106 protein-coding genes and 1 riboswitch (1 of these 107 only partly in view) are annotated in these 112,815 nt (G+C 72.1%); of the genes, 56 read left to right on the top strand and 50 right to left on the bottom strand.

Features of this window, described 5'->3' with window-relative positions; genetic code table 11:
• Positions 1-504 carry the 5' portion of a histidine phosphatase family protein gene (locus tag ACFFR3_RS30175; protein WP_364378386.1) on the bottom strand. Its footprint begins 90 nt before the window's first position, so the window shows 504 of its 594 coding nt (coding positions 1-504); its start codon is at positions 502-504; its stop codon lies beyond the left edge, outside the window.
• Between the two features lie 183 nt (positions 505-687).
• Between ACFFR3_RS30175 and ACFFR3_RS30170 the strand changes: the two genes are divergently transcribed.
• The 8 genes from ACFFR3_RS30170 (at position 688) to ACFFR3_RS30135 (ending at position 9,202) form a co-directional block, all read left to right on the top strand.
• Complete coding sequence (locus ACFFR3_RS30170; RefSeq protein WP_364378388.1) at positions 688-1,323, top strand: chorismate mutase family protein; 636 nt, start codon at positions 688-690, stop codon at positions 1,321-1,323.
• 82 nt (positions 1,324-1,405) lie between these two features.
• Entirely contained in the window at positions 1,406-1,924 is a 519-nt protein-coding gene (locus ACFFR3_RS30165; RefSeq protein ID WP_345385769.1) for an RNA polymerase sigma factor, read from the top strand.
• Entirely contained in the window at positions 1,921-2,403 is a 483-nt protein-coding gene (locus tag ACFFR3_RS30160) for a hypothetical protein (protein ID WP_345385767.1), read from the top strand. The genes ACFFR3_RS30165 and ACFFR3_RS30160 overlap by 4 nt, the downstream gene beginning before the upstream one ends.
• Before the next feature lie 169 nt (positions 2,404-2,572).
• Positions 2,573-4,102, top strand: a complete 1,530-nt coding sequence (locus ACFFR3_RS30155) for an alpha-N-arabinofuranosidase (RefSeq protein WP_379484235.1) — start codon at positions 2,573-2,575, stop codon at positions 4,100-4,102.
• Between the two features lie 23 nt (positions 4,103-4,125).
• Positions 4,126-5,124, top strand: coding sequence for a LacI family DNA-binding transcriptional regulator (locus ACFFR3_RS30150; protein WP_345385761.1), 999 nt, complete (start codon positions 4,126-4,128; stop codon positions 5,122-5,124).
• 99 nt (positions 5,125-5,223) lie between these two features.
• The gene (locus ACFFR3_RS30145) at positions 5,224-6,711 is read left to right on the top strand and encodes an alpha/beta fold hydrolase (protein WP_379484234.1); all 1,488 of its coding nucleotides are present in this window, start codon (positions 5,224-5,226) and stop codon (positions 6,709-6,711) included.
• A 181-nt stretch (positions 6,712-6,892) separates the two neighbouring features.
• Positions 6,893-8,356 carry a glycoside hydrolase family 43 protein gene (locus ACFFR3_RS30140; RefSeq protein ID WP_364378401.1) on the top strand — a complete coding sequence of 488 codons (1,464 nt, stop codon included), beginning with the start codon at positions 6,893-6,895 and terminating at the stop codon, positions 8,354-8,356.
• A gap of 78 nt (positions 8,357-8,434) precedes the next feature.
• On the top strand, positions 8,435-9,202 hold the full coding sequence (locus ACFFR3_RS30135) for a protein-L-isoaspartate(D-aspartate) O-methyltransferase (protein ID WP_364378404.1): 768 nt from the start codon (positions 8,435-8,437) through the stop codon (positions 9,200-9,202).
• Here the strand turns inward: ACFFR3_RS30135 and ACFFR3_RS30130 are convergent.
• On the bottom strand, positions 9,186-9,323 hold the full coding sequence (locus tag ACFFR3_RS30130; protein ID WP_379484233.1) for a hypothetical protein: 138 nt from the start codon (positions 9,321-9,323) through the stop codon (positions 9,186-9,188). The genes ACFFR3_RS30135 and ACFFR3_RS30130 overlap by 17 nt on opposite strands.
• A 109-nt stretch (positions 9,324-9,432) precedes the next feature.
• Between ACFFR3_RS30130 and ACFFR3_RS30125 the strand changes: the two genes are divergently transcribed.
• Complete coding sequence (locus ACFFR3_RS30125) at positions 9,433-10,401, top strand: CapA family protein (protein ID WP_345385751.1); 969 nt, start codon at positions 9,433-9,435, stop codon at positions 10,399-10,401.
• A gap of 378 nt (positions 10,402-10,779) precedes the next feature.
• Positions 10,780-12,042, top strand: coding sequence for a pectate lyase (locus tag ACFFR3_RS30120; RefSeq protein WP_379484232.1), 1,263 nt, complete (start codon positions 10,780-10,782; stop codon positions 12,040-12,042).
• Between the two features lie 47 nt (positions 12,043-12,089).
• Here ACFFR3_RS30120 and ACFFR3_RS30115 read toward each other — a convergent pair whose 3' ends face one another.
• A complete protein-coding gene (locus ACFFR3_RS30115; RefSeq protein WP_379484231.1) occupies positions 12,090-13,199 on the bottom strand; it encodes a zinc-dependent alcohol dehydrogenase in 1,110 nt (369 codons plus the stop codon).
• Between the two features lie 272 nt (positions 13,200-13,471).
• Here ACFFR3_RS30115 and ACFFR3_RS30110 point away from each other — a divergent pair, with 272 nt between their 5' ends.
• Together ACFFR3_RS30110 and ACFFR3_RS30105 are read left to right on the top strand one after the other, a co-directional pair.
• Positions 13,472-14,776, top strand: coding sequence for a phenylacetate--CoA ligase family protein (locus tag ACFFR3_RS30110; RefSeq protein ID WP_364378417.1), 1,305 nt, complete (start codon positions 13,472-13,474; stop codon positions 14,774-14,776).
• Positions 14,776-15,615, top strand: coding sequence for an SDR family NAD(P)-dependent oxidoreductase (locus tag ACFFR3_RS30105; RefSeq protein ID WP_364378420.1), 840 nt, complete (start codon positions 14,776-14,778; stop codon positions 15,613-15,615). The genes ACFFR3_RS30110 and ACFFR3_RS30105 overlap by 1 nt, the downstream gene beginning before the upstream one ends.
• Here the strand turns inward: ACFFR3_RS30105 and ACFFR3_RS30100 are convergent.
• Positions 15,590-16,417, bottom strand: a complete 828-nt coding sequence (locus ACFFR3_RS30100; RefSeq protein ID WP_364378423.1) for an IclR family transcriptional regulator — start codon at positions 16,415-16,417, stop codon at positions 15,590-15,592. The two genes, ACFFR3_RS30105 and ACFFR3_RS30100, sit on opposite strands and share 26 nt — an antisense overlap.
• A 282-nt stretch (positions 16,418-16,699) precedes the next feature.
• Between ACFFR3_RS30100 and ACFFR3_RS30095 the strand changes: the two genes are divergently transcribed.
• On the top strand, positions 16,700-17,698 hold the full coding sequence (locus tag ACFFR3_RS30095; RefSeq protein ID WP_345385737.1) for a hypothetical protein: 999 nt from the start codon (positions 16,700-16,702) through the stop codon (positions 17,696-17,698).
• Positions 17,699-17,786: 88 nt separating this feature from the next.
• Complete coding sequence (locus ACFFR3_RS30090) at positions 17,787-19,106, top strand: MFS transporter (protein WP_379484230.1); 1,320 nt, start codon at positions 17,787-17,789, stop codon at positions 19,104-19,106.
• Positions 19,107-19,125: 19 nt separating this feature from the next.
• Here the strand turns inward: ACFFR3_RS30090 and ACFFR3_RS30085 are convergent, their stop codons facing one another.
• Both ACFFR3_RS30085 and ACFFR3_RS30080 read right to left on the bottom strand, forming a co-directional pair.
• Complete coding sequence (locus tag ACFFR3_RS30085) at positions 19,126-19,998, bottom strand: methylenetetrahydrofolate reductase (protein ID WP_364378432.1); 873 nt, start codon at positions 19,996-19,998, stop codon at positions 19,126-19,128.
• Positions 19,999-20,165: 167 nt separating this feature from the next.
• Entirely contained in the window at positions 20,166-20,441 is a 276-nt protein-coding gene (locus ACFFR3_RS30080) for a muconolactone Delta-isomerase (protein WP_345385733.1), read from the bottom strand.
• A 205-nt stretch (positions 20,442-20,646) separates the two neighbouring features.
• Between ACFFR3_RS30080 and ACFFR3_RS30075 the strand changes: the two genes are divergently transcribed.
• The 8 genes from ACFFR3_RS30075 (at position 20,647) to ACFFR3_RS30040 (ending at position 28,033) form a co-directional block, all read left to right on the top strand.
• Positions 20,647-22,194, top strand: coding sequence for a sensor histidine kinase (locus ACFFR3_RS30075; protein ID WP_364378435.1), 1,548 nt, complete (start codon positions 20,647-20,649; stop codon positions 22,192-22,194).
• The gene (locus ACFFR3_RS30070; protein WP_345385729.1) at positions 22,191-22,862 is read left to right on the top strand and encodes a response regulator; all 672 of its coding nucleotides are present in this window, start codon (positions 22,191-22,193) and stop codon (positions 22,860-22,862) included. Before ACFFR3_RS30075 ends, ACFFR3_RS30070 begins: the two co-directional genes overlap by 4 nt.
• Positions 22,863-22,981: 119 nt before the next feature.
• On the top strand, positions 22,982-24,388 hold the full coding sequence (desA, locus tag ACFFR3_RS30065; protein WP_345385727.1) for a syringate O-demethylase: 1,407 nt from the start codon (positions 22,982-22,984) through the stop codon (positions 24,386-24,388).
• Positions 24,385-24,726, top strand: a complete 342-nt coding sequence (locus tag ACFFR3_RS30060) for a hypothetical protein (protein WP_345385725.1) — start codon at positions 24,385-24,387, stop codon at positions 24,724-24,726. Before desA ends, ACFFR3_RS30060 begins: the two co-directional genes overlap by 4 nt.
• Before the next feature lie 3 nt (positions 24,727-24,729).
• Positions 24,730-25,572 (top strand): class III extradiol dioxygenase family protein, encoded by an 843-nt coding sequence (locus tag ACFFR3_RS30055; protein WP_345385723.1) that lies wholly within the window; start codon positions 24,730-24,732, stop codon positions 25,570-25,572.
• Positions 25,569-26,276: an alpha/beta fold hydrolase gene (locus tag ACFFR3_RS30050; protein ID WP_345385721.1), complete on the top strand. Its 708-nt coding sequence runs from the start codon at positions 25,569-25,571 to the stop codon at positions 26,274-26,276. Before ACFFR3_RS30055 ends, ACFFR3_RS30050 begins: the two co-directional genes overlap by 4 nt.
• Before the next feature lie 123 nt (positions 26,277-26,399).
• A complete protein-coding gene (locus tag ACFFR3_RS30045; protein WP_379484229.1) occupies positions 26,400-26,948 on the top strand; it encodes a UGSC family (seleno)protein in 549 nt (182 codons plus the stop codon).
• The gene (locus ACFFR3_RS30040) at positions 26,945-28,033 is read left to right on the top strand and encodes a hypothetical protein (protein WP_379484228.1); all 1,089 of its coding nucleotides are present in this window, start codon (positions 26,945-26,947) and stop codon (positions 28,031-28,033) included. The genes ACFFR3_RS30045 and ACFFR3_RS30040 overlap by 4 nt, the downstream gene beginning before the upstream one ends.
• Before the next feature lie 73 nt (positions 28,034-28,106).
• On the opposite strand, the gene ACFFR3_RS30035 is transcribed toward ACFFR3_RS30040, so the two are convergent.
• Positions 28,107-28,973 (bottom strand): LLM class F420-dependent oxidoreductase, encoded by an 867-nt coding sequence (locus tag ACFFR3_RS30035; RefSeq protein WP_345385717.1) that lies wholly within the window; start codon positions 28,971-28,973, stop codon positions 28,107-28,109.
• Between the two features lie 148 nt (positions 28,974-29,121).
• Here ACFFR3_RS30035 and ACFFR3_RS30030 point away from each other — a divergent pair, with 148 nt between their 5' ends.
• Both ACFFR3_RS30030 and ACFFR3_RS30025 read left to right on the top strand, forming a co-directional pair.
• Entirely contained in the window at positions 29,122-31,398 is a 2,277-nt protein-coding gene (locus tag ACFFR3_RS30030; protein WP_379484227.1) for an FdhF/YdeP family oxidoreductase, read from the top strand.
• Positions 31,399-31,508: 110 nt separating this feature from the next.
• Positions 31,509-33,665: a SulP family inorganic anion transporter gene (locus tag ACFFR3_RS30025; RefSeq protein ID WP_364378455.1), complete on the top strand. Its 2,157-nt coding sequence runs from the start codon at positions 31,509-31,511 to the stop codon at positions 33,663-33,665.
• Positions 33,666-33,709: 44 nt separating this feature from the next.
• Here ACFFR3_RS30025 and ACFFR3_RS30020 read toward each other — a convergent pair whose 3' ends face one another.
• The 8 genes from ACFFR3_RS30020 to ACFFR3_RS29985 form a co-directional block, all read right to left on the bottom strand.
• Positions 33,710-33,847 carry a hypothetical protein gene (locus ACFFR3_RS30020; protein ID WP_364378458.1) on the bottom strand — a complete coding sequence of 46 codons (138 nt, stop codon included), beginning with the start codon at positions 33,845-33,847 and terminating at the stop codon, positions 33,710-33,712.
• 252 nt (positions 33,848-34,099) lie between these two features.
• Positions 34,100-35,374, bottom strand: coding sequence for an IS607 family element RNA-guided endonuclease TnpB (gene tnpB, locus ACFFR3_RS30015; RefSeq protein ID WP_379484226.1), 1,275 nt, complete (start codon positions 35,372-35,374; stop codon positions 34,100-34,102).
• Between the two features lie 192 nt (positions 35,375-35,566).
• Positions 35,567-36,820: an NAD(P)/FAD-dependent oxidoreductase gene (locus tag ACFFR3_RS30010; protein ID WP_364378467.1), complete on the bottom strand. Its 1,254-nt coding sequence runs from the start codon at positions 36,818-36,820 to the stop codon at positions 35,567-35,569.
• A 160-nt stretch (positions 36,821-36,980) separates the two neighbouring features.
• Positions 36,981-38,495, bottom strand: coding sequence for a PucR family transcriptional regulator (locus tag ACFFR3_RS30005; protein ID WP_379484225.1), 1,515 nt, complete (start codon positions 38,493-38,495; stop codon positions 36,981-36,983).
• A gap of 64 nt (positions 38,496-38,559) precedes the next feature.
• Positions 38,560-38,889 carry a TraR/DksA family transcriptional regulator gene (locus tag ACFFR3_RS30000; RefSeq protein ID WP_345385711.1) on the bottom strand — a complete coding sequence of 110 codons (330 nt, stop codon included), beginning with the start codon at positions 38,887-38,889 and terminating at the stop codon, positions 38,560-38,562.
• A 128-nt stretch (positions 38,890-39,017) separates the two neighbouring features.
• Positions 39,018-39,824: a hypothetical protein gene (locus ACFFR3_RS29995; RefSeq protein ID WP_364378473.1), complete on the bottom strand. Its 807-nt coding sequence runs from the start codon at positions 39,822-39,824 to the stop codon at positions 39,018-39,020.
• A gap of 917 nt (positions 39,825-40,741) precedes the next feature.
• Positions 40,742-41,125, bottom strand: coding sequence for a hypothetical protein (locus ACFFR3_RS29990; RefSeq protein WP_345385708.1), 384 nt, complete (start codon positions 41,123-41,125; stop codon positions 40,742-40,744).
• A gap of 247 nt (positions 41,126-41,372) precedes the next feature.
• Positions 41,373-43,937: an ATP-dependent Clp protease ATP-binding subunit gene (locus ACFFR3_RS29985; RefSeq protein ID WP_379484224.1), complete on the bottom strand. Its 2,565-nt coding sequence runs from the start codon at positions 43,935-43,937 to the stop codon at positions 41,373-41,375.
• Between the two features lie 217 nt (positions 43,938-44,154).
• On the opposite strand from ACFFR3_RS29985, the gene ACFFR3_RS29980 reads away from it, so the two are divergent.
• Positions 44,155-45,291, top strand: a complete 1,137-nt coding sequence (locus ACFFR3_RS29980) for a substrate-binding domain-containing protein (protein WP_364378479.1) — start codon at positions 44,155-44,157, stop codon at positions 45,289-45,291.
• Positions 45,292-45,316: 25 nt separating this feature from the next.
• On the opposite strand, the gene ACFFR3_RS29975 is transcribed toward ACFFR3_RS29980, so the two are convergent.
• Positions 45,317-47,236 (bottom strand): DUF2264 domain-containing protein, encoded by a 1,920-nt coding sequence (locus ACFFR3_RS29975; protein WP_345385702.1) that lies wholly within the window; start codon positions 47,234-47,236, stop codon positions 45,317-45,319.
• Positions 47,237-47,625: 389 nt separating this feature from the next.
• On the opposite strand from ACFFR3_RS29975, the gene ACFFR3_RS29970 reads away from it, so the two are divergent.
• The 6 genes from ACFFR3_RS29970 (at position 47,626) to ACFFR3_RS29945 (ending at position 53,410) form a co-directional block, all read left to right on the top strand.
• The gene (locus tag ACFFR3_RS29970) at positions 47,626-48,633 is read left to right on the top strand and encodes a hydroxyacid dehydrogenase (RefSeq protein ID WP_345385700.1); all 1,008 of its coding nucleotides are present in this window, start codon (positions 47,626-47,628) and stop codon (positions 48,631-48,633) included.
• A 34-nt stretch (positions 48,634-48,667) separates the two neighbouring features.
• Complete coding sequence (locus ACFFR3_RS29965; protein ID WP_364378485.1) at positions 48,668-49,963, top strand: ABC transporter substrate-binding protein; 1,296 nt, start codon at positions 48,668-48,670, stop codon at positions 49,961-49,963.
• Positions 49,964-50,028: 65 nt separating this feature from the next.
• Entirely contained in the window at positions 50,029-50,946 is a 918-nt protein-coding gene (locus ACFFR3_RS29960; RefSeq protein ID WP_364378488.1) for a carbohydrate ABC transporter permease, read from the top strand.
• A complete protein-coding gene (locus ACFFR3_RS29955; RefSeq protein ID WP_345385693.1) occupies positions 50,943-51,800 on the top strand; it encodes a carbohydrate ABC transporter permease in 858 nt (285 codons plus the stop codon). The genes ACFFR3_RS29960 and ACFFR3_RS29955 overlap by 4 nt, the downstream gene beginning before the upstream one ends.
• Entirely contained in the window at positions 51,797-52,492 is a 696-nt protein-coding gene (locus ACFFR3_RS29950; RefSeq protein ID WP_345385691.1) for a hypothetical protein, read from the top strand. Before ACFFR3_RS29955 ends, ACFFR3_RS29950 begins: the two co-directional genes overlap by 4 nt.
• 51 nt (positions 52,493-52,543) lie before the next feature.
• Complete coding sequence (locus tag ACFFR3_RS29945; protein WP_345385689.1) at positions 52,544-53,410, top strand: LLM class F420-dependent oxidoreductase; 867 nt, start codon at positions 52,544-52,546, stop codon at positions 53,408-53,410.
• Between the two features lie 79 nt (positions 53,411-53,489).
• Here the strand turns inward: ACFFR3_RS29945 and ACFFR3_RS29940 are convergent, their stop codons facing one another.
• Complete coding sequence (locus tag ACFFR3_RS29940) at positions 53,490-55,202, bottom strand: IlvD/Edd family dehydratase (protein WP_364378493.1); 1,713 nt, start codon at positions 55,200-55,202, stop codon at positions 53,490-53,492.
• Positions 55,203-55,341: 139 nt separating this feature from the next.
• Here ACFFR3_RS29940 and ACFFR3_RS29935 point away from each other — a divergent pair, with 139 nt between their 5' ends.
• From ACFFR3_RS29935 to ACFFR3_RS29925, 3 genes are read left to right on the top strand one after another with little or no spacing between them, the layout of a single operon-like run.
• Positions 55,342-56,190, top strand: coding sequence for a fumarylacetoacetate hydrolase family protein (locus tag ACFFR3_RS29935; protein ID WP_364378496.1), 849 nt, complete (start codon positions 55,342-55,344; stop codon positions 56,188-56,190).
• A complete protein-coding gene (locus ACFFR3_RS29930; RefSeq protein WP_364378499.1) occupies positions 56,191-57,195 on the top strand; it encodes a zinc-dependent alcohol dehydrogenase in 1,005 nt (334 codons plus the stop codon).
• 13 nt (positions 57,196-57,208) lie between these two features.
• The gene (locus ACFFR3_RS29925; protein WP_379484223.1) at positions 57,209-59,977 is read left to right on the top strand and encodes an FAD-binding and (Fe-S)-binding domain-containing protein; all 2,769 of its coding nucleotides are present in this window, start codon (positions 57,209-57,211) and stop codon (positions 59,975-59,977) included.
• Here ACFFR3_RS29925 and ACFFR3_RS29920 read toward each other — a convergent pair.
• Complete coding sequence (locus tag ACFFR3_RS29920; RefSeq protein WP_364378505.1) at positions 59,974-60,855, bottom strand: RNA polymerase sigma-70 factor; 882 nt, start codon at positions 60,853-60,855, stop codon at positions 59,974-59,976. The two genes, ACFFR3_RS29925 and ACFFR3_RS29920, sit on opposite strands and share 4 nt — an antisense overlap.
• 52 nt (positions 60,856-60,907) lie before the next feature.
• Positions 60,908-62,227: a threonine ammonia-lyase IlvA gene (gene ilvA, locus ACFFR3_RS29915; RefSeq protein WP_345385681.1), complete on the bottom strand. Its 1,320-nt coding sequence runs from the start codon at positions 62,225-62,227 to the stop codon at positions 60,908-60,910.
• A gap of 305 nt (positions 62,228-62,532) precedes the next feature.
• Here ilvA and ACFFR3_RS29910 point away from each other — a divergent pair, with 305 nt between their 5' ends.
• The 4 genes from ACFFR3_RS29910 (at position 62,533) to ACFFR3_RS29895 (ending at position 66,081) form a co-directional block, all read left to right on the top strand.
• Complete coding sequence (locus ACFFR3_RS29910; protein WP_364378511.1) at positions 62,533-63,033, top strand: hypothetical protein; 501 nt, start codon at positions 62,533-62,535, stop codon at positions 63,031-63,033.
• Between the two features lie 465 nt (positions 63,034-63,498).
• The gene (locus tag ACFFR3_RS29905; RefSeq protein ID WP_379484222.1) at positions 63,499-64,680 is read left to right on the top strand and encodes a hypothetical protein; all 1,182 of its coding nucleotides are present in this window, start codon (positions 63,499-63,501) and stop codon (positions 64,678-64,680) included.
• Between the two features lie 90 nt (positions 64,681-64,770).
• Positions 64,771-65,181 (top strand): ATP-binding protein, encoded by a 411-nt coding sequence (locus ACFFR3_RS29900; RefSeq protein ID WP_364378516.1) that lies wholly within the window; start codon positions 64,771-64,773, stop codon positions 65,179-65,181.
• A gap of 108 nt (positions 65,182-65,289) precedes the next feature.
• Positions 65,290-66,081: a class I SAM-dependent methyltransferase gene (locus ACFFR3_RS29895; RefSeq protein ID WP_345385671.1), complete on the top strand. Its 792-nt coding sequence runs from the start codon at positions 65,290-65,292 to the stop codon at positions 66,079-66,081.
• Here the strand turns inward: ACFFR3_RS29895 and ACFFR3_RS29890 are convergent.
• Positions 66,078-67,049, bottom strand: a complete 972-nt coding sequence (locus ACFFR3_RS29890) for a DUF1838 family protein (RefSeq protein ID WP_345385669.1) — start codon at positions 67,047-67,049, stop codon at positions 66,078-66,080. The two genes, ACFFR3_RS29895 and ACFFR3_RS29890, sit on opposite strands and share 4 nt — an antisense overlap.
• A 249-nt stretch (positions 67,050-67,298) precedes the next feature.
• Here ACFFR3_RS29890 and ACFFR3_RS29885 point away from each other — a divergent pair, with 249 nt between their 5' ends.
• Positions 67,299-67,496 carry a hypothetical protein gene (locus ACFFR3_RS29885; RefSeq protein ID WP_345385667.1) on the top strand — a complete coding sequence of 66 codons (198 nt, stop codon included), beginning with the start codon at positions 67,299-67,301 and terminating at the stop codon, positions 67,494-67,496.
• Between the two features lie 65 nt (positions 67,497-67,561).
• On the opposite strand, the gene ACFFR3_RS29880 is transcribed toward ACFFR3_RS29885, so the two are convergent.
• A complete protein-coding gene (locus ACFFR3_RS29880) occupies positions 67,562-68,356 on the bottom strand; it encodes a hypothetical protein (RefSeq protein WP_364378524.1) in 795 nt (264 codons plus the stop codon).
• Between the two features lie 226 nt (positions 68,357-68,582).
• On the opposite strand from ACFFR3_RS29880, the gene ACFFR3_RS29875 reads away from it, so the two are divergent.
• Positions 68,583-69,164, top strand: coding sequence for a DUF4865 family protein (locus tag ACFFR3_RS29875; protein WP_379484221.1), 582 nt, complete (start codon positions 68,583-68,585; stop codon positions 69,162-69,164).
• Positions 69,165-69,480: 316 nt separating this feature from the next.
• On the opposite strand, the gene ACFFR3_RS29870 is transcribed toward ACFFR3_RS29875, so the two are convergent.
• The 10 genes from ACFFR3_RS29870 to ACFFR3_RS29825 form a co-directional block, all read right to left on the bottom strand.
• Positions 69,481-70,353, bottom strand: coding sequence for an aldehyde dehydrogenase family protein (locus tag ACFFR3_RS29870; protein WP_379484220.1), 873 nt, complete (start codon positions 70,351-70,353; stop codon positions 69,481-69,483).
• Entirely contained in the window at positions 70,346-71,767 is a 1,422-nt protein-coding gene (locus tag ACFFR3_RS29865) for an aldehyde dehydrogenase family protein (RefSeq protein WP_355430127.1), read from the bottom strand. Before ACFFR3_RS29865 ends, ACFFR3_RS29870 begins: the two co-directional genes overlap by 8 nt.
• 14 nt (positions 71,768-71,781) lie before the next feature.
• A complete protein-coding gene (gene deoC, locus ACFFR3_RS29860; RefSeq protein ID WP_364378533.1) occupies positions 71,782-72,702 on the bottom strand; it encodes a deoxyribose-phosphate aldolase in 921 nt (306 codons plus the stop codon).
• Entirely contained in the window at positions 72,695-73,720 is a 1,026-nt protein-coding gene (locus ACFFR3_RS29855; protein WP_345385659.1) for an ABC transporter permease, read from the bottom strand. The genes deoC and ACFFR3_RS29855 overlap by 8 nt, the downstream gene beginning before the upstream one ends.
• Positions 73,717-75,216 (bottom strand): sugar ABC transporter ATP-binding protein, encoded by a 1,500-nt coding sequence (locus tag ACFFR3_RS29850; protein WP_379484219.1) that lies wholly within the window; start codon positions 75,214-75,216, stop codon positions 73,717-73,719. The genes ACFFR3_RS29855 and ACFFR3_RS29850 overlap by 4 nt, the downstream gene beginning before the upstream one ends.
• Positions 75,213-76,151, bottom strand: a complete 939-nt coding sequence (locus tag ACFFR3_RS29845; protein ID WP_345385651.1) for a sugar-binding transcriptional regulator — start codon at positions 76,149-76,151, stop codon at positions 75,213-75,215. The genes ACFFR3_RS29850 and ACFFR3_RS29845 overlap by 4 nt, the downstream gene beginning before the upstream one ends.
• Positions 76,141-77,649: an FGGY-family carbohydrate kinase gene (locus ACFFR3_RS29840; RefSeq protein WP_345385649.1), complete on the bottom strand. Its 1,509-nt coding sequence runs from the start codon at positions 77,647-77,649 to the stop codon at positions 76,141-76,143. The genes ACFFR3_RS29845 and ACFFR3_RS29840 overlap by 11 nt, the downstream gene beginning before the upstream one ends.
• Positions 77,650-77,651: 2 nt before the next feature.
• Complete coding sequence (locus tag ACFFR3_RS29835) at positions 77,652-78,707, bottom strand: galactitol-1-phosphate 5-dehydrogenase (RefSeq protein WP_345385647.1); 1,056 nt, start codon at positions 78,705-78,707, stop codon at positions 77,652-77,654.
• A gap of 13 nt (positions 78,708-78,720) precedes the next feature.
• Positions 78,721-79,710 carry a substrate-binding domain-containing protein gene (locus tag ACFFR3_RS29830; RefSeq protein ID WP_345385645.1) on the bottom strand — a complete coding sequence of 330 codons (990 nt, stop codon included), beginning with the start codon at positions 79,708-79,710 and terminating at the stop codon, positions 78,721-78,723.
• A gap of 144 nt (positions 79,711-79,854) precedes the next feature.
• On the bottom strand, positions 79,855-80,142 hold the full coding sequence (locus ACFFR3_RS29825) for a hypothetical protein (protein ID WP_379484218.1): 288 nt from the start codon (positions 80,140-80,142) through the stop codon (positions 79,855-79,857).
• A gap of 488 nt (positions 80,143-80,630) precedes the next feature.
• Here ACFFR3_RS29825 and ACFFR3_RS29820 point away from each other — a divergent pair, with 488 nt between their 5' ends.
• Positions 80,631-80,756, top strand: coding sequence for a hypothetical protein (locus ACFFR3_RS29820; RefSeq protein WP_345385641.1), 126 nt, complete (start codon positions 80,631-80,633; stop codon positions 80,754-80,756).
• A 49-nt stretch (positions 80,757-80,805) separates the two neighbouring features.
• Here the strand turns inward: ACFFR3_RS29820 and ACFFR3_RS29815 are convergent, their stop codons facing one another.
• Positions 80,806-81,303: a DUF6292 family protein gene (locus ACFFR3_RS29815; protein WP_364378546.1), complete on the bottom strand. Its 498-nt coding sequence runs from the start codon at positions 81,301-81,303 to the stop codon at positions 80,806-80,808.
• Positions 81,304-81,648: 345 nt separating this feature from the next.
• Here ACFFR3_RS29815 and ACFFR3_RS29810 point away from each other — a divergent pair, with 345 nt between their 5' ends.
• Both ACFFR3_RS29810 and ACFFR3_RS29805 read left to right on the top strand, forming a co-directional pair.
• Positions 81,649-82,524, top strand: coding sequence for a helix-turn-helix domain-containing protein (locus ACFFR3_RS29810; protein ID WP_364378549.1), 876 nt, complete (start codon positions 81,649-81,651; stop codon positions 82,522-82,524).
• A 43-nt stretch (positions 82,525-82,567) separates the two neighbouring features.
• Complete coding sequence (locus tag ACFFR3_RS29805; RefSeq protein ID WP_345385633.1) at positions 82,568-82,750, top strand: DUF397 domain-containing protein; 183 nt, start codon at positions 82,568-82,570, stop codon at positions 82,748-82,750.
• A gap of 87 nt (positions 82,751-82,837) precedes the next feature.
• Here ACFFR3_RS29805 and ACFFR3_RS29800 read toward each other — a convergent pair whose 3' ends face one another.
• Positions 82,838-83,593, bottom strand: coding sequence for an SDR family NAD(P)-dependent oxidoreductase (locus tag ACFFR3_RS29800; protein WP_379484217.1), 756 nt, complete (start codon positions 83,591-83,593; stop codon positions 82,838-82,840).
• A 31-nt stretch (positions 83,594-83,624) separates the two neighbouring features.
• Positions 83,625-84,410 (bottom strand): sensor histidine kinase, encoded by a 786-nt coding sequence (locus ACFFR3_RS29795; RefSeq protein ID WP_345385631.1) that lies wholly within the window; start codon positions 84,408-84,410, stop codon positions 83,625-83,627.
• 151 nt (positions 84,411-84,561) lie between these two features.
• On the opposite strand from ACFFR3_RS29795, the gene ACFFR3_RS29790 reads away from it, so the two are divergent.
• Positions 84,562-85,305 (top strand): SDR family oxidoreductase, encoded by a 744-nt coding sequence (locus ACFFR3_RS29790; protein ID WP_364378558.1) that lies wholly within the window; start codon positions 84,562-84,564, stop codon positions 85,303-85,305.
• 13 nt (positions 85,306-85,318) lie between these two features.
• Here ACFFR3_RS29790 and ACFFR3_RS29785 read toward each other — a convergent pair whose 3' ends face one another.
• Both ACFFR3_RS29785 and mqo read right to left on the bottom strand, forming a co-directional pair.
• The gene (locus ACFFR3_RS29785) at positions 85,319-86,047 is read right to left on the bottom strand and encodes a glycoside hydrolase family 25 protein (protein ID WP_345385627.1); all 729 of its coding nucleotides are present in this window, start codon (positions 86,045-86,047) and stop codon (positions 85,319-85,321) included.
• Between the two features lie 12 nt (positions 86,048-86,059).
• Positions 86,060-86,201: riboswitch (cyclic di-AMP (ydaO/yuaA leader) on the bottom strand.
• Between the two features lie 190 nt (positions 86,202-86,391).
• Positions 86,392-87,834: a malate dehydrogenase (quinone) gene (mqo, locus tag ACFFR3_RS29780; RefSeq protein WP_364378563.1), complete on the bottom strand. Its 1,443-nt coding sequence runs from the start codon at positions 87,832-87,834 to the stop codon at positions 86,392-86,394.
• 179 nt (positions 87,835-88,013) lie between these two features.
• Between mqo and ACFFR3_RS29775 the strand changes: the two genes are divergently transcribed.
• The 3 genes from ACFFR3_RS29775 to ACFFR3_RS29765 all read left to right on the top strand — a co-directional run bounded on the left by ACFFR3_RS29775 (position 88,014) and on the right by ACFFR3_RS29765 (position 89,981).
• Positions 88,014-88,316, top strand: coding sequence for a hypothetical protein (locus ACFFR3_RS29775; protein ID WP_345385621.1), 303 nt, complete (start codon positions 88,014-88,016; stop codon positions 88,314-88,316).
• A gap of 96 nt (positions 88,317-88,412) precedes the next feature.
• The gene (locus ACFFR3_RS29770; RefSeq protein ID WP_364378566.1) at positions 88,413-88,973 is read left to right on the top strand and encodes a GNAT family N-acetyltransferase; all 561 of its coding nucleotides are present in this window, start codon (positions 88,413-88,415) and stop codon (positions 88,971-88,973) included.
• Positions 88,974-89,084: 111 nt separating this feature from the next.
• A complete protein-coding gene (locus tag ACFFR3_RS29765) occupies positions 89,085-89,981 on the top strand; it encodes an NAD-dependent epimerase/dehydratase family protein (RefSeq protein ID WP_345385617.1) in 897 nt (298 codons plus the stop codon).
• 20 nt (positions 89,982-90,001) lie between these two features.
• Here the strand turns inward: ACFFR3_RS29765 and ACFFR3_RS29760 are convergent, their stop codons facing one another.
• Together ACFFR3_RS29760 and sigJ are read right to left on the bottom strand one after the other, a co-directional pair.
• Positions 90,002-91,192, bottom strand: a complete 1,191-nt coding sequence (locus ACFFR3_RS29760) for an NAD(P)/FAD-dependent oxidoreductase (protein ID WP_379484216.1) — start codon at positions 91,190-91,192, stop codon at positions 90,002-90,004.
• A 70-nt stretch (positions 91,193-91,262) separates the two neighbouring features.
• Positions 91,263-92,147, bottom strand: coding sequence for an RNA polymerase sigma factor SigJ (gene sigJ / locus ACFFR3_RS29755; RefSeq protein WP_345385611.1), 885 nt, complete (start codon positions 92,145-92,147; stop codon positions 91,263-91,265).
• A 126-nt stretch (positions 92,148-92,273) separates the two neighbouring features.
• Here sigJ and ACFFR3_RS29750 point away from each other — a divergent pair, with 126 nt between their 5' ends.
• Together ACFFR3_RS29750 and ACFFR3_RS29745 are read left to right on the top strand one after the other, a co-directional pair.
• Positions 92,274-93,548, top strand: a complete 1,275-nt coding sequence (locus ACFFR3_RS29750; protein WP_379484215.1) for an MFS transporter — start codon at positions 92,274-92,276, stop codon at positions 93,546-93,548.
• 252 nt (positions 93,549-93,800) lie between these two features.
• Positions 93,801-95,420, top strand: coding sequence for an ABC-F family ATP-binding cassette domain-containing protein (locus ACFFR3_RS29745; RefSeq protein WP_345385605.1), 1,620 nt, complete (start codon positions 93,801-93,803; stop codon positions 95,418-95,420).
• 17 nt (positions 95,421-95,437) lie between these two features.
• Here ACFFR3_RS29745 and ACFFR3_RS29740 read toward each other — a convergent pair whose 3' ends face one another.
• The 3 genes from ACFFR3_RS29740 to ACFFR3_RS29730 all read right to left on the bottom strand — a co-directional run bounded on the left by ACFFR3_RS29740 (position 95,438) and on the right by ACFFR3_RS29730 (position 97,168).
• Positions 95,438-95,869, bottom strand: a complete 432-nt coding sequence (locus ACFFR3_RS29740; protein ID WP_364378579.1) for a cupin domain-containing protein — start codon at positions 95,867-95,869, stop codon at positions 95,438-95,440.
• Between the two features lie 158 nt (positions 95,870-96,027).
• The gene (locus ACFFR3_RS29735; protein WP_364378582.1) at positions 96,028-96,483 is read right to left on the bottom strand and encodes a hypothetical protein; all 456 of its coding nucleotides are present in this window, start codon (positions 96,481-96,483) and stop codon (positions 96,028-96,030) included.
• 121 nt (positions 96,484-96,604) lie between these two features.
• Positions 96,605-97,168: a GNAT family N-acetyltransferase gene (locus ACFFR3_RS29730; protein WP_345385599.1), complete on the bottom strand. Its 564-nt coding sequence runs from the start codon at positions 97,166-97,168 to the stop codon at positions 96,605-96,607.
• Between the two features lie 63 nt (positions 97,169-97,231).
• Here ACFFR3_RS29730 and ACFFR3_RS29725 point away from each other — a divergent pair, with 63 nt between their 5' ends.
• Positions 97,232-97,969: a LolA family protein gene (locus ACFFR3_RS29725; RefSeq protein WP_345385597.1), complete on the top strand. Its 738-nt coding sequence runs from the start codon at positions 97,232-97,234 to the stop codon at positions 97,967-97,969.
• Here the strand turns inward: ACFFR3_RS29725 and ACFFR3_RS29720 are convergent, their stop codons facing one another.
• The 4 genes from ACFFR3_RS29720 to ACFFR3_RS29705 all read right to left on the bottom strand — a co-directional run bounded on the left by ACFFR3_RS29720 (position 97,970) and on the right by ACFFR3_RS29705 (position 102,263).
• Positions 97,970-99,271 carry an RNA polymerase sigma factor gene (locus ACFFR3_RS29720; protein WP_345385595.1) on the bottom strand — a complete coding sequence of 434 codons (1,302 nt, stop codon included), beginning with the start codon at positions 99,269-99,271 and terminating at the stop codon, positions 97,970-97,972.
• Positions 99,272-99,351: 80 nt separating this feature from the next.
• Positions 99,352-99,729: a YciI family protein gene (locus ACFFR3_RS29715; protein ID WP_345385593.1), complete on the bottom strand. Its 378-nt coding sequence runs from the start codon at positions 99,727-99,729 to the stop codon at positions 99,352-99,354.
• Between the two features lie 31 nt (positions 99,730-99,760).
• Entirely contained in the window at positions 99,761-100,444 is a 684-nt protein-coding gene (locus ACFFR3_RS29710; protein ID WP_345385591.1) for a DUF998 domain-containing protein, read from the bottom strand.
• 154 nt (positions 100,445-100,598) lie between these two features.
• Positions 100,599-102,263, bottom strand: coding sequence for an RICIN domain-containing protein (locus ACFFR3_RS29705; protein WP_379484214.1), 1,665 nt, complete (start codon positions 102,261-102,263; stop codon positions 100,599-100,601).
• A 356-nt stretch (positions 102,264-102,619) separates the two neighbouring features.
• Here ACFFR3_RS29705 and ACFFR3_RS29700 point away from each other — a divergent pair, with 356 nt between their 5' ends.
• The 4 genes from ACFFR3_RS29700 to ACFFR3_RS29685 all read left to right on the top strand — a co-directional run bounded on the left by ACFFR3_RS29700 (position 102,620) and on the right by ACFFR3_RS29685 (position 105,937).
• Complete coding sequence (locus tag ACFFR3_RS29700) at positions 102,620-103,162, top strand: MTB12 C-terminal domain-containing protein (protein ID WP_345385589.1); 543 nt, start codon at positions 102,620-102,622, stop codon at positions 103,160-103,162.
• 478 nt (positions 103,163-103,640) lie between these two features.
• Positions 103,641-104,009, top strand: a complete 369-nt coding sequence (locus tag ACFFR3_RS29695; protein ID WP_345385587.1) for a YciI family protein — start codon at positions 103,641-103,643, stop codon at positions 104,007-104,009.
• Between the two features lie 7 nt (positions 104,010-104,016).
• A complete protein-coding gene (locus tag ACFFR3_RS29690; RefSeq protein ID WP_345385584.1) occupies positions 104,017-104,343 on the top strand; it encodes a YciI family protein in 327 nt (108 codons plus the stop codon).
• A gap of 229 nt (positions 104,344-104,572) precedes the next feature.
• Positions 104,573-105,937 carry an erythromycin esterase family protein gene (locus tag ACFFR3_RS29685; RefSeq protein ID WP_379484213.1) on the top strand — a complete coding sequence of 455 codons (1,365 nt, stop codon included), beginning with the start codon at positions 104,573-104,575 and terminating at the stop codon, positions 105,935-105,937.
• A gap of 229 nt (positions 105,938-106,166) precedes the next feature.
• Here the strand turns inward: ACFFR3_RS29685 and ACFFR3_RS29680 are convergent, their stop codons facing one another.
• A complete protein-coding gene (locus tag ACFFR3_RS29680) occupies positions 106,167-106,739 on the bottom strand; it encodes a dihydrofolate reductase family protein (protein WP_364378604.1) in 573 nt (190 codons plus the stop codon).
• A 70-nt stretch (positions 106,740-106,809) separates the two neighbouring features.
• Between ACFFR3_RS29680 and ACFFR3_RS29675 the strand changes: the two genes are divergently transcribed.
• Entirely contained in the window at positions 106,810-107,433 is a 624-nt protein-coding gene (locus ACFFR3_RS29675; protein WP_379484212.1) for a TetR/AcrR family transcriptional regulator, read from the top strand.
• Between the two features lie 192 nt (positions 107,434-107,625).
• On the opposite strand, the gene ACFFR3_RS29670 is transcribed toward ACFFR3_RS29675, so the two are convergent.
• Positions 107,626-108,021 (bottom strand): cupin domain-containing protein, encoded by a 396-nt coding sequence (locus ACFFR3_RS29670; RefSeq protein ID WP_364378610.1) that lies wholly within the window; start codon positions 108,019-108,021, stop codon positions 107,626-107,628.
• 79 nt (positions 108,022-108,100) lie between these two features.
• Positions 108,101-109,261: a GDSL-type esterase/lipase family protein gene (locus ACFFR3_RS29665; RefSeq protein WP_345385578.1), complete on the bottom strand. Its 1,161-nt coding sequence runs from the start codon at positions 109,259-109,261 to the stop codon at positions 108,101-108,103.
• 165 nt (positions 109,262-109,426) lie between these two features.
• Here ACFFR3_RS29665 and ACFFR3_RS29660 point away from each other — a divergent pair, with 165 nt between their 5' ends.
• Positions 109,427-111,502 carry an alpha/beta hydrolase-fold protein gene (locus ACFFR3_RS29660; RefSeq protein WP_379484211.1) on the top strand — a complete coding sequence of 692 codons (2,076 nt, stop codon included), beginning with the start codon at positions 109,427-109,429 and terminating at the stop codon, positions 111,500-111,502.
• Between the two features lie 43 nt (positions 111,503-111,545).
• On the opposite strand, the gene ACFFR3_RS29655 is transcribed toward ACFFR3_RS29660, so the two are convergent.
• Together ACFFR3_RS29655 and ACFFR3_RS29650 are read right to left on the bottom strand one after the other, a co-directional pair.
• On the bottom strand, positions 111,546-112,400 hold the full coding sequence (locus ACFFR3_RS29655; protein ID WP_345385576.1) for a lytic polysaccharide monooxygenase: 855 nt from the start codon (positions 112,398-112,400) through the stop codon (positions 111,546-111,548).
• A gap of 165 nt (positions 112,401-112,565) precedes the next feature.
• Positions 112,566-112,815: glycine betaine ABC transporter substrate-binding protein (locus ACFFR3_RS29650; protein ID WP_379484210.1), on the bottom strand; the 250-nt coding region annotated here is incomplete at its 5' end.

Genomic DNA, 112,815 nt, shown 5'->3' with positions numbered 1-112,815 from the left:
CTCGGGCCGGTAGAGGATGACGGTGAGGGCGCAGTTGCCCTGGTTGAGCCCCATCCAGCGGGCCTCGGGCGCGCCGAGCGCGTGCCGGACGAACCAGGCGACGAGGAAGTTGTGCGTGATGATCAGCTCGTGCGTCTCGACGTCGGCAGGGCCGGCGTGCCGGGCGATCGCCGCGGCGGCCAGCGGCGGGCCCGAGGTCAGCTCGGCGTCGGTGAAGCCGTTGAGGAACGCCGCGTGCGCCGGCGGCAGCTCGTCGCGGGGCGGGGCGGCGGGGACGTAGTCGCCGTACAGGTCGGCCGTCCGCACCTGGGCGCCGGGCAGGTGACGGGCCACGATCTCGGCGGTACGCGCGGCACGGGGGAGCGGGCCGTGATGCACGGCGGTGATGGGATGTTCGGCCAGCCGCTTGCCGAGCAGCTCGGCCTGCTCGCACCCCGTCTCGCTCAGCTCGCCCTCGTCGATCGCCGCGCCATGCCGTGCCAGATAGAGATAGCGGTTCGCCACCCTTTGCCCCCTTCTTAGGTGAGAGTGAAGTGTGGCACACCAGGCCGTTTCCCGGCAGCGAACCTTCCCCTGACGGCCATGCGGGGGTGTCGTCATCGTCAGTGATCGCGGGGGCGGATGGTGGGCCGGGGCCAGGGGCATGTACGGTGCGTTGTCGAGATTTCACGCACAGGAGTCATCGTCATGCCTCACCAGGCACTACCCATGGCCTGCCACGCCGCGGCCATCGCCGCCGTCCTGCTGGCCGTCGCCACCGCGCCCGCCCTGCACGCCGGTCTCACCACCACCGACGACCCGGCGGCGCTGCGCGGGCCCGCGGGGCTCGAGGACCTGCCCGAGCTGGCGGAGCTGACCGTACGCCGGCTGCTGCTGGCCGACGCGGTCGCCGCCGCCGAATACGGCACCCCCACCACCAGCACTGCCGCCGACCTCACCACCGAGCACGAGCTGTTCGACGCCGTCACCGAGCACTCCGTCGAGATCGGCCTGCCCGCGCCCACCGGTGTGTGGTTCTTCCGCGCCCAGCTGGAGGCGGCCAACCTGGTGCGGCGCGGTCTGCACGCCCGCTGGCAGGCCGAGCCCGCGCTGCGTCCGCAGCCGCGCCCGGGGCTCGCGGGCGACCTGCGCTCGCGGCTCGACCTGCTCACCCCGCGCCTGCTGCACCTGCTCAAGGACACCGAACCGGTACGCGGGGTGCCGCGCCGCTGCGCGCCCGCCCTCGCCGACGCCCGCCGCGCCGCCGAGACCCGTGCCCGCCTCGACCGCCTGCATCGCGAGGCCCTGGCCCTGGCGCTCGCGCCCGTCTGCGCCGCAGACTGACTCGACGGAACCCGCTCGTCCGCCCGGCCCCGTGAACCGGATCGGCCGCCCGCCCGACTGTGCAGGGTGACGGGAGGACGAGATGATCGATGAGCTGCTGGTCGTCCGCGCCCAGCTGGGTGAACGGGACGCGCTGGCCGAGCTCGTGTCCCGCTGGCGCACGCCGGTGTGGACCTACGTGCGCCGCATGCTGGACGCCGAGCGGGCCGACGACGTGAGCCAGGAGGTGTGGCTGGCCGTGGTCCGCGGCCTGCCCCGGCTGCGCGAGCCAGGCCGGTTCAAGCCCTGGCTGTTCACCATCGCCCGCAGGTCGGTGATGGACCGGCTGCGCGTCCAGTACGCCGACGAGCCGGCGCACCCGGGCGAGGAGCTCGCGGGCGACCCGGCCGACGCGGTGCTGGACCGGGCCGAGCTGACGGCCGCCCTGGCCCTGCTGCCACCGGCCGAGCGGGAGATCCTCGTCCTGCACTACCTGGAGGACCTGCGGGTCGAGGACTGCGCGCAGATCTGCGACATCCCGGTGGGCACGGCCAAGTCCCGGCTGAACCGCGCCCGGCGGCTGATGCGCGAGCGCCTGGAGGAGAAGGGGTACCGGCCATGAGCGAGGAGAAGCCGCGCCTGTCGGCGCAGGAGCTTTTGGATCGGCTGGAGCCGGCGCTGTCGCCCCGCCGGCGCGTCCGCGCGGTGGCCACGCTGGTCGCGGGCGTGGCGGGTGCGCTGTTCGTGATCGGGCTGTGGGCGAGCGAGCCGGGGCCGCTGCCGGGGCGTACGCAGCTGGCGTTCGGGCTGTTCACCGCGTTCTGCCTGGGCTGGGCCTGCTACGGCGGGTGGCTGCTGACGCGGCGGGTGCCGCTGTTCGCGACCGACCGGGTGGTGGCCGGGTGGCTCGCGCTGGCAGCCTCGGCCGTGACGACGACGCTGCTGGTCGTGGTGGCCGTGCAGCGTGGTGAAGGGCTGGGGGTGGCGCTCGGGGCCGGCGGTCCCGTCGTCGCGGTGGCGCTCGCGCTGACGATCAGGGCGCACGCGCGACGGGCCGCCCTGCTGCGCCGCAGACGCGAACTGTCCGGCGACGAGCCCTGAGCCCGGGTCCTGAGCCCGGGCACGGGGCGGGAGCCGGGTTGCGGGCCCGCGCCGCCGGGTCCGGGCCCGGGCTCAGGACCCGGGCCCGGGCGCGGGGGTCTCGCCAAGACGGGAGGTTTATCGATAAAGTTACCTCCGACCGGCCCCCGAACGCGAGGAAGCTCACCCGATGAGTCCTGTCACCGTGCCCGCCATCATCAACCTCGACGTCCCAGGCCCCGTGATCAGCCGCCACCTGTACGGCCACTTCGCCGAGCACCTGGGCCGCTGCGTCTACGACGGCTTCTACGTCGGCGAGGACAGCGACCTGCCCAACGAGGGCGGCATCCGCCTCGACGTCGTCGAGGCGCTGCGCGCCCTGAACATCCCCAACCTGCGCTGGCCAGGCGGCTGCTTCGCCGACGAGTACCACTGGATGGACGGCATCGGCCCCAAGGAGAGCCGCCCCGCCATGGTCAACACCCACTGGGGCAACGTCGAGGAGAACAACCACTTCGGCACCCACGAGTTCATGGCCCTGTGCGAGCTGCTCGGGGCGGAGCCGTACATCAGCGGCAACGTCGGCTCCGGCACGGTGCGGGAGATGAGCGACTGGGTGGAGTACCTCACCCGCGAGGGCGACTCGCCGATGGTGCGGCTGCGCAAGGCCAACGGGCGCGAGGAGCCGTGGCGGGTGCGCTTCTGGGGGCTGGGCAACGAGGCGTGGGGCTGCGGCGGCAACATGAAGGCCGAGCAGTACGCGGCCGAGGCCCGCCGCTTCGGCACCTACTGCCGCGACCACGGCGACAACAAGCTGTACCGCATCGCGGCCGGGGCGAACTCCGCCGACTACGCCTGGACCGAGACGCTGATGAAGCAGCTCGGCGAGCTGGGCTGCGCGTATCGGCCGGCGTCGTTCATGCAGGCGCTGTCGTTCCACTACTACACGATCCCCGGCACCTGGCAGGACAAGGGCTCGGCCACCGAGTTCGGCGTGGACGACCACTACCGCACGATGGCGCAGGCCGCCCGGGTGGACGAGCTGATCACCGGCCACTCCAACGTGATGGACTGCTACGACCCCGGCAAGAACGTGGGCCTGGTGCTGGACGAGTGGGGCACCTGGTGGAACGTGGAGCCGGGCACCAACCCCGGCTTCCTCTACCAGCAGAACTCGCTGCGCGACGCGCTCGTGGCCAGCCTGCACTTCGACGTCTTCCACCGGCACGCCGACCGCCTGGTCATGGCCAACATCGCGCAGACCGTGAACGTGCTGCAGGCCATGATCCTCACCGACCCCGACTCGGGTGCGCTGGTGCTGACGCCCACATACCACGTGTTCGAGATGAACAAGGGCCACCAGGACGCCGCCTCGCTGCGCGTCGACCTGCCCGACGGCCTGCCGGCCCGGCAGGTGGACGGGACGGAGCTGCGTACGGTGTCGCTGTCGGCCAGCAGGAAGAACGGGCAGGTGCTGATCTCGCTGTCCAACCTGGACGCCGGCGAGGCGGCCGACGTCGAGCTGGACCTGCGCGGCGGCGCGGTCGCCATCGCCCGCGCCCGCATCCTCACGGCCGGCGACCTGCGCACGCACAACACCCCCGACGCGCCCGAGGCGGTCGCGCCGCGCCCGCACGAGCAGGTCACGGCCACCCCGTCCGGGCTGCGCGTGCACCTGCCCGCCCACTCCTTCGTCACCGTGGAGGCGAGCCTGACCTGAGCGGCGGCGCTACCCTCGGCGGCATGGTGACGATGGACGACGTCGCCCGGCTGGCCGGGGTGTCGAAGATGACGGTCTCCAACGTGGTCAACAACCGGGGCGGGGTCAGCGAGCCGGTACGCCGCCGCGTCCGCGAGGCCATCGAGCGCTCCGGCTACCGGGTCAACGTCTCGGCCCGCACGCTCAGGTCGGGCCGTACCGGCGTGATCGGGCTGGCCGTGCCCGAGATCGACCGGCCCTACTTCGGGCGGCTGGCCTCCCACGTCATCGAGCGGGCGCGGCGGCGCGGCTTCCACGTCGCGATCGAGCAGACGGGCGCGGCGGCGGCCGGCGAGATCGACGCCATCGCCCACGCGCGGACGCTGCAGTTCGACGGGCTGATCCTCAGCGCGGTCGGGCTCGACGGCCGCGACCGCACCCCGCCCGAGGGCGACCACCCGATCGTGATGCTCGGCGAGCAGGACTTCGGCGGGCGCTTCGACCACATCGCCATGCCGAACGAGGAGGCCACCGCGGCGGCCACCGCCCACCTGCTCGACCGGGGCTGCCGCGCCGTCGCGCACGTCACCGGCCGCCTCGACTGGAACCTCAACATGGTGAACGCCCGGCACCGCGGCCACCTCGGCGCGCTCGCCGCCCGCGGCGTCGAGGCCGACCCCGCGCTGCACGTGGGCCTCGACGCGCTCACCATGGAGGCGGGCCGGGCGGCGGCGCACCGGCTGGCCGCCGCCGGGCGGCCCTTCGACGGCGTGCTGGCGGTGACCGACACCGTCGCTCTCGGCGTGCTGCGCGGGCTGGCCGACGTGGGGCTGCGGGTGCCCGACGACGTGCGGGTGGCCGGGTTCGACGACATCGCGGAGGCGGCGTACCTGGTGCCCGCGCTCACCACCGTGGCGCCCGACCACGCCTGGATGGCCGAGAAGGCGGTCGAGCTGGTCACCGAGCGCATCGCCGACCCTGGGCGGCCGACCGCCCGGTACGTGGCGCCGTACGCGCTGGTGATCCGCGAGTCCACCAGATAGGCGTATGTCCTGTTTCTCCCATAAATGCCAAAGGTGCCTTCTGAGCTGTTAGATTCGTGGGTCATTGATCATGGAGGGGCGCCCGACGTTAGGAGAGACGTGCTCAGAAAGACCTCCCTGCTCGCCACCGCGCTCGTGATGATGGGAACGGTGCTGACCGCTCCCATCGCCGCCGCGACCGTGACAGGCAAGGACGTCACGAACGCGGTCGGCAAGCGCGGGGTGACCTGGCGGCCGTGCAAGGAAGAGCCGAGCGTCGAGTGCGCCACGCTGAAGGTGCCGGTCGACTGGTCCAAGCCGAACGGGCCGACCATCGGCCTCGCGCTGGCCAGGCGCAAGGCCGAGGACTCCGCCGCGCGCATCGGCTCGCTGCTGACCAACCCCGGCGGGCCCGGCAACTCCGGCGTCGACGGCATCCTGCGCCCCACCGGATTCAGCGAGGAGATCCAGCGGCGCTTCGACATCGTGGGCTACGACCCGCGCGGCGTCGCCCGCAGCGGCTCGGTCACCTGCTCGGCCTCGGTCTACAATCAGATGCCCTACCCGGTGATGAAGAGCCAGGCCGACTTCGACAAGTGGGTCGCCTTCGACAAGAAGCTGCGCGCCGACTGCCGCAAGCGCACGGGCCCGGTCTACGACCACCTCGACTCGAAGAACGTCGCCCGCGACATGGACGCCATCCGCGCCGCCCTCGGCGACGAGAAGCTCACCTCGTACGGCGTCTCCTACGGCACGCTCGCCCAGCAGATGTACGCCGAGCTGTTCCCGAACCGGATCAGGGCCATGGTGCTCGACAGCAACATGGACCACAGCCTGAACGTCAAGGCGTTCCAGGTCACCGAGGCGGCCACCGTCCAGGACAGCTTCGAGGAGTTCATCGCCTGGTGCGAACGTGACACCGGCTGCGCCCTGCACGGCCGTGACATCCGCGCGCTGTGGAAGAAGGTCGTGGCCAAGGCCGAGCGCGGCGAGCTGGTCTGGCCCGGCGGCGACGACAAGGTCAGCGCCCACAACCTGCTCTGGCTGGCCGTCATCATGAACGAGGCGCCGGACTGGCACCTGGAGGCCCAGGTGCTGCTCGCCCTGGACGGCGGGCCGGTGCCGGACGACATGCCGGGCCCGCCCGGCAACGGGCCGGTGAGCGGCAAGTGGGCCGAGCTGCCCACCGCGATCCTGTGCGAGGACTGGAACCTGGGGCTGCGTGACTACAAGGAGTACGCCGCCGTGATGCGGGCCTCCAACGCCGTGGCGCCGGACGTCCGCTACAACCCGATGCCGATGGGCGACATGCCGATCTGCCAGGGCCACCCGGTCACCAACCCGCAGCACCGGCTGCGCTACAAGGGCAGCGCGCCGCTGCTGGTGGGCACGTCCAAGCACGACCCCGACACGCCGTACCGGTGGTCGGCCAACGTCGCCAGGCAGCTCGGCCCCAAGGCGACGCTGCTGACGTACGAGGGGTGGGGGCACGGCGTCTACGGCATGACCGAGTGCACCACCAAGGCCATGGACGGCTACCTCATCTCGCTGACCGTGCCGAAGCGGGGCACCACCTGCCCGGCCGAGGAGCCGGAGCCGAAGAGCTAGGCCGGTCGTCCGGCAGACGGGGCCGCGCGGTTCACCGCGCGGCCCCGTCTTTGGTGAGAGGGCCATTGACCGCCCCGATGTTAGCGATCACACTGAGGGCGCCGCCGATGTGAGCTCCTTTCCGGCGGCGCAGGAATGTTAGCGCTAACAGAAGCGTCGTACCCCCTCCCGAAGGAGACGCATGTACGCGACCCTGCCCCGCAGGACGGCCGTGGTGCTCACCGTGGCCTGCCTCCTGCTCGCCTGCCTGGCCGCCGTCGCCCCCAAGCGGGCCGCCGCCGCGCTCGACCCGTTCACCGGCTACCTGATGGCCCACTTCACCGGCGAGTCCGCCAACGGCGAGCAGATCTACCTCGCCCACAGCGACGACGGCCTGCACTGGACCGACCTCAACAACGGCCAGCTCGTCCTGCGCTCCACGATCGGCACGCGCGGCGTCCGCGACCCCTCGATCGTCCGCTCCCCGTCCGGCGACCGGTACTGGATCGTCGCCACCGACCTGCGCATCGCCAGCGGCACCTCATGGAACGACGCCGCCAACCGGGGCAGCACCTCCCTCGTCGTGTGGGAGTCGCGCGACCTGGTGAACTGGTCGGCCCCCTGGCTCATCAACGTCGCCGGCGCCATCCCCGGCGCGGGCAACGCCTGGGCACCCGAAGCCATCTACAACGCCGCGACCGGCGACTACGTGCTCTACTGGGCCACCAACTCGGCACGCAACGGGGTGACGAAACACCGCATCTGGTATGTCCGTACGAGCGACTTCCGCTCCTTCACCACGCCCCAGCTCTACATCGAGCGCGGCGGCACCCAGGGACTCATCGACACCCAGATCATCGAGGTGCCCAACAGCGTCGGCGGCCACCGCTATTACCGCGCCTCCGCCGACGGCCACATCACCATCGAGGCGGCCGACTCGATCCTCGGCACCTGGACCACCCTCGGCAACCTGTCGCACATGGGCATCTCCAACGGCACCGGCGGCGGCACCGTCGTCGAAGGCCCGATGTGGGCGCGCTTCAACGAGCGCGACGAGTGGGCCCTCTGGCTCGACCAGTTCGCCACCGGGCGCGGCTACATGCCCATCACCTCCACCGACCTCGGCAGCACCCGCAACTTCCGCACCCGCTCCGACTACGCCATGGGCGGCAACCGCAAGCGGCACGGCTCCATACTCAACCTCACCGCCGCCGAGGAGAGCCGGGTGCTCGGCCGCTGGGGAAGCAGCGTGCCCGTCAGCCGCATCCAGTCCTACAACTTCCAGGACCGTCACATCCGGCACGCCGACTTCGACGTGCGCATCGACGCGAACGTCAGCCCCGCCCAGGACGCCCAGTTCCGCCTCGTGCCCGGACTGGCCGGCGGGTCCGGCACCGTGTCGTTCGCCTCGGTCAACTACCCCGGCTACTACCTGCGGCACTACGGGTTCGACCTGACCCTGGCCGCCGACGACGGCACCGGCACCTTCGCCTCCGACGCCACCTTCCGGCCCGTGGCGGGGCTCGCCGACGCGTCGTGGACGTCGTACCAGTCGGTCAACTACCCCGACCGCTACCTGCGCCACTACGACTACCTGCTCCGCCTCGACCCGATCACCGACGCACAGGGCCGCGCCGACGCCACCTGGCGCCGCGTCTCGGGCTGAGCCTCCGGGGTAGGGGGCGGGTGAGAAGGGACGTCCTACGCCACCCGCCCGTCCCCTTCGGGGGCGAGGGAGTGGCTGATGGCGGTGACCGGCGCTCTTCCGGCGGAGGAGGGGCTGATGGCGGCGGCGCGGCGTGCGGGGGAGGCTCGGCTGCAGGGCCTGATGAGGGCGGCGCGGCGGGCGGGGGATCCGCGTGCGCAGGAGCTGGTCGCGGCGGCCGAAGGTGACTGCCGCAGCCTGGAGCTCGTGACGGCCGCCGAGCGGGCGGGGATCCATGACCTCCGCCTGCTGGCGGCCATCGCGGCCACGCCGCGCGAGCTGTTCGTGCCGCCGCGCTCGGCCGGGCAGGCGTGCCTGGACGTGCCCATCCCGCTCGCCCACGGCCAGCCCACCAGCCAGCCGTCCCTGGTCGCCCAGATGATCGACGCGCTCCGGCTGACCGGCGCCGAGACCGTGCTGGAGATCGGCACCGGCTACGGCTACCAGACCGCGCTGCTGGCCCGGCTCGCCAGGCACGTCCACTCCATCGAACGCCTGCCCGATCTCGCCGCCCACGCCCGCGCCAACCTCGCCGCCGCCGGCATCACCGGCGCCGAGGTGCTGGCCGGGGACGGCTCGGCCGGGCTGCCCGAGCACGCCCCCTACGACGCCGTCATCGTCTCCGCCGCCGCCCCGCACGTCCCCGCCGCCCTGGCCGAGCAGCTGGCGGAGGGCGGCCGGCTCGTCATGCCCGTCACGGGACAGATCGCGGACATCGTCACCCTCTTCACCAAGCAGCGCGGACACCTGGCGAGCCTCCGCGAGCTGACCCCGGCGTCCTTCGTCCCGCTCATCCCCGGCCCGTGAGGCCGGCGACGACCTTCGGCAGCGCCCTGCGTACGGTCTGGCTGTGATCCACCTCGCCCGCGTCGGTCAGGCTGACCGACGCGCACCTGGCCCTGCAGGCGCCGCCGGCAATAGGTCGCATTGAAGTAGGGAGGAGGCGGGGACCCGTCAGTCCAGAAAGCCCATGCTGCGTGGCGGGTGGGCGGCCGAGGGAGGGGGTTAGGGGGTGGTGCGGTGGGCAGGGGAGCGGGGTGGCCGTCACGCTCGCGCTGGCGGGGGACACGATGCTCGGCCGGGGTGTCGCCGACCTGCTGGCGAAGTCTGCCGACCCCGGGGACTACGTGTCGGACGCGGTCCGCGCGTACCTCTCCGAGGCCGACTTCACGCTGCTCAACCTCGAGTGCTGCGTGTCCGATCGGGGCACTCCGTGGATGGCGCCGGGCAAGATCTTCCACTTCCGCGCCCCGCCGAGGGCCGCCGACCTGCTGGCCGAGCTGGGCGTGGCCTGCGTGACGCTGGCCAACAACCACGCCCTCGACTTCGGCCACGACGCGCTCCTGGACACCTGCGCCCACCTCGCGCGGGTCGAGATCCACACCGCCGGCGCCGGCCCCGACCTCGAACGGGCCCGCGAGCCCGTGCTGGTCGACGTCAACGGCCTGCGCCTGGCCGTCGTCGCCGTCACCGACCACCCCGGCGACTACACCGCCACCCCCGACCGGCCCGGCGTGGCACACGCCGACCTGCCGTCCGGGGTGCCCGCCTGGCTGATCGACGCGGTGGCGAGGGCGCGGGCGCAGGCGGACGTCGTGCTGGTCAGCCCGCACTGGGGGCCGAACATGACGACCGAGCCGCTCCCGTACGTGCGGACCGCCGCGAGCATCCTGACCGGCGCCGGCGCCACGCTGATCGCCGGTCACTCGGCGCACGTCCCGCACGGGGTGGCGCCGCCCGTCCTGTACGACATGGGTGACTTCATCGACGACTACGCCGTGGACCCCGACCTGCGCAACGACCTGTCGCTGCTGTTCCTGGTCACCTGCGACGACCTCGGGCCGCTCCGGCTGCGCGCGGTGCCGCTCAAGCTCGACTACTGCCGGACGACGCTGGCCAGGGGCGCCGAACGGGCCTGGCTGGCCAGCCGTTTCACCGCGGCCTGCGCCGCCCTGGGCACGGACGCCGTCTGGGAGGACGACGTCCTCACCGTCGACCTCCGCTGACAGGAGTCCAAGGGTCGCCGGGCGGGCGGACCCGGCGTCTGACCAGACGCCGGGTCACAGCCGGGCCGTCCCGCTCGGGGAAACGCCGCCCGCACAACGCCGCCCGCACAAGGCCGTCCGCACAACGCGGTCGTACCGGAAGGCGATGAAAGTTTCAGCGCCGCTCTGCAACTCCCGCGCACCCTCTGACCTGGAAAGACGTCGCTCCTCGAAGGGAGTGTCCTTTGCCGGGTTGCGGGGCTGTGCTTCACTGCTCCTGCGGTTGGGAAAGCGCTTACCGTAAGTCGGTAAGCGCATTCCGACCGATCCCGAGGCGGCGCCGCGATCACCGGGCGTGCGCTCGATGCCCCATGCAGTTCGTCGAAAGGGGAGTTCACCGTGCGTAAAGAGAAAAGGCTGAGCGTCGTGCTGGCGGCGGCGCTCGTGGCGGGCGGCGGGCTGGTGGCCGGGTTCGCCACCGCCGCCTCGGCGGCGCCGTCCAACGGCACCTACACGCTGGTCAACGCGGGCAGCGGCCTGTGCGCCGCGGTGCCGGGCGCGAGCACGGGCGACGGCGTCCAGCTCGTCCAGGCGAGCTGCTCGGGCGGGTCGGGGCAGGTGTTCGCGGTCACCTCGGCGGGCGGCGGCTACCAGATCAAGGCCGTGCACAGCGGCAGGTGCCTCGGCGTCAAGGACGGCTCCACCAGCGCGGGCAAGGCCGTGCAGCAGGAGTCCTGCAGCTCGGCGTCGTCGCAGAGCTGGCAGCTGACCGAGTCGGGCTCGAACTACCGGGTGGTCAACGCCAACGGCGGCAAGTGCCTGAACGTCAAGGACAACTCCACCTCCTCGGGCGCCCTGCTCCAGCAGAACTCCTGCGACTCGGTGTCGACCAAGCAGTGGACGCTCAGGGCGGCCGGCGGCGGCAACCCCGACCCGGACCCCACCCCGACCGTGACGCCGACCGTGACGCCGCCGCCCGGCGGCGGTGACGGCAGCGGCTCGTGGCCGTCCGACACCGGCAGCGTGCACCTGACCGACACCCGCGAGCTGGGCTCGTTCTTCGACGGCGGCATGAAGCGCTACTACGGCATCGGCGACGGCGGCCAGAGCGAGAGCCAGGACCCGATGTTCGTCGTGCCGAACGGCGGCACCATCCAGAACGTCATCATCGACGCCCCCGCCGGTGACGGCATCCACTGCGAGGGCTCCTGCACGATCCGCAACGTCTGGTGGAACGACGTCGGCGAGGACGCCGCCACGTTCAAGAGCTCCAGCTCCTCTGCCACCTACCTGGTGGACGGCGGCGGCGCCAGGTCGGGCTCCGACAAGGTGTTCCAGCACAACGGCGCCGGCACGCTGACCATCAAGAACTTCCAGGTGCACAGCAGCGGCAAGCTCTACCGGGCGTGCGGCAACTGCTCGTCCTCCTACCAGCGGCACGTGGTGATGGACGGCATCACCGCCCGCTCGACCAAGGTGCTGGCCGGCATCAACTCCAACTGGGGCGACACCGCGCGCTTCAGCCGGATCACGGTGTACGGCAGCGCCACCATCTGCGAGCGCTACAAGGGTGTGCCGAAGGGCCAGGAGCCCTCCAAGCTCGGCTCGGGCCCGGACGGCACCCACTGCCTCTACCGGGACTCCGACATCACCTACCGGTAGACGATCGCGAGCCGGGCGGGCGGGTGAGGGCGCCCGCCCGGCCGGGCTCAGCCGTTCGGGTGCACGGACACGTGGACGGCGTCCTCGCCGGGCACCTCGCCGCCGAGGGTCTCGAGGGCGAGCACGGTGTCGTCCAGCCCGAACGAGTGCGTGTGCAGCTTCTCCAGCGGATGGCGGCGCGCCTCGATGAGCCCGATGGCCTCGGCGTAGGCCCGGTTGTCCACCGAGAACGCCCCCACGACGGTCAGCCCGCGATTGACGATCACGTCGGTGCGCACCGGGATGTCGCGGCTCCCCTTCAGGCCGGCCAGCACCACCCGCCCGCCGGGCCGGGCCGCGAGCAGCGCGTCGGCCACCGGCCCCGCCGCCATCGGCGTCAGCTCCAGCACGACGTCGGCCATCGCGCCCGAGGTGAGCTCGCGCACCCGCTCGACGATGTCCGCCCCGGCGCCGGCCACGATGGTGTGGTCGGCGCCGAACTCGCGGGCCAGGGCCAGCTTGTGCGCGTCGGACTCGAGCCCGGTCACGATGATCGTCCCGGCGCCGGCCGCGCGGGCCGTGATGACGCAGGCCAGGCCGCGCTGCCCGGCGCCGAGGACGAGCACCGTGTCCCCGAGCCCGGCGCCGCCCAGGTGGCAGGCCCAGCGCACGCCCGCGCCGAGCGGGTTGAACAGCGCCGCCACCTCGACGGGCAGCGTGTTGTCGACGCGGTGCAGGATCGTGCCGGGCGCCAGGTACATGTGCTCGGCCAGCCCGCCCCAGAGCGACGGGGCCTCGTCCACGGGCGTCATGCCGTGGCCGTGCCTGATGCGGGGGCAGAACTGGTACGCGCCGGACAGGCACCGGCGGCAGGCGTGGCACGGCACGACGATCTCCACGGCGACCCGGTCGCCGGGCTGCACGCCCCACCGGGCCGCCGCGCGCTCGCCGACCTCCTCGACGATGCCGAGCGGCTCGTGCCCCGGCACGAAGGGCCGCGGCTCGTCCTGCAACATCGACCCGAGATGGCCCCTGTACGTCTCGACGTCGCTGCCGCAGACCCCGTTGGCCTCGACGCGCAGCAGACCGTCGTCGGGGCCGATCCGCGGTCGTGGGAACTCGCGTACCTCGATCTTGCGAGGAGCGATCTGTACGGCCGCGCGTACGGTTTCCGCCATGCTCTCTCCGAAGGGCCGGTCGTCCGCTGCCTGACAGGATGACGGCGGCCACGGCCGATTGCGACGCCGCTTCCGCCTCGCGGAAAGCCCCGAGCCGACCTGTACGGCATATGCCCTAAAGCCGCTTTCATGGCCACATCGGCCATTTACTTCCGCGACGCGAAAGTCCGCTCGATCACCCCCGCGCCCCCTCGGCATAGTGGGGTCCCCGGAAGGCCCGCGCACATCCGTCGGCACCGTGGCCGCCGACACCCTCACCGGAAGGACACCACGTGACCACACCCGGCTTCGTCGCGCCCGAGGACCGAGACGCCGTCACCGCGATGCTCCTCACGCAACTCGCCGGACTGCCGGCCCGCTCGCCGTTCTACGCGGACCTGTTCGCCGCGCACGGCATCGACCCGGCTGCCCTGGTGTCCCTGTCCGACCTGCGGAAACTGCCGTTCACCGACAAGCAGGCGCTGCGCGAGTCGCAGGCCGCCGCGCCGCCGCTCGGCCGGCACGCCGCGGTCGGGATGGCCGAGGTGATCAGGGTGCACGCCTCCACCGGCACCACGGGCAAGCCGAGCTGGGTGGGGGTGACCCGCCGCGACGCCGAGTCGTGGACCGAGATGACCGCCCGCGCGTTCACCACCATGGGCGCCACCCGCGAGGACGTCGTGCTGCACGGGGCCGGGCTGACGTTGTTCGTGGGCGGGCTGCCGATCAGGGACGCGCTGGAGTGCATCGGCTCCACCATGATCCCCATCGGCACCGGCAACTCCGACAAGGCGGTGCAGGCCCTCGACTCGCTCGGCGTCACCGCCCTGCACGCCACCCCCTCGTACGTGCGCTACCTCGCCGAGTACGTCCGCGGGCTCGGCCGCGACCCGCGCGAGTTCGGCATCCGCAAGATCTTCGTGGGCGGCGAGCCGGGCGGCGGCGAGCCCGCGTTCCGGCGGCACCTGCAGCAGGAGTGGGACGCCCGCATCACCGAGGGGCTCGGCAACGCCGACATGGCGCCGGTCCTGTTCGCCGAGCCGCCCGGGGCGGCCGGCATGCGCTTCACCGGCGGCAGGCACGTCCTGGTGGAGCTGATCGACCCCGACGACGGCGAGCCCGTCGTCCCCGAGCCGGGCGCGTCGGGTGAGCTGGTCTACACGTCGGTGGACCGCGAGTGCTGCCCGCTGGTGCGCTTCCGCACCAGGGACCGGGTGCTGGTCACGGGGCTCGACCGCGACGGGGCGCCGCTGATCCGGTGCGTGGGGCGTACCGACGACATGCTGATCGTGCTGGGGGTGAACGTGTTCCCGACGGCCGTGCGCGACCTCGTCCAGGACCTGCATCCGCGCACGAACGGCGTGGCGCAGATCGTCCTGCCGGGGCCTGGCCCGCGGGTGGAGCCGCCGCTGCGGGTCGAGGTCGAGCTGGGGGAGGCACCCGGCGACCCCGAGGGGCTGCGCAGGGAGATCGAGGAGCTGATCCGCGCCCGCCTGACCGTCCGCGCGGCCGTCACGCTCGTCCCGCCCGGCTCGCTGGAACGTACCGAGATGAAGTCCCGCCTGACGCGCGTCGCCCCGCTGGCCGAGGCCACGTGATGACCGCCGATCCCATGACCGACCCGTTCGCCGGCGCCGATGCCCGGTGGATGGCCGGGCGGACGGCGCTGGTCACCGGCGGCGGGCAGAGCACGGCGTTCCCGGGCGTCGGGTACGCCACCTGCCGGGTGCTCGCCAGGCACGGCGCCCGCGTCGCGGTGCTGGACAGGGACGCCGGCGCCGCCGGCCGTACGGTCAAGCTGATCACCGAGGACGGCGGCACGGCCGTCCCCGTGATCGCCGACGTCACCTCCGACCGGGCCTGCGCCGGCGCGGTCGCCGAGACCGCCGGCGCGTTCGGCACGCTGGACGCGGTCGTCAACTGCGTCGCGGCCGGCGACCGCGGCGGCCTGTTCGACACCACGCCCGAGCACTACGACCGGCTCATGACCGTCAACCTCAGGTCGGCCTGGTCGATCATGAGGCACGCCGTCCCGGTCATGCCGCGCGGCAGCGCGATCGTGAACATCTCGTCCGTCACCGTGCGCTCCCGCGGCCCCGGCATGATCTACTCCGTCGCCAAGGCGGGCCTGGAGAACCTCACCGAGGGCGCCGCCACCTCGCTCGGCCCGCAGGGCATCCGCGTCAACTGCGTCCAGGTCGGCGTGATCTGGGGCGCGTTCGCGGCGCGCGGCCCGATGCCGGAGTCGCTGCGCGAGCCGCGCCGCCTCAGCACCTCGCTCAAGACCGAGGGCACCTCATGGGACGTCGCGTACGCCACGCTGTTCCTGCTGAGCGACCGCGCCCGGTGGATCTCCGGCCACATCCTGGCCGTGGACGGCGGCCCTCCCCACCATTACGACACCGAGCCGGTCACCTCGGTACCCCAGGGGGAGTGAGCGGGCGGGTGGCCTCGCGGACCCGCCAGTGCGGGCGCGGCACCGGCGCGCCCGCCGAGGGGGCGCCGAGCGCTCGCGAGATGCTGCGCGCCGTCGTCGCCATCGCCGGCACCAGGGAGCGCGGGGACGCCGAGCCGCTCGGCACGGTGATGCCGACCGCCGCCACCACCCGGTCGCGCGCGCCCCTGATCGGCACGGCCACCGCCAGCACCCCGTAGGTGAGCTGGCTCTCCACGACGGCCACCCCCGATCTGCGCACCTCGGCGAGGAAGCGGCGCAGCTCGTCGGGGTCGGTCAGCGTGTTCGCGGTGTAGCCGCGCAGCTCGGAGGCGAGCACCTCCTCCTGGAACTCCTGCGAGGAGTGCGCCAGCAGGACCAGCCCCGTGCCGGTCGCGTGCAGCGGCCAGCGCCCGCCCTGCCGGCTCGGCACGGGGACGGTGTCGCGGGCGCGCAGCGACTCGACGTAGATGACGTCGTGCCCGTCGGGCACGCCGAGGTGGATGTTGGCGCGCACGGCGTGCTGGAGGTCGTGCAGGTACGGCAGCGCGATCTCGCGCAGCTGCCCGCCCTGCGGGGCCAGCGTGCCCAGCTCCAGGATGCGCAGCCCGATGCTGTACTTGCCGTCGCCGTGCCGGATGAGCGCGCCCCAGCAGCGCAGTTCGTTGAGCAGCCGGTGGGTGGTGCTGAGCGTGAGACCGGCCCGGCGGCTGATCTCGCTGAGCGACAGCGCCAGGTTCTCGGCGTCGAACACGCCGAGGATGGACAGCACCCGCTGCGCCGATGTCGGGCGACGCGATTCCACAGACCGGTCTGCCAGGACGGTCACCTGCTCACCTGCCTGTCCGTATATCGGGTTACGTAGGTGTTACACCAGGCTACCCAAAGGGACAAGTCACCGATAGTGGACACATTTATCGCGACATTTCCTTCCCTTGCGTGGAAAATGCCTTTCTATCCGGCCATTCTTCCCGCTCGCCGGCCCGCCCCCGCGCCCCGTTCCAGCGACCCTTCCGCGTCATGAAAGGCGCGGTCACCGGGGCCGCCCCCGCGTTCTAAATTGCACCGGACAGGAGGTGTGAGCAGGATGTCCGACCGAATTCACGGCCCGCCCCATCCCGCGGCCGAGGTGGCCGGCGGGGAGTGGGAGGCGGCGTATCGGGCGGTCGCGTTCATGTACGAGCACGGCTGGAGCGACCGGCTGCCCCTCGTGCCCGCCACCCCGCGCCGCGTGGCCGAGTTGCTCGCCACCACGCACCGGCCGCCGGACCAGGACATCGGCCGGCTCGACCAGCTCAAGAGCCCCGTCACCGTCGAGGTGGCGGCCGTCCACGCGGTCATGGCCGGCTGCCGCCCCGAGCACTTCCCCGTGGTGCTGGCCGCCTGGGACGCGCTCATGGGCGAGCGGTCCGACATCGGCGGCGGCTGGCAGAGCAGCAGCGGCCCGGCCCGCATGATCGTGGTGAACGGCCCCGTACGCCACCGGCTCGGCTTCACCGGCCCCGCGCGGGGCCTGCGCCCCAGCACCACCGTGACGCGGGCGATCGGCCTGACCGTCCACAACGCGCTCGGCGTCGTCCCGCACGGCCTCGACCGCCCCGCACCGGGCGTCCTGCCCGGCCGGTGGTCGATGTGCGTGGCCGAGAACGAGGAGGACAGCCCCTGGCCGCCGCTCAGCGCCGACGGCGGCGTGCCCGCGGGCACCGACGCGGTCTCCGCGATCCTGGTCGACACCAGCACGTTCGCCGGCGGCCCCGACACCGCGGCGGGCCCGCTGATGGCCGAGCTGGCCGGGGCGATCACGCGTATCGGTGGCTGGACCTCACGGCACGCCGGAGCCGCCGTGCTGCTCTGCCCCGGGCACGCGCGGCTGCTGGCCAGAGCCGGCATGAGCAAGGACGACGTACGCGCCCTGCTGACCGCGCGGTGCGCCCCTCCGTCGTCCCCGCTGCCCCGGCGCGGCGACCCGGGGCACCTGCCGATCGCCGTGGCGGGTGCGGCCGACGCCGGCATCTCCATGGTGGCGCGGGTCTTCTCCGGCTGGTCGGGCACGCCCGTCCCGGTCGAGCGGAACCGCGACACATGACGTAGCCCGCGTGCCGCGGAAGACGCACGACGCGCGGCGCGGGCCCGAATACGGTGAGACGATCCCCCCTGCTCCGAGGAGCACAGCCATGGCCCAGAACGGCACGTCCAAGCCCAGGTCGATGAGAGGCGTCTTCGCGGCCAGCTTCATCGGCACGTCGGTGGAATGGTACGACTACTTCATCTTCGGCACCGCGGCGGCGCTGGTGTTCCCGCGGCTCTTCTTCCCCGAGTCCGACCCCGACGCCGCCACGCTCGCCTCCCTGTCGGCGTTCGCCGCCGGCTTCATCGTCCGGCCGATCGGCGCCGCGGTCATCGGCCACTTCGGCGACCGGATCGGCCGCAAGTCGATGCTCGTCCTGTCGCTGCTGCTGACCGGCGGCTCGACGTTCCTCATCGGCGTGCTGCCCACGTTCGCCGCGCTCGGCATCGGCGCGCCGCTGCTGCTCGTCTCGCTCCGCCTCATCCAAGGGTTCGGCGTGGCGGGGGAGTGGGGCGGCGCGCTGCTCATCGCCACCGAGAACGCGACCCCGCGCCGGCGCGCGGTCTACGGCAGCTTCGCCCAGTTCGGCGTCCCCATCGGCGTGCTCACCTCGAACCTGGCCTTCCTCGCCGTCTCCGGCATGGACGACGAGACCTTCTACTCCACCGGCTGGCGCATCCCGTTCCTGCTGAGCGCGGTGCTCGTCGTCATCGGCTTCATCGTCAGGATCCGGCTGTCGGAGCCGTACGAGTTCGCCCGCGCCAAGCAGCGGCGGACCGTCACCAAGGTGCCCTTCGCCGAGTTGCTCCGCCGCCATCCCCGCAACCTGGTGCTCGGCGGGCTCGCCGCGATCGCCCCGCCCGCCGTCGGCTACGCGGTGACCGTCTACATGCTCACCTACGGCACCTCCGCCGTCGGGTACGCCAGGAACACGCTGCTCACGCTCATCCTGGCGTCCACCTCCGTGTGGATCCTGGCGATCCTCGTCTCGGCGCTGCTGTCCGACCGGTTCGGCGCCAAGCGGCTCTACATCGCGGGCGCGATCACCGCCGTGGTGTGGCCGGTGCCGATGTTCGCCCTCGTCGACACCGGGAACGCCGGGCTGGCGCTGGTGGCGTTCCTGGTGGCGGCCATCGTGCAGGGCATCATGGCGGGGGCGCAGGGCGGGCTGTTCACCGAGATGTTCGCGACCGAGGTGCGCTACAGCGGGATCTCGGTGGCGTACGCGGTGGGCGGTACCGTCGCCGGCGCCCTCACCCCCGTCTACCCCGCCCTCTACGCCGCCGGCGGCTCCTCCACGACCGTCGCGCTCTTCCTGTGCGTGCCCGGCCTGGTCAGCCTGCTCGCGGTGCTGGGCATCAGGTACGCCACCGTGCGGCCCGAGGAGAAGGAGCCCGGTGCGGTGGCCGTACCGTCGGAGTCCTGAGCCTGCCGGGGCGCGGACGTCAGGCCGCGCCTCCGAGCCGTTCCAGGAGCCTGCGCCGCCACGCCTCCGTCGCGGCCAGTTCGTTGAAGGTGAACAGGTGCAGGCCGGAAAGTCCCGTGCCGGGCTCGGCCAGGTACGGCGCGAGACGCGCGGCCAGCCGGCCGGGGCGGTAGCCGCCGGGCAGCAGGAACCGCCAGAACAGGCTCTGCTGCTTGCGCAGGAAGCGCGCGGACGGGCCGAGCCCGAGCCGGGCGGTGACGCGGACGAGGCGCTGCCGGCTCACCACACCGGGCAGCCCGACCATGACCGGCAGGCCGACGCTGCGGGCAGGCAGCCCGCGCGCCCAGCCGGCGGTCGTGCGGGCGTCGAAGCAGAGCTGGGTGACGATGTGCGTGGCGTGCGGCGCCTTCTCCTCCAGGGCGCGGTCGATGACGGTACGCGGGATGCCGCCGTGCCCCTCGGGGTGCCCGGCGATGCCGACCCGCGCGAACGGGTGCCCGTCGAGCGCCTCCAGCAGGGAGAGCGCGTCGGGGAACGGCCCCGCCGGCCGTACGGCGTCGCCGCCGACCACGAACACGCCGTCCACGCCGCCCTCCCCGAGCTGCGCCACCATGTCCTTCAGCTCCCGCTCGTCGCGGACCAGCCGGGCGGCCAGGTGCGGGGCCACCGTGTAGCCGTGCCCGGCCAGCCGTACGGCCAGGTCGATCGTGGGGCCGAGCCCGCGCGCCTCGGTGGCGGTGACGGTCAGCCCGACCGTGCGCGGGACGTGCGCGAGCACCGGCTCCTCCGCGCGGCCGAAGGGCAGAATCTCGTACGTGGCGGCGCTCAGGGCCCGCGCCAGGGCCGTCCGGGGGTCGAGACGGACCTGCGCGGGCGCGCTGTCAGCGGACATGACCTGACCCTCCTGCGGAAGCGGGCAGCCGACCGGCTGCGGTGCCTGCTGGTGAGGCTAGGGACCGGCCCGCCCGCGAACACGGCGCGGATGACCGTTTCCGCCTGCGCACCCGTCGCGTCCCGGCCGCGACACCTGTCCTACGGCGGGCCGCCGGCCTGCGTGGGTCAGGTCTCCTGGGGGTGGGTGGCGAGGGGTTCGACCGTCACGTCCATCCAGGGGAACTGCGGGAGTGAGGACAGCGCCGCGTGCAGGGCGGTGGCGTCGGGGGCCTCCCACAGACCGACGACAGCGCGCCGGCCAGGCACCCGCCACAGCCGTTTGAGCAGGCCGTCCGCGCGCAGCCGCATCGCCCTGGCCCGCTCGGCCTCGCGCAGCTCCTTGCGCTCGGCGTCGCCCATGGCGTCGGGCAGGCGGGTCTCGAAACGTACCAGGAACTCCATCGCAGCCTTCCCTTACGCTCTGGCCTCCGACGCTAGGACGCCCGCGACCCCGCGTGATGCGACGCGCGGCCCCGCCGGGACGTGTCCTGCGGCCAGGCCGTCTACGTCAAATGTCGTAACTCGTCCCGCCGCACCTGCCGCCGCCCGCCACCCCGGGGCATCATGGGGGTCAGCGGGCCCCGTTCCAGCGAGGAGGACACCGCTCATGGCGCATGACGCCGGGCACGAGGCACCCGCACTCGACGCGCGCACGCTGCTGGACCTGGCCCCCGACGGGCTCGCCGTGATCGATCGCAACGGCCGCTTGATCCTCGCCAACCCGGCCGCGCTGCGCCTGTGCGGCCTGAGCCCGTCCGACCTCCCAGGCGCCGCTTCCCCCTTCCCCTCCAGCGGGGGAGCGGAGGAGGCGGTGGTGGGATGGGAGGCGCCAGGCGGAGGGCGGCGGGAGTTCGCGTACCAGGTCAGAGCCTCCAGGAGGGGGGAGCGGGTCGTCGCGTTCAGGGACGTCACCGAGAGCCGCCGCCACCAGCGGCGGCTGGCCGCCATCGCCAGCGCAGCCGGGCGGGTGGCCGCCGAGTGCTCGCTGAGCAGCACCCTCGACGCGCTGGCCAAGGAGGTGCTGGAGGCCGACGCGCTGGCCAGCGTCCAGATCCTCACCGTGAACGCCGCGGGCGAGAGCTTCCAGGTGATGGGCACGGCCGGCTTCGGCAGCACGCCTGACTTCTTCGACCTGCTCATCGCGTGCATGGAGGCGGGCGCCGAGCTGCGCATGATCGACGCGTTCACCAGCCGCAGGCCGGTCGTCGTGCCCCACCGCTACGCCACCGTCATGACCGACCCGGTGTGGGAGCCGATCAGGGAGCACATGCGCCACCCCGAGTGGGACTGGTTCGCCAGCGTGCCGCTCCTGGTGCGCGGCGAGCCGGTCGGCGTGCTGAACGCGTACTTCGCGCCGGGCCAGGAGATCGGCCGCACCGCGCTGGACTTCCTCATGGCGATGGGCGAGCAGGCGGCGCAGGCCGTCGCGTACGCGGCGCTGCTGGAGCGCGAGCGGGAGGTCGCGCGCCGCGAGGAACGCCAGCGGCTGGCCCGCGACCTGCACGACTCGGTGGTGCAGCAGGTGTTCTCGATGGGCATGCAGGTGGAGTCGCTCGGCATGCTGTCCGCCCGTGGCGCGGTGGTGGACTCGGCGTACGTGACGCGGGTGGCGCAGGAGCTGGCCGGCATCTCCAAGGCGGTGCTCGGCGACCTGCGGGCCATGGTGACGGACCTGCACCCCACGGCGCTGTCGGACGAGGGTCTGCCGGCGGCGGTGCGGACGCTGGCGGCGGTCACCACCGGACGTACCGGCTTCGAGGTTTGTGTCACCGTCACCGACCAGGACGACGAGCTCGGCGACCTGGAGTCCGAGCTGTGCGAGGACGCCTACCGGGTCGTCGCCGAGGCGCTGCACAACAGCGTCAAGCACTCGGGCGGCTCGCTCGTCACCATCGACCTCGCCCTGACCAGGCGCGGCACCCAGCGCCGGCTGACGTGCGAGATCGCCGACGACGGCCGCGGCCTGCCCGAGCAGCCGGCCGGCGAGGGCGGCTTCGGCATGACCGCCATGCGCGAACGCGCCGCCCGCTGGGACGGCGAACTGACCACGTCCGCACGTCCCTCCGAGCGGGGAGCCTTGGTGCGGCTGGCGATTCCGCTGCCGACCCTGCTGCCGGCCGGACCGACCCGACGACCTTCCCTGGGGAACTCATGAGCGCGGAGGCGCAGGCGATCGGCGTGCTGGTGGTGGACGATCACACCGTGGTCAGGCGGGGCGTGACCGCGTATCTGGAGGCGCTGGAGAACGTCGAGGTGGCCGGCGAGGCCGCGAACGGCCGTGAAGCGCTCGACTGCCTGGAGTCGCTCAGGACGCGCGGCCTGCCGCTGCCCAGGGTGGCGCTGATGGACCTGGTGATGCCGAAGATGGACGGCGTCGAGGCCACCGCGGAGATCGCCAGGCGGTTCCCGTCCGTGCGCGTGGTCATCCTGACCAGCTTCGGCGAGGTCGAGCGCATCCACGCCGCCCTGGAGCACGGCGCGGCCGGCTACCTGCTCAAGGACGCCGGCCCCTCTGAGGTGGCCGCCGCCATCAGGGCCGCCGCCAACGACGACGTCTTCCTCGGCGCGGCCGTGGCCAGGCGGCTGGTGCAGAAGATGCGCGCCCCGCACACGGGCGTCGCGGGCCTGACCAACCGCGAGCGGGACGTGCTGGTGCTGATCGCCGAGGGTCACTCCAACCGGGAGATCGCCGCCCGGCTGGTGATCAGCGAGCGCACGGCCCGCACCCACGTCAGCAACCTGCTGGGCAAGCTGGGGCTGCGCTCGCGTACGCAGGCGGTGCTGGTCGCGATGCGGGAGGGCCTGGTGCCGCCCCCGAGCTGACACCCGGCCGGCTACGTCACTTGTCCTAGGACGACCGGGACGGCGGCCCCATCCGCCGCCGCGGCGCCGCTGCTTAGCATCCAGGCACGGCACAAGCTCGGCTAAGGAGAAGACGCGCGATGACCGGCTCCAGCCTCGAAGACGTCGTCAACGGTGTACGGACGAACCTGGTCGACCATCTACGCAACCTGCAGGCCGGGCCGAACGTCTATCCGGGGGTGCCGCCGGAGTACACGAACTGGCGGGACGAGCAGCTGGCCTGGCAGCGGACCTGCGTGCTGTTCAACCAGTCGTACCACATGGCGGAGCTGCTGCTCGAAGGGCCGGGCGCGCTCGCCCTGCTGACGGGCCTCGGGGTGAACAGCTTCGCCAGGTTCCCCGTGAACAGCGCGAAGCAGTTCGTGCCGTGCACCCCCGACGGGTACGTGATCGGCGACGTCATCCTGTTCCGCCTGGGCGAGCGGACGTTCAACCTGGTCGGCCGCATCCCCGCGCTCAACTGGGTGCGCTACCACGCCGAGACCGGCGGCCACGACGTCACCGCGACCCTGGACGAGCGCTCCGCGGCCCGGCCCGACCCGTTCAACCGCAGGTCGTACCGCTACCAGATCCAGGGCCCCGACGCGGCGCGGGTGATCGAGCGGGCCACCGGAGCGCCCGCCCCCGAGCTGACGTTCTTCCACATCACCACGATCACCATCGCGGGCCGCGAGGTCCGCGCGCTGCGCCACGGCATGGCGGGCCAGCCGGGCTACGAGCTGTTCGGCCCCTGGGCCGAGGGCGAGGAGGTGCACAGCGCTCTGGTGGCGGCCGGCGAGGAGTACGGGATGCGGCTGGTCGGCGGGCGCGCCTACTCCTCCAACACGCTGGAGTCCGGCTGGATCCCCTCGCCGCTGCCCGCGATCTACACCGGTGCGGCGCTCAAGAGCTACCGCCAGTGGCTGCCCGCCGACGGGTACGAGGCCAACGCCTCCATCGGCGGCAGCTTCGTCTCCGACCGCATCGAGGACTACTACCTGACGCCGTGGGACCTCGGCTACGGCTCGTTCGTCAAGTTCGACCACGACTTCATCGGCCGCGACGCGCTGGAGGCGAAGGCCGCCGAGCCGCACCGCAGGAAGGTGACGCTCGCGCTGGACGCCGGTGACTTCCTCGCCGCGATCGGCTCGCAGCTGGACAAGGAGGGGCGGCCGGCCAAGTGGGTCGAGTTCCCCTCGGCGGTGTACGCGATGCACCCGTACGACCTGGTCAAGGCCGGCGGCGCGCCCGCCGGGATCTCGACGTGGATCGGCTACAGCGCCAACGAGCGCAGGATGCTGACCCTGGCCATGCTCGACGAGGAGCACGCCCACGAGGGCGTCCAGGTGTCGCTGGTGTGGGGCGAGCCGGACGGCGGCAGCGGCAAGCTCACCGTGGAGCGGCACGCCCTGGCCGAGATCGGCGCGACGGTCAGCCCGGTGCCGTACACGGAGGTCGCCCGCAAGATCTACGCCGACGGCGGCTGGCGCAAGGCGGCGCTCAAGTGACGGAAGACCGGATCCCCGACACGCCGCTGCTCGACCGCGCACGGCAGCTGCGCGGCTACCGGCTCAACAAGATGGCCATGGGGCTCGGCGATCCGGCCAACAGGGCGGCCTTCAAGGCGGACGAGCGGGCGTACCTGGACCGGTTCGGGCTGAGCGAGGAGGAGCGGCGCGCGGTGCTGGCCCGCGACTGGCGGGAGATGATCCGCCTCGGCGGCAACCTGTTCTTCATCCTGAAGATCTCCGCCGTCGACCCGATCCGCATCACCGAGATCGGCGCGCACCAGGCCGGCATGGACCACGAGACGTTCCTGCGCGAGCGGCTCGGGAAGAAGGGATAGGCCGTGGCCAGACTCCTCGGCGGCCTGGGCACCTCCCACGTGCCCTCGATCGGCGCCGCGCTCGACCAGGGCCTGCGCGACACCCCCGAGTGGAAGCCGTTCTTCGACGGCTACGAGCCGGCCCGGCGGTGGATCGACGAGCACCGGCCCGACATCGCGGTCGTCGTCTTCAACGACCACTTCAACGCGCTGTTCCTCGACCGCGTGCCCACGTTCGCGGTGGGCTGCGCGGCCGAGTACCAGCCGGTGGACGAGGGCTGGGGGCCGCGCGCCGTGCCGCCCTTCGAGGGCGCCGCCGCGTTCGGCTGGCACCTGGTGGACACGCTGGTGGAGCACATGTTCGACCCGGAGATCATCCAGGAGATCAAGGTCGATCACGGGCTGCAGGTGCCGATGGAGCTGTTCTGGGGCCGCCCGGCCGAGGCGTGGCCGGTCAAGGTCGTGCCGATCTTCGTGAACGTGCTGCAGTACCCCATCCCGCTGCCCGCCCGCCTGTACGACCTCGGCAAGGTGCTGCGCCGCGCCATCGACCGCCACCCGGGTGACGAGACGTTCGTGGTGCTCGGCACCGGCGGCCTGTCGCACCAGCTCCAGGGCGCCCGCGCCGGGTTCGTCAACCCGGCGGCCGACCGCCGCTTCCTGGAGGACATCGCCTTCCGCCCCGACGAGCTGGCCGGGTGGAGCAGGGAGCGCTACATCGAGACGTTCGGCGGCGAGGGCGCCGAGCTGATCATGTGGCTGGTCATGCGCGGCGCACTCGACCCCGAGGTCGTGGTCAGGCACCGCCACTACTTCGTGCCCGCCTCCATGACCGGGGCCGGGATGATCGTCATGGAGAACGCGTGAGCACCTTCGTCCTGGTCCACGGCGCCTGGCACGGCGGCTGGGCGTGGCGGCGGGTCGTCCCGCTGCTGCGCGCGGCCGGTCACGAGGTGCACACGCCGACGCTGACCGGCCTCAGCGACCGCGCCCACCTGCTCGGCCCGCACGTCGGGCTCGCCGTCCACGTCCAGGACGTGGTGGCGCTCATCGAGGCGTACGACCTGCGCGACGTCGTGCTCGTCGGCCACAGCTACGCCGGGCAGGTCGTCACCGGCGTCGCCGACCGCGTGCCGGAGCGGCTGGCGCTGCGCGTGCACCTCGACGCGTTCGTCGGCGACGACGGGGAACCCGCCATCGACCTGCTGCCCGCCACCGTCGCCGGGCACTACCGCGCGTCGGTGGCGGGGCCCGGTTTCGGGTGGCTCATCCCCGTACGCTCCCTTGAGGTGCTCGGCGTCACCGAGCCCGCCGACCTCGGCTGGCTCACCCCCAGGCTCACCCCGCACCCGTGGGCGACCTACACCGAGCCCCTGCGGCTGACCGGCAAGGGCGAGCAGGTGCCGGCCGCGTTCATCGAGTGCGTCGAATGGATGCGGGTCTTCACCCCGCACGCCGAGCGCGCCGCCGCCCGCGGCTGGCCGGTGCACCACCTGGCCACCGGTCACGAGGCCATGGTGACCGCGCCGGGCGAGCTGGCCGAGCTGCTGCTGGGGCTGGCCGCCGGCTGAGCGCCCGATCCGGCTTCCGTTGTGTGGAAAAAGAGGTAGTCACCGGCGGTGACGTGGCGCGAACGTGGATCCATCGGGCGCGTACGCCACCGCGCGCGCCCCGACGGACGAGCTGGAGGCGCCATGACCGGACGAGAGACCCTGCTCGACCCCACGGGTTCCGCCGCCAGGACGGCCGACGCCACCCCCGCCCCGCGGCCGGTGAGCCTGCGCGGGCTGACCGTCGGCCTGCTGGACAACGCCCGCCCCAACGCCACGAGGCTCCTCACGGAGCTGGCCGCCGAGCTGCGCCACCGCCACCGCACGGCCGGCTCCCTCCGCTACGTCAAGGACTGCGCGGGGCTGCCCGCCAGGGAGGAGCTGATCAAGGAGCTCGCGCAGGACTGCGACGTCGTGCTCACCGCCGTCGGCGACGGCGGCTCCTGCGCCGCCGCCACCGTGGCCGACGGCGTCGCGCTGGAACGTGCCGGAGTGCCCGCCGTGAGCGTCGTCACCGAGCCGTTCCTCGCGGCGGGCCGCGCCATGGCCGAGGTCTGCGGCTTCCCCGGGTACGCCTTCGCCGTCGTCCGCCACCCCGTCGCCGGTCTGGGCGCGGACGCGCTGCGCGGGCGGGCCGCCGAGGTGCTGCCCGGCGTGCTGCGCGTCCTCGGAGCCGGGGGAGGCCGGGCATGACCGCGATGCCGGTGGCCGGTGCGGAGGAGGTCCGGGCGGCCATGGAGTACTACGCCCGGCAGGGCTGGACCGACGGGCTGCCGGTGGTGCCGGTCACCGGGTCGTACCTGGCCGAGTTCCTCGCCACCACCGACCGCGACCCCGAGGAGGTGCTGTTCGCCCTGCCGCATCTCGACCGGCGCTGCACCGTCCGGCTGGCCGCCATCAACGCCGCCATGGCCGGGTGCCTGCCCGCGTACTTCCCGGTGGTGCTGGCCGCGTGGGAGGCGATCGGCAGGGAGCCGCAGCTGAAGTGCGGGGTCTGGCAGAGCACGGCGGGCACCGCGCCGCTGCTCGTCGTCAACGGTCCCGTACGCGACCGGATCGGGCTCAACAGCAGGGGCGACGTCTTCGGCTCCGGCTTCCGGGCCAACGCCACGATCGGGCGGGCCGTCCGGCTGGCCGCCATCAACGTCTTCGGCCTGCGCCCGCACCTGCTCGACCAGGCCACCCAGGGCACGCCGGCCAGGTTCTCCGCCTGCATCGCGGAGAACGAGGAGGACAGCCCCTGGGAGCCGCTGCACTGCGAGCATGGCTTCGACCCTGCCGACAGCGTCGTGACCGCGCTGGTCATCCGGTCGTGCCTGCACGTCGAGTCCCGCCACACCGGCTCGCCCGAGCAACTCGCGCTCGACCTCGCCGGCTCCCTGCGCAGGACCGGCGCGCTCGTCCACGAGACCGGCAGCGCGCTCGTGGTGCTCGGGCCCGAGCACGCCGCCGCCTTCGGCGCGGCCGGATGGAGCAAGGACGACCTGCGCCGCTTCCTGCACGACCACGCCGTCAACAGCCGCGCCGAGCTGGCCGCCGTCGGCAAGGACGCCGTCTCACGGAACGGCCGTCACCGGCTTCCCGCCGACCATCCCGACGCGATCACCGACCGCTACGGCCTGAGCGCGACCCCGCACCGGGTCCCGGCGCTCGCCTCACCTGAAGCGGTGGTGATCGCGGTCGCGGGCGCCGACAACGCGGGCGTCTCCACGATCCTCGAAACCTTCGCCCCCCACACCGGCCCCCTCCCCACGGCCCGCATCCGTGTCCCCGCCTGACGCAGCCCGCTTTCAGCACGCCTGACGCTCGCAGGACCGCGCGGGCCCCGGGGACGTCCGCCCAGGTCCGGGGTCAGCCGCGCAGGCCGAGGGCGTCGGCGGCGCTCGCCAGGGCGGCGAGGTGGTCGTCCACCGTGGCCAGGCCCGCCCGCATCGTGTCGATGGCGATGTGGGTGGCGCCCGAGTCGCGCCACCGGCCGGCCAGTTCGGCCACCTCGTCGGCGTCGCCCCGCCAGGCCAGCCGCCCCTCCATGCCGAGCGTGGAAGGGTCACGACCGGCCTGCGCGGCGGCCTCCTCGACCATCGCCTTGGCCTCGTCCAGTTTCGGCCCGGGACTCATCTGCGGGAACCAGCCGTCGGCCAGCCGCCCCGCCCGCCGGTAGGAGGGCGGCGCCTGGGCCCCGATCCAGACGGGGATCGGCCGCTGCACCGGCATCGGCGCCAGCCCGGCCCCCGTGACGCGGTCGAACTCGCCGTCGAACGTCACCGTCTGCTCGGTCCACAACCGCCGCATGAGCGCGATCTGCTCCTCGGACCGCCGCCCCCGGGTGGAGAAGTCCTGGCCGAGCGCCTCGAACTCGACCCGGTTCCAGCCCAGCCCGACCCCCAGCCTGAACCGCCCGCCGGTCAGCAGATCGACCTCGGCCGCCTGCTTGGCGACCAGCGCCGTCTGCCGCTGCGGCAGGATGATGATGCTGGTGACCAGCTCAAGCGAGGTCAGCGCGGCGAGGTAGCCGAACATCACGAAGGGCTCGTGGAAGGTGGTGTGCACGTCGTACGGGCCGTCCCACCCCCGGTGCACGTCAGGGTCGGCGCCGAGCACGTGGTCGAAGGTCATCACGTGGGCGTAACCCAGCTCCTCGACCCCCTGGGCGTAGGCGCGCAGCGCGCCCGCGTCGCCGCCTAGCTCGGTCTGCGGGAAGACGACACCGATCCGCATCGCGTACTGCCTCCATCGAGAAGTGATCAACTCGCACCATCATCGCCGCGGAGCTGGCGATGGACCACACGACGCTCCGGAGCCCGGTGAACCGACCGCTCCCGCACCGGCGGTAACCTACGCACGAGCCGCGAGGAGATGATCACCGATGAACAGGGGAGAAGAGGGCAGGCGTCTGCACGTCACGCCGCCCAAGACGTGGGCGGCGGGGCTGCCCGGCGTCACCCACGCGCTGGAATACTCCCTGGGCCAGACCACCGTGCGCCGCACGGCGCTGACGCTGCTCAACGTCAACCAGACGGCCGGCATCGACTGCCCCGGCTGCGCCTGGCCCGAGCCGGGCCGCAGGCACCGCAACGAATACTGCGAGAACGGCGCCAAACACGTCACCGACGAGGCCACCTCCCGCCGGGTGACCCGCGGCTTCTTCCGCGAGCACCCGATCTCCGAGCTGGCCGGACGCACCGACCAGTGGCTCAACCAGCAGGGCCGGCTCACCGAGCCGATGGTCAAGCGTCCGGGCAGCGACCACTACGAACCGATCGGCTGGGACGACGCGCTCGGCCTGCTCGCCGGCGAGCTGCGCACCCTGGACCACCCCGACCAGGCGCTCTTCTACACCTCGGGCCGGCTCGGCAACGAGGCCGCGTTCCTGCTGCAGCTGTTCGCCCGCGCCTACGGCACCAACAACCTGCCCGACTGCTCCAACATGTGCCACGAGTCCAGCGGCCACGCCCTCATCGAGACCCTGGGCGTCGGCAAGGGCAGCGTGAGCCTGGCCGACATCCACGACGCCGACCTGGTGTTCGTGGTCGGCCAGAACCCCGGCACCAACCACCCCCGCATGCTCTCCGCGCTGGAGGAGACCAAGCGCTCAGGCGGGCGGGTCGTCGCGGTCAACCCGCTGCCCGAGGCCGGGCTGATGCGGTTCAAGCATCCGCAGAAGGCGCGCGGCATCGTCGGGCGCGGCACCCGCATCGCCGACGAGTTCCTGCAGATCAGGCCGGGCGGCGACCTGGCCCTGTTCCAGGCGCTCAACCTGCTGCTGCTCCAGACCGAGGACGCGCGGCCCGGCACCGTGCTCGACCACGCCTTCATCGAGGCCCACACCACCGGCTTCGCCGAGTTCGCCGCGCACGCGCGTACGCTCGCCTGGCCCGACCTGCTGGCCGCCACCGGCCTGGAGCGGGCGCAGATCGAGCGCGTGCACGAGATGGTCCTGGCCAGCGAGAAGGTCATCGTGTGCTGGGCGATGGGGCTGACCCAGCACAAGCACGGCGTGGCCACCATCCGCGAGATCGTCGACTTCCTGCTGCTGCGCGGCAACGTCGGCCGTCCAGGCGCGGGCGTGTGCCCGGTGCGCGGTCACAGCAACGTGCAGGGCGACCGCACGATGGGCATCTGGGAGCGCCCGCCGCGGCCGTTCCTCGACGCGATCGAGCGCGAGTTCGGCTTCACCCCGCCGCACAAGCACGGCCTCGACACGGTCGGCGCCATCCAGGCCATGCTGGACGGCCGCGCCAGGGTGTTCCTCGGCGTGGGCGGCAACTTCGTCCGCGCCACCCCCGACAGCGCCGTCACCGAGCGGGCCATGCGCGCCTGCAAGCTGACCACGCACATCTCGACCAAGCTCAACCGCTCCCACACCGTCTGCGGCGAGACCGCGCTCATCCTGCCCACCCTGGGCCGCAGCGACCGCGACGTGCAGGCGGGCGGCGAGCAGTTCGTCACGGTCGAAGACTCCATGAGCCAGGTCCACGCCTCGCGCGGCCGGCTCGACCCCGCCTCGCCCCACCTGCTCAGCGAGGTCGCCATCATCAGCCGGCTGGCGCGCCGCGTGCTCGGCGACCGTCCCGACATCCCGTGGGAGACGTTCGAGTCCGACTACGGCGCCGTCCGCGACCGCATCGCCCGCGTCGTGCCCGGCTTCGAGGACTTCAACGCCCGCGTCGCGGAGCCCGGCGGGTTCCGGCTGCCCAACCCGGTCAACGAGCGCGTCTTCCGCACCCCGAGCGGCAAGGCCGTCTTCACCGCCAACGCCTTCACCCTGCTGGAGGCGCCGCCCGGCCACCTCATCCTGCAGACGCTGCGCTCCCACGACCAGTGGAACACCGTCCCCTACTCCGACGACGACCGCTACCGGGGCATCCGGCACGGCCGCCGCGTCGTGCTCGTCAACCCCGGCGACCTGGCCGAGCTGGGCTTCGCCGACCGCGACGTGGTGGACCTGGTCGGCGTCTGGCACGACGGCGTGGAGCGCCGCGCGCCCGGCTTCACCGTGGTCGCCTACCCCGCCGCGCGCGGCTCGGCCGCCGCCTACTACCCGGAGACCAACGTCCTGGTTCCGCTCGACAGCGTGGCCGACGGCAGCAACACCCCGACCTCGAAGTCGGTCGTCATCCGGCTGGAACGCCCGGCGGTCTAGGGGTTTCGACGCCGGCAGCGAAAAGCGTCCGGCGCGCTCATCAGACGCCGGATCGTGCCTGGCGCGGGCACTAGGGTGGCCGCATGCAGATAACTACGGAGAGTAGCATCATGCGGACTCTCAGATACGATCTACCGGCGTCGCTGGTGGTGTTCCTCGTCGCCGTGCCCCTGTCCCTGGGCATCGCCATGGCCGCCGGCGCGCCGCTCGCCGCCGGGCTGATCGCCGCCGCCGTGGGCGGCATCGTCGCGGGCCTGCTCGGCGGCTCGCCCCTCGTGGTCAGCGGCCCGACGGCCAGCCTCACCGTGGTCATCGCCGGGCTCGTGCACACCTACGGCTGGCAGGCCACCTGCCTCATCACCATCCTGGCGGGCGGCGTCCAGGTGCTGCTCGGCGCGTTCAAGTCGGCGCGGGCCGCGCTCGCCGTCTCGCCCGCCGTCGTGCACGGCATGCTGGCCGGCGTCGGCATCGTCATCGCGCTCGCCCAGCTCCACGTGGTGCTCGGCGGCAGCCCGCAGCACTCCGCGTGGGACAACCTCGTCCAGCTCCCCGGCCAGATCGCCGACCTGCACGGGCACAAGGTCATGGTCGGCGTGCTCACCGTCTCGGTGCTGCTCGTCTGGAGCCGGCTGCCCAAGCACGTCAGGGCCGTCCCCGCGCCGCTGGCCGCGCTCGTCGTGGCCGCCGCGACCGCCTGGCTCTTCCATTGGAACGTGACAAGGATCGACCTGTCCGGCGCGCTCGGCTCCTGGTCCCTGCCCGAGCTACCGCAGGGCGACTGGCACCAGATCGCCGGAGCCGCGCTGCTGGTGGCGCTGCTCGCCGGCGCCGAGTCGCTGCTGTGCAGCGTCGCCACCGACGGCACCCACACCGGGCCGCGCGCCGACCTCGACAAGGAGCTGTCCGGGCAGGGCGTGGCCAACGTGGTGAGCGGGTTCCTCGGCGGGCTGCCCGTGGCCGGGGTGATCGTGCGCAGCACCACCAACATCCGGGCGGGGGCGCGTACGCACTGGTCGGCCGTCCTGCACGGCGGCTGGGTGCTGCTGTTCGCGCTCTGCCTGGGCTGGACGATCCGGCTCATCCCCATGGAGGCGCTGGCCGCGCTGCTGGTCTTCATCGGCATCAGGACGATCAGCCTCGGCCACGTCAGGAAGGTGCACGGGCACAACGAGGTGCCCGTCTACCTCGTCACGCTGACCGGCGTCGTCGTGATCGGCCTGGCCGAAGGCGTGCTGGCCGGGCTCGCCCTGGCCGCGCTGCTCGCGCTGCGGCGGCTCACCCGCGTCACGGTCGACAAGCGCGAGGAGCCGAACGGCCGCCTGCACGCCACGGTGTCCGGCTCGCTCACCTTCCTCGGCGTGCCCCGGCTGACCGCCGAGCTGCGCGCCATCCCGGCCCGCGCCGACGTCGACCTCGACCTCAACATCGACTTCATGGACAACGCCGCCTTCGAGGCCATCCACTCCTGGCGGCTCGACCACGAGCGGCTCGGCGGCACCGTCACCATCGACGAGCTGCACGACGAGTGGTACTCGATGGCGGCCAGCGGGGCCCGCATGTTCCCCGCCAAGAGCCCGCCCAAGCCGGCCGGGCACTGGTGGCTGCCGTGGACCCACCCCCGCCGCCGGACGACCGGGGTGCAGGAATGCCGGCTCACCCAGGGCGCGGCCGAGTTCCACCGCCGTACGGCGCCGCTCGTGCGCCCCATCTTCACCGAGCTGGCCGGCCGGCAGCAGCCCAGCCACCTGTTCATCACCTGCGCCGACTCCCGCATCATGCCGAGCCTCATCACCAGCAGCGGCCCCGGCGACCTGTTCACCGTCCGCAACATCGGCAACCTCGTGCCCTGCGCCGGCTCTGAGCCCGCCGACGACTCGGTGGGCGCCGCGATCGAATACGCCACCCGCGTCCTCGACGTCCACACCATCACCGTCTGCGGCCACTCGGGCTGCGGCGCGATGGCCGCACTGCTCGGTGGCCCCGCCACCACCGCCGGCCTGCCCCAGCTCGGAAGCTGGCTGCGGCACGGCGCCGCCGGCCTCGACCGGCTGGCCGCCGAGCGCGGGCCGGACGCCTCCCTCGACCGGCTCTGCCGGCTGAACGTCCAGCAGCAGCTGGAGAACCTCAGGACCTACCGCCGCGTCGACGAGCAGGTCAGGGCCGGGCAGCTCAAGCTGGTGGGCCTCTACTTCGACATCGCCACGGCCCGCGTGCACGTCGTGCCGCCGCGCAGCCCCGCGCTCCCGGCGGAGCCCGGCCAGCGGTGACCCCGCCGCGCGCCCTCGCCGGCCGGAGCGGCGGGGGCCCGCCCTCAGCCGAACTCCTTCGCCACCAGCACGAACGAGGCGGCGCCCATGGCCACGTAGGCGAGCGTCAGCAGCACCGCCCCCACCACGATCAGCACCCGGCGGCCCAGCGGCGGCCGCCCGGACATGTCGTCGTCGTGCATAACGGGACGCTAACACCCGGTGACCGCATGTCACCACGAACCGCCGCTCAGCCGAGCACGTTCTCGTGCAGCGCCCGCAGCACGGCGTTCGTACGATCGCGCGCCCCCAGCTTGGCCGGCAGCGCCGAGACGTAATTCGTCACCGTCCCCTCGGCCAGGAAGAAGAGAGGATTCGGGAGAAGCAGAAGCTAGAAGTTCAGTTCTCCCTGTTGCTGTAACCGTTGCCTGTGAGTGAACTCTGGTGAGCCCATGTCAGGCAGCCGCCGGTTGCCCGGCGGCGGTCCCGGCCGGGCCGGGTTCCTGCTTCATCCCGCTGCGCCCGGTCGGGCCGGGTCTTGCCTGCGGTCCACAGGCGTTTCTCCTCTCCGCCCCACTGGCGGCGAGGTCACGCAGATTTACGGCGGCGTTGACGTCCCGGTCGATGACCAGGCCGCAAGGCTCGCACGCAAAGGTCCGCTCGGCGAGCGTGAGGCTTGGCTTTCGCCATCCGCACGCCGAGCACGTCTTGGAGCTGGGGTACCAGCGGTCGGCCACCATGAGCGTCCCCCCGTTCCAGCCTGTCTTGTACGCAAGCAGCCGTCGTGCGGTTCCGAAGCCCTGATCGGCTACCGCGCGTGCCAACCGGCGGTTGGCCAGCATGCCGTTCACGTTCAAGTCCTCGACCACAACCGTCGCATATTGTGCGGCCAGCGCCGTGGTGGCCTTGTGCAAGGCGTCGGCGCGGACATTCGCCACGCGGGCGTGATGGCGGGCCAGACGGTCGGCAGCCTTGCGCCTGTTGTTCGAACCTTTGACCTTGCGGGACAGGGTGCGGCCAAGGCGCCGGAGCTTCCGCAGACCGGCGCGCAGCGCTTTCGGCCCGGCGACCTCGATGAGCCGCCCGCCATCGTCCACGCCGGTCAGCAGCGCCTTCACGCCGAGATCAACGCCGACCGCGCTGCCGGGCCGGGCGTGCTGTTCGGACACCTCTCGTTGGACCTCGACAGTGAAGGAGACGAACCAGCGCTGAGCCACCCGGGAGACGGTGGCCGACAGGATCCGCGCCGTGCCGGCGACCAGGCGCCGGGCCAGTTTGCGGGTGGACTCGTGTGTGCGGATCGTGCCCAGGCGCGGCAGGGTGACCGTGGCCCCCGCACAGCGCATCACCCCGGTGGAGAACCGGAACGAGTCGCGAGCTTTGCCGCGCTTCTTGAACCTGGGAAAGCCGAGTCTGCGGCCCTTACGCGCGCCCTTGCGGCAGGAGACGAAGTCGCGCAGCGCTCGATCCAGGTCACGGAACGCCTCCTGGTAGACACACTTGGAGTTCTCGACCCACCACGCGAGGCCGGGCTCGGCCTTCTTCTCGGCATTCCAGACCTTGTGCAGGTCCACACCGGACAACCACTTACCCTCGGCGGCGTAGCGCTCCTGACACTTGGCCAGACCCCAGTTCCAGGCGAACCGCGCTGCGCCCGCGTGAGAGGCCAGCGCTCGCTCCTGCGAGGGCGTCGGTTCCAAAGCGAACCGATACGCCTGGGTGACCTTCACCCGGACTCCCCTCCCGTGGCACCCGCGCCGAACAGCACCGGCGCCCCGACCACGACGGATCCGGCCAGCATCGCCAGCCCTGCCCACGCATCGGGGCCGATTCGCCGCATGCCGCCACTGTACGGCGCGGGACGGCCGCCGAGGAGGTGCCGGAAGTCATGGGTACGCGCTCCCGGCGCCGGCGGCTCAGGCTCAGCGGAGGGGGTCGAACTCGCGGAGCGCGGCGGGCTGCTTGCCCGTGGTGATCTGCTCGGCGAGCAGGCGTCCCGTGGCGGGGCCGTGCGCCATGCCCCACATGCCGTGGCCGCCCGCGACGTACACGCCGGGCCGCCCGGTCGCGCCCACCAGCGGACGCCCGTCCGGGGTGACAGGGCGGGGGCCCACCCAGACGTCGGTGCGCTCCTCCCACCGGACGCCGTCGAGCAGCGGCCGCGCCGAGGCGATGATCGCCTCAAGCCGGGCCGGCACCAGCGGCGCGTCGGGGGAGCGGAACTCCATCGTCCCCGCCACCCGCAGCTTGCCCTGGTACGGCGTGCACGCCACCCGCACCTCGGGCAGGTAGATCGGCCCGGGCACCGGACGATCGACCGGGACGGTGAAGGAGTAGCCGCGGCCCGCGCGCACCTGCGTCCGCACGCCCCACTGTGCGGCCAGCTTGGGCAGCCACGCGCCGGTCGCCACGACGACCGCGTCCGCCGTCAGGGTGGTGCCCTTGGACGAGCTGACGGTGACCTTCCCGCCGTCGCTGCGCACGTCGGTGACCTCGAACGCGTACACGGTGGCGCCCCTGCTCATCACCGACCTGCCGAGGGCGTGCACGAACGCGCCCGGGTCGACGTACCGCTGCCCGTCGATCCGCACCCCCGCGGTCAGCGCGCCGGACGCGAGCGGCACGTGCTCGACGAGCTGCTCGCGGCGGAGCGGGGCGTGCGCGACCTGCTGCCCGGCGGCGGAGATGCGGCGCAGCTCGTGCAGCAGCGCCCGTGCCTGCTTGGGCGTGCGGAAGGCCGCGGTGATCGGGGCGTGCACGAGCGGCGCACGTACGCCGTTGTACGTGAGCACGTCGAACGCCTCGATGCTCTCCTCGTTGAGCGGCAGGTTGGCGCGCACGGCCCGGGTCCACGACGGCCACCGGCAGTTGGCGGCGAACCGCAGCAGGAACGACCACAGCCCGGGGTCGAGGGTGGCCGGCACGTGCAGCGGAGCGGACGGGCTCAGCAGTGAGCGCAGCCCGTACCGCAGCACGGACGGCTCGTTGAGCGGGATGGCCAGCCCGGGGGAGATCCACCCCGCGTTGCCCCAGGACGCCCCTGCCGCCACGCCCTTGCGGTCGACCACCTCGACCTCGACACCGCGCTCCTGCAGGAACCACGCCGTCGACAGGCCGACGATGCCCGCGCCCACCACGATCACCTTGCGCGGCCAGCCGCTGCCCCCGTCGACCATGACGCCCTTCCTCTCCTCGCTGCCTACGGGGACAGCATGACCCCGGCGAGGCGGGGGAGCGCTGTACGGACGCGACAATCCGGACGCCCGGATTGTGCGGGTTTGACAACGGGGTGCCGCGCCTCCACGGTCGATCGAATGGCGGAGAACCGGCCCGAGGTCACTCGCCGAGGGCCTCCAGCTGGATGATCATGGCGAGGCGCTGCCGGGCGTCGTCCAGGTCGAGCGGGGTGATCTCGCCGATCTTGCGCAGCCGGTTCCTGACCGTGTTGGGATGCACGCCGAGCCGCTCCGCCGCCGCCACCGGGTCGCCCTGCGCCTCCAGCCAGGCGCGCAACGTCGCCACGTACCGGGTGCCGTGCCTGGCGTCGTGCCGCCGCAACGCGCCGACCGGCCCCCTGGCCGGAGTCCTCCCGGTACGCGCCGCGGCCCGCAGCCGCTGCAGCAGGATCTCCCCCCACGACTCGTCGTACACCGGCGGCGCCCCGCCCGCGCTCTCGTGCAGCGCCAGGCACTCGTCGGCCTCCTGCCGCCCGGCGGGCAGCTCCGCGACCCCGGCCGGCGCGCCGATCCCGGCCACCAGCTCCACCTGTGCGGGCAGCGCCGCCTGCAACGCCGCCACCCACGCCAGGGCCGCCCCCGCCTCCTCACCCGGCAGGATCGTGTAGAGCGTGTTGCCCAGCAGCGTGCTGCGTCCAGGACGCGACCAGCCGAACCCCGTGGTCGCCCGGTCGAAGGCCAGCAGCAGGGCGGCGTGCCGGTCGGCGGCGGCGCCCGCGCGTACCGCGATGACCCGCATCGGGCCAGGCGCCAGCCCGAGCTGGCTCAGCGCGGTCACCGCGTCGGCGCTGCCCTCCAGCAGCCGGATCACGAGGTCGGACTCCACCTGCCGCTCCAGGTCGGCGCTCGCGCGGGAGCGCAGCAGGTGCAGCGCCACCGTACGCGCACCGTCGGCCAGCGCGGTGAGCCGCCGCCCCGTCAGGGGCCTGTCGCAGGTCGCCCACACCGTGCCCAGGACCTCGCGGCCGGCCCGCGCCGCCACCGCCATCCGCCCGGTCAGCCCGTACGCCGGGTCGGGCTCCACGAAGATCGGCCCGTCCGACGCGGCCAGCCGCGACAGCACCCCCCGCTGCTCGAACAGCTCGCGCAACCGCTCAGGCACCTGCCTGACCAGGATCGTCTCCAGCCGCGCCGGGTCGCCCGCCTGCTGCGAGCGCGAGTACGCCAGCACCCGCGACAGCCGGTCCTCGATCGTCACCGCCGCCCCGACCACGTCCGCCAGGCTGTCGGCCAGCGCGAACAGGTCCGTCGGGCCCCGCCCCGACTCGGTCTCCCTGCCCTCCAGCACCAGCCCGTACACGACCCCGGTGAGCTGGCTCCACGACACCGCCGGGTCGATCAGCAGCACCGCGACCCCGGCGTCCTGTGGCACCTCGCGCGCCGCCTCCTCGCCCGCGCGCACCAGCACCGCCGTCGCGCGGGCCGCCTCCGCCCATGCGATCGCCTCCGCCACCGAGGCCGCGCCCACCGCCAGCAGCACGTCGCCCGTCACCCGCTCGTCGGTCGGGTCGGGCATCGCGACGCTGCGCAGCTGCGCCGTGCGCGCGTCCGTCCGGCCGGCCAGGCGCACGCCGTACCCGCCGAGCACGTTGACCAGGCGGTCCAGTCTGACCACGGTTCGTCCTCCGTGTTCGGGTCGCGTGGCGGGACGCGCCGTCCCGCCACGCAACCTGCCCGTTCTAGGCGGCCTCGTACCGGCGCTGGCAGGTGATGCAGAACCGCGCCAGCGGCCGGATCTTCAGCCGCTCGAACGGGATGCCCGCCTCGCACTCCGAGCAGCGGCCGTACGTGCCCTCCGCCACGCGATCCAGCGCCTGCGTCAGCTCGGCGATCGCGCGGTCGGCCGCGGCCAGGTCCACCAGCAGCTCCTGGTACTGGGCGTCCGCCCCGGTGCCGTCGCTGGCCTCGGCCCGCAGGCCGAGCAGGTGCCGGCTCCGGCGCTCGAGCTGCTGCTGCAGCTCCTCACGCAGTTCCTGGAGCTGCACGGTGCTGAGGTGAGTGTCGATCATGACGTGATCCCCTTTCTGGGAGTACGTGGAACGAGAACCGCGACAGGTCGTGCCGCGGAAGCCTTCCTGCCTGCCAGGGCGACCCCGGCCCGCTGCACCGGCTGGGTGGCCGGGGACATAGGCCCGCTTCATCGGCCTTGTCGGCTGATGCGGGAGGCCAGCTCCGGGTGGCGGCCCATGCGGGACAGGCCGCGGATGGTCGCGTACTCGGGCTCGGGCAGGGTGTTGACCGGCATGCGCAGCGCCGTTTGCAGGCGGTGCAGGAGCCGCCGCTGCCGGGCGCCGCCTCCGGTGACGGTCAGGGCCGGCACGGACGGGCGTACGTCGTCGGGCAGCCGCCGCACGAGGGCGGCGGTCATCTCCACGACCCCGTCCAGCGCGTACGGCAGCAGGCCCGCGCTGGTGGTGGCGCCGAGCTGGAGCGCGGCGGCGTCGAACACGGCACCTTCGCGCACCGCGACCGCCTCCACGATCCCCGCCCCCACATCGAGCAGCAGGAACGGCTCCGCCCCCACCACATCCAGCCCCGCCCCGACGGCGGCGGCCACCGGCTCATCCACCAGCCACACCCCACACCCACCGCCTCGGGCACCGGAGGCCAGGCCGCCACCTTCGGCGTCGCCGGGCAGGCCGTCGCCGGAGAGGCCGCCGGAGAGGCCGCCGGGCAACTCGCCGGGAGAAGCCCCGGAGGCCCGGCCGGTCCCGCTGCCGGCCGCGGCAGGCACCCGCGTAACAGCACCCCGGGTGACGGGACGCCCGGTGACGGGACGCCCGGTGACGGCCTCGACCACCGCGGTGTGCACGGCACGGCGGTCACTCTGGGTCGCCGCCAGCGGCACACCGACGAGCACCTGTTCAAGGGGCTCGTCGGGAGGTCTGGCGTCGTGCAGCGCCTGGCGTACCAGCCGGAGACATGCGGCAGGGTCAGCCACCATCCCATGACGTATCGGACGTATCGGAACGGCGGAGTCCTCGGGCGCGACGCCGAACACGTCCGACGAACGGTCGGCGATCGCGGACCCGCGCGACATACGCGTACGCGCCGTCCCAAGATCCAGCGCCACGAACCCCCGCCCGAGACTCATACCGCCCCCCTCGGACGACGGCGGACAGGCAATGACCTGATCACGGCCATGACAAATGGCTCCTTGCTGTAGATGAACCGACTGGGACGGCACAACCACCACCCCACGAACTCGACCGCCGCACCCTCCCCGCACCACCCACGCCGCCCAGCCGCCGCGACACCCGTGGCACGAGGGCACTGAAGCGCGCCGGGCACACTCATGGGACGATCGACGGCGCACAGCACCCGAAGCGGCCAGGCCCGCGAACACCTGCCAGAAGACCGTGGGCATGCGGACGCTCGCCAGACGGTCAAGGCACGCGAATACGCGTCCCGTTGACCGGGCGTGCAGACGCTTGCCCCCGGCGCCCTGGCGTGCGCCCGTGCACCACAACGGCCGCACAGCCACACACCGACGTGGCTCGCCCGCATCACATGCCGGCTCAGCCGCCGTGCGTCACAGGCCGGTCAGCTTGCCTGCGTCACGCGCCGGCTCGGCCAGCGTGCGTCACATGCCGGTCCGGCCGTCGTGTGGCAGGCGTCAGCTCGGCCGGCGTGCGTCACGCGCCAGTCCGGCCGACGCGCGTCACCGTGTCAGTTCGGTCGGCGGGTCAGCGCTCGCTGGTGTGCGTGCGCGGGTTTGCGTGTCGGCGCTCACCGGCGTGTGGACGCCTGCCGTTCGCGGTCGGTGCGTTGTGCGTGTGCCGGGGCGGAGACGGGTGCGGGCGCATGCCGCATGCGTCCACGTCCCGGCAGCGAGGCCGCGGGTCGCGAGGCGGGGAGGGGTCAGGCCGGTGGCGGGCTGCGGGAGCCCGCGGTGCGGTGGCCGAACTGCTGCGGGTCGCGGATCGCGGGGCCGTCGGCGGCCGGCGACGGTAGGAGCGCCAGGTGGCCGGCCTCGCCGTTGCGGGTGCCGCGCAGGGGCGGCCACAGCGACGGCGTGTGGTGCTCACGGGCGTTGCCCGCCTGCGGTGGCAGGCTCGACAGCTTGTCCTTGTACGCGCCGGCGAGCCACACCTGCCCCGCGGACCCGCCGGACAGGCCCACCTGGCCGCCGCCGTACCAGGCGACGGAGAAGGTGGTGGCCACGAGCAGGGACAGCAGGACCAGGCCCATCACACCGCCACGCGGCGCGATGAACCCTCGTAGGGTCAGCCCTGGTCCCGTCATACGGCCGACCATAGCCCACGAAATGCGAAAAGGCATGCCCGTATGTCGGCCCCCGCCCCAGCGACCCAGAAGGCGGCGCCTCCCCACCGCCTCATGTCTCGGGGCTCGCGCCTTCATGAGCCCCGCGAGTCACACGACCTCGTCAGCCGCCCGAGCTCTCTGAGCCCCGCGAGTCACACCACCTCGTCAGCCGCAGGCGTTCCCATCGCCCCGCCAATCACTCAGCTCCGCCCCGCGGCCATCTTGGTCAGAGGTAGTGGCCGATGTTCTCTTCGCGTTGTTCCTGCTGGACCCTAGGGGCCGGTTTGGCGACGGCGTTCGGGCGGATCTCCGGGCCGAGTTCGGCGCCCGGGTCCAGGACGGTGATGGTGAGGTCGTCGTCCCTGACGCCGACGTGGGCGCGCTGGCCGTCGTGGAGGGTGCCGTTGAGCAGGAGCCGGGAGAACGTGTTGTCCAGCGTGCGCTGGATCATGCGGCGCAGCGGCCGGGCGCCGAAGGCCGGTTGGTAGCCCTCGTGGGCCAGCCAGTCCACCGCCCCCGGCTCCATCTCCAGCTCCACGCCCTGGGCGTGCAGCCGCCGCCTGGTTTCGTCCAGCAGCAGCGAGGTGATCTCGCGCAGCTGCTCGGCCTCCAGGCCGCGGAACATGATGATCTCGTCGATCCGGTTCAGGAACTCGGGACGGAACCGCTGCTGGAGCAGTCGCAGCAGCTGCCCGCGCAACCCCCGGGCCCCCTCGCCGGGATGGGCCATGATGATGTCCGCGCCGATGTTCGAGGTCATGATCAGCACGCTGTTCCTGAAGTCGACCGTACGCCCCTGCGCGTCGGTCAGCCGCCCGTCGTCCATCACCTGGAGCAGCAGGTTGAACACGTCGGGGTGGGCCTTCTCGATCTCGTCGAGCAGGATCACCGAGTACGGCCGGCGCCGCACCTGCTCAGTGAGCTGCCCCGCCTCCTCGTAGCCGACGTAACCAGGGGGCGCCCCGACGAGCCTGGAGACGGTGTGCCGTTCCTGGAACTCGCTCATGTCCAGCCGGATCATCCGGTCCTGCTCGCCGAAGAGCGACTCGGCCAGCGCCCGCGCCAGCTCGGTCTTGCCGACCCCGGTGGGCCCGAGGAAGAGGAACGAGCCGATCGGCCGGTTGGGGTCGTTCATCCCGGCGCGGGAGCGGCGTACGGCCTCCGACACCGCCGCCACCGCCTCGTCCTGGCCGATCACCCGCCGGTGCAGGTGCTCTTCGAGGCCGAGCAGCCGTTCGCGCTCCTCCTGGGTGAGCTGGGAGACGGGGATGCCGGTGGCGCGGGAGACGACCTCGGCGATGTCGTCGGGGGTGACCTCGGCGAAGCCGCGCCGGCTGGTCCTGGTCTCCTCGATGCGGGTCTTGAGCGCGGCGATCTCGTCGCGCAGCTCGCGGGCGCGGTCGTAGTCCTCGCGTTCGACCGCCTGGTCCTTCTCGCGCTGCCGGTGCTCCAGGTCCTCCTCCATCTCGCGGGTCCCGGCGGGGGTGGTCCTGGTGTGCAGCGCGACCCTGGCGCCCGCCTGGTCCATCAGGTCGATGGCCTTGTCCGGCAGGAACCGGTCGGAGATGTAGCGGTCGGACAGCTCGACCGCGGCGACGAGCGCGTCGTCGGTGAACTTGACCTGGTGGTGGGCCTCGTACCGGTCGCGCAGGCCGCGCATGATCTCGATGGTGTCCTCGACGGTCGGCTCGGGCACCAGGATGGGCTGGAAGCGCCGTTCGAGCGCGGCGTCCTTCTCCATGTACCTGCGGTACTCGTCCAGCGTGGTCGCGCCGATGACGTGCAGCTCGCCTCGGGCGAGCGCGGGCTTGAGCATGTTGGAGGCGTCGATCGCGCCCTCCGCGCCGCCGGCGCCGACGATGGTGTGCAGCTCGTCGATGAAGACGATCAGCTCCTCGCTGTGGGCGCGGATCTCCTCCATCAGCTTGCTCAGCCGCTCCTCGAACTCGCCGCGGTACTTCGTACCGGCGACCAGGCCGGCCACGTCGAGCTGGACGACCCGCTTGCCGCGCAGCGTGTCGGGCACCTCGCCGCTGACGATGCGCTGCGCGAGCCCCTCCACGATCGCCGTCTTGCCCACGCCCGGCTCGCCGAGCAGCGCCGGGTTGTTCTTGGTACGCCGCGACAGCACCTCCACCGCCTGCGTGATCTCGTCGTCCCTGCCGATCACGGGGTCGATGCCGCCCTCGTCGGCGGTGGCCGTCAGGTCTCTGCCGAACTGGTCGAGCGTCGGGGTGGTGCTCGGCTGCGGCGGCTGGTGCGGCATCGGCTCGGCGGCGCCCCTGTTGTCCTGCACGAACGACTCCGGGGTGAGCCTGGCGTGGCGCAGCAGCCGCCCGGCGGCCGACAGCGGGTTCGCCGACAAGGCGAGCACCAGGTGCCGCGCCCCGATGTACGACGCCGCCGTGGCCCTGGCCACCTGCCGCGCGTCCAGCAGGGCCCGCTTGGCGGCGGGCGCCAGGCGTACCGGGCCCTCGCGCGGCTCGCGCTGCTCGACGGACTGCTCCACCTCCGTGGCCAGCGCCGCCGGGTCGGCCCCCGCCTGCTCCAGCATCACCCGGGTCGACTCCACCTGGGTGGCGGCCCACAGCAGGTGCTCGGTGTCGAGGTAGCCCGCTCCCCACGAGGCCGCCTTCTGGGCGGCGGTGCGGAGCAGCTCGATGGCGTCCTCGCTGAGCAGCCGTTCGAGATCGACCCGCCGGTTGTACGGCGGCGGCCCGAACCCGAAGAACCTGGCCAGCAATTCGTCCATGGGGCCATAGCCGTAGTGCCAGTAATCACCAGAGGTCATGGGTCCCCCTTCACATGACGTCACTTCCGGGCCGCCTACCCCTGCCCGTACGCCATAACCACGGGGTGGGCGAGCGCGATCTTGCCCTGGCGGGGCCCGCGCTCGGCCTGGCCCGCTGACCGGAAGGGCGGAACGAATCAGGTCCGTCACTTGTTAATTCACCTTCGATCAGTTTCGATCGGTACTATGGCCGTCGGCGAGGAGGAGTATGACCAACGTGGCCACAGACGCATCACCGGCTGAGGACCAGGCGGCGGCAGCCGACGCGGCGGGCCGGCTGCCCGACGAGCGCCGCAACCGGCTGGTCGATCTGCTGCGGCGGCGCGGCATCATGCGCGTCCACGACCTGGCCACCGAGCTGGCCGTCTCGGCGATCACCATCAGGCGTGACATCACGCTGCTGGCCGAGGAGGGCGTCATCCGCCGGGTGCGCGGGGGTGCCACGCTGACCGAGCCGCCCGAGCCGGCATCCGCCCGTGAGCCGGCGGAGCCCCCCGGCCAGGCGGCGGCGTCGCTCACGGTGGGCATGGTCGTCCCCTCGCTCGACTACTACTACCCCGACGTGATCCGCGGCGTCCGCGAGGCGGCAGCGGCGGCGGGGGTGCGGGTGGTGCTGCGCGGGGCCACGTACCAGGTGGCCGACGAGCGGCGGCAGCTCGCCTCGCTCATCGACTCCGTCGGCGTGGACGGCCTGCTGGTCGCGCCCACCACCGAGAGCGACGAGGGCGAGGAGCTGGTCCGCTGGCTGCAGACGGCCGGCGTGCCGGTCGTGCTGATCGAGCGGGCCGCCGCCGTCGGGCCCTACCGGGAGGCCATGGAGTCCGTGGTCAGCGACCACGCGCTCGGGGCGGCGATGGCCGTGCGCCACCTCGCCACGTTCGGCCACCGCAGGGTCGGGCTGATCACCACGATCACCAGCCCCACGACTCCGCACGTGCGCGCCGGGTGGCGGCTGGCCTGCGAGGAGCTGGGGCTGGAGACGGACGGCACGCCCCAGGCCCGTACGGTGGACCGCCGCGACCCCGGCTGGGCGCGGGCGCTGGACGACGTGCTCGACGCCTGCCTGGCCTCGGGCACCAGGGCGCTGCTCGTGCACTCCGACCCCGAGGCCATCTCGCTGGTCGAGCGCTGCCAGGACCGCGGCATCAGGGTGCCCGGCGACCTGGCGGTGGTGACGTACGACGACGAGGTGGCCGAGCTGTGCGACCCGCCGCTCACCGCGATCAGGCCGCCGAAGACCGACATCGGGCGCGCCGCGTTCGCCCTGCTGCTCGAACGCCTCCACGACCCCGGCAGGCCCGCCCACCGCGTGGTGGTCGGGCCGCAGCTGATCGTCCGCCACTCGTCGTCCTGACCTGCCTGCCTCGGGGGCGGGCGGGTCAGGGGTGCGGCAGGCGGGCGGGGTCGAGGGTGTCGCTCGTGCCGTCGGGCCAGGTGATGAGGCATGACGGGCCGTCCCATGACACGGCGGGCGGTTGGGCGGGCTCGCCCGTGCCGAGGTGGATGGCCGCGTCGTACCAGACGTCCGCACGCGCGGGGCCGCTCGTCGCCCGCCACGGCACCAGCGTCCAGAGACCGAGCGGCGAGGCGTCGTCGGCCGCGGTGACGCCGCCGTCGTCCAGCCCGGCGCTCCACACGCCTGAGCAGGTCTTGCCGTTGCTCACGACCGAGCCGGGTTCCGGATCCGGCGCGTCGGCCGGGAGCGGCCAGCCGCCGACGCGCAGCCGCCCCGTCTCCTCAGAGGGCTGGACGCGGACCAGCCGCACCTCCCACGCGCCCCGCACCGCCGACAGCACCTCCAGCCACGGCCCGAGCCGCACCTCGCCGGAGCGCCCTGAGCCGTGGTCGGGAACGTCCTCGTCGAGGGTCACCCAGTGCGCCCGCCACCGGGACGCTCCCGCGACGGTTCCGGTGGGGAGCCGTTCCAGGCCGAGCGTGTCGAAGCCGGTCCTGTGGCTCGGCTCGCCGGTCTCGGACAACAGCGTGACCGACTGGTCGAGCGGCCGCCCCGCGTGCGGGCCGGCGAGCAGGGGAGAGGTGGCGGTGGAGTAGCCGAGGCGGGCGTAGAGGGGGGAGTCGGTGAGGTTCGAGCCCGGGCGTGAGTGGTCGGTGCCGTGGTTGACGACCCGTACGACGCCGTCCGACCGCGTCCCGCCGACCAGCCAGCCGGGAGCGGCGACGACGCGCTGGAAGTCGTCGCGCTCGACCGGCAGCGGCTCCTCCACGGCGGTCCACACCGGGTGGTCGGCGGGCAGGGTCAGGCCGAAGAGCCCCTTGGCCGCCCAGTAGGGTGACCCGGGCCCCGAGTACGACTGCGCGATCGGCCGCCACGGCCCGTGCCAGCCCAGCGTCAGCAGCCCGTCCTCGCCCGGCGCGCCGTGGGAGACGAAGTGGCGGGCGATGCCGGAGGCGGCCCGGCGCAGCAGCCCGGGTGAGGGGGAGTCGAGCCCGTGGCGGGCGCCCAGCCAGAACGGCACGGCGGCGGCGAAGCGGTAGGTGAGGCTGCGCCCCTGGATGAGCGGCGAGCCGTCGGCCCCGACCAGGTGCACCGCGTCCTGGAGATACCGTTCGAGCCGCCGCAGGTAGACGGGCCTGCGCGACTCGGCGTCCGGGCTGCCGGCGGCCATCTCGGTCCAGATGAGCGGGTAGAACTGCAGCGCCCATCCGGCGTAGTGGTCGTAGGCGCGCTCGTCGCCGTCGGCGTACCAGCCGTCCTGGCGGGCGAAGCCGTCGGTCAGCGCCAGGCCTGCCTCGATGTCGTCCGCCGCGTACGGCCCCCCGACCGAGGCCAGGAACTGTTCGACGACGATCTGGAACCACACCCAGTTGATCGGCGGGTACCAGGAGCCGATGGCCGGCGTGAGGTAGTCGACGACCTGCTCCTGAACGAGCGGGTTGAGCCGGTCCCACAACCAGGGCCTGGTCAGGTGCAGGACGAGCGCGAGCGAGGCGGCCTCGACCTTGGCCTGGTCGTGCTCGTCCAGCCGGACCCAGCGCTCGGGCGCGTGCGGATCCGTCCCAGCGGCCAGGCCGTCGGCGTACCACTCCATGAGGTTCAGCGGGTCGGCGCCGCGCTCGCCCACGACGCGGAACCCGGCTGCGAGGAACGTCCGCGCGAAGCCCTCCAGGGCGTCCACGTCAGGGCCGTAGCCGCCCGGCCTGCCGGGGAAGGAGACGCGGGCGCGACCTGGCGAGGTGTGGCGGCGGGCCGCCAGCAGCAGGCGGTCGGCGAGGCCGGCCCAGTGCGCGCGCGTCCACCCGGTGAACGGTGACAGCCGCGGGTCGTTCAGGGGCGCCATTCACGAGTCCCTTCCTGCCGGGGGGATGTTTACGTAACCATGGATTCACGCGATGGTTACAGCGCCGCCAGGGCCCGTCAAGCCGTCACCGGCGCATCCGCCCGCTTTGTTGAGCAGTTGTGATCTGACACGAGCGTTGCTGATCAGAGCGATTGGATTGCCCCTTGACGAGCTCGCTGCGGTCACGCTTAACTCCAAGGCAACGCCAGCCGATCACAGATGAACAAAGCTGATCGTTTGCCGATCGGAACTTCCAGGCGTCCTCCTCTTGGCCGTGCCGTCATGCCGCCACGCGCCGAGACCCCGAACCCCCACACCGCGAGGAGCATCAGGTTGAACAGCAGATCCCGCGTCGCCGGCCGACCGAACGGGCACACGGGCGCGTCCCTATGACGCGGCCTCACGCCCTGCTGGTCATGGACCCGGCCACGTACCGCCTGCAGTTCGGGCAGCGGCAGCTGCACCGGCTGCGCGGCCTGGCCGAGCTGGGAGACCCGATCTGCACCGACGACCTGGACACCCCCTCGGCGCGGCGCCGCCTGCGCGAGAGCGAGGTGCTGCTGACCTCGTGGGGCTGCCCGCCGCTGACCACCGAGCGGCTGGCCGACGCGCCCCGCCTGCGGGCCGTCTTCCACTGCGCCGGCACCGTGCGCCCGTTCGTCACCGAGGAGGTGTGGCGCCGGGGCATCGTGGTCACCAGCGCCGCCGACGCCAACGCCATCCCGGTCGCCGAGTTCACCCTCGCCGCCGTCATCTTCGCCGGCAAGAAGGCCCCGTTCCTCGCCCAGGACGCGCGCGAGCACCGCGACGACTGGTCCTACGCCTCCCGGCGCGGCGAGCTGAGCAACAGGGGCCGCACGGTCGGCGTCGTCGGCTTCTCCCGGGTGGGCCGCCGGGTCGCGCGGAGCCTGCGCGGCCTGGACATGGACGTGCTGGTCGCCGACCCGTACGCGGCGGAGGAGGAGGTGAGCGCGGCGGGCGGCCGCCTGGTCGCGCTGCCCGAGCTGCTGCGCCGCAGCCACGTGCTCACCCTGCACGTCCCGTCGCTGCCCGCCACCCGGCACCTCATCGGCGCGGCTGAGCTGGCCATGCTGCCCGACGGCGCCACCGTCATCAACACCGCGCGCGGCGCCGTGCTCGACACCGCCGCGCTGGAGCGCGAGTGCGCCGCAGGGCGGCTCGACGCCATCCTCGACGTCACCGACCCCGAACCCCTCCCGGCCGAGTCGGTGCTGTACGAGCTGCCCAACGTCATGATCACCCCCCACATCGCCGGCTCGCTGGGCAGCGAGACCCGGCGCATGAGCGACAGCGCTCTCGACGAACTCGAACGCCACCTGGCCGGCCTGCCGCTGCGCACGGCCGTCACGCCGGACGAGTTCGCCGTCAGCGCCTGACCAACCCCCCAGCGACGGAGAGGAGACCGGATCAATGATCACGTCAGGCAAGGGCGGGGCGCGGCGGCAGGCGGTCAAGGGCCTGGCCCTGGCAGGAGCGCTCTCGCTCGCCCTCGCGGCCTGCGGCTCGGGCGACCCGGAGCCGGCCGACCCCAACGGCAAGATCACGCTGAGCGTCACGGTGTGGAACCTGGCCAAGACGCCCGAGTTCAAGGCGCTCTTCGACGCCTTCCAGCAGGCCAACCCGAACATCACCATCAAGCCGGTCGACATCCTCGCCGACGACTATCCGGATAAGGTCACCACCATGCTGGCGGGCGGTGACAAGACCGACGTGATCACGATGAAGAACGTCATCGACTACTCCCGCTACTCCAGCCGCAACCAGCTGCTGGAGCTCACGGACCTGGTCAAGTCGACCGACACGAGCAAGCTGGCCGGCCTGGACGCCTTCGACGTCAGCGGGAAGTACTACGCGCTGCCGTACCGGCAGGATTTCTGGCTGCTCTACTACAACAAGACGCTGCTCGACAAGGCGGGCGCCAAACTGCCCGACCCGCTGACCTGGGACGACTACACCAAGCTCGCCAAGGAGCTGACGCAGGGCGAGGGCGGCGACAAGGTGTACGGCGCCTACCACCACACCTGGCGCTCGGTCGTGCAGGCCATCTCCGCCGCGCAGACCGGCGGCGACCAGCTCAGCGGCGACTACACCTTCTTCACCGACCAGTACAACGTGGCCAAGGGGCTCCAGGACGCTGGCGCCGTGCTCGACTTCGGCACCGCCAAGTCCCAGCAGGCCGACTACCGCAGCCAGTTCGAGAGCGGCAAGACCGCGCTGATGCCCATGGGCACCTGGTACATCTCCGGCATCCTGGAGGCCAAGGCGAAGGGCGCGACCGACGTCGAGTGGGGGCTCGCCCCCATGCCGCAGCGTCCCGGAACGACCGGCGTCACCACGTTCGGCTCGCCGACCGCGTTCGCCGTCAACAAGCGCTCGGAGCACGCCGACGCGGCCAGGAAGTTCGTCGAGTTCGCCGCGAGCAAGGCGGGGGCCGAGGCGATCACGAAGGTCGGCGTGGTGCCGGCGCTGCAGACGCCCGAGATCACCGAGGCGTACTTCGGGCTCGAGGGCATGCCGGAGGACGAGCTGTCGAAGAAGGCGTTCGTCCCCGACAAGGTGACGCTGGAGATGCCGGTCAGCGAGAACAGCTCCGACATCGACACGATCCTCAACGAGGAGCACGAGCTGATCATGGTCAACGACAAGTCGGTGGCCGACGGCATCCGCACGATGAACGAGCGCGTCAAGAGCGAAGTGCTCAACTAGGGCGGTCGCGGGCCCGGGCCGCCGTCCGGGCTCCCGGCGTCTCACGGAGAGTTCCGAAGGACACCATGACACAGGCAACGACGCGGCCGCTGCCGGCCGCACCGTCCCGCCGGCGCGCCTGGCGCGACATCCTCGTCGGCTGGAGCTTCATCCTGCCGAACTTCATCGGCTTCGCGCTGTTCACGCTCGTGCCCATGACGGCGGCGTTCGCGCTGGCGTTCCTCGACTGGGATTCCTACAGCACCCCCGAGTGGGTCGGGCTGGAGAACTTCGAGCGGCTGCTGCGCGATGAGAACTTCCACGTCGCGCTGCGCAACACGCTCTTCTACGCGGCCGGGCACATCCCGCTGACCCTCGCCGTCGCCCTGGGCCTGGCCATCGCGCTCAACCGCAAGCTGCGCGGCGTGCAGTTCTTCCGCACCGCCGCGTTCTTCCCGTACGTCACCTCGCTGGTCGCCGTCGCGGTCGTGTGGAACATGCTGTTCAACCCCACCTCAGGGCCGGTCAACCAGTTCCTGGAGGTGCTCGGCGTCAGCGAGCCGCCCCGCTGGGTGGCCAGCACCGACTGGGCGATGCCCGCCGTCATCATCACCAGCGTGTGGCGGGACATGGGCTACTACATGGTGCTCTACCTCGCCGGCCTGCAGACCATCCCGCGCGAGTACTACGAGGCCGCCACCGTGGACGGCGCCGGCGCCTGGCAGCGGTTCTGGAGCGTCACGCTGCCGTGCCTGCGGCCCACCACCTTCTTCGTCCTGGTCATGCTGACGATCCAGAGCTTCAAGGTGCTCGACCTGATCGTGGTCATGACCGACGGCGGTCCTGGCCGCAGCACGCTCGTGCTGGCCCAGCTCGTCTACCGCGAGGGCATCAGGGAGGGCCAGTTCGGCTACTCCTCGGCCATCGCGCTGGTGCTGTTCCTCATCGTGCTCACGGTGACCGTCGTCCAGTTCCGCATCAACGAGCGCAGGAGCGTGACATGACCGCGCTGCCAGAGGCCGCGGGAAGCAGCCGCGGCCGGCGGCTGCTCCGCACCGTCCCCGCCTACGCCGGCCTCACCGTGATCGCCGCGCTGGTGCTGGTGCCGTTCGCGTGGATGGTGTCGTCGTCGCTGAAACGCGACAACCAGGTCTTCACGGTGCCCGTCCAGTGGATCCCCGAGGAGCTGCGCTGGTCGAACTTCGTGGAGATCTGGGACCGCATCCCGCTGCTCACCTACCTTGGCAACTCGGCGTTCCTGTCCCTCACGATCACCGCGCTGCAGGTGCTGACCGGCAGCTTCGCCGCGTACGGCTTCTCGAAGGTGCGCTTCCCCGGCAGGGACGGGTTGTTCCTCGCCTACATCGCGACCATCGCGGTGCCGTGGCAGGCGTACATGGTGCCGCAGTACATCATGATGCAGCGCGCCGAGCTGACCGACACCTACTGGTCGATCATCCTGCTCCAGGCGTTCGGCGCGTTCGGCGTGTTCCTCATGCGGCAGTACTACATGTCGATCCCCGATGACTTGTGCGAGGCGGCCCGCATCGACGGGCTCAGCGAGTACGGCATCTACCGCCGCATCATGCTGCCCCTGTCGAAACCGGCGCTGGCCAGCCTCGCGCTGCTCACGTTCGTCAACACCTGGAACGACTACATGGGCCCGTTCATCTACCTGACCAGCAACGAGCTGTGGACCGTGCAGCTCGGCCTGCGCTCCTTCGTCGGCCAGTACGAGGCCGAGTACGCGATGATCATGACGGGGTCGGTGTTGTCGGTGCTGCCCGTCCTGGTGATCTTCCTGTTCGGCCAGCGGTACTTCATCCGCGGCATCGCGACGAGCGGGCTCAAGGGATGAGCGCGCCGGGGAACGTCTCCGAAGGCGGCGTCGCGCGGCGGCTGCTGCGGCCCGCCCGGCAGGAGACGTACGAGAAGGTGTTCTCGACCGTCTACGTCGGCCTCATGACGAACGTGCTGCTGGCCCTCTCCTGCGCGCCGCTGCTGCTCGCGCTGGCCGTCGTCCGCGATCCGCTGGCGTCGTGGCCGTTCTTCGCGGTGCTGTCGCTGCTGTGCGGGCCGGCGCTGGCGGGCGCGTTCGGCTGCTTCGAGGCGCTCGGCGAGGGCGACACCGGCGTGCTGCGCGCGTTCCGGGACGGCTACCGGCGCGGGTGGCGGCGCGCCCTCGCCGTGTGGGCGGCGGCGGTGACGGCCGTGGCCGTGCTCGCCGTGGACGCGGTCGCCGTGGGGGGCACCTCCTTCGGCCCAGCCCTGGTGCCGTTCTTCTGCACGGCGGCGGCGCTGGTGGCGGCGGTGGCGTTCGCGCTGCTGACGTTCGCCGGCGAACCGGGTGTCCGGCTGCGCGCCCTGGTGCTGCCCTGCCTGTTCCTCATCGCCCGCCGCTGGTACCTCGCGGCGGCCGGCCTCGTCGTGCTCGGCCTCGCCGTCGCGGTCGTCCTGGTCAAGCCCGTGGCCGGCCTGCTCCTGCTGGTCTCGCCCCTGCTGTACGCGGCCTGGGCCACCACCCGGTACGTCGTCGCGGCCGCCCGGTAAGTGGCGCGGCGCACTCCGATCACGGCGCACCGGCGTGGTATCACGAAGAACGTGAAGAATCTTGCCGGCGTGGGCATCTGGAGCACGCAACTCAGACACGGAGACCCGGGCGAGGCCGCGGAGGCCGCCGCAGAACTGGAGGAACTGGGCTACACCGCCTTGTGGATCCCCGACGTCGGAGGGCCGGTGTTCGACGCGGTCGAGCGGCTGCTGTCGGCGACCAAGCGGGCGACGGTCGCCACGGGGATCTTGAACCTGTGGATGCACACCCCCGAGGAGACCGCCGCCTCGTACGCGTCGCTGACCGCGGCCCACGGCGACCGGATCCTGCTCGGCATCGGGGTCAGCCATGCCCCGCTCATCGACTCCGCCGAGCCCGGCCGCTACCGCCGGCCGCTCGCGGCCATGTCTGCCTTCCTCGACGGGCTCGACGCGGCCGAGCAGCCCGTGCTCCCCGGCGACCGGGTGCTCGCCGCGCTCGGCCCCAAGATGCTGGAGCTGGCCAAGGAGCGCTCGCGGGGCGCGCACCCGTACCTCGTCACCGTCGATCACACCCGCCAGGCCCGCGAGGCGCTCGGCGCGGGGCCGCTCGTACTGCCCGAGCAGACCGCGATCCTGTGCTCGGGCCGCGACGAGGCACGCGCGATCGGTGCCGACTGGCTGCGCGGCTACCTGTCGCTGCCCAACTACGCCAACAACCTGCTGCGGCTCGGCTTCACCGAGGAGGACCTGGAGACGGTCAGCGACCGGCTGTTCGACGCGCTCATCGCCTGGGGCGACGAGGAGGCCGTCAAGCGCCGGGTGGACGAGCACCGCGCCGCCGGGGCGGACCACGTGTGCGTGCAGGTGCTCATCGACGACCCGAAGGGCTTCCCGCGCGAGCAGTGGCGCCGGCTCGCCCCGGCGCTCAACGGCTGACCCCGGCCCGCGCCCGCGCGGCACGCTCGGCGCCGGCCGGCCCGCCTCCGCGGGACCCGGGCGGCGGCGCCGGATCGCGTCAGTGCGACTCGCGGGCCACCTCGGCGCCGCTGCCGCCGACCAGGAAGTCGAGGTCGGCGCCCGTATTCGCCTGCTGGACCGTCTCGACGTAGAGGCGCTGCCAGCCGCGCGGCGGGCGCGCGAGGGCCTGCGTCATCGCCTCCGACGGCTCACGCGCGGCCAGTTCGCCGGGCGGGAGCTCCACGTCGAGATGGCGGTTCGGCACGTCGAGGACGATCATGTCACCGGTGCGCACCTTGGCGAGCGGCCCGCCCGCCGCGGCCTCGGGGGTCACGTGCAGCACGACCGTCCCGTACGCGGTGCCGCTCATCCGCCCGTCGCAGATGCGCACCATGTCCCGCACGCCCTGGGCGAGCAGCTTGGGCGGCAGCGGCAGGTTCGACACCTCCGGCATGCCGGGATACCCCTTGGGGCCGCAGCCGCGCAGGATCAGCACCGAGTCGGCGGTGACGTCGAGGCCGGGGTCGTCCAGACGGGCGTGCAGGTCCTCGATCGAGTCGAACACCACGGCCGGGCCGCGGTGCTTGAGCAGGTGGGGCGAGGCGGCGGCGGGCTTGATGACGGCTCCGCCGGGCGCCAGGTCGCCGTACAGGACGGCGATGCCCGCGTCCTCCTGCAACGGGTGCTCCCTGGTGCGGATCACCTCGGGGTCGTGGATCGTCACGTCCTCCAGGTGGTCCACCAGGGGGCGCCCCGTCACGGTGATCGCCTCGGGGTCGAGCAGGTCGCGCACCTGGTGCAGCACGGCGTGCAGGCCGCCCGCGCGGTGCAGGTCGTCCATCAGGTGGCGGCCGGCCGGCTGCAGGTCCACCAGGAGCGGCACGCCCGCCCCCGTGCGGTCGAAGTCGTCCTGGGTCAGCTCCACCCCGAGCCGCCCGGCGATGGCCAGCAGGTGCACGACGGCGTTGGTGGAGCCGCCGAGCGCGGCCAGCGCGACGATCGCGTTCAGGAACGAGCCCCGCGTCATGACGGCGGACGGCTGGCGGTCGGCGGCGATCATGTCCACGATCAGCCGACCGGTCGCGTGCGCGCCTTCGAGCAGCCGGCTGTCGGGCGCCGGCGTCCCGGCCAGGCCGGGCAGCGTCATGCCGAGCACCTCGGCCAGCAGGCCCATCGTGGAAGCCGTGCCCATCGTGTTGCAGTGGCCCTTGCTGCGGATCATCGACGACTCCGAGCGCAGGAAGTCGCCCTCGGTGAGGGTGCCCGCGCGGACCTCCTCGCTCAGCCGCCACACGTCGGTCCCGCACCCGAGCGGCGCGCCGCGGAACGTCCCGGTCAGCATCGGCCCGCCCGGCACCACGACGGCGGGCAGGTCCACCGACGCGGCCGCCATGAGCAGCGCCGGGATCGTCTTGTCGCAGCCGCCCAGCAGCACCACGCCGTCGATCGGGTTGGCCCGCAGCAGTTCCTCCGCCGCCATCGCGGCCATGTTGCGCCAGAGCATCGCGGTCGGCCGCACGTTCGTCTCGCCCAGCGAGACGACGGGCAGGTTGTGCGGGACGCCGCCCGCCTCCCAGATGCCGTGCTTGACCTGCTCGGCGACCTCGTTGAGATGCATGTTGCAGGGGGTGAGGTCGGAGGCGGTGTTCGCGATCGCGATGTGCGGACGGCCGTCGAAGGCGTCGGACGGCACCCCGCGCCGCATCCAGGCGCGATGGATGTAGGCGTTGCGGTCGGTGCCGTCGTACCACTGGCTACTGCGGGACATCATCCTCTCATAATGGGAAAGAAGATCGGTGAAACGGAAATCGACCGCATACCGGGCATCGGGCGTGACACGCCGCGCCGGTCACCGGGCGAGCCGGGCCGTCGCACCGCCGTCGTCAGCCGAGACCTGGAGAGAGACCGCCTTGTACCTCATGCGCATCGGAGCCCCCGGCGCCGAGAGGCCCGTCGTCCGCGTCGACGACACCCACTACATCGACGTCTCCGACGTCACCCCCGACTTCGACGAGCGCTTCTTCGCCGCCGGCGGCCCCGCCCTGCTGGCTGAGCGGGTCGCGCGCGGCGACGTCCGCGAGTTCGCCGGCGAGCGCGTCGGAGCGCCCATCGCCCGCCCCCATCAGATCCTGTGCATCGGGCTCAACTACAGCGACCACGCCGCCGAGACCGGCCAGGCGGTGCCGGACGAGCCGATCCTGTTCACCAAGTCGCCGAACACGCTGGTCGGCCCCTACGACGACGTGCGCATCCCGCGCGGCGCCACCAAGACCGACTGGGAGGTGGAGCTCGGCATCGTCATCGGCCGCCGCACCTCCTACCTCGACTCGGTCGAGGAGGCTCGCGACGCGATCGCCGGCTACTGTGTGGTCAACGACGTCAGCGAGCGCGCCTTCCAGATGGAGCGCGGCGGGCAGTGGAGCAAGGGCAAGTCGGCCGAGACGTTCAACCCGGCCGGGCCGTGGCTGGTGACGCCCGACGAGGTCCCCGACGTTCGGGACCTCGGCATGTGGCTGAACGTCAACGGCGTGCGCCGCCAGACCGGCACCACCAAGACCATGATCTTCGACCCGTACGTGATCGTGCACCACCTGAGCCAGTTCATGGTCCTGGAGCCGGGCGACCTCATCGACACGGGCACCCCGCCCGGCGTCGGCATGGGCCATGACCCGCAGATCTGGCTCCAGCCCGGCGACGTCATGGAGCTGGGCATCGACGGCCTCGGCAGCCAGCGGCAGACCGTCGTCGGACCCCGCTAGATGCGCGCCCTGGTGCTCACCGGGCCCGGTGAGGCCGAGGTCCAGGAGGTCGAGCCGCCGCGCGCCGCGCCGGGCGAGGTCGTGGTGGACGTCGAGCGGGCCGGCGTGTGCGGCACCGACGTGGAGCTGTTCACCGGCCACATGAGCTACCTGAGCACCGGGCGCTCCTGGTATCCGCTGCGGCCGGGACACGAGTGGTGCGGCCGGGTCAGCGCGGTCGGCGACGGCGTGGACCCCGCCTGGCTCGGCCGCCGCGTCACCGGCGACACCATGCTTGGCTGCGGCCACTGCGCCCGCTGCCGGTCGGGCCGCCACCACGTGTGCGCCGACCTGGCCGAGATCGGCATCAGCAGGGGCCGGCCAGGCGCGCTCGCCGAGCAGCTGCCGGTGCCCGCCGCCGCGCTGCGCGCCCTGCCCGACGGCCTCGACCCGGCGCTCGGAGCGCTGGTCGAGCCGGGCGGCAACGCACTGCGCGCCGTCCGCGCCGCCGCGCTCGGGCCGGGCGATCGGCTGCTCGTGCTCGGCACCGGCACCATCGGCCTGCTCGCCGCGCTGTTCGCGCGCGCCCAGGGCGTCGAGACCCACCTGCTCGGCCGCGACCCCGACCAGCTGCGCCTGGCCGCCCGGCTCGGCTTCGCCGCCTGGGTCCGGCCCGGGCTGCCCGATCTGCCGTGGCACGCCGTCATCGACGCCGCCACCGACCCCGGCTTACCCGCGCTCGCCCTCGACCTCGTCGAACCCGCCGGCCGCGTCGTCTACATCGGCCTCGCGCCGACCCCGTCCACGCTCGACACCCGTGACCTGGTACTAAGGGAGGTGACGGCAGTCGGTATCCTCGGCGGTTCAGCCGGACTCGACGGGGCGGCCGCGGCCTACGCCGACGGCTCGGTGGACGCCCGCCCGCTGGTCGCCGCCACGATCGGGCTCGCCGAGACCGCCGAGGCGCTGGCCGGGCACCGTCCCGCCGGCCCAGGACCCAAAATCCACATCGACCCCCGACGCTAAGGAAGCACTCATCGTGATCGACCAGCCGGACCCCGCACTCCTGGCCGCGGTGGAGACCGCCGTGCCGGGGATCGCCCGGACGAGGGCGAGCGACCGGCTCGGCCTGGCCCACGACGCCTCCCACTACCTGCTCACCCCGCAGGCCGTCCTCGTGCCGCAGGACGCCGCGCAGGTCGCCGCGCTGCTGCGGGCCGGGCTGCCGCTCACCTTCCGCTCCGGCGGCACCAGCCTCAGCGGGCAGGCCGTCAGCGGCCAGTTGCTGGTCGACACCCGGCGCCACTTCCGCGGCATCGAGGTGCTCGACGACGGCGCCCGCGTACGCGTCCAGCCCGGCGCCGTGCTCCGGCAGGTCAACGCCCGCCTCGCCCCCTACGGCCGCAAGCTCGGCCCCGACCCGGCCAGCGAGTCGGCGTGCACGATCGGCGGCGTCGTCGCCAACAACTCCAGCGGCATGACCTGCGGCACCCACGCCAACACGTACCGGACGCTGGAGTCCATGACGCTCGTGCTGCCCAGCGGCACCGTCATCGACACCGGCGCGCCCGACGCCGACGACCGGCTGCGCGCGCTCGAACCCGCGCTCGCCGAGGGCCTCGACCGGCTGCGCGAGCGGGTGCGCGGCAACCCCGAGTCGGTCCGCCGCATCCAGGCCCAGTTCGCGCTGAAGAACACCATGGGCTACGGGCTCAACAGCTTCCTCGACCACGACACGCCCGCCCAGATCCTCGCCCACCTGGTCATCGGCAGCGAGGGCACGCTCGGGTTCGTCGCCGAGGCGGTCTTCCGTACGGTGCCCGCGCACCGGCTGGCCGCGACCGGCCTGCTCGTCTTCCCCACCCTGCACGCGGCCATGGCCGCCATGCCCGCGCTGGTCGAGGCCGGGCCCGCCGCCGTCGAGCTGCTCGACGCCGAGTCGCTGCGTGTCGCCCAGACCGACCCCAAGGCCGACGACGTGCTGCGCACGCTCGACGTCCAGGCGCACGCCGCGCTGCTCGTCGAGTGGCAGGAGTCCGAGGCGGACCTGCTCGCCGAGCGCGAGCGGGCCGCAGAGCGCGCGTTCGCCGGCCTTCATCTCGCCGCGCCGGCCAGGCTCAGCCGCGAGGCGGGTGGCCGCGCCGGGCTCTGGCACATCCGCAAGGGCCTGTACGCCGCCGTCGCCGGCGCCCGCCCCAGCGGCACCACCGCGCTGCTCGAAGACGTCGCCGTGCCCGTGCCCGCCCTGGCCGACCTGTGCGACGACCTCACCGGCCTGTTCACCGCCCACCGCTACGAGCGCAGCGTCATCTTCGGCCACGCCAAGGACGGCAACCTGCACTTCATGATCAACGAGCGGTTCGGCACCGACCTCGACCGCTACGCCGCCTTCACCGAGGACATGGTGGCCGCGGTGCTCGGCAGAGGAGGCACGCTCAAGGCCGAGCACGGCACCGGCCGCGTCATGGCCCCGTTCGTCCGCCGCCAGTACGGCGACGAGCTGTACGAGGTGATGCGCGAGGTCAAGCGCCTGTGCGACCCGGCGGGCACGCTCAACGCCGGCGTCGTCCTCACCGATGACGACGACGCCCACCTGCGCGACCTCAAGCAGGTCGTCACCGTCGAGCCCGAGGTCGACCGCTGCGTCGAGTGCGGCTACTGCGAGCCGGTCTGCCCCAGCCGCGACCTGACCACCACGCCCCGCCAGCGCATCGTGCTGCGCCGCGAGCTGGCCGCCGCCCGCGCGGCCGGCGACCACGCGCTGGTCGCGGAGCTGGAGTCCGACTACGGCTACGACGCCGTCGACACCTGCGCTGTGGACGGCATGTGCGCCACCGCCTGCCCCGTCCTCATCAACACCGGCGACCTCACCAAGCGGCTGCGCGCCGAGCGCCACGGCCGCCTGGCCCGCAAGGGCTGGACGTCGGCCGCCCGCCACTGGGACGGCGTCACCCAGGCCATGAACCTCGCGCTCGACACCGCCGCCGCCACCCCGGCCCCGCTGCCCGAGGCGGCCTCCCGCGCCGCCCGCAACGTGGCCGGAGCCGACGCGGTCCCGCAGTGGTCGCGCGACCTGCCCAAGGGCGGGGACCGCCGCAAGCCGCGCCCCGCGCACCGGCCCGCCGCCGTCTACCTGCCGTCCTGTCTCAACACGATGTTCGCACCCGCCGCGGGCGGTCCCGGCGTCATGACCGCCTTCCAGCGGCTCGCCGAGCGCGCCGGGGTCGAGCTGCTCGTGCCCGAGGGCATCGCGAGCCTGTGCTGCGGCACGCCGTGGTCGTCCAAGGGGTACGCCGACGGCCACGCCACGATGGCCGGCCAGGTCCGTACGGTCCTCGGCCGCATCGAGAACACCAGCGGCGTCCCGGTGGTCAGCGACGCCGCCTCCTGCACCGAAGGCTTCCGCCACCTGCTGCCCGGCGTCGAGGTGATGGACGCGGTCGCCTACACCGCAGAGCACCTCCTGCCCCGCCTGACCGTCAAGCGCCGCATGCCGTCCCTGGCCCTGCACCTCACCTGCTCATCCGCCCGCCTCGGCCTCGACCCCGCCATCACGCGGCTGGCCGAGGCGATCGCCGAGAAGGTGGTCGTGCCGGACGACTGGCAGTGCTGCGCCTTCGCCGGCGACCGCGGCCTGCTGCACCCCGAGCTGACCGCCTCGGCCACCCGCGCGGAGGCCGCCGCCGTCATCGCCTCGGGCAGCAGGGCGCACGCCTCCGTCAACAGGACGTGCGAGCTGGGCCTGACCCGCGCCACCGGCAAGACGTACCATCACCTGCTCGAATACCTCGACCGCGCCACCGGCTAGCGGGTGTAGGCGGCGATCTTGGCGGGGTTCATCGTCCAGTAGATCCGGTCGATGCCCGTCTCGGTGGCATTGATCGTCAGGATGGTGAACACCTCGCCGTCGCGGACCAGCAGCGCGGACGTCTGCCCGTTCGCGCTCGCCCACACCACCTCGGCGCCCGCCCAGAAGCGGCTCGCGAACGCCCGGTGGTATCTGGCCACCCGCAGCGGCCCCACCACGGGGAACTTGGACGCCCGCACCGCGCCGCCGCCGTCGGAGTAGCTGACCACGTCGGCGGCGAACAACTCCTCCAGCGCGGCCAGGTCGCCGGAGCGGGCCGCGCTGACGAAGGCGGCCAGCAGCTTGCGCTGCGCGTCGCGCGGCACCGGCGTGCGCCGCTCGACGCGCAGCCGCTTGCGCGCCCTGCTGACGAGCTGCCGCACCGCGGGCTCCTTCAGCCGGACGATCTCCGCGATCTGCCGGTAGGGGTAGTCGAACGCCTCGCGCAGCACGTACGCGGCGCGTTCGGTGGGGGAGAGCCGTTCGAGGAGCAGCAGCACCGCGAACTCCAGCGCCTCACCCCGCTCGGCCCCGAGATGCGGGTCGGCGCTGGTGTCCACCGGCTCGGGCAACCACGGCCCGACGTAGGTCTCGCGGCGGGCGCGCGCGGACTGGGCGGCGTTGATCGCCAGGCGGGTGGTGATCGTCGCGAGGAACGCGGGCGGGTTCTCCACCGTCGCCCTGTCGTATTCCTGCCAGCGCATCCACACGTCCTGCACGAGGTCCTCGGCCTCGGTGACGCTGGCCAGCATCCGGTATGCGATGCCGAACAGGCGCGGCCGCACCTCCGCGAACACCGCCGCCGCACGTTCGAGATCGTCCCCCGCGCCGTCTGCCACTGCCCTCGCCCCCCGTCACCACGTGTCTGCCCGGAACCGCTCCGATCAATGGTCACGTGACGAAGCGGAAGAGCGGGCTCGACGGGTCGATCTGCTCGATGCGGTGCGGGGCGGCCTCCATGCGCTTGAGCAGCGCGGGCAGGTCGTCGGGGCTGGACAGCTCGATGCCGACCAGCGCGGGGCCGGTCTCGCGGTTGTTGCGCTTGACGTACTCGAACAGAGTGATGTCGTCGTTGGGGCCGAGCACCTCGTCGAGGAAGCGGCGCAGCGCGCCGGGCTCCTGCGGGAACTCCACCAGGAAGTAGTGCTTGCGCTCCTCGTGGACCAGGGCGCGCTCGACGACCTCGGCGTAGCGGCTGACGTCGTTGTTGCCGCCGGACAGCACGCACACCACGGTGGCGCCGGCCGGGATGCCGGTCACGGCGGGGGAGCGCAGCACGGCGGTGGCGAGCGCGCCCGCCGGCTCGGCGATGATGCCGTCGATCTGGTAGAGCGCGAGCATCTCGCTGCACACCTGGCCCTCGGGGACGGCCACCAGGTCCACGCCGGAGCCCGCGATCAGCGGGTACGTGACGTCGCCCGCCCGGCGTACGGCGGCGCCGTCGACGAACGTGTCGATCGCGTCCAGCGTGACCGGCCCACCGGCGGACACGGCGGCGGCCACGCAGGCGGCCCCGGCCGGCTCGACGCCGATGACGCGGGTGCCGGGATGCCGCTCGCGCACCCAGGCCAGCGAACCGGCCAGCAGCCCGCCGCCGCCCACCGGCACCACGACCACGTCGGGCGCCCGGCCGAGCTGCTCGACCGCCTCGCGCAGCACCGTGCCCTGCCCGGCGATCGTCCTGACGTCGTCGAACGCCGGCACCAGCGTCGCGCCGGTGGCCTGCGCGTCGGCCTTCGCGGCGGCGGACGCCTCGTCGTACGTCTCGCCGCCCAGCACGATCTCGATCATCTCGCCGCCCAGCGCGGCGATGCGGTCGCGCTTCTGCCTGGGCGTCATGCGCGGCAGGTAGACCCGGCCGCGCACGCCGAGCGCGGAGCACGCGTACGCGACGCCCTGGGCGTGGTTGCCCGCGCTCGCGGCCACCACCCCGGCCGCCCGCGCCGCGTCGCCGAGCTGCGCGATGAGGTTGAACGCGCCGCGCACCTTGTAGGAGCGCACGGTCTGCAGGTCTTCCCGCTTGAGCCAGATCTCGGCGCCGGTCACCTCGGACAGGCGCGGGCTGCGCTCCAGCGGCGTCGTCGCCACGATGCCGGCCAGCCGCGCAGCCGCCGCATCGACCGCAGCCGCATCGACCGCAGCCGCATCGACCGCGGCCGTATCGACGGCGTGTGTTCCTGTCTCCGGCTCGTCCTGGTGTGGACTGCTCACGTCACATTCCCCATCAAAGTCGTCATGTCGGTGCCGGAACCCCCCGCCGGCCGGGCAATGCGCGTGATCCCCCGATCAGTCGCGGTGACAGCCCGCTTCCTAGTGTCATAGTGCATCGACCCCGCCGGGCCCAAATCGCCGGGTCCCGCATGACCGGAACCCGCCGCCGCGGGAGCCGTCAAGCGATCTGCAAGAGGCGTGGCAAGCCACCTGAAATCGGACGACACTTCCGGCAAGCCACTTGAAATCACTCCATCGCACAGTAAGGCCATCCGCTGAACAGCACAGCAAAAAGGACGGCCCCGATGACGCTCCCCCGTACGCTCGCCTTAGCCGCCGCCACCCTCGCCACCGTCGCCACCGCGGCCGCCCTCGCCCCCGCCGCCCACGCCGCCACCACCCCCGCCGAGACGACCGAGCTCGCCGCCCCCGCCAAGTCGTGGGGCACGTACTACGCGCCCAGGCGCGCCGCAAAGGCGTGGGGCACCCTGACCGCCACCGGCGAGGACCACGCCGACCTGCCCACGGCCGACTCCGTCCGCATCACCGGCAAGGTCTACGACAACACCCGCCGCTCCTCGTGCGGCTGGGCCGTCCTCCGCATCACGTACCGCTCGGGCAACGAGCTGCCCTTCCGCGAGCGGTGGGTCCGCGACTGCAGCTACGGCAGCCCGAAGCACTTCTCGCTCCGCTACCGCGACGTCTACCAGGTCGAGCTCAAGGTCTGCTCCGAGCCGAAGGCCAAGAAGCCGTCACTCACCTGCCTGTACGCCGGCACCTGGAAGACCCTCTACCTGTCGAAGTGAGCCCCTCGAACGGCCTCCGGCCACGACACGCGGCGAGCACGGAACCGTCCTCCATGGGAGGGGAGGAGGACGCCCGTGCTCGACGACGTCGCGGCCGGAGTGCTGACCGGGCGGCGCGGCCGCCGCGGCAACGACGCCGCGGCGGCCGTCCGCCGGTACTGAAGCCTTTGCTCTAGTACGTGGCGGTGCGCGGGGCCGGTTCACTCTCATGCCATATGGCCGTGGACCGGGGGAAACGTCGAAATGTCGCCACACAATGGGGCAATGACTCACCCTTCAGCGCCGGACCCGTTCGGTCCGTACACGCATGGGAAGCCTAAGCAGGGATGGCGGGACTACGGCCGCGCCCCGTACGAGCAGCCAGGCCCCACGCCCCGGAGCCGCCCGGCCCCGGCATCCCAGCCCCAGCCGGACCCCGAGCCGGAGAGCCAGTGGCCCAGTCATGGACCGCTCGCCGGGGAACGCGTGCGGAGCCCGGGCCGCAGGGAGAGCGGGCCGCACCCGCGGCAGGGCAGCCCGCCACCCGGCTTTGGCGGCGCACCACCGGGCCGCCACAGCCAGCCCGGCCCCCCGGACGACCACCCTGACGCGCCGGACCCATACGTCTCTCAGGACTCGTACGGCCAGGACTCGTACGGCCAGGACTCGTACGGCCCCCAGGACGCGTACGGCCAGGACCTGTACGGCCGCCCTGACCCGTATGGCGACCAGGGCTTATACAGCCGCCCCGCCCCCTACGGGGACCAGGACCCGTACGGAGTCTACGGCGACCCCTACGGACGCCAGACCCCCTACGGTCCCTATGGTCAGCAGCCGCCCCAGGAGCCCTACGACCTGACCGCCGGCCCCTTCGACCGCCCGCCGAAGCGCGGCAAAACCATGATCATCGCCCTCTCGGCCGCCCTGGGCGTCGTCCTCCTGGGCGGCGGTACGGTCGGCGCCGTCTCCTACCTTAAAGCCTCGGGCAGCACGCCCGCGGCCCTCCCGGACGGCAGCGGCACATCAGCCCCTGTCGAAGCGCCCTCACCCTCGGACGAACCGGCCGAGGCGGAGGCCGGCGACAACCCCAAGACGAAGGCGACGGGCAAGCCGCCGGACCCCGCAGAAGAGCCGTCCCCCAGCACGTCTCCCAGCACGTCTCCCAGTACGTCATCCAGCTCGGCCGCCCAGCCCGGCTCACCGATCGCCCACACCGAGTTCGACGACTGGAAGTTCAACCTGTCGGGCGTGAAGTTCGACGCGAACAAGGTCGGCGGCTGGACCTACGAGACCTGCGAGCCCGTGGACGCCCAGGGCCTCCTGGCCAAGAACGACTGCCGCCGCGCCATCCAGGTCGCCTACTCCGCCTACCGCGGCCACCTCAAGGCGGTGCAGGTCATGCTGGAGTTCCCGTCGGACAAGGCGGCCAGGAACGCGGCCACCCGCATCACCAAGCTCACCACCGACGCCGTCAACATCCGCAGGGACATGGCCCTGCGCACCTTCGAGTACGGCAAGATCAGGACCAGCCCGGCCAAGAACTACGTGGTGGTCACCATCGTCACCGCGGACAGAACGGCCCAGTCGAAGGCCGACAAGTTCCACCTCTACATGCAGGCGGATTCGGTCGGCTACTTCCTGCTGCGCGACGTGACGATCACCAGCTGATGGGGGGAAGCATTCCCCATTAATGCCTAGGAAACTGTTTGTCAAGGGTTGTGTAGGGCATGGGATGGTAATCGGTCGGGAGGTGATGGTATGGAACTGGGAATGGCACTGTCGATCCCCCTGGAGAACGCCTCTGTTTCGCTGACGCGCAATGTGCTGGACGTCGCGTTGAAGCGGTGCGGGGTCCCCCGTGACGCCCGCCACGACATAGGGCTGGCGCTCACCGAGGCGTGCGCGAACGCCGTGCGCCACTCGGACGCCGAGCGGGACTACCAGGTGGACGCGGCACTGCACCGCGATCGGTGCGTGGTGGAGGTGACCGATCACGGCTCGGGGTTCGCCATCGAGGACTTCGGGGAAGGCGCGCCGCCCGACGCGGAGGGCGGGCGCGGCCTGCACCTGATTCACGCGCTGACGGACCGGGTGGAGATTCGTCATCATCGGGGGAGAGGCGTCACCGTGCATTTCGAGAAAGTGCTGGACGCCGCGCTCGCCGGATAGCGCCCGGCGGGAAAGATCACACGTTTCGGACCCGGCCGTACGTGGCATGACGCTGTGAACCGTACAGGCCGGATCGGCCGCACCCCCTCCACCCGGGAGCGTCACTCCATGAAACAGCACGCCGAACTGAAGGACTTCTGGGAGCAGCGCCTGCACGCCGACTGGACGGAGAGCGGCGTCGGCTACCAGCGGCTCGGGCTGGCGTTCAACACGTGGATGTACCGGGTGCGCGGCGAGGTGTTCCGGCGCGAGGTGGCGGCGCTCGGCCTCGACCTGTCCTCCGCACGCGTGCTCGACGTGGGCTCGGGCACCGGCTTCTACCTGCGGCAGTGGCGGGCGCTCGGCGCGAAGTCCGTCACCGGCTCCGACCTGACGGAGGCCGCCGCGCAGCGCCTGCGCGCCCGCTTCCCCGGCACCGACATCCTCCGGCTCGACATCGCCGACCCGGGTGACACGCTCGAACCCGCCTCCTTCGACGCCGTTTCGGCCATGGACATGCTGTTCCACATCACCGACGACGAGCGCTACCGCTCCGCGCTGCGCTCCGTCGCGCACGCGCTGCGGCCCGGCGGCACGTTCGTGCTGTCGGAGAACTTCCTGCACGGCAAGGAGCAGCGCGGCGACCACCAGGTCAACCACACGCTCCCCTGGATCACCGGCGCGCTCGCCGACGCCGGGTTCGACGTCGTACGCCGCGTGCCCATGCTCGTGCTGATGAACGCGCAGGTCGACGCCAACCCGGTGTGGCGCAAGCTGTGGGGCGGCCTGCTGCGGGCGGTCACCCTCACCGAGACCACCGGCGAGGTCGCGGGCGGGCTGCTCGCGCTGGCGGAGCGGCGGCTGGTCCGCGCCCTGCCGGAGAGCCCCACGACGGAGCTGATGATCTGCCGCCGCCGCTAACGGCCGTTCGCCGAGCACCAGGCGGCCCAGGTGGTGGCGCCGCCGCCGAGCTGCTTGGCGTGGAAGGACGACCAGGAGTTCTGGCTCGGGCCGGGCTGGCCGGGCGCGCTGCGGTAGAGCGGGTGGCGCGCCTCGACCTCGGCGCGCAGCCACGGCTCGACCTCGCCGTAGGAGTCCAGCGACCAGCTCCGCGCGTGGTAGGTGAGCCCGCCGCGCACCTCGCTCTCGGCCAGGCACATGAACGGCGCCCACGGGCTCGTCCGCGCCCAGCTGATCTTCGTCTCCATCGCCCCTGACGGCACCCGCCCCGGCCTGGTACGCGCGGCCACCTCCCGCTCGTCCACGAAGAAGTCGAACATCTCCTGCGCCGTGTAGACGCCGCCGGTCAGCCCGAACCGCTCGCCCAGCGTGGCGCCGAAGTCCGTGCGTACGGGGATGTCGCTGGTCCACGTCGTCTCGTCGTGCAGGCGGCGCACCGGCGGGCCCGCGTAGGACGGGGTGACGTCGAAGGGCCCGAAGTTGACGGTGTCGTTGTTGATGGGCACGACGGGGTACGTCTTCCCGTCCACCGGGTTCGTCCACTCGCGCAGGATCCGCGTGGGGTCCGCCGGGTCGGTGTAGAAGACGATCTCGCGGGAGAGCTGGTGGAGCCGGGTGGTGCCGGGCTCCCGGTAGAGGCGGCGGATGTTGTACCCCTCGATGCCGAACAGCTTCTGCCCGTGCCGCAGCGCCGGGTCGAGGGCGTTGCCCGGCACGTCGGCGTACACGCTGCCGGAGATCCTGAACACCATGTCGGCACCGTCGGGACGGCCGTACGTCTGCAGCGACAGCCGGGCGTTCCTGTCGGTGACCTGCCTGAAGACGGGGTCCGGGTCGGTGGGGTCGCCGGTGCCGGCGCTCGCCGGGACGGCGACGCTCATCAGCAGGGCGGCCAGGGCGAACGACCTGGTCAGCAGGGATCGCTTCATGGGGGGTGCCTCCGCGCACGGGGATGGGGAGGCCATTGTGATCATGCCGCCGCCGTCGCGTCCACCCGGTGTGGACGGAGGGTTGTGGCGGGTGTGTGGTGACGATGTGGCGCGAGGGGAGAGGCTGGCGATGAGCCGTCCACCGTCCATCCCGGGACGGGGCTCCAGGCGAAGGAGGACCCCCAGACAATGGCCAGCACGCACCGAGGTCCGATCAGCTTTCTGCGTACATCCGCCCGAGCAGTGACGATGTCGGCCGCCATCGCGGTCGCCGCCGTGGGTCTGAGCGCCGCGCCCGCCTCCGCGGCCTCCTGGCACCCGTACCAGGCGTACAAGAACTACGACACGTGCGTGGAAGTCGGCAAGTACGCGGTCGCCTACGGCAAGTCCACGAAGTACAAGTGCGACTGGGACAGCCCTTACTGGCTGCTCTCCCTCTACTACTGAGGCGGCTGAGCCCCTGACGGGGTGGGGTGTGCGCCCGGCGGAGGCTCCGCCGGGCGTTTCTCAACTCACTTCCACGACAGCAGCCGGCCGCGGAACTTGGGGTGCTTGGTCTCCCAGTAGCGCCAGCCCTCCACCCGGCTCGGCACGTTGGCGATGCCCGAGGAGACCTTGCGCCGGTCGCAGGTGGCGAGGACGGACCAGGCCGACCAGCCGATGCGGTAGCCGAGCACGCGGTACCACATGTTGCCGTACATGCCGTCGCTGATCTCGCGCGTGTAGTCGTGACCGCTGAAGACCTTGTGCCGTTCCTGCAGGTGGGGTAGGCCGAGCCGGCGGATGCTCTCCACCACGGCCTTGGTGTCGGTCCCCGTGCTGACCGCTGTGTCGGTCGCCGTGCCGTTCGCGGGGTCGGTCCCGGTGGGGTCTCCCGGGGCGTTCACGGGGTCGATCACGACGTCGGCCCCCGCGTCCGCACCCTGGTCGTCCCGCGGCCTGTCCCGCTGCTTGCGCAGCGTCTTCTCCTTCTCGTTCTCGGCCTCCAGGAAGGCGACCACCTCGTGCTCGCGGGTGACCGAGACCGTGATGGAGCCGCCGGGGCCGTCGATGAACCGGGTGCGCGGGATGAAGAAATTGCGCGGCGACTGCTGATGAATGCGCCAGAAAGTACGCGGGCGGCAGTTGCGGCCGCCGTCCTCGTCGGTCCTGGTCGTGTGGAATCCCCGGTCGCTATGAATTTTGCGCAGTTTACGGAACTTGTCGTGGTCTGAGTCCGCGCTGGCCGGAGCCGCGGTGGCCGCCAACGCCACCGTGAGGAGGGCGTGGGTGGCGGGTCGCGCCAGTTTTCGCAATGGGGTGAACATCTACCGTCCCTTTCGGAAAAGCACTCCTCGGTGGCCAGGCCGGTACGATGCTTACAGTTGACGCGAGCCCGGTGACAACGCCACGCCGCAGATGAATGGTCCACACCTGGCAAGATCAGGTGAAAGAGCGTCAATATCCGCCGCTGTTCCCAAAGAAACGATCACGGCAGGGCGCGGCTGTACCTACTAGTATGTATAGTCCGACCATGGAAGGACGGCCCCTCACGTGTACGCCAAGCAGTACGAGATCACCCTGCCCGCCGACTACGACATGACGATCATCCGCAAGCGCGTCGCCGACCGCGGTCACCTCCTCGACGACCGCGCGGGCTTGGGCCTGAAGGCGTACCTCATCCGCGAGCGCGGCATCGGCGGCTCGCCGGTCAACCAGTACGCCCCCTTCTACCTGTGGAACGACACCGGGGCGATGGCCCGGTTCGTCTTCGGGGGCGGCGGTTTCCAGGGCATCGTCAGCGACTTCGGCCGCCCCGCCGTCCTGCACTGGACGGGCGTCGCCTGCCACGCGGGCCCCGCCCGCACCGCACCGCCACGGGCGGCCTCCCGCCGGCTGACGCCCGTACCCGACCTGGACTCCATCGAGCGGGAGGCCGAGCGCCTGCGCGAGCTGTCCCGCCAGGACGGCGTGCACACCGCGGCGCTGGCCGTCGATCCGCATCACTGGCAGCTCGTGCGGTTCGTGCTGTGGGCGGAGACCTCCGCGCAGGACGCCGACGCCACCGAGCGTTACGAGGTGCTGCACCTGTCCGCGCCGGCCCTGGACGGCCTGCCGGAGGGCCGGACCTGGTGACGGGCTCTTGATGGGCGACCCCGGAGGGAACGTGCGCGACACCAGGAAGGCGCGCGCCGCCGCAGGGGAGGGCATGGGCGTGCGCCGCCGTCACGCGCGTCCCCGCCGGGGTTCACCAGTCCCTGACTCTCACTCACGCCGGGGCTATGGTCGTCACCCTAACGGCGAAAGCCGGCAAAAGGACCTGCTGCCAGGGCTTTTGTGACAACACTGTGTCAAAGGAGCGGACAGCGCCTGTCATGCGACGGCCCCGGCGCCAGGAGCGCCGCGGCCTGAGGCGTGCCCGGGAGGTGCGGTGTGCCAGGCCGTGCGAGGGTCAGCGGCCGATCGGGTGCCAGACCGTCTTGGTCTCCACGAAGGGCCTGATGCGGTCCAGGCCGGGATCGGCGTCGTGCCAGTCGTCCTGCGGCCGGGGCCGCAGCACCCGCTTGAGCGTGGTGGCCGCCAGCTCCTCCAGCTCGGTCGCCAGCTCACCGGCGCCCGCGAGGTCGAGCGCGTTCACGTCCGCGTGCCCGGCCAGGGGCAGGCCCAGCTCGGCGACCCGCCCGGTGAGCACGTTCGCCACGCCGCCCGGCAGGTCGGACGTGGCCAGCGCCTCGGCCAGCGTGATCGCCGGCAGCGGCGCCCGCTCGTCGGCGACCAGCACCGCCGTGTTGCCCGCGGTGATCACCGGGGCGAGCACCGAGACCAGCCCGAGCAGCGACGAGCCGGTGGGCGCGACCACGCCGACGACGCCGGTCGGCTCGGGCTCCGACAGGTTGAAGAACGGCCCCGCCACCGGGTTCGCGCCGCCCAGCACCTGACTGATCTTGTCGGCCCAGCCCGCGTAGTAGACCCAGCGGTCCACGGCCGCCGACACCAGCGCCCGCGCGCGGTCCGCGCCGACGCCCTCGGCCGCGGCCACCTCGGCGGCGAACTGGTCGCGCCGCCCCTCCATCATCTCGGCGACCCGGTAGAGGATCTGCCCCCGGTTGTAGGCGGTACGTCCCGACCAGCCGGGGAACGCCTTGCGCGCGGCCACCACGGCGTCGCGCACGTCCTTGCGCGAGGCCAGCGCGGCGTTGGCGAGGTGGGACCCGTCCGCCGACGTCACGGGGTAGGACCTCCCTGATTCCGAGCGCGGGAACGCGCCGCCGACATAGAGCTTGTACGTCCTGAGCACCGCGATACGCGGCGGGGTCTCAGCCAAGGTAGGCCTCCAATCCGAGCAACCCGCCCTCGCGGCCGTACCCGGACTCCTTGTAGCCGCCGAAGGGACTGGCGGGATCGAACACGTTGAAGGTGTTGGACCACACGACGCCGGCGCGCAGCCGGCTCGCGGTCCAGAGCATCAGGGAGCCCTTCTCCGTCCAGACGCCGGCCGACAGCCCGTACGGCGTGTTGTTCGCCTTGGCGACGGCCTCCTCCGGCGTGCGGAACGTGAGCACCGACAGCACCGGGCCGAAGATCTCCTCCCTGGCGACCCGGTGCGCCTGCGTGACCCCGGTGAACACGGTCGGACGGAACCAGTAGCCGCGCTCGGGCAGCTCGCAGGCCGGCGACCACGAGGTCGCGCCCTCGGCCTCGCCCGCGGCGGTCAGCTCGCGGATCCTGGCGAGCTGCGCGGCCGAGTTGATCGCGCCGATGTCGGTGTTCTTGTCCAGCGGGTCGCCGAGCCGCAGCAGCTCGATGCGGGCGCGCAGCCGTTCCAGCAGCTCCTCGGCGATCGACTCCTGCACCAGCAGCCGCGAGCCCGCGCAGCACACGTGGCCCTGGTTGAAGAAGATGCCGGACACGATGCCCTCGACGGCCTGGTCGATGGCCGCGTCGTCGTAGACGATGTTGGCGCCCTTCCCGCCCAGCTCCAGCGTGAGCCGCTTGCGGGTGCCCGCCACGGCGCGGGCGATCTGCCGCCCCACCTCGGTCGAGCCGGTGAAGGCCACCTTGTCGGCGCCCGGGTGGGCGACCACGGCCCGGCCGGTGTCGCCGGCGCCGGTCACGATGTTCACCACGCCGGGCGGCAGGCCCGCCTCCTGGCAGATCTCGGCGAAGGCGAGCGCGGTCAGCGGCGTCGTCTCGGCCGGCTTGAGCACCACCGTGTTGCCGGTGGCCAGCGCGGGCGCGACCTTCCACGCCAGCATGAGCAGGGGGAAGTTCCACGGGATGACCTGCGCGGCCACGCCCAGCGGCTTCGTGCCGACCCCGGCGTGCCGGAGCTTGTCGGCCCAGCCGGCGTAGTAGAAGAAGTGCTGCGCGACCAGCGGCAGGTCGATGTCGCGCGTCTCCTTGATGGGCTTGCCGTTGTCGAGCGACTCCAGCACGGCCAGCTCGCGGGAACGCTCCTGGATGATGCGCGCGATCCTGAACAGGTATTTGCCGCGCTCGGCGGCCGGCAGCGGCCCCCACACCTGCTCGAAGGCGCGCCGCGCGGCGGCGAAGGCGCGGTCCACGTCGGCCTCGCCGGCCGCGGCCACCTCCGACAGCGGCTCCTCGTCGGCCGGGTTGACGGTGACGATGCGCTCGTCGCTCTTGGCCGCGACGAACTCGCCGTCGATGAACAGGTCGTACGACGGCCGGATGGACACGATGGAACGTGACTCCGGCGCGGGCGCGTACTCGAAGATCTCCACGCCTCTCCCTAGTCGATGGTGTAGTAGTCGGGCCCGGCGTAGTGCCCGGTCGAGAGCTTGGTCCGCTGCATGAGCAGGTCGTTCAGCAGCGAGGACGCGCCCAGCCTGAACCAGGCGGGGTCCAGCCAGCCGGCCCCGGCGATCTCCTTGACCAGCACGAGGTAGCGCATGGCGTCCTTGGTGGTGCGGATGCCGCCGGCCGGCTTCACCCCGGCCTGCCGCCCGGTGGCGGCGCGGTAGTCGCGTACGGCCTCCAGCATCACCAGCGTCACCGGCAGCGTGGCGGCGGGGGACACCTTGCCGGTCGAGGTCTTGATGAAGTCGGCCCCGGCGTGCAGCGCCAGCCACGACGCGCGGCGCACGTTGTCGTAGGTGACCAGCTCGCCGGTCTCCAGGATGACCTTCAGGTGCGTGTCGCCGCACTGCTCCTTGACGGCCACGATCTCGTCGAACACCTTGCGGTAGTCGCCGGCGAGGAACGCGCCCCGGTCGATCACCATGTCGATCTCGGTGGCGCCGGCCGCGACCGCGTCGGCGGTGTCGGCCAGCTTGACCTCCAGCGACGTACGCCCGGAGGGGAAGCCGGTGGCCACCGAGGCCAGCCCGACCCCGGTGCCCGCCAGCGCCTCGGCGGCCGTGGCGATCATGTCGGGGTAGACGCACAGCGCCGCCACCGACGGAGCGCTCGGATCGGCCGGGTCGGGGCGCACGGCCTTGGCGGCCAGCGCCCGCACCTTGCCGGGGGTGTCCGCCCCTTCGAGCGTGGTCAGGTCGACCATGCGGATGGCCAGGTCGATGGCCTCCCGCTTGGCCGTCGTCTTGATCGACCTGGTGGCCAGGCCGGCGGCCCGCCGCTGTACGCCGACCTCGTCGACGCCCGGCAGACCGTGCAGATAGGCCCGCAAAGAGCCGGGGATGGTGTCAGGCACGAGCGCCACGCCTCTCGATGAGCATGTTGAGTACGAGGGCGACCAGCAGGATGAGGCCGGTCACCACCATCTGGAAGAAGGAGCCGAGGCCGAGCAGGTTGCACAGGTTGCGCAGCACCGACAGCAGCAGCACCGCCACGAACGTGCCGAACACCCCGCCCCGGCCGCCGAACAGGTTGGTGCCGCCGAGCACGACGGCGGCGATCGCGTCCAGCTCCAGCCCGTTGAACGCGGTGGGCTGCCCCACGGTCAGCCGCGAGGTGAGCAGCACCCCGGCCAGCGCCGCCAGCGCGCCCGACACCGCGAACACCGTCGTGATCACCCCGCGCACCGGCAGTCCGGACAGCCGGGCGGCCTCCTTGTTGCTGCCGACGGCGTAGACGTACTCGCCGAACGTGGTGCCGCGCAGCACCAGGGCGGCCAGCACGGTGATCGCCACGAAGATGATCCCGACGATCGGCACGTAGCCGATGAACCCGCCGCCGAGCAGCTGGAACCCCTCGGAGGCGTTGGCCTCCGCGGGCTTGCCGTCGGTCAGCAGATACGTCAGGCCGCGGATCGCGGTCAGCCCGGCCAGCGTGGTCATGAACGCCGGCAGCGACAGGTACGCCGACAGCCCGCCCATGATCGCGCCGAACACCGCGCCTGCCGCGATGCTGATGAGGATCGCCGGCAGCACCGGCACCCCCGACCCGATGAGGATCGCGACCGTCATGCCGCCGAACGCGGCCACGCTGCCCACCGACAGGTCGATGCCGGCGGTCAGCACGACCATGGTCATGCCGATGGCCACGATCCCGGTGAGCGAGGACTGCTGGAGCAGGTTCGCGATGTTGCGGCCGGTCAGGAACTGCGGCGCCAGCAGCGAGGCGACCACGCACAGCCCGAGGAAGACCAGCAGCAGGTTGGACTTGACGATGAGGTCGGCGCCGCGGCGCCGGCGGGCGCCGCCATCCTGGGGGGCGGCTGCGGTCGCGGTGGATCCCGGCGAACCCGTGGATCCGAGCGAAGCTGTCATGGTGCGGCTCCTGTGATGACGGTGTGCGCGATGACGTTCTCCGGGCTGACCCGGGGGTCGAAGTGCGCGACGTTGCGGCCCTCGTACAGGACCTGGATCCGGTCGGCGTTGGCGGTCAGCTCGTTGAGCTCGCTGCTGGCGAGCAGCACGGCCACGCCCTGGTCGGCCAGGTGGCGCACCTGGCGGTAGAGGTCGGCCTTGGCGCCGACGTCCAGGCCGCGCGTGGGCTCGTCCAGCAGCAGGACCCTGATCCCGCCGCGGGTGATCCACTTGGCCAGCACGACCTTCTGCTGGTTGCCGCCCGACAGCTGACCGACGAGCTGGCCGGGGCCCGACGCCTTGACGCCGAGGTCGGCGAGCGCCGGCTTGGTCAGGCGCTGCCCGGCCCGGCCGGGCAGCAGCCACGGCGGCTTGCCGAGCGCGCTGATCGCCGCGTTGCGGCTGACCGACAGGCCCAGCATCAGGCCCTGCTCCTTGCGGCTCTCCGGCACCAGGGCCAGGCCCGCGCGGACGGCGGCGGCCGGGCTCGCGACCTTGAGCGGCCGGCCGCCGAGCGTGGCGGTCACCTGGGCCTTCAGGTCGCCGAACAGGGCGCGCAGCAGCGTCGTACGGCCGGCGCCGCCGAGCCCGGCCAGCCCGACGACCTCGCCGGGCCGTACGTCGAGGTCGCGCACGTCCAGCAGGCCGGGCACGTGCACCCGCTCGACGCTCAGCAGCGGCTCGCCCCGCGGCGCGGCCCGGTCGGTGGCGCCCACCAGCTCGCCGCCCGCCTCGCCGATCATGGCGGCGACCAGCTCGTCGGGGCGCGTGGAGGCCAGGTCGTAGACGCCGACCGCGCGGCCGTCGCGCAGCACCGTGGCCCGGTCGCCGATGTCCATGACCTCGTCCATGCGGTGCGAGATGAAGATGACCGAGCGGCCCTCGGCGGTGAGCGACCTGATGACCGCGAACACCGCCTCCAGCTCGCTCTCGCCGAGCGTCGCCGACGGCTCGTCCATGACGATGACCCTGGCGTCCGCCGTCAGCGCCTTGGCGATGGCGGTGAGCTGCTGCGCGGCGATCGGCAGCGTGCCGACCCGCGCGCTCACCGGGAAGTTCGCGCCGACCCGGTCGAGCGCGGCGCGGGCCAGCTTGGCCCGCTGCCCCCTGCGGACGAAGGGGCCCAGCCTGGGTGCCCTGCCGAGCAGCAGGTTCTGCGCCACGGTGAGGTCGGGCAGCAGGTCCAGCTCCTGGTAGATGACCGCGATGCCGGCCGCGAGCCCGGCGTGCGGGGTGGCGGGCGCGTACGGCTGCCCGTCGAGCAGGATCGTGCCCTCGTCCGGCTGGTACGAGCCCGCCAGGACCTTCATCAGCGTGCTCTTGCCCGCCCCGTTCTCGCCGAGCAGGCAGTGCACCTCGCCGGGCCGCACGCTCAGCTCGACCCCGTCGAGCGCGACGGTGCCGGGGAACCGCTTGACGATCCCGGACATGTGCAGGCGTTCGGGAGTCTCGCTCATGCCGCCTCCAGCAGGTGTCTGGCGTTGTGGTCGTCGGTGATCAGCACGTCGCACAGGCCGCTCGTCACCACCGCACGGCAGACCGCCCGCTTGGCCGTGCCGCTGACCAGCGCGACCGACGTGGCGGCCGAGCGCAGCAGGTCGAGGGAGAGCCCGAGGGTGCGGCCGTCGAGGTCGGGGTCGACGATCCGGCCGTCCGCGTCGATGAAGCGGCCGAGCACGTCGCCGACCGCGCCGGCGGCGGCCAGCCCGGCGAGGTCGCCCGCGTCGATCTGCCCGGAGTCGACCAGCACCGAGTCGTTCCCCATGGCGCCCGGGCTGAACAGGAACAGGTCCGCCTTGGCGGCCAGGGCCAGCACGTCGGCGACGGCCCTGTCGCTCTCCAGCACCTGACGGGTGCTCTGCTGCTGCAGGATCGCCGGTGCCGCCAGCAGCGTCGCGGTGCCGCCGCCGTGGTGGGCGATCAAACTGGCCATGCTGTGCGCGCTGGTCGGCTCCCGGGATCGGCTGAGCGCGCCGTTGATCTGCACGACGTGCACGCCCGTGGCCCAGCCGGGCGTCAGCCCGCCGGCCAGGCGGTCGAGCGTACGCCCCCAGGACACCCCGATCAGCCGGGGCGCCGGCCGCATCTCCATCAGGTGGTCGGCGCCCGCCGCGGCGACCCGGTCGCGGGCGTGCTCGGCGTCCTCGCCGCCGACCGACACCACGACGGCCTCGCGCAGCCCGAACCGCTCCTTGACCGCCTGCTCCAGCGTGCGGACGCGGGAGCGCGGGTGCAGCACCTCGATGCGGACGATGCCGACCTCGCGCGCCTCGGCCAGCATCCTGCCCACCTTCCAGCGGGTCAGGTGCATGGCGTTGGCGATCTGCTCCTGCGTCTCGCCCGACTCGTAGTAGCGCACCGCCACCTGGTAGAGCTGGTCGTCATCGCTCATGGCGGCCTCCGCTCAGCCGGTGGGAGATGCCCGTCGTCGCGGCCGTGGCCTCCCGGTAGCCGGCGTAACCGGCCTGGTACGCCGCCGCGTGCGCGGCGACCGGCTCGACCGTGCGCACCTTGGGCGCGTACTCCGCGGCGGCCTCCGCCAGCGACGCGTGCCGCCCCGAACCGGTCGCGGCCAGCACCGAGCAGGCCCGCAGCGTCAGGTTGTCGCCGGTGACCAGGTGCACGGGGCGGCCGAGCACGTCGGCGGTGGTCTGCAGCCACAGCTCGTTGTGCTGGATGCCGCCCGACAGGAAGATCTCCGACACCGCGACGCCGCCGTCGGTGAAGGAGTCGACGACCTGGCGGGTGCCGTACGCGACGCCCTCGACGGCCGCCCGGTAGACCTGCTCGGGCGTGCTGGCCAGCGTCAGGCCGAGCACCGCGCCGCGCAGCCGGGGGTCGCGCAGCGGGGTGCGGTTGCCCATGAAGTAGTCAAGCACGATCAGGCCGTGCTCGACCGGCGGCACCCGCGTGGCGGCGGCGATCAGGCCGCCGATCTCGGCGCGCGGCCGGCCGATGAGCTTCTCGCCCGCCCAGGCCAGCACCGAGCCCGCGCTGACCTGCCCGCCCTCGACGAGCCACCGGCCCGTGCGCAGCGCGTCCGGGTAGGGACCCCACACCGTGGGCGGGAACACCGGCTCGGCGATCTCCGTGACGAACGCGTTGGACGTGCCGCACACGATCGACACGTGGCCCTCCTGGGCGCCGCCGATGGCCAGCAACGACAGGTGCGCGTCGATGCCGCCGGACACCACCGTGGCGGTGCCCGTGACGCCCAGCTCCGCGCGGGCCGGCTCGGCCAGCGGCCCCACCGGGTCGCCGACCGGCACGATCTCGTCGGGCAGCTTGGCGGCCAGGTCGGCGACGCCGAGCTGCTCGTACAGGTCGTGCGGGAAGCCCGCGCCGCGCGGGTCGTAGTTGCTCTTGCAGACGGCGTTCATGCGCGACCCGGCCCAGCGGCCGGTCAGCCGCCACACCATGTAGTCCACGGCCTCGACGATGCGGGCCGCCGCCCGGTACGTCTCCGGCTCGTGCCTGGCCAGCCACATCGCCTTGGGCACCAGCCACTCCACGGCGTCGCTGCCGCCGGCGTACCGCAGGACCGGGTGGCCGGTCCGCGCGGTCAGCTCCGACTCCTCGCCGGCGCGGCCGTCCATCCACAGCAGCGCCGGGCGCAGCGGCCGGCCACGGCCGTCCAGCACGGCCACCGTCGAGGCCGTGGTCGCCACCGCGACCCCCTCGATCGGCGGGCCGCCCGCGGCGGCGAGCGCCTGCCGCGCGGCCGACACGCTCGCCCGCCACCAGTCGTCCGGATCCTGCTCGGCCCAGCCAGGCCGGGGGAAGCGGGTCGGATACGCCTCGGCGCCCGACCCGAGCAGCGCCCCCTGGTCGCCGTAGACCGCCGCGCGGGCGCCTTCGGTCCCCAGGTCGAGGGCGAGGAAGGCAGCCATGCTCACTCCTCGTTCGGCAGGAAGAGGACCTTCGAGCTGAAGATCGACCGCTCGCCCAGGGCGGCCATGGTCTCCGGCAGGGCGTCGAGACCCAGCTCGTGGGTGATCATGAACTTCCAGGCCAGCTCGCCGGAGGCCAGCGCGCGCGCCGCCGTCCGCCACTCGTCGCCGGGGAACGGCGCCGAGAAGGAGTTCCACGCCCCGTGCAGGGTGACCTCGCGGCGCAGGAACGAGCTGAACGTGGACTCCGGCAGCACCACCGGGTCGTGCGGGATGCCGATGAACACCGCCTCTCCGTGCCGGCCCGCCAGCGCCACCGCCTGGTCGATCGTGGCGGGCACGCCCGCCGACTCGATGACGATGTCGTAGCCCTCGCCGGCCACCTCGGCCGCAGCCTCCGCGCTGGTCGCCGTGTGGGTGGCGCCCGCCTCGGCGGCCATCGCGGCCTTCTGCTCGTTCAGCTCGATCGCCAGCACCTCGGACGCGCCCGCGAGCCTGGCCCACTGCACCGCGAACAGCCCGATCGGGCCCGCGCCGACCACCGCCACCCGGCGGCCGCCGCGCATGTTCGTCCGCCACAGGGCGTGCAGCGCGATCGCCGCCGGGTCCATCATGGCCGCCGCCCTCGGGTCCAGGTCCGCGGGCAGCACCATGAGATTGCCCGCGGGGACGGTCACGTACTGGGCGTACGCGCCGTCGCGTCGGCTGCCGAAGTAGCCGTACTTCTTGCACAGGCTGAAGTGGCCCTGGGTGCACGGGCCGCAGGTGCGGCACGGGATCAGCGGGGGGACGGTGACCAGGTCGCCCTCGCGGACCTTGCCCTCGGCGGCCAGGTTCGCGCCGAGCCCGACGACGTGGCCCGAGAACTCGTGCCCGCAGATGATCGGGAAGTGATAGGCGATCCCCGGCTGCAGCATGCGCGAGATGTCCGAGCCGCACACGCCGCAGGCCGCCACACGTACGAGCGCCTCGTCCGGGCCCGGCTCGGGCACGGGCACCTGCTCGACCCTGATGTCGCCGGGCGCGTGGAGCACCGCCGCCTGCATGGTTTCCGCCATCGTTGTGCCTTTCCTACTTCTCTTGTGCCGCGGCGAACTCGCCGTCGCCGATGTACTGGGCCGCGTTGCCCTTGTCGATGAGCGCGGTGCCCGCGTCGATGTTCGGCTCGACCTGCTCGCCGTTCTTGACCTTGAGCACGGTCTCGACGGCCTTGGCGCCGAGGGAGAGCGGGTCGTTGAGCGCGGTGGCCACGTACTGGCCGTCCGGGATCTGCTTGACCGCCTCCATGAGGCCGTCCACGCCCGCGACCAGGACCTTGTCCTTGCCGTTCTCCTTCAGGACCTGGAGCGCGCCGAGTGCCATGTCGTCGTTGTGCGCGTACACGGCGGCGACGTCGGGGTGCACCTGGAGCAGGTCCTGCATCGCGGTGACCGCCTTGGAGCGCACGTAGTCCGAGTACGGGCCCTCGACGATCTTGATGTTGGGGTTGCCCTTCACGGCGTCGTGGAAGCCGGCGCTGCGGTCACGCGCCACCGCGCCGCCCGCGTCGCCGCGGATCTCGATGACCTTGCCGCCCTTGTCGCCGAGCGCCTCGCTGAGCCGCTTGCCGACGAGCTCGCCCATCGCCTTGTTGTCCCGCCCGACCTGGGCGACCGCGCCCTCGGGCACCGGCCGGTCCACGGTCACGACCGGCACGCCCGCCGCCTTGGCTGCGGCGATCCCGGGCTGCACGCCCTGGGGGTCCACCGGGTTGACCAGCAGGACGTCCACCTGGCGGGTGATCAGGTCCTGGATGTCGTTGTTCTGTTTGGTGACGTCGCCGCCCGCGTCGGCGAAGTAGAGCGAGGCGCCCGCCTTCTTGGCGGCGGCCTCGGCGCCCTCGCGGAGCTGGACGTAGAAGGGCGACTGCTGGGTCGCCTGGCTGAAGCCGATGGCGACCGGGCCGCCGGACTTCTCGCCGCCCGCTTCCGTCGACCCGCCTGGTGTGGACGACACCGAGCAGGCGGTCAGGGCGGAGATCAGGAGGAGTGCAGGGATTGTGAGCAGCCGAAATCTACTCATGGGGGCCTCCGTATGTGACGTAGGTAACGCACCGTAAGTCGGGAATTAACCTCGATGCAACACTTGAGCCGGAATTTGCTCATATGAGCAGACTTGGGGCCCTTGCTCCTGGTGTCCTTTGACCGTCACAGGAGTTTCCGCAGGTCACAGCCGTTGCGGCGGCTCCGCGGCGCCGTACGTGTCGGAAGCTCGACCGCGCAGCTGTCGTGGATGCAGGACGCCTTCGTCCTGCCGGTCGCCGCGCTGATCCTCACTGCAGGAGTGTTCGCCGACGTCCACGGGCGCGAGAAGATCTACCAGGCGGGCCTCGTCCTGATCGGCCAGGCGGTGCCGGACGTGTGGCGGCGCGGCACGTACATCGGCTGGTGGACCACCTGCATGATGGCCGCCATGGCCGTGCCGCCACTGATCGCCGGCGTCGTGCTCGAACACGCCGGCTGGCGCTGGATCTTCCTCCTTCCGGTGCGCGACCTCGTACGGCGAACCGCTCGCCGTGGCGGCGCTGGCGGTGGCCGTGCTCAGCGGCGCCGCGTTCGTCCTGGTGGAGCGGCGCGCAGCAGCGCCCCCATGCTGCCGCCGTCGTTGTTCCGCAGCCCGGCCTTCACCGCCTCGACCCTGGCCGTGCTGATCAGCTTCCTCGGCCCTGATCGGCTTCTTCTTCGTGCTCAGCCTCTACTTCGGGCTCGTCCAGCAGCTGAGCACCCTGGAAGCGGGCCTGCGCATGGTGCTGGTCAACGTCGTCTCCATGCTGCTAGGCCTGGTCATGGGGACTCGCCCTCGACACCCTGCCGACCCATCTCACCGGAGCCGGCCTCACCGGCGCGTCCGCCCAGCAGGTCCTGCACACCGCCGACGCAGGCGGCCTCGGCGCAGTCGCCGGCCTCGACCTCGGCCCCGCCACCGCCCAGGCGCTGACGGCGGTGTCGGGCGCGTTCCTGGACGGCATGCGCCTCTGCCTGAGCGTCTCGGGAACCCTGCTGGTGGCCGCCGCCCTCGCCGCCGCCGTGCTGCTGCGCCGCACCGGCGAACGCGTACGGACCGGCTGACCCCCGTCAAGGCCCCCCGCCCCACACAGGGGGCCTCGGAGATCGGCCCTCAGGCCCCGGCGGACGGCTCGCGCGGCGCCACATACGGCACGTCCGGCGGCAGATGCTCCCGCAACCGATCATCGAACCCGTCGTCGACGTCCCGATACGACCGGTACGCCGGCGGATAGTGCCACCCCCAGGGCTGCTCCCTGTGATGCCCCCACCACCAGCGCCGCGGCTGCCGCAGCCGCTCCACGATGGCCAGCACCGTGTCCCCCACCTCGGCCGGATCGGGCAGCACGTCACCACCGAAGTACCGCTGCCGCCTCAGCAGCGTCGGGCAGCGCACGTCTCCCCGCACGAAGCTCCCGAACCGCCACCCGCTCTCCTCGTCCCAGGCCAGCGCCAGCACGCACTCCTCGACGAGCTCCCGATCCTCGATGAGGATGGAAGCCGAGCGCGGCAGGAACTCCGCCATCCAGTGATCACTCGGCTGAACGGCCCGCCGAACGAGAGCCAGGTAGACATCGTGCAGGTAGCCGACATGCAACTCCTGCCACTCCACATGCCAGACACCCCTGGGCGTCACCACATCGGTGCCCGTGGGGCGGCGACCCCACGCGGCAAGCCGGTCGAGCTGAGCTCCGGCCTTGACCCGCCCTTGAGGACCAGGGACATGCAAGGCTCCCCTCTTTCTCGCGGAACCAGGGATGCCGAGCTGCCGACATGCGACGGGCTTTTGAAGGGCGTCCCCGTCGTCGGCGATTTCTGTGGTCATCCGCACCCCTCCCGCTACCAATGGTGAGGTATGGTAAGTCTGCATGCAATCTTGCACGCAGTCTTACTTCTGTGGCTCAATATCTGGAGTGATCAAGGCTCTGTCCGGGAATTAGCCACTTTTGGGACATATATGGTCAATCGCACTTCTCCGCCCACCGTGCAGCGTCGCATTCTGGCGCGGGAGCTGCGTCATCTCCGTGAACGTGCGTCCCTGACGGGCGACGACATCAAGGACCGGCTCGGCTGGTCGCCTTCCAAGATTTCCAGGATCGAGAACGCCCGCATCAGCGTCTCGCAGGGCGACATCGAATTGTTGCTCGACGTCTACAATGCCTCCGCCGTCCAGCGCGAGCGCCTTCTGGCGCTGGCCGGCCAGACCCAGACCCCGCACTCCTGGCGGGCCTATCCCGCGCCGACGCAGGAGTTCCTGTCGTTTCTCGAAGTCGAGGCGGTGGCCGACTCGATCCGGCAGTGGGAGGTGGGGGTGGTGCCGGGCGTCCTGCAGACGGAGGCGTACGCGCGGCATCTGATCCAGAGCTGGCGCGACATCGACGACACGCTGACGCAGCGTCAGGTCGAGGACCGCGTCGCCATCCGGCTGAACCGCCAGAAACGCTTTCTCCCTCCGGAGTCATCGCACATATGGATCGTTATGGACGAATCCATACTTATGCGGACAGTCGGTGGGCCTGACGTCATGGCGGAACAATTGCAGCAGCTGGTGGACTTCTCCCTGCTGCCCAACGTGAAGCTCCAGGTCGCACCGCTCGATCGGCCCCGGGGGGTGTTCGAGGAGTCCTTCACCCTGCTGAATCTGGACCGGAGCAACCCCCTCGAGCAGTGCCTGGTCTACATCGACCACAATCTCACCAGTCAATTCCTGCTGGATGAACAGCGCTCGATCTACTTCGAGAAGATGTTCGAATATTTCCACAGGAGTGCGTTGGACGAGGAGACGAGCCGCACCATCATTTCGAGATACAACCGTGATGCATCCATGGTTTGAAGTGGCCAGCGGTGCTGGTGGGGCGGCCGATAATATTCCCCGCATGCAAGATCAGTGGACGCGGTCCAGCTTCTGCGGGCATAACGGAAATTGCGTTGAAGTCCGCCTGCTGGATGACGATATGGTCGCCATTCGCGACAGCAAGAACCTTGGCCAGCAGCCCCTCGTGATCACGGCCTCCGCCTATCGGCAGCTGATCGAGAAGGTCAAACGAGGCGACGTCTAGCGCGTCCACTCACGAACCATCGACCACCATGCCCGCCTCAGCAGCCGGCGCCCGTGAAGGGCGTCGGCTGCTCGTCGGTTCGGCCGGTCAGGTGAGGTTCAGGCCGCCGTCCACGGCGAGGATCTGGCCGGTGAGCCAGGTTGTGGTGGGGTCGGCGAGGTGGAGGATCCAGGTGGCCACCTCCTCCGGGACGCCGCGGCGGCCCAGGGGGATGCTGGCGGCCTCGTCCTGCTTGATCTGGGTGACGGTCTCCTCCGGGAGGCCGGCGGCGGTCAGGGCCTCGCTCTCCGTGGGGCCCGGTGCGACGGCGTTGACGCGGATGCCGTCGGCGGCCAGTTCCAGGGCCCAGCTTCTCGTCAGCTGTTCGATGGCGGCCTTCGAGGCGGCGTAGTGGGCGGCGCCGGGCAGGGGGCGGTGGCCGTACGTGCTGGAGATGTTGATGATCGTGCCGCGGGTCCTGCGCAGGTAGGGCAGGGCGGCGTGGGCCAGGAGGCTCGGGGCGGTGACGTTCAGGGCCAGGAGGCTGGCGATGCGCGTCGCGTCCGTCTCCGCCAGCGGCATCATGGCTGTGCCGCCGGCGTTGTTGACCAGGACGTCGAGGTGGCCCCAGCGGTCCGTGGCGGCCTTCACCACGGCCTGCGGGGCGCCGTCCGCGGTGATGTCGGCGGAATGGACGGCGATGCCGGGGTGGTGGGTGGCGGTCTCCTCCAGAGGGGCCGGGCGGCGGCCGACGGCGAGTACGTGCGCGCCCGCCTTGGCCAGGGTGATCGCGGTGGCCCGGCCGATGCCGGAGCCGGCGCCGGTGACGATCGCGACGGTGTTCTCGAGATGACGACTGGTCACGTGCTGAACTTCCTTGCTCTGTTCGGTGCGGTCAGATGCTGGGGTGGGTTCGTGGGCCCGCACGGAGGGGGAGGCGCAGCGTGACGTGGGCGCCGTGGGTCTCGACGTGCAGGCTGCCGTGGTGGGCGGTGGTGATGGCGCGGGCGATGGCCAGGCAGAGTCCGGAGCCTCCCTGGTCGCCGACCGGCTCGTCGCTCGTTTCCGAGGGGTCGTCGCTGGTCAGGCGGAGTTCCGCGTAGTCGGCCGTGCGGTCCAGGGTGACGGTCGCCGGGTGGCGGGTGGCGCCGAGGAGGATGGCCAGGAGGCGGGTCAGGTAGGTGGAGGAGGCGCGCGTGAGGACGGTCGGGTCCAGGCGGAGCCGCACGTCGCCGACATCGGCCGACGCCGACTCCACCAGGGCGGTCAGGTTCACGTCGGTCAGTTCGCGGTCGTCGAGACCGGCTTCGAGCCTGGACAGCAGGAGCAGGTCGGTGGTGACGTTTTCCAGCCGGTCCAGGTCGTCGCTGACGTGGTCGAGCAGGTCGGTCACGTCGATGTCGTCCGGGTGCCGCCGCGCCGCCTCCACCTGGACGCGCAGCGCGGCCAGCGGCGTACGGACCTCGTGGGAGGCGTCGGCGGTGAAGCGCCGCACCGCATTGGCCCGTTCGTGCAGCTCGTCGGCGCGCGGGATGAGCACGGGCATGCCCATCAGCTCGTCCTGCTCGCGCCCGCAGGCGTCGAGGCAGGGCTGGTTGGCCGCCACGATCGTCATGTCCCCTGCCATGACCAGGCACGGGTTCGGGACGGCCGCGAGCAGGGCGGCGTGGTCGTGTCTCATCGGGTTCCTCCCCAGGCGCTGAGCGAGCCTGTCACCAGCTAGGACAGCGCAGCCCTCCGGTCTGTGACCGAAAGGGGGCGGCTTTACCGACCCGAGGGCTTAGGGGGAGACGGCGGGGGGAGGATGCGGTGGATCGAGGGGGAGGCGTGTCATGAAGGTCGTGGTGGTCGGCGGGACCGGCCTGATCGGATCGAAGCTGGTGACCAGGCTGTCGCGCGACGGCCACGAGGCGGTGGCGGCCTCGCCGCGCACCGGGGTGAACACGCTCACCGGCGAGGGTCTCGCCGAAGCGCTGGAGGGGGCGCAGGTGGTGGTCGACGTGTCGAACGCGCCGTCGTTCGAACCGGCCGCCGTCCTGGAGTTCTTCGAGACCTCCACCGGCAACCTGCTGGCCGCCGAGTCTGAGGCGGGGGTCGGGCACCATGTCGCGTTGTCCATCGTGGGCACCGAACGCATGCCGGATAACGGATATTTCCGGGCGAAGGTCGCGCAGGAGCGGCTGATCGAGAAGTCGGGGATCCCGTACTCGCTGGTGCACGCGACCCAGTTCTTCGAGTTCGTGAAGGGCATCGCGGACGAGGCCGCCGACGGGGGAGTGGTGCGCATCGCGCCGGTGCTGTTCCAGCCGATCGCCGGGGACGACGTGGCGGCGGCGCTGTGCGAGGTCGCGGAGGGTACGCCGCTCAACGGCCGGCTGGAGGTCGCCGGGCCGGAACGGGTCAGGATGGACGAGTTCGTCCGGCAGGCGCTGGCGGGGCTCGGTGACCCCCGTGAGGTGGTCACCGACCCGCACGCGCGTTACTTCGGGAGCGAGCTCGGCGAGCACTCGCTCGTGCCGCTGGGGGAGGCGCGGCTCGGCGAGGCTCGCTACGGCGACTGGGCCGCCGCCCGGTAGCACGCCCGAGACGTCAGACGGACTGGCGGCCCAGGGCGCGGAGCTGGTCGGGCGTCAGAGCCGAGACGTTCTGGTCGATGGGGACGTCCGTGTACTGGTGGATCGCCCACGACTTCCAGTCGGCCGGCGGCGTGATCGCGCCCTTGGCCCGGCTGTAGTGGGCGACCCAGAGCGGGTACTGCGCCAGGCCGTGGCCGTAGGTGTCGGCGAAGTTCCAGCCGCTGTAGAAGAGCGGCTTGGTGCCGGTCTGGTTCTCCACGTACGACAGCCACGCCTTGGCCCAGGTGTTGACCTCGGCGACGGACTTGCCGTCGGTCGTCTCCAGGTCGAGGACCAGCAGGTCACCGGCCTTGGCGGGCTGGGCGTTCACCGCGGCCAGGAAGTGGTTGGCGTCGGCGATGGGGTCGTCGGCGGGGTGGCCGTAGTGGTAGGCGCCGCGCACGATGCCCTTCTCGCCGAGCTCCCGCCAGTGCCTGGCGAAGGAGGAGTCGACGAAGTCGGTCCCCTCGGTGGCCTTGATGATGCCGAACTGCGCCGAGCTGGAGCTCCAGTCGTACAGCGGCTCGTAGTGGGAGATGTCCAGGCCGTAGGTCAGGGCGGAGCTGTGCTGGGCCGCCTCGTGCGGGGCGACCTGGTCGGTGGTGGAGGCGTGTGCGGTGCCGGTGACGGCGGTGACGGCGGCGAGTACGGCTCCGCCGAGCGCCAGTCCGAGGCGCTTGCGGTTCTCGGCAAGCTTGGCCATGCGGATGTTGACTCCTTGCTTCCATGCCGCCTACCGGGTTAGCTGACGGGTTCGGGACTGGAAGTGCCCTACGGACGCGCATGAGCGGGCGTCCGATTCACCCCGGAAAGTGGGTCCCCGGTTCCGCGGGACGCGGATTCGGCGGCCGTACGCCGGAGGCGGCGTACGGTCCGGTCAAAGATGCGAGGTCACGCGCTGCGGTGGTCCCTCGACCCGCAAAAAGTACATAATTCGCAAAAGTATCTGCAAGTACTCCAAAGGGACTTTCACTCCGCTGGCCTGGTAAGCGGTTCGAAATCCCCGTGTACGTCGCGGATTCGGAAATGGGTAAAGTTTTCCGGCACTCACTCCAGACGGAGCGTGCTGGCCGTCCTCGAGAGGGTCTCCGGCGGCGGCGCGGCGCCGTACGACGGCACGAGCTCGCGCAACGCCGGCCGCCAGCCGTCCACCCGGCCGGGGAAGGCACGTCCGAGCACGTCCAGCATGATCGCCACGGACGCCGACGCCCCGGGTGAGGCCCCGAGCAGGGCGGCGAGCCCGCCGTGGGCCGACGTCACCACCTCGGTGCCGAACCCGGCGATCGACCCGCGCCCGTTCACCGGCTTGACCACCTGCACCCGCTGGCCCGCGGTGATCGGCTCCCAGTCCTCCGCCCGCGCCTCGGGGACGAACCTGCGCAGCGCCCGCAGCCGGTCGCCGCGCGTCTGCACGAGCTGCTCGACCAGGTAGCGCAGCAGGGCCGGCTCGGCGCGGGCGGCGCCGAGCAGCGTCATGACGTTGCCGGGCGTGACGGATCCCGGCAGGTCGGTGAGCCTGCCGCGTTTGAGGAAGCGCGGCGAGAACGCGGCGAAGGGCCCGAACATCAGGTACGTCCGCCCGTCCACGACCCGGGTGTCGAGATGCGGCACCGACAGGGCGGGCGCGCCCGGCTCGGCGTGGCTGTAGACCTTGGCGCGGTGCCCGGCCACCAGTTCGGCCCGGTCCGTACGCAGGAACCGCCCGCTGATCGGAAACCCCCCGTACGCCCGCGTCTCCGCCACCCCGGCGCTCTGCAGCAGCGGCAGCGTACCCCCGCCCGCCCCCAGGAACACGAACGACCCGCGCACCCCGTAGTCGCGGGCACCCGCCAGGTCGCACACGCGCAACCGCCACGACCTGCGGTCACGGGAGAGCCCGCGCACCTCGTGCCCGGTCCGCACCTCGACGCCGTCACGTTCGAGCGCGGCGAACAGCCGCCGGGTCAGCACGCCGTAGTCGACGTCGGTGCCGCCGCGAGAACGGCACAGCGCCACCTGCTCACCGGCGGGCCGACCGGCGAACATGAGCGGCAGCAGCTCCGCCATCACCGCCCGGTCGCGGATGAATTCGAGCCCTTCGAACAGCGGATGATCGCGCAGCGCCGCATGCCGCAGCCGCAGGTGCTCGACCCCGGCCGCGCCCCGGGCGAAGGAGAGGTGTGGCACCGGCCGGATGAACCCCGCAGGATCGCCCAGCGTGCCCTCCTCGACCAGGCTCGCCCACAGCTGCCGGGAGAGCTGGAACTGCTCGTTGATCGCGATGGCCCCGCCCACGTCGATCGAGCCGTCGCCGGTGAGCGGTGTGTAGTTGAACTCGCACAGTCCCGCGTGCCCGGTGCCGGCGTTGTTCCAGGCCGACGAGCTCTCCAGGCCGGGGCCGTCGAGCCGCTCCAGGACGAGCACCGACCAGTCCGGCTGCACGCGGCGCAGCAGCACGCCCAGGGTGGCGCTCATGATGCCACCGCCGACCAGGACCACGTCGTAGCCCATCCCGGCTCACCTCCAACTCATATGACATGTTCGCTACTTGTATAACAGCGGCCGCGCGGCGTGCGGGATCCGGAGTAGCGTGGATCTTCCAGCGCCCGTACGGCACAGGAGGTGATCACGATGCACCCGGTCTAGCGACGGCCCCATCCGGGGGCGTCACGGAGCCGAGAGGTGACCGTATGAGCAAGACCGACAAGACCCGTCCCTGGTGGGTGAAGATGGCCGAGGCGCCGATGGTGCACTGCCGGCCCGTTCACGACCACCGCGACGGCGTCTGCACCCTTCCCGGCCGCGTCGACCGCGAGAGCGCGTCGCTCAACCGGCGCATGAGCGGCTGCTACTGGCAGGCCACCGACACGTTCCTGTTCGGTGAAGGCGCCCTCAGCGGAGGCCGGGAGTGGACCGGCTACTGCCGTGAGGCGCGCCGCCGCGAGCGGCGTGCGGCCCGGCGCGAGCTGCGCGACCACCGCGCTGACGACTGAGCCGGCGACTGACAGCGCCCCGGGAGGCGTCCGCCTCCCGGCGCATCAATGGGACACTCCACGCATTACCGGTTGAACCATCGTGGAGGTGGGCGTATGTACGCGAAGTCCCTGGGAGTGAACGGCGCCGAGCTGCGCCCCCTGGAGCCCTGGCGGGCGGAGGAGTTCCTGGCCCACATCGACAGGGGGCGAGAGTTCATCGGGCGCTTCGTGGGGCTGGCCGACGTGGTGACCGACCTGCCGTCGAGCCGCGCGTTCCTGCAGCGCTACGCCGACGCGACCGCCGCCGACACCGCGCGGATCCACGGCATCTGGCTGGACGGCACGCTGTCCGGCGGAGTCATGCTGCGCACGATGAACGTCGAGCAGGGCGAGGCCGAGGTGGGCTGCTGGCTGGAGCCCGCGGCGGCCGGCAAGGGGCTGGTGACCAGGGCGGCCGGGATCCTCATCGACTGGGCCGTGGACGAGCGCGGCATCCACCGCGTGGAGTGGGTCGTCGCCTCGGGCAACGCGGCCAGCATCGCCGTGGCCAGGCGGCTCGGGATGACCAAGGAGGGCGTGCTGAGGGAGAGCTACAAGCATCGCGGCGAGCGGCTGGACGTGGAGATCTGGTCGGTGCTGGCGCCGGAGTGGCGCAAGGCGCGAGAAAACGGATAGCCCTTCGATTCGGATAGTCAATCCGCTTTCTGCTACGGTTCAGAGAGAGGACGGAAGGCGCACGCCTGCCCGAGTCCGTCTCTTCCTGCTGTCCGTGAAAGGAAAGCGACCATGCGCATCTTCATCACCGGCGCCAGCGGCTACTTCGGCGGTGTGCTCACCGAGCACCTCATCTCCGCAGGTCACACCGTCGAAGCCCTCGCCCGCTCCGACCGGGCCGCCGCCCGCGTCGCCGAGCTGGGCGCCACCCCCGTGGCGGGCGGCCTGGCCGACACCGCCGTCCTGCACGAGGCCGCCGCCCGCAACGACGCCGTCGTGCACGCCGCCGTCGACTACGGCGACCCGGCCATGCAGGACGTCGAGCAGCCCGCGCTCGACGCGCTGCTGACCGGCCTCGCCGACGGCCGCCCCTTCGTCTACACCAGCACCGGCCTGGTCTACCCCGACACCAAGGGCCGGCCGGTCACCGAGGACGAGGAGGTCAGCGAGCAGACCGCCAGGCAGCCGCACAAGTACCTCGGCGAGCGCCGCGTCCTCGCCGCCACGAACCTCGCCGCCACCGTCATCAGGGCCGGTCTCATCTACGGCCGCGGCGGCAGCGCCATGCTCCAGGGCCTGATCGCCGGAGCCCGCGCGCAGGGCGTCGCCACCTACGTCGGGGACGGCCGCAACATCTGGTCCACCGTCCACGTGGACGACCTGGCCGCCCTCTACGCCGCCGTCCTCACCGGGGGAGAGGGTGGCGGCATGGGTGGCGGCATCGTCAACGCCGCCACCCGCACCGGCATGGCCTTCCGCGAGATGGTCGAGGCGGTCGCCACCCTCACCGGCACGCACACCGCCTCGCTGTCCCTCGACCAGGCCACGCAGCTCTTCGGCGACCTGGCGCACATGCTCGCCGGCTCGACGCCCCTCGACCCCTCGCGGGCCGAGAGGCTGTACGGCTGGAAGCCCGCCGGCCCGTCCCTGGTCGAGGACGTCACCCGGGGCAGCTACGCCGCCGCCTGACACGGCGGCCGGCGCGCCGCTCAACGCGCGGCCGAGGTCTGGGCGCGGTGGGCCTCGGCGCCCGTCCGCCGGGCCGGACCCTTGACCCACATGTAGGTGCCGGGGCGGGCCCGCTCCCAGCGCAGCGAGGCGACCGTGAACCGGCAGATCTGCTCCTTCACGAACGCCGCCGTCCGGCCGCTCAGGATCCGGTCCTTCGGCGAGTCGTCGCCGTTGACGAGCTGGACGAGACCGTCGCGCCGCCCCAGGCTGATGCACTGCAGCAGGTAGCGGAACCGGAACGGCTGGGGGGTCCGCCCGGCCGCCCGCGCGTTGATCACGTCGGCGGCGTGCGCGGCGATCGGCATCCCCGCGGCGCACGACATCCGGTTCGTGCTGCCCTGCACCTGCACGGCCGCCGCGTCGCCCACGGCGTACACGCCGGGGTGCGACACCGAGGTCAGCGTCTCGTCCACCACGATCCTGCCGCGCTCGTCCACGGCCAGCCCGGACTCGGCGGCCAGCGGCGACACCGTGAACGACCCGGCCCACACCACGACGTCCGCCGTGATGACGCCCTGGTCCGTACGCACCCCGTCAGGCCCGACGCCGGTCACGCGGGTCCACTCGTGCGTGCGCACGCCCAGCCGGTCGAACGTACGGGCCAGGTGCCGGCGGCCCTTGTCCGACAGGCCCTCGCCCACCGCGCCGCCGGTGGCCAGCGCCACCCGCCATGCCGGGTACGACTCGGCCAGCTCGGCGGCCATCTCCACGCCGGTCAGCCCACCGCCGACCACCACCAGGTCGCCACCGCCGGCGTCCAGCCTCGCCCGCAGGTCGCCGGCGGTCTCGGCGGTGTAGGCGTGCTCGGCCACCCCGGGGGCGGTGGTGTCGGTGCGGCTGCCCAGGGCGTACACGAGCGTGTCGTACGGGAAGACCCGCTCGTCCTCGGTGCGCACCTGCTTGGCGTCCAGATCGATGCCGCCGACCCTGGCCCGCACGGTCGTGATGCCGGTGCCCTTGGTCAGCTCGCCCAGCGGCACCGTCACCTCGGGCCGGCCCGCCGCCAGCTCGTGCAGCCTGATCCGCTGGGTGAAGTGCGACTCGGCGCTGATGAGGGTGATGCGCTGCTTCCTGTCCAGCCGCAGCGCCGCCGTCAGGCCCGCGTAGCCCGCGCCGATCACCACGATGTTCTTGGGGGCGTTCTTCCCGGCGTTCTTCTTGGCGTCCATGTCGTGTCCTCTCTCAGAACCTTCTGCGACACAGACGAGCGGGCGGCCGGAAACGTGATGGTGATTCAGGTCACACTCGGGTGAGCTTCTCCGGATTGCGTACGACGTCGACCTCCGTGATGCGCCCGTCCTCGGCGACGGCGAAGGCCACCACGGTGTCCACGGTGCCGTCCGCGGCCCGCACCACCGCCCCGAACGCGCCGTTGACCTCGGCGAACTCCACGTCCATCCCCTGCATCCAGCGCTCCATCGTGCCCCGCACCAGGCGGGCCACCCGGTCCGCGCCCGACACGGGCTGCATCGCCGCGGACACCACGCCGCCGCCGTCGGAGCGCCACACCACCTCCGGATCGAGCACCGCGACCAGCCCCGACAGGTCGCCGTTCAGCGCCGCCGCGGTGAACGCCTCCACCGCCTTGCGATGCGTCGAGCGGTCCGTCGTGCGGCGGGGACCGTGCTCGCGCACCCGGGCGCGGGCCCGCGACGCCAGCCGCCGTACCGCCTCGTCGCTGCGCCCCAGCACGTCCGCGATCTCCGCGAACGGCACGCTGAACGCGTCATGCAGCACGAACGCCACCCGCTCCGCCGCCGTCAGCCGCTCCAGCACCGCCAGCAGCGCCATGCTGACCGAGTCGTCCAGCGCCGCCCTGTCCTCGGGGCCGAGCTCCTGCACGACCGGCTCGGGCAGCCACGGCCCGGCGTACGCCTCGCGCCGCGCCCTGGCCGAGGTGAGCACGTCGTAGCAGATCCGGCTCACGGTGGTGGTCAGGTAGGCGCGCACGTCCCTGACCTGCGCCTCGCCGGCGTTCCGCCAGCGCAGCCACGCCTCCTGCAGCGCGTCGTCGGCGTCCGCCTTCGTGCCCATGATCCGGTACGCCACGCCCCACAGGTGACCGCGATGCTTCTCGAACTCCGCCAGCCGGCCGGCCTCGTCGGCACTCGTCGCGCTCACCATGCGCCCATTATCCGAGCCGCCCCCTCCGGCCTCCCGCCCGCATCGTCACTCCCGGCAGGACCGCGATTCTGTCGGTCCCGCCTGCCAGAGTGGCCCCGCCGCCCGTCACCACCGAAGGAGTGCCCCGTGCCCCGCTCCGATCCGCCCGCCGACGTGGACGCCCCCGCCGAAGTCCGGGCGGGGCGGGTGGCGGGGATGGTGGCGCCCCTGCGGGCGAAGGACTTCCGGCGCTACTACGCGGGGCACACCGCGTCCGCGTTCGGTGACGCGCTGACGCCGCTGGCGATCGCCTTCGCCGTCCTCCACCTCACCGGCTCCCCGGTCGACCTGGGCATCGTCGTGCTGAGCACCCGGCTGCCGATCATCGTGCTGACGCTGGTGGGCGGGGCGGCGGGCGACCGCTTCCCGCGCCGCACGATCATGCTGGCCGCCGACCTCGTCAGGTTCGCGACGCACGGCGTGACGGCGGCGCTGCTGCTGACCGGCGCCGCGCAGCTGTGGATGCTGGTGGCCCTGCAGCTCGTCGCCGGGGCCGGCACCGCGTTCTTCAACCCGGCCGCCGTCGGCCTGGTCACCTCGCTGACCGCCAAGGAGCACCTCCAGGCGGCCAACTCGCTGCTGTCGATCTCCAGGAGCACGGTGTCGATCCTGGCGCTGGGCACGGCAGGGGCGCTGGTGGCGCTGGTCGGGCCGGGCTGGGCGATCGCGGTCGACGCGCTGACGTTCCTGTTGAGCGCCGCCTTCCTCTACCGGCTCCCCGGGCGGCTCGCGGCGGCGCGGCAGGAGGGGCTGCTGGCCGGCATCGGCGGCGGGCTCACCGCCGTGCGGCGGCACACGTGGCTGTGGGTCTGGACCGGCCACATCGCGGTCGCCAACGCGTTCGTGGTCTCGCCGATCCTCGTGCTCGGCCCGTACGTCGCCGACCTGCACCTCGGGGGAGCGCCCGCCTGGTCGGCCATCGGCATCGCGTACGCCGCCGGCGGCCTGGCCGGGGGAGTCGCCGTCACCCGCTGGCGGCCGGCCCGGCCCATGGTGGCGGCGCTGCTGGTGTTCCTGCTGATGGCGCCGCTGCCGGTGCTGCTGGCCGTCCCCGCGCCGGTCTGGCAGCTCACGATCGCGGCCGTCCTGGCGGGCGGCCAGGTGGTGGTGCACAACGTCATGCAGACCACGGCCGTCCAGCGGCACCTGCCCGACGACCTGGTCGCCCGCGCCTACTCCGTCACCCTGCTCGGCGGGCTCGTCGCCGCGCCCCTCGGCATGGCGCTGGCGGGGCCCGCCGTCACGCTGCTCGGCACCCGCCCTGTCCTGCTGGGCTGCGCGGCGATCACCGTTGTGCTGACCGCCGCCACCCTGCTGGTGCCCGCCGTGTGGCGGTTGCGCGAACCGGCGGAAATGGCTTGAGGGCCACCCGCCAGAGGCTGCTATCGTGTGAGGCGCTCAAACCGGGCGTGCCGCGGCACGCCCCCGCGACGCATCGAGGAGACCAGACATGGCAGGTGACGACGACATCTCCGGGTGATACCGGAGGTCCGGGCCCCAGGCAGGCGTGAGCTGACCGCCGCCGCGCGTGGGCCCTGTCTCGTCGTTTCCCGAATCCCTGTCCCTTTCGCCGGGCGGCTTTCGGCGCGCCCGCGTTCCCGTACGAGGTCTGCCATGTCCGATGCTTCCATCGTCTGCTCCCACCTGTCCTTCTCCTGGCCCGACGACACCCCGGTCTTCACCGACCTGTCCTTCAGCGTGGGCGGCGGCCGCACCGGGCTGGTCGCGCCCAACGGCGCGGGCAAGAGCACGCTGCTCAAGCTGATCGCCGGCGAGCACCGCCCGCGCGGCGGCAGCGTCACGGTCGAGGGCGTGCTCGGCTACCTGCCGCAGACCCTGCCGCTCGTCGGCGACCTGACCGTGGCCGAGGTGCTCGGCATCGCGCCGGTGATCGCCGCGATCGACGCCATCGAGGCGGGCGACACCGCGGAGGAGCACTTCACCACCATCGGCAACGACTGGGACATCGAGGAGCGCACCCGCGCCCAGCTCGAACGGCTCGGCCTCGGCGGGCTCGCGTTCGACCGCCGCCTCGGCACGCTCAGCGGCGGCCAGGTGGTCTCGCTCGGCCTGGCCGCGCAACTGCTCAAGCGGCCCGACGTGCTGCTGCTCGACGAGCCGACCAACAACCTCGACCGCGCCGCCCGCCACCGCCTCTACGACGTGCTCGGCGACTGGTCCGGCTGCCTGCTGCTGGTCAGCCACGACCGTACGCTGCTCGACCGCATGGACCGCATCGCCGAGCTCGAACGCGGCGAGGTCCGCTTCTACGGCGGCGGCTTCACGGCGTACGAGGAGGCGGTGCGCACCGAGCAGGAGGCCGCCGAACGCAACGTGCGCAACGCCGAGCAGGAGCTCAAGCGCGAGAAGCGGGAGATGCAGCAGGCCCGCGAGCGCGCCGAGCGGCGGGCCGGCAACGCCGCGCGCAACCTGAAGAACGCGGGCCTCGCGCGCATCGTCGCCGGCGGCCTGAAGCGCAGCGCGCAGGAGTCGGCGGGCCGGGCCGGGCAGATGCACGCCGGCCGCGTCGGCGACGCCAAGGCCCGGCTCGACGAGGCCGAGCGGGCGCTGCGCGACGACCAGAAGATCGTGCTGGAGCTGCCCGACACGCGGGTGCCCGCGGGCCGCACGGTGTTCGAGGGCGCGGGGCTGCTGGCCCGTGACCTGTTCGCCGCGCCCGGCATCGACCTGTCCGTACGCGGCCCCGAGCGCATCGCGCTGACCGGCCCCAACGGCGCCGGCAAGTCCACCCTGCTCCGCATCGTCAGCGGTGACCTGGCGCCCGACGCGGGCACGACCCGGCGGGCCGACGGGCGGGTGGCGTACCTGTCGCAGCGGCTCGACCTGCTCGACCTCGACCGCACGGTGGCCGAGAACCTCGCCGCCTTCGCTCCCGGCATGGCCGCCGCCGACCGGATGAACCTGCTGGCCCGCTTCCTGTTCCGGGGCCAGGGCGCCCACCTGCCGGTCGGTGTGCTGTCGGGCGGCGAGCGGCTGCGCGCCACGCTGGCCTGCGTGCTGTGCGCCGAGCCCGCTCCCCAGCTGCTGCTGCTCGACGAGCCCACCAACAACCTCGACCTGGTCAGCGTGGGGCAGCTGGAGAGTGCGCTGAGCGCGTACGAGGGGGCGTTCGTGGTGGTGAGCCACGACGAGCGCTTCCTCGCGGAGATCAAGGTGGAGCGGTGGCTTGAGCTGTCGGACGGCCGCCTCGTGGAAACCGCCGCCCCCTCCTGACGGCCCGCCCGACGGCGTCAGGGGCGTGGGGCGCGGCGGTCGCGGCGGGCCTCCAGCTCCTCCGCGCTCACCGGGATGAGCATCGGCTGCCCGCTCACCCCCCACATGTGCACCACGAACTCGGTCTCGGCGTCGGCGAGGTTGTTCGCGTCCTGGTAGTGGATGAGGTCGCCGCCCGGCTCCCAGAACGCCTCACCGGCCCTGATGACCCGTTCGGGCTCGCCCTCCAGCTCGAAGAGCAGCTCGCCGCTGATCACGTACCCGAAGGCGGGCCCGGTGTGACGGTGCGGCGGGTTGCCCTCGCTGCCCGGCGGCAGCGTGACCAGCAGCGTCATCACCTCCGCGCCGTCCGGCACCTGCGGCGCCGGCACCGACGCGACCAGCTCCAGCTTGGGCGGCGGGGTGGTGGCGTTCGGGTTGTCGAGGTGGTGCCCGTGGTCGGCTTTCATGATCTCCCCCGTTCCTGTCCGGCCGGTCACGCGCGCTCGTGCCCACGGTGGCCGGCCGGTCGGCCGGGGGTTACGCTGCCCGGCCCGCCGCACGGCTACCCGGCGGCGGGTTCAAGGCTTGGTGACGATCCGCACAGGCGCCCTTGGCCCGGCGTCGATCAGGGGATCTTGTACTCCTGGGCCTTGCCGCAGTAGCTGATCCCGATGGGCGGGTTGCTGTGGCGGCACACCTGTACCACGACCCGGTCGATGGTGCGCACCCCGAGCGTGTCGGAGAGCGGGAAGGAGAACTTGATCTGGTCGTTGTCCACCTTGTACGTCTCGGAGTCGACGAGCTCGCTGCCCCGGTAGCCGGTGAACGTGGCCGTGGAGTACCTGTCGTCGGGGGAGCAGATGCTCGGGCCGCCCTCGTCGGTGAGCACGCCCTCGACGTCGACCCGCGGCCTGATGACCGGCCCGTCGTAGCGCTGGATCGTGCCCTCGGTGGACCCCCGCAGGCAGCTGTCGCCCGAGTCCGCGGCGAACGGCACCGCATCGGCGGCCAGGGCGGGCGGGCCGGCCAGTAAGCCGGCGGCGAGCACTGCGGTCATCGTCAACCCGGTGAGCAGACGCACGACATCACCTTTCCGTTTCTGGGGGAGTGAGGAGATTCGTGACCATCGTGGGCGGCTTTCGCCGCCCCTGCCTGTGCCCGCGGTTACAGGCCGCCGAATGGACCGTGCCAGTTCGCGCAGGTCATCGCCCCGCTCGCCATGCCTCCCGTGTCAGGCCCATCGTCACCGACGTCCACCACTGCCCGCCGACCTCGATCGAGCGTTCGTACACCCGCTCCTCCTCGAACCCGAACCGCTCGTACAGGCGCCTGGCGCCGGCGTTGTGGGCGTAGACGCCGAGGGTGACGCGCGTGACGCCCGGGCCGGCGAAGGCGGTGGCGAGCGCGGCGCCCACCAGGGCCGCCCCGTGGCCCTTGCCGCGCGCCGACGGCGCCACCAGGACCAGCCCGAGGCGTACGGAGTGATCGTCCTGGTCGCGCAGCGAGACGTGGCCGATCACGGCGCCGGCCGGATCGGCGGCTCGATCGACGGCTGGATCGACGGCTGGATCGACGGCTGGATCGACGGCTGGATCGACGGCGGCCAGGAGCCGGCGGCCCGGCTCACGCAGGGCGAGCAGCTGCCCCGCGTCGAAGGGCCAGGTGAAGCCGGTCTTGCCGGACCACAGCACGAGCGCCTCCTGATCGTCGATCCAGGAGGCGATCACGGCGGCGTCGGCGGGTTCGAGTGCGCGGAGGAGGACCATGGGTCCATTGATAGCGCAGAGGCGTGGCCGGGTCGTGATCCGGCTGGTGCATGATCACCGTCCATGAAGAAGACGATCACCGTGCTGGCGGCCTGCGGGGCCGTCCTCGCCACCACCGTTCCCGCCCACGCCGCACCCGCCAAGGACCCCGTACGCGCACTCAAGAGCAAGCTCGCCGCCGGGCACGGCGTACGGTTCACCGAGACCACCGTCGTGACCGGCGACGGCAAGCTCACGCTGCAGAAGCGCAAGGGCAGCTTCCAGTTCGACCGCAAGGGCATCGCGGCCTCCGACATCTCCGCGACGCCGAAGGGACGGGCGCGCGAGCGGACGATCAGCGTCGGCAAGTACACCTACACCCAGGGCGGCATCTACGAGGAGAAGCTCGGGACGACCTGGGCGAAGTCGCGCGGCCTGCCCGGCGGCGCGTCCGGCTTCTACGGCCAGGTCATCAACCCGGCCGAGCCGAAGACCTTAGCCGCCCTGGTGAAGAAGGGCCGGCTCAAGGGCAGGACGCTGACCGGGAAGATCACGTTCAAGGACCTGGCGAAGGTGTCGCGCTGGTTCGACGCCTCGATCCCGCTGCGCATGCACGACGACACGAAGGTGAGCTACACGCTCACGCTGTCGTCGGCGGGGCTGGTGAGCCGGGTGAAGAGCTCGTACGCGGCGACGGGCGTGTTCGACACCAACGGGTTCGAGGGCAAGACGATGACCATCGACAGCAGGTTCACCGGCTGGGGCGCCAAGACGCGGATCAAGGCGCCCGCCCCGAGCGACATGGCCACCGCCCCGAACTGATCAGGACGGCTGCCGCAGCGCCGCGGCCCTGGCCAGGAACAGCTCGCGCTCCCGCGCGTTGCGGGTGAGCCCGGCGGCCCGCCCGAACTCGGCCGCCGCCTCCTCGTCGCGTCCCAGCCTGGCCAGCAGGTCACCGCGTACGGCAGGCAGCTGCGCGTAGCCCCGCAGGTGCCGCTCGGCCACGAGCGCGTCGGCGATCTCCAGACCGCGCTCGGGGCCGTCCGCCATGCCGACCGCCACCGCCCGGTTGAGCTCCACCACCGGCGACGGCGCGACGTGCGCGAGCAGCCGGTAGAGCGCGGCCATCCGGGCCCAGTCGGTGTCCTCGGGGGTCAGGGCCCTGGCGTGGCAGGCGGCGATGGCGGCCTGCAGCGCGTACGGGCCCATCCTGCCCAGCGCCTCGGCCCGGCCCAGCGCGGCCAGGCCGCGGCGCACCAGCAGCCGGTCCCAGCGGCTGCGGTCCTGGTCGAGCAGGAGGATCGGGCTGCCGTCCGGCGCGGTCCTCGCGGGGATGCGCGAGGCCTGGATCTCCATCAGCGCCGACAGGCCGTGCACCTCCGGCTCGTCCGGCATCAGCCCGGCCAGCACCCGTCCGAGCCGCATCGCCTCCTGGCACAGCGACGGTCGCACCCAGTCGTCGCCCGCGGTGGCCGCGTAGCCCTCGTTGAAGATCAGGTAGACGATCTCCAGCACCGAGGCGAGGCGGGCGGGCAGCTCCTGCGGCGGCGGCAGCTCGATCGGCACCTTCTTGTCGGTGAGCGTGCGCTTGGCCCGGGAGATGCGCTGGCCCACCGTCGGCTCCGGCACCAGGAACGCCCGCGCGATCTCCTCGGTGGTCAGGCCGCCCAGCGTGCGCAGGGCGAGCGCGATGCGGCCCTCGGCGGGCAGGACGGGATGGCAGACGGTGAAGACGAGCCGTAGCAGGTCGTCGCCGATGTGGTCGTCGAGCGCCGCGTCGAGGTCGTCGCCGGAGAGGCGTTCGCGCAGCTCCAGGTCGCGGCCGACCTCCTGGAGCTTGCGTTCGTACGTGTCGCGCCGCCGGAACTGGTCGAGGGCCCGGTGCTTGGCGGTCACCATCAGCCACCCGCCTGGATTGTCCGGTACGCCCTTGCGCGGCCACTCCTCAAGCGCCGCGACCAGCGCGTCCTGGGCCAGCTCCTCGGCCAGCCCGACGTCGCCGACCATGCGGGCCAGGCCGGCGATCACCCGGGCGGCCTCGATCCGCCACACGGCCTCTACCGCACGATGAGAATCGGCGGGGGAATCGGAATAGGCAGACGTCACGCCTCCTGAATACCGCATCAGGAGGCGTGACGTCTGCCCGGGTCAGGCGACCGACGTCGGCCCGGACATCGCAGGCACGGGCGCGACGTCCGGCCGGCTCAGGCGCCGGGTGGCGCGAGGTCCGCGGGGCTGAAGAGCCGCAACACGTCGGCCTGGCCCTCCCATCCCGGCCACAGGTCGCGGTGCAGCTTGAGGAAGCGGCCGGCCCACTCCACGGCCTCCTCCTTGCTCCTCACCTCGTACAGGGCGTAGCTGATCAACTCTTTGGCCTCGGCGAACGGCCCGTCGGTGACGGACAGCCGGCCGCCGGACACCTCGACCCTGGCACCCTCGGAGCTGGGCGCGAGGCCGCTCTGGTCGAGCAGCGCCCCCGACTCGGTGGCCTGCTGGCCGAGCTTGAAGATGGCCTCCATCAGCTCGGCGGGCGGCGGGCCCTCGGGCTGGGCGGCGACGCGCAGTGTGATCAGGTAACGCATGACGGTTCCTCCTGGTAGTTAAGGTGATTTTTCAGGCAGTGGCACGCGCGAAGTGCAGCGACACTAGCGACAGCCAGCACCAGACCGCCACCATCCCGGCGACGAACCCGAGCGTGCTCCACGCCGCGCCGCCGCCGCTCGCGATCCCCGCGAACGACATCAGGAACGCCGTCCCGGTCACCCGCGAGTAGATCGCCCAGCCGCGGCGGCCCTCGCGGGCGAACCGGGAGGCGATGACGTAGCACGCCGCGGCCATGCACGAGAACCCGATGCCGCCGACGGCGAGGTGCGCGAGCCCGGTCGCGGTGACCGTCCCAGGGCCGTCGGGCGTCCCGGCGGGGAAGCCCAGCGCCGGGTCGGCGGGGAAGACCGCCGCGCCGATCAGGCTCACCCCGAACACGGCCACCAGCGCCGGCGCCCACCGCGCACCCCTGGGACGCGCCGCGCCCGGCCCGCCCGCGAGCGTCGTGCGCAGCCCCGCCGCGGCGGCGATCGTGAGCAGGGCCGTGACGAGGAAGTTCGCGGTCTGGATCCAGCCGAGGTCGCCGTTGGCGAGCAGGCTCCAGGAGTGCCTGGTCAGGTCGAAGCCCTCCCGGGTCAGCGCCTGGGCCAGGCCCGCCGCCACGTACAGGGGGCCGGCCGCCACCCCGAGCATCAGCAGGGGGCGGGCCGGGGTGAGGGTGGCCGGGCGGATGGTGGGAACGTGTGCGGTCATGGTCGTCGTCCTCGTGCTCGCGGGCCGCCCCTGCGGCCCTCTCACCGACGCAGCGAACGGGACGACGCGGTTTCGACAACCGCCGCGAAAAATCTTGAAGAAAAAATCGGCGGCCTCGGAGCGGAGGATCCGAGGCCGCCGGGTGAGGGGAGGGCTATGGCGTGAAGGGGGCGCCGCCGAAGGTGACCACGAGGCGGCCGTCCGAGGTGAAAGACCAGCCCAACGACCCGCTGTAGGAGGAGCAGCGGGACCCGTTCGAGCCCGTCCAGAACTGGTTGGAGCCGTCCGCGTTCCCCACGGTCTTGTCGTTGGACCCGCTGCCGCTGCGGCATGAGACGTTGTTGCGGAAGACCGACGTGCCGGCGTCGAAGGAGAAGTTGCGCTCCTCGTTGTCGACGCCGACGTTGTCGGAGATCGTCATCGTGCCCGGGTTGCGGTTGTAGGTGAAGCCGTGCTTGCCGTTGCGGTAGGCGATGCTGCGCCGTACGACGTGATCGACCTTGATGTCCTCGCCGCCGAGCTTGTACCCGTTGCGGTCACCGTTGCCGGCCTGGCTGCCGTCGCTGAGCGTCCCGTTGTCGTACGCCAGCGAGTCCTCGATGGTCACCGGACCGATCGCGCCGGTGTCGCTCTTGGTGTAGAGGTCCCAGCCGTCGTCGATGTTGTTGCGGGCGACGGCGTACCTGAAGACGTTCCCCGAGCCGACGGTGAGCTTGGCGGCGAAGCCGTCGGCGTCCTCACCGTCGGAGTCGGCGTTGTCGTGCGACAGCGCGGTCAGGACGAGGTTGTTCGACGGCCACCGGTCGCGCGGGGTGTCGGAGGCGATCCTGGACAGCTGCAGGCCGGTGTCCCTGTTGTAGCGGGTGACCGTGCGCTCCAGGATGTTGCCGCTGCCGCCGACGAAGATGCCGTTGTCGCCGGCCCGCTCCACCACGATGCCGTAGATGTGCCAGTACGACCCGTTCACCGCGAGCCCCCGGTTGGCCGAGTTCTCGCTCTGGGCGGAGAAGTTCAGGATCGGCGTCTCGCCCGGGTATGCCGAGATCTTCTTGCGGGCGCTGGAGGTGCCGTTGTTGCCCGGTGCGATGGTGATCGTCTGGGACGGCCGGTACGTGCCGCCGCGCATGTAGATCGTGCCGCCCGCCGCGATGCGGGTGATGGCCGAGGTCAGCGTGGTCGGATCGTCCTGGGTGCCGGACGCGGAGTCCCTGCCGGCGGGTGCGACGTACAGCGTGTCGCTTGTCGGCGGCGGGTCGGTCGGGTCGGGATCGGGGTCGGGGGTGCCGTTGCCGGCCGCTCTGAGCGTCCACTGTTTGGTGGCCGCCGAGTCGCACGAGTTCTGCTGCAGCAGGGCCCCCGACGAGGTGGAGTTGTCCTTGACGTTGAGGCACTTGCCGCCGTTGGCGTTGACGACGCGGTAATCGGCGCCCGACTCGGTCAGCCGCCACGTCTGCGAGGCCGCCCCGGTGCACGTCTCCTGCTGCACGGCCTTGCCCGCGCTGGTGGAGGCGTCGCGGACGCCGAGGCACTTGCCGCTGTGCGCGGCCTTGATCTGGTGGCCGGCGCCGGAGGCGGTGATGGTCAGCACCTGTCCTGCGGCGTCCGAGCAGGCGTTCTGCACGAGTTGCACGCCGTCGCCCGAGCTCTGTCCCGGTACGGTCGCGCACAGGCCGCTGGCGCCGTTGACCAGGGTGTAGTCGCCGTTCGACGGGGCCGCGGCGGCGGAGGTGTGCGCCGCGGTCACCAGGCCGCCGGTCGCGATGAGGCCGCCGGTCAGGATGACCGTGAGCCTTCTGGTCAGGGGTTCGTTCTTGCGCACGTCCCAGCTCCATTCGTACGAGGGGGGCTTCGTCTCCGTGCGTGCGCCGCCCGGTGAGGCGGGAAGGCGGTCGCGCGCGGGGTCGCTGGTATTGCGATGACAACCGGTTGCAGTAACAGTGACGTTACACAGCTGAAACGTCAATACGTGCTGGTAAAACTGCAAACGGTTCGCGGGGTTCGCCCTGGTGACGTCGCCGTCGCTGCAACAACCGATTGCAATGTTCACGCATCAGGGGGCGTACGCGCGCTGTGGCGCCTGGGGACACGTGGCCGCCGTGCTTGGCTAACCTCCGGCCGTCCTCATACCGTCGTGCTCATGCGTACTGAGGTCTCGAGGCCGAGACCGTGACAGCCATGAAGGTCTGCGCCGCCCTGGGAGCGGCCGCGCTCCTGGCGGCCGGCTGCTCCGGCGAGCCGGAACCGTCACCCATCCCGAGCCCGCCAGGCGGCACCACGACCACCGGCTCCGCGTCGCCGTCGCTGAGCACGCCCACCCCGACCGCGCCCGCCTCCCCCAGCCCCACCGTGACGGTGCCGGCGAACCCCGCACGGGCCGAGGGCGAGATCAGACGGGCCTGGGAGACGTTCTTCGACGAGCAAGGCTCGACGGCGGCCAAGGTCAAGGTCGTCGAGAACGGCGAGATGAACGAGCTGATGGTGCAGGCGTTCGGCGAGGACGAGCGGTTCGGCCACGTCACCGGCCGGGTCAGGAACGTGCGCTTCGACTCGCCGACCAAGGCCCAGGTCTCTTACGTGCTGCACCGCGGCGAGCGGACCCTGCTGTCGAGCAGGCGGGGCAAGGCCGTGCACCAGGGCGGCCAGTGGAAGATCGCGATCAGCACGGTGTGCTCGTGGGCCAAGTACGGCGAGGACGTCCCGAAGGCGGCCGCCTGCTAGCAAAAGGAAGGGGCCGGACGCTTGCTCGCGTCCGGCCCCTCGTGTTGTGTCATGTGGTCGGCCACCTCGGTGACCTCCGCTCAGCGGCGGCGGCGCCGACGACGGGCGCTCTGCCCCGCGCTTCCACCACTGTTCCTGCCCGGAAGCGGCTGCGGTGGCCGGGCGGCTGTGAAGCCCATGAGACCGAGGTAGTGCAGCATCGCCATGACAAACCCCCGTTTATATAGCGAGTGCGGTACGTCGTACCTGCACACATTGATGCGAACACCTAGCCCAACCCGGCGGTTCTCCCGATCCTTCCCGTCGAACGCCTCCCCGCGGATTCGTGACCAGGCTTTTGCCTCCCGACCACCTGCTTCTCCCGCCTCGGCCCGCCCCTTAGATTTGTTGGCTCCGGCATGTCGAAGCCGTCCCCGCCGCTCCGACTACCTGGTGAGCGGCGCCGACGGCGGCGCCGCAGTCCGACGAAGGAGACGACATGAAGTTCCTGTTGATCATGCACGTGAACCCGCAGGTGTGGGACGGGCTCACCGAGGAGCAGCGCGACGCGGTGATGAACGGCCATGGCACGTTCATGGAGACGATCAGGAAGTCAGGCGAGTTCATCGAGACCGCCGCGCTGGGCGACGTGTCGGAGAGCGCCGTGGTCCGCGTCCGCGGCGGCGCCCCCGTCGTGACCGACGGTCCCTACCTGGAGGCCAAGGAGTACTTCGGCGGCTACTACCTGGTCGAATGCGACAGCCGCGAGCGGGCGCTCGAACTGGCCGCGCTCATCCCCGACGCGTCGGTGGAGGGGCTCGGCATCGAGGTGCGCCCGGTCGTGTTCTCGGCGACCGGCGAGGACTGAGCGGGCGGTGCACTTCGTCCTGACCCTGCACCGCCCGCATGGGGCCGGCCTGGGCCGCGCCGCGTTCCTGGCCGCGGCGGGGGAGGCGGGCGAGCTGGTCGGCGAGTACGCACTCGCCGACCCCTCCCTCGGCGTCGTCGTGCAGCTCCTGCACGGCATCCCCTCCGTGACCGGCGTCCCGCACCCCCGCCCCGGCACCCCCGCCACCGCGCAGTACGTGATCGACTGCGAGGACCGGGAACGCGCCGTGGAACTGGCGGCGCTGCTGCTGGGCGGCGGGGACGGCGACGTCGAGGTACGGCCCGTCATGAAGGCGGCCGGGCTGGAGATGTGACACCGGGGCGGCCCTGGAGCGGCCCTGGAGCGGCCGATGACGTGTGCGGCCCTGGCTCGGCTGATGGCGAGGTGGTCCTGGCCGCGATCTGTGATGCCGGATGAGGACCTGGGTCCATACCCCGGGTAACCGCAGGTCTAGTGTCGCGTTCGGCGATCTGGACCTTCGCACGCTCACGGTGGACCTCGGTCCGATGCCGTGCCGGGTCACCCTGGTGTGGACTTCATCCATGATCCGACACCCCCGCAGACTCGACCGCCGGGCCACGCCCGGGCGCGTACGCACGTTCCTCGGCGCCGTCACGATCGCGGTGCTGGCGGCAGGCTGCGGGGGTGTGGACACCTCGCACGTGACGGCCACGGCTGTGGTGCCGCTCGACCGGGCCCCGCTCACCGACGCGGCCGCCGCCCGGGTGGTCGGCATCGGCGAGGCGACACACGGCAACCAGGAGTTCGTGCAGGTCCGCAAGCAGATCATCCAGAAGCTCGTGCGAGAACACGGCTTCCGTACGGTCGCGCTGGAAGCCGACTTCGGCGGCACCGCCGCAGCCGCCGACTACGTGATGGGCGGCCGGGGCAGCGCCGAGGACGCGGCCAAGGCGCTCGGCTTCGACATCTACCGCACGCGCGAGACGGCCGACCTGCTCAAGTGGCTCCACGACCACAACGAAACGGCCGCCGACCGCGACAAGGTGCATCTCTACGGCTTCGACATGCAGCGCTACGACCACAACAAGCAGCGGCTGCTGAGCTACCTCGCCGACGTCGACCCCGCCCAGGTCAAGCCGGTACGCACGGCCCTAGCCGACCTGACCGACGCGAACAGACAGACCCTGTCGGGCGAGAGACTGACCACCGCCGCCCAGGCCGCCGAGCAGGTGGTCACCCAGCTCAAGACCAAGCAGCAGACCTACGAGCGAGCCGACTCGCAGGGCGGGCGGCAAGCGCAGGAGCGGGCCGGCTCGGAAGCCGGGCGGCGGGCGTACGATCGGGCCGGCTCCGCCGACGCCTTCGCCCTGGCCCTGCACCACGCCGAGACGATCCAGCGCAGCGCGCAACTCCAGACCTCCGGCAACGACTACGCCCGCAAGCGCGACGCCTGGATGGCCGCCAACATCGCTTGGATCACCGACAGGGAGGCCGCCCAGGGCAGGAAGAAGGTCATCGTGGCCGGTCACGACGGCCACATCGACAAGAGCGGCGCCGCCTTCTCGTTCCCGTCGATGGGACCGCGGCTGGCCGAGACGTACGGCGACGACTACTTCGCGATCGGCACCGACTTCGGCACCAGCACCTTCATCAGCCGCGACGACGGCAGCGGCGAACGCCGCCGGTTCACCGTCACCCACGACGCCCCGCTGGCCAAGCTGTTCGGCCGCGAGCCGATGGGCTACCTCAACTTGGCCGAGGCGGCCGCCGCCGATCCGGCCAACCGGCGGCTGCTCACCTCGGAGGTCCCGATGGGCAGCGTCGGCGACGGCTTCCGATCCGTCTACACCGCAATGAGCTGGACGTACACGGTGAAAACCGTCCCCACGAAGGCGTACGACGCAGTGGTCTTCGTCCCCAAGGCCACTCCGGTCTCCCCGCTATGACCAGGACACACCCCCGACGACAGCTCAGCAACTCGCCAACGCCCGTCGGTGGCCGGAAAACGCAGGACGCTCGGCGAAACCGCATGATCGCGCGAACGCTTGAGCGCTCGGCGCGCTCCCGGACCTTGCCCCCTCTCGGCCCCCAGAACCTTCGCACCCTCAGCAGCCCGGCAGTCCGGCCCCCGGCACCCTCAGCAGCCCAACACCCTCAGAGCCCTGCTCAGGGGGGTCAGGACCTTGTGAACCAGGTGACCTGGGCGCCGTTGCTGAAGGTTTCGCGGTGGGTCGGTGTGAACAGGGTGGGGGAGAAGGCGCCGTTGAACAGGGGGACGCCCGTGCCCGCCACCACCGGGTAGCTCTTGATGATCAGCTCGTCGATCTCCGGGAGCAGGGACGCGGCCATCTTGCCGCCGCCTCCCAGGTAGATGTCCAGGCCGGTGTCCTCCGCCTTGAGCCGGCGTACCAGTTCGATCGGGTCGCCTCGCTCCACCCGCACGGTCGGGTCGTCGATGGTGAGCGTGCGGGAGACGACGTACTGGCGCAGGTGGGCGTAGGGGCTGGTGGTGGGCACGTCGAGGGCGGGCTCGTACGTGCCGCGGCCCATCACCATCGTGTCGAACGCCTTGTTCGGCACGTCGTCCATGCCGAAATGCCGGCGGATGTGGGTGGGGATGGTCTCCGGATAACGCTCGTTCATCCAGGCCACCATGTCGTCAGGCGCGGGATAGAAGTCGAACTGTGCCTCGGGCCCGGCGATGTAGCCGTCAATGGAGGCGCCCACGTAATACACGAGCTTTCGCATTAAGTCACTCCTTTTGTAGTACTATGTGTGAAGTGGTTTGAAGGTAGTACTACAACTGGAGTGGTGTCAAGTGCGCAAAAACCCCGAGCGGCGTCAGGCGCTGATCGACGCGGCCATCGAGGTGCTCGCCAGGGAAGGGGCACGCGGTCTGACCTTCCGCGCCGTCGATGCGGAGGCAGGCGTGCCCGTCGGCACCGCGTCCAACTACTTCGCCACCCGCGACGACCTGTTCACCCAGGTCGGCGGACGCATCTACGAGCGCCTGCTGCCCGACGAGACCACCGTCGCCCGCAACCGCGAAGGCGTCCAGGACGAAGCCCGGTTCGCCGAGCTCATGCACGAGCTGGTGGACCGCATCTCCGCCTTCAACTCCGGCTACCTCGCCCTGCTGGAGCTCCGCCTGGAGGCCACCCGCCGCCCTGAGCTACGCGCCGTCCTGACCAAGCGCATCCGCGAGGACATCGACGCCAACATCAGCCACCACACCGTCTCGGGCCTCCCCGGCGACTCGGCGTCCGTGGTCCTCCTGTACCTGGCCCTCAACTGGCTGATCGTCGAACGCCTGACCCTCCCCGAGATCTTCACCGACCGCGAGATCCACGACCTGATCGACGTCGCCGTCCGCCGCCTGCTCACCACCACCCCACCCACACCGGCCCCCGACACCGAAGCAGGCCAGGGCGGTGCGGGCTGACCTACGAGTCGAAGCGCCAAGCAGGCAGGCGTCGTGCTCGTCGCCATGCTGGCACCCGGTGAGCAGCCGGGACGACTGGCGCTGCTCCCGACCGACGGCTTCGCGTCGAGGCCCTGCGGCACGGGCCTCGCGTCGGTGGTTGGCGTGCGTGGGGCTTGGTGGCGGGTGTGTCGGGTCATTGGCTCGTTGGTGTCAGTAGCCCATCATGTCGTTGGTGTTGGCGGACCCGGTGGTGGGTGCCTTGGCGTAGTTCGCGGCGCCGCCTGCGAAGTCGTACATGATGCACTGTTCGTCCCCCACCACCCAGGCGTCGTGTCCGGGTGGGCAGACGAACAGGTCGCCCGGTCCGATCTCGGCTTCGGTGCCGTCGTCGGCGTGCAGCCGCATGCGGCCCTGCACCACGAACGCGGTGTGGTGCACCTGGCAGGAGTCGGTGCCCGCGATCGGCTTCACGGACTCGGACCAGCGCCAGCCCGGCTCGAAGGTGGCCACGCCGAACGTCAGGCCGGACAGGTTGCAGACTTCCAGGTGCCCCCTGGGGAAGTCGCGGCGCTCGTCCGGCTTGTCGATGTTCTTGACCTCGATCATGACGTCCCCCTTCCGTCACTTTCAGTCTTTCACCGCACATTCCCCCTCACAAGCCGCTGACCTGCACATTTCGGAGGGCTTAGCGGGTGGCGAAGGGGGAGCCGGGAGGGAAGACGAGGCGGGAGAAGTTCTCGCTGATGCGGCGGTGGCCTTCCTCGCTCGGGTGCACGTCGTCGGGCAGCGGCAGCTCGGCGTTGTCGGGCTCGCCGTACAGGTCGCGGCCGTCGAGGTAGTGCAGGTGCGGGTCGTCGGTGGCGCGTTCGGCCACGATCGCGGCCAGCTCGCGGCGGACGACCTCGAGGGTCAGGTGACCGGACGCGACAGCCGCCGGGTCGCCGGTGGGGCGGAAGCGTACGGTGCCGTCCTCGAACCGAACGGTGAGGGGCCCCGGCGTGCGCTCCTGGATCGGGCACAGGATGGCCGACACGACGAGCAGCGGCGTCTCAGGATGACCTTCCCTGATCGTGTCGAGGAACCCGTGCACGGCGGGGACGAAGGCCCGCAGCCGCAGGGCGTCGCTGTTGACCAGGTTGATGCCGATCTTCACGCTGATGAGGTCGGCCGGGGTGTCGCGCATCGCGCGGGCCGTGAACGGATCGAGCAGCGCGCTCCCGCCGAACCCCAGGTTCACCAGCTCGACCCCGCCGGCGGCGGCGGCCAGGGCGGGCCAGATGGCGGTGGGGTGCAGGGCGTTGGAGCCGTGGCTGATGGAGCTGCCGTGGTGCAGCCACACCCGCCGCCCGTGCGGCCGGGCCGGGGCGACCGGCGCGTCCGTACGCAGCGCGGACAGCTCGGTGGTCTCGTTGTGCGGGAGCCAGATCTCGACGTCCTTGTCGCCGGCGGGCAGCCCGGTGAAGCGGGCGGTGCCGGACGGCCCATCGTGCACCTCCACGGCCCCGGTCGCGAAGTCGGCGACGCGCGTGCGACCACCCGGCACGGTGGCCTGGGCGGCGAGCCGGCCGTCGATCATCAGGTCGTAGACGCCGGAAGGCGGATCGGGCAGCCCGCGGTAGGCGCGCTTGGTGGGCAGCGCGTCCAGTTCGATGGTGGTGGCGGCGGTGCGGAAGGCGAGCCGGACGCCGGACGGCTGGCTCTCGGCCATGGCGAGCTGCTCGTCCGGGATCTGCCTGCGTGCTCGTGCGGGCAGCCGGTGGGGGAGCAGTCCGTACGGGGTCCGCTCCACATCGAGGGCGCCCCGCAGGAGGCCGGGGGTGACGGGAGTGGTGATCAGTGCGTTCATCGCCTCAAGCCTGACGAGGGGAAACAAGAAGTTACACCTATTATGCATGAACTTAAAGGCATTAAGCATGGATGGAAGAAACGGACAGTTGACAGCACACCCCCCGCCCCATGAAACTCTCCCGAAACATGAGGCGCGTTCGGTAAACGTTTACAGGAGTGGTCGATGCCCGTACCCCGATGGATCACCGCCGGCGCGCTCGCCGTCGTGTCCGCGCTCACCCTGACGGCCGGCCCCGCCCAGACCGAGGCGCGGACCGGCGGGACGATCGCCACCGCCGCCGCGCCCTCGAAGGCCCTGGGCGAGGACATCGCCTACAACGTCTACCTGCCCGCCGGATACGACCGGAGCAAGGACCGCCACCCCGTGCTCTACCTGCTGCACGGTCGCGGCGACAGCATGCAGGCGTGGACGCGGGTCAAGACGACCCTCGACGACATGATCAGGACCAAGCGCATCCCGCCGGTCATCGCGGTCATGCCGGACGCCCCGTGGAGCGAGCGCGGCAACTGGTACGTCGACTCCCGCTACACCGGCGACGACCTGCCGGGCCGTCCGGTGGAGACGGCGCTGACCAGGGACCTCGTCGCGCACGTGGACGCCACGTACCGGACCGCGCCCATCAGGCAGGCCCGCCTGGTCGGCGGCTACTCGATGGGCGGCGCGGGCGCCCTGCGGTACGCGCTCGCGCACCAGGACCTGTTCGGCGCCGCCGCCGTGCTCAGCCCCGCCGTCTACACGCCGCTGCCGCCGTCGGACTCCTCGGCCCGTGACTACGGCGCGTTCGGCGAGGGCGAGGAGAAGTTCGCGGACGCGATCTACAAGAAGCTCAACTACCCGGCCCTGCTCGAAGACCTCGACCCCGACCTGCCGGTACGGATGTTCGTGGCCGTCGGCGACGACGAGTACGCCAACCCCGACCCGGCCGACGCCCGCCACGACCTCGACTTCGAGTCGGCCGCCCTCTACAACGCCGCCCGCCGCTCGCCCGCGATCTCCGCCCAGCTCAGGGTCCTGGACGGCGGCCACGACTGGGACGTCTGGACCCCCGCCTTCGAGCAGGCCATGGCCGACCTCGGCCCCGGCCTCAGCGTCGTCCCGCCGGCGGGCCTGCCCGCCCCGCTGCACGGCACGTCCGCCGTGGACTGGGCGGGCGGCGTGGCCGCCGCAGCGGACGGCACCTTGACGATCGGGTACGCCACCGCCGAGAACGGCGACCTCGACGCCGTCGTCACCAGGCCGGGCGGCTGGACCCGGCGCATCGCCACGCCCGCCGACGAGCGTCTGTACGGGGTCGTGCCGCTGCCGGACGGCGGCGTGCTCGCGGCCGGCTACACCAAGGGCGACCTGGACGGGAAGCACGCGGGCAACGGCACCGACGACGCGTTCGTGGTCAGGCTCGGCCCGGACGGCGAGGTCCGCTGGACCACCCAGTTCGGCGCGCCGGACGCCGCCGACCGCGTGTACGGCCTGGCCGCCGCCCCCGACGGAGGCGCGTACGTCGCCGGCTACACCAAGGGCGCGCTCGACGGCGTCAACGCCGGCGACAAGGACGCCATCGCCGCCCGCCTGAGCCCCGACGGCGAGGTGAGGTGGATCCGCCAGTACGGCGGCCCCGGCGAGGACAAGGCCACCGGCGTCGCCGCCGCGGCCACGGGCGTCTACCTGACGGGCAGCACCACGGCCGCGCTGCCCGGCACGACCGCGCGTGGCGGCACCGACGGCTGGCTGGCCGCGTACACCGCCGACGGCGCCAGGACCTGGGCCGCCACCGAGGGCGGCAGCGGCGACGACCGGCTGAACGCGGTCACCGTCACCACCGCCGGCCTGATCGTCGCGACCGGCGCCACGTCGGGCGACGCGCTCACCGTCGCCTACACCGACCGGGGCAAGCGCCGCTGGGAGCACCGGCTCGCCACCGCCGCCGCCGACGAGGGCGCAGCCGTGGCCGCGCTGCCGGGCGGGGAGATCGCGGTCGCCGGGTACACGCGGGGCAAAGTCGGGGTGCCGGCGGGCGGGGCCGACGTGCTGACGCTCCGCCTGGACGCGAAGGGCGCCCAGCGCGCCGCCGCCCAGCTCGGGACCGCCAGGGACGACGGCGTCGACCCGTTCGCCGAGCCCAACCTGTACGCCGCGGCGACCGGGCAGGGGAAGGTGGCGATCGCGGGGCTGACGTACGGCACGCCTGACGGCGGCCGCGCCCTTGGCAACGGCGACGTCTTCCTCGCCACCGTCCCGTGACGAGGGCGGCCGCCCTCAATGCGGCCGCCCTCGATAAGTGAGGTCAGACGCGCTTCCAGAGCGCGGGCACGTTCGGCGGCTCCCAGCCGGCGAGCGAGGTGTGCGCCTGGATGCACTCGTACGTCGAGCCGCTGTACGTCACCCGGTCGCCCACCCGGTACGCCTTGTTCGCGCTCCACGTGCCGCCGGGGTTGGTCGGCGGGTTCGTGGGCGTCGGGGTCGGGGTCGGGGTGGGCGTCGGGGTGGGCGTGGGCGTCGGGTTGGGGTTCGGGGTGCCGCCCCCGCCGAAGTCCACGTCCGAGCAGGTGTAGAAGGCCTCGTTGCTGCCGACCACGCGCTGCCAGATCGAGTAGAGGATGTGCCGCCCGGTCCGCTGCGGCAGGTTGATCGACCAGTTCGTGAACGTGGTCGGGTTCTGGTTGTTGAACGTCCTGATGTGCACCAGGTCCGACCACTTGAGGGGCATGGTCGGGTTCCAGCCCTCGCGGGTGATGTAGAACTCGAAGTTGCTGTTGGCGTGCGGGGCGGTCGCGTGGTACGTCAGCGTGAAGGTGCCGGGCCGCACCTGCGTGGCAGGCCAGTCGGAGCGCTGCAGGTCGAGCCCGCGGTACTTGTCGCGGCCCGCGCTGCAGAGCTTGCCGTCGGGGATGAGCTCGCGGTGCCTGCCGCCCGCTTCGAGCAGCGAGACCTCGTTCCAGTCGTAGAACGCCTGGGTGCCGCCGGCGGCCACGGCGGCCTTGCAGGCGGCGGACTTCGGCGACTCCGGGCCCTCGTTCTTGCAGACGTAGACGCGGCTCGGGGGGTTGGACATGGTGCCGTGGGCGTTGGCGGCGGATGCCGGCAGCAGGACCAGCATTCCGGTGGCCGCCGTCACGGTCGCGATCGTACTCTTGCGCACCTGCGCTCCTGGGGGGTGAGACAGGATTAAAAAGGAAACCTTCCTAAGAATTAACGATTTCTGACTCACGCGCAAGCCGTTCCAGTCAATGGACCGGTCCGGACACGCGAACGGCCCGCGCCGGGCGAGGCGCGGGCCGTTCCAGGAAGACGGTCAGGAAGACGGTCAGGCGGGCGAGCCCAGGAAGCCCTCCTTGCTCAGCCACTCCTCGCTGACCTTGTCCGGCTCCTTGCCCTCGACGTCCACCTGCGCGTTGAGCTGCTGCATGGTGTCGTCGTCGAGCTTGTCGATGACCGGCTGGAGCACCTTCTCCAGCGCCGGGTACTTGTCGAACGTCTCCTGCCGCACGGTCACCGCGGCGTTGTAGACCGGGAAGAACTTCTTGTCGTCCTCCAGCACGGTGAGGCCGAGCGCG

Source organism: Nonomuraea salmonea, from assembly GCF_042428605.1.
GTDB classification, from domain to species: Bacteria; Actinomycetota; Actinomycetes; order Streptosporangiales; family Streptosporangiaceae; genus Nonomuraea; species Nonomuraea salmonea.
This window is presented reverse-complemented; position numbering and strand designations above follow the sequence as displayed.

Coding starts and splice junctions, on each gene's coding strand:
- ACFFR3_RS30170 (WP_364378388.1), top strand. CDS start 688: ATGCCTCACCAGGCACTACCCATGGCCTGCCACGCCGCGGCCATCGCC.
- ACFFR3_RS30165 (WP_345385769.1), top strand. CDS start 1,406: ATGATCGATGAGCTGCTGGTCGTCCGCGCCCAGCTGGGTGAACGGGAC.
- ACFFR3_RS30160 (WP_345385767.1), top strand. CDS start 1,921: ATGAGCGAGGAGAAGCCGCGCCTGTCGGCGCAGGAGCTTTTGGATCGG.
- ACFFR3_RS30155 (WP_379484235.1), top strand. CDS start 2,573: ATGAGTCCTGTCACCGTGCCCGCCATCATCAACCTCGACGTCCCAGGC.
- ACFFR3_RS30150 (WP_345385761.1), top strand. CDS start 4,126: ATGGTGACGATGGACGACGTCGCCCGGCTGGCCGGGGTGTCGAAGATG.
- ACFFR3_RS30140 (WP_364378401.1), top strand. CDS start 6,893: ATGTACGCGACCCTGCCCCGCAGGACGGCCGTGGTGCTCACCGTGGCC.
- ACFFR3_RS30135 (WP_364378404.1), top strand. CDS start 8,435: ATGGCGGTGACCGGCGCTCTTCCGGCGGAGGAGGGGCTGATGGCGGCG.
- ACFFR3_RS30130 (WP_379484233.1), bottom strand. CDS start 9,323: ATGCGACCTATTGCCGGCGGCGCCTGCAGGGCCAGGTGCGCGTCGGTC.
- ACFFR3_RS30115 (WP_379484231.1), bottom strand. CDS start 13,199: ATGGCGGAAACCGTACGCGCGGCCGTACAGATCGCTCCTCGCAAGATC.
- ACFFR3_RS30105 (WP_364378420.1), top strand. CDS start 14,776: ATGACCGCCGATCCCATGACCGACCCGTTCGCCGGCGCCGATGCCCGG.
- ACFFR3_RS30095 (WP_345385737.1), top strand. CDS start 16,700: ATGTCCGACCGAATTCACGGCCCGCCCCATCCCGCGGCCGAGGTGGCC.
- ACFFR3_RS30090 (WP_379484230.1), top strand. CDS start 17,787: ATGGCCCAGAACGGCACGTCCAAGCCCAGGTCGATGAGAGGCGTCTTC.
- ACFFR3_RS30085 (WP_364378432.1), bottom strand. CDS start 19,998: ATGTCCGCTGACAGCGCGCCCGCGCAGGTCCGTCTCGACCCCCGGACG.
- ACFFR3_RS30080 (WP_345385733.1), bottom strand. CDS start 20,441: ATGGAGTTCCTGGTACGTTTCGAGACCCGCCTGCCCGACGCCATGGGC.
- ACFFR3_RS30075 (WP_364378435.1), top strand. CDS start 20,647: ATGGCGCATGACGCCGGGCACGAGGCACCCGCACTCGACGCGCGCACG.
- ACFFR3_RS30070 (WP_345385729.1), top strand. CDS start 22,191: ATGAGCGCGGAGGCGCAGGCGATCGGCGTGCTGGTGGTGGACGATCAC.
- desA (WP_345385727.1), top strand. CDS start 22,982: ATGACCGGCTCCAGCCTCGAAGACGTCGTCAACGGTGTACGGACGAAC.
- ACFFR3_RS30045 (WP_379484229.1), top strand. CDS start 26,400: ATGACCGGACGAGAGACCCTGCTCGACCCCACGGGTTCCGCCGCCAGG.
- ACFFR3_RS30040 (WP_379484228.1), top strand. CDS start 26,945: ATGACCGCGATGCCGGTGGCCGGTGCGGAGGAGGTCCGGGCGGCCATG.
- ACFFR3_RS30035 (WP_345385717.1), bottom strand. CDS start 28,973: ATGCGGATCGGTGTCGTCTTCCCGCAGACCGAGCTAGGCGGCGACGCG.
- ACFFR3_RS30030 (WP_379484227.1), top strand. CDS start 29,122: ATGAACAGGGGAGAAGAGGGCAGGCGTCTGCACGTCACGCCGCCCAAG.
- ACFFR3_RS30025 (WP_364378455.1), top strand. CDS start 31,509: ATGCGGACTCTCAGATACGATCTACCGGCGTCGCTGGTGGTGTTCCTC.
- ACFFR3_RS30020 (WP_364378458.1), bottom strand. CDS start 33,847: ATGCACGACGACGACATGTCCGGGCGGCCGCCGCTGGGCCGCCGGGTG.
- ACFFR3_RS30010 (WP_364378467.1), bottom strand. CDS start 36,820: ATGGTCGACGGGGGCAGCGGCTGGCCGCGCAAGGTGATCGTGGTGGGC.
- ACFFR3_RS30000 (WP_345385711.1), bottom strand. CDS start 38,889: ATGATCGACACTCACCTCAGCACCGTGCAGCTCCAGGAACTGCGTGAG.
- ACFFR3_RS29995 (WP_364378473.1), bottom strand. CDS start 39,824: ATGGTGGCTGACCCTGCCGCATGTCTCCGGCTGGTACGCCAGGCGCTG.
- ACFFR3_RS29990 (WP_345385708.1), bottom strand. CDS start 41,125: ATGACGGGACCAGGGCTGACCCTACGAGGGTTCATCGCGCCGCGTGGC.
- ACFFR3_RS29985 (WP_379484224.1), bottom strand. CDS start 43,937: ATGACCTCTGGTGATTACTGGCACTACGGCTATGGCCCCATGGACGAA.
- ACFFR3_RS29975 (WP_345385702.1), bottom strand. CDS start 47,236: ATGGCGCCCCTGAACGACCCGCGGCTGTCACCGTTCACCGGGTGGACG.
- ACFFR3_RS29970 (WP_345385700.1), top strand. CDS start 47,626: ATGACGCGGCCTCACGCCCTGCTGGTCATGGACCCGGCCACGTACCGC.
- ACFFR3_RS29965 (WP_364378485.1), top strand. CDS start 48,668: ATGATCACGTCAGGCAAGGGCGGGGCGCGGCGGCAGGCGGTCAAGGGC.
- ACFFR3_RS29960 (WP_364378488.1), top strand. CDS start 50,029: ATGACACAGGCAACGACGCGGCCGCTGCCGGCCGCACCGTCCCGCCGG.
- ACFFR3_RS29955 (WP_345385693.1), top strand. CDS start 50,943: ATGACCGCGCTGCCAGAGGCCGCGGGAAGCAGCCGCGGCCGGCGGCTG.
- ACFFR3_RS29950 (WP_345385691.1), top strand. CDS start 51,797: ATGAGCGCGCCGGGGAACGTCTCCGAAGGCGGCGTCGCGCGGCGGCTG.
- ACFFR3_RS29940 (WP_364378493.1), bottom strand. CDS start 55,202: ATGATGTCCCGCAGTAGCCAGTGGTACGACGGCACCGACCGCAACGCC.
- ACFFR3_RS29930 (WP_364378499.1), top strand. CDS start 56,191: ATGCGCGCCCTGGTGCTCACCGGGCCCGGTGAGGCCGAGGTCCAGGAG.
- ACFFR3_RS29910 (WP_364378511.1), top strand. CDS start 62,533: ATGACGCTCCCCCGTACGCTCGCCTTAGCCGCCGCCACCCTCGCCACC.
- ACFFR3_RS29900 (WP_364378516.1), top strand. CDS start 64,771: ATGGAACTGGGAATGGCACTGTCGATCCCCCTGGAGAACGCCTCTGTT.
- ACFFR3_RS29895 (WP_345385671.1), top strand. CDS start 65,290: ATGAAACAGCACGCCGAACTGAAGGACTTCTGGGAGCAGCGCCTGCAC.
- ACFFR3_RS29890 (WP_345385669.1), bottom strand. CDS start 67,049: ATGAAGCGATCCCTGCTGACCAGGTCGTTCGCCCTGGCCGCCCTGCTG.
- ACFFR3_RS29885 (WP_345385667.1), top strand. CDS start 67,299: ATGTCGGCCGCCATCGCGGTCGCCGCCGTGGGTCTGAGCGCCGCGCCC.
- ACFFR3_RS29880 (WP_364378524.1), bottom strand. CDS start 68,356: ATGTTCACCCCATTGCGAAAACTGGCGCGACCCGCCACCCACGCCCTC.
- ACFFR3_RS29855 (WP_345385659.1), bottom strand. CDS start 73,720: ATGACAGCTTCGCTCGGATCCACGGGTTCGCCGGGATCCACCGCGACC.
- ACFFR3_RS29850 (WP_379484219.1), bottom strand. CDS start 75,216: ATGAGCGAGACTCCCGAACGCCTGCACATGTCCGGGATCGTCAAGCGG.
- ACFFR3_RS29845 (WP_345385651.1), bottom strand. CDS start 76,151: ATGAGCGATGACGACCAGCTCTACCAGGTGGCGGTGCGCTACTACGAG.
- ACFFR3_RS29840 (WP_345385649.1), bottom strand. CDS start 77,649: ATGGCTGCCTTCCTCGCCCTCGACCTGGGGACCGAAGGCGCCCGCGCG.
- ACFFR3_RS29835 (WP_345385647.1), bottom strand. CDS start 78,707: ATGGCGGAAACCATGCAGGCGGCGGTGCTCCACGCGCCCGGCGACATC.
- ACFFR3_RS29830 (WP_345385645.1), bottom strand. CDS start 79,710: ATGAGTAGATTTCGGCTGCTCACAATCCCTGCACTCCTCCTGATCTCC.
- ACFFR3_RS29810 (WP_364378549.1), top strand. CDS start 81,649: ATGGTCAATCGCACTTCTCCGCCCACCGTGCAGCGTCGCATTCTGGCG.
- ACFFR3_RS29805 (WP_345385633.1), top strand. CDS start 82,568: ATGCAAGATCAGTGGACGCGGTCCAGCTTCTGCGGGCATAACGGAAAT.
- ACFFR3_RS29795 (WP_345385631.1), bottom strand. CDS start 84,410: ATGAGACACGACCACGCCGCCCTGCTCGCGGCCGTCCCGAACCCGTGC.
- ACFFR3_RS29790 (WP_364378558.1), top strand. CDS start 84,562: ATGAAGGTCGTGGTGGTCGGCGGGACCGGCCTGATCGGATCGAAGCTG.
- ACFFR3_RS29785 (WP_345385627.1), bottom strand. CDS start 86,047: ATGGCCAAGCTTGCCGAGAACCGCAAGCGCCTCGGACTGGCGCTCGGC.
- mqo (WP_364378563.1), bottom strand. CDS start 87,834: ATGGGCTACGACGTGGTCCTGGTCGGCGGTGGCATCATGAGCGCCACC.
- ACFFR3_RS29775 (WP_345385621.1), top strand. CDS start 88,014: ATGAGCAAGACCGACAAGACCCGTCCCTGGTGGGTGAAGATGGCCGAG.
- ACFFR3_RS29770 (WP_364378566.1), top strand. CDS start 88,413: ATGTACGCGAAGTCCCTGGGAGTGAACGGCGCCGAGCTGCGCCCCCTG.
- ACFFR3_RS29765 (WP_345385617.1), top strand. CDS start 89,085: ATGCGCATCTTCATCACCGGCGCCAGCGGCTACTTCGGCGGTGTGCTC.
- ACFFR3_RS29760 (WP_379484216.1), bottom strand. CDS start 91,192: ATGGACGCCAAGAAGAACGCCGGGAAGAACGCCCCCAAGAACATCGTG.
- sigJ (WP_345385611.1), bottom strand. CDS start 92,147: ATGGTGAGCGCGACGAGTGCCGACGAGGCCGGCCGGCTGGCGGAGTTC.
- ACFFR3_RS29745 (WP_345385605.1), top strand. CDS start 93,801: ATGTCCGATGCTTCCATCGTCTGCTCCCACCTGTCCTTCTCCTGGCCC.
- ACFFR3_RS29740 (WP_364378579.1), bottom strand. CDS start 95,869: ATGAAAGCCGACCACGGGCACCACCTCGACAACCCGAACGCCACCACC.
- ACFFR3_RS29730 (WP_345385599.1), bottom strand. CDS start 97,168: ATGGTCCTCCTCCGCGCACTCGAACCCGCCGACGCCGCCGTGATCGCC.
- ACFFR3_RS29725 (WP_345385597.1), top strand. CDS start 97,232: ATGAAGAAGACGATCACCGTGCTGGCGGCCTGCGGGGCCGTCCTCGCC.
- ACFFR3_RS29720 (WP_345385595.1), bottom strand. CDS start 99,271: ATGCGGTATTCAGGAGGCGTGACGTCTGCCTATTCCGATTCCCCCGCC.
- ACFFR3_RS29715 (WP_345385593.1), bottom strand. CDS start 99,729: ATGCGTTACCTGATCACACTGCGCGTCGCCGCCCAGCCCGAGGGCCCG.
- ACFFR3_RS29710 (WP_345385591.1), bottom strand. CDS start 100,444: ATGACCGCACACGTTCCCACCATCCGCCCGGCCACCCTCACCCCGGCC.
- ACFFR3_RS29700 (WP_345385589.1), top strand. CDS start 102,620: ATGAAGGTCTGCGCCGCCCTGGGAGCGGCCGCGCTCCTGGCGGCCGGC.
- ACFFR3_RS29695 (WP_345385587.1), top strand. CDS start 103,641: ATGAAGTTCCTGTTGATCATGCACGTGAACCCGCAGGTGTGGGACGGG.
- ACFFR3_RS29685 (WP_379484213.1), top strand. CDS start 104,573: ATGATCCGACACCCCCGCAGACTCGACCGCCGGGCCACGCCCGGGCGC.
- ACFFR3_RS29680 (WP_364378604.1), bottom strand. CDS start 106,739: ATGCGAAAGCTCGTGTATTACGTGGGCGCCTCCATTGACGGCTACATC.
- ACFFR3_RS29670 (WP_364378610.1), bottom strand. CDS start 108,021: ATGATCGAGGTCAAGAACATCGACAAGCCGGACGAGCGCCGCGACTTC.
- ACFFR3_RS29665 (WP_345385578.1), bottom strand. CDS start 109,261: ATGAACGCACTGATCACCACTCCCGTCACCCCCGGCCTCCTGCGGGGC.
- ACFFR3_RS29660 (WP_379484211.1), top strand. CDS start 109,427: ATGCCCGTACCCCGATGGATCACCGCCGGCGCGCTCGCCGTCGTGTCC.